This window comes from Bacteroides sp. AM44-19 (genome assembly GCF_003603395.1).
Classification (GTDB): Bacteria; Bacteroidota; Bacteroidia; order Bacteroidales; family Bacteroidaceae; genus Bacteroides; species Bacteroides uniformis.
This window is the reverse complement of sequence record NZ_QTNB01000001.1, coordinates 575,255-690,597: the sequence shown is the minus strand read 5'-3', so window position 1 is coordinate 690,597 and position 115,343 is coordinate 575,255. Positions and strand designations below refer to the sequence as shown.

The window sequence follows — 115,343 nt, the reverse complement described above, 5'->3', positions numbered from 1 at the left end:
CTGGCTGCTGCGTCCGAGGACGAAGTGATGAAATATTGGCAGGGCCTGGGGTACTATTCCCGTGCCCGCAACCTGCATGCCGCAGCCAAAAGCATGAAGGGTACATTTCCAAAAAACTATGCAGAGGTGCGTGCTTTGAAGGGGGTAGGGGATTATACGGCAGCGGCCATCTGTTCTTTTGCCTATGACATGCCTTATGCGGTGGTAGACGGGAATGTATATCGGGTGCTTTCCCGCTATTTCGGCATTGATATTCCCATTGATTCTACCGAAGGGAAAAAAACTTTTACTGCTTTGGCGAGAGAGATGCTCGATAAATCCCGACCGGCAGATTATAACCAAGCGATTATGGACTTCGGAGCCGTGCAGTGTATGCCGCAGTCGCCCAACTGTCTGTTCTGTCCTTTGTCTGGTAGCTGCAGAGCCTTGTTGGAAGGCAAAGTGCAGCAACTGCCCGTGAAGCAGCACAGAACAAAGACTACCAACCGCTATTTTAATTATATATATGTACGTATGGGTGCGCATACTTTGATACATAAGAGGACGGAGAACGATATCTGGAAAAATCTCTTTGAATTGCCTCTAATCGAAACGGAAAAAGATTTATCCGAAGAGGAGTTCCTGGCATGTCCGCAGTTTCATGCACTGTTTGCAGAGGGAGAGGTGCGGATGGTCCGTACACTACTTCGGGGAGTGAAGCATGTATTGTCCCACAGAGTGATTTATACCAATTTCTATGAGGTCACTCTACCCGATAATTCGGGTTCTTTTTCAGGTTACCAGCAGGTTGCGGTCGAAGATTTGGACCGTTATGCGGTGCCTCGGCTGATACATGCTTTCTTGGAGAAATATATATAAAAGTTGTCTGTATTCTTGCATGGTGTGGATATTCTCGTTAATTTTGGCAGCAAATTAATAAAATAGAAGCTTATGTCAGTAAACAAGGTGATATTGTTAGGAAATGTGGGCAGAGACCCGGAAGTGAGATACCTTGACAGTGGGGTGGCGGTAGCTACTTTTTCTTTGGCTACTACAGAAAGAGGATACACTTTGCAGAATGGAACCCAGGTTCCCGACCGCACTGAGTGGCATAATATTGTGCTTTGGCGTGGACTGGCAGAAACTGCCGAAAAATATGTGCATAAAGGAGATAAACTTTACATTGAAGGCAAAATTCGCACTCGCTCGTATGATGACCAGACAGGAGCTAAGCGCTATGTGACTGAAGTTTTTGCAGATACAATGGAAATGTTGACACCTAAAAGTGCATCGGTATCGGGCAATGCGCCGTTTGCGCCGCAAGCCGGAGCGACAGCCCAGCCGCAACAACCGGTACAACCGCAGGCTGCCCCTGCACAAGATAACCCGACGGACGATCTACCGTTCTGATTGTTTAACTAAAACCAAAATCTTTGGACCCAGACGCTTATTTATGCCAGTTGGCAGATGTTTTTAACGGTATATCCGTACAGACTCCTTCTATTTCGGCCATTGTAGCCATTGTGTTGGCAGGTTTGCTTTTGCTCGTTTCCGGCTTTGCATCAGCTTCCGAAATAGCCTTTTTTTCTCTTTCTCCGTCAGACTTAAATGTAATAGCGGAGAGAAAGCATCCTTCGGATGAGAAAATCAGTAATTTGCTGGATAACAGTGAACGTTTGTTGGCGACGATTCTGATTACAAACAACTTCGTGAATGTAACCATAATCATGCTCTGTAACTTCTTTTTTATGAATGTGTTCCAATTTCATTCTCCCATTGCAGAGTTTCTCATTCTGACAGTAGTCCTTACGTTTTTGCTGTTGCTTTTCGGTGAAATCATGCCTAAGATATATTCGGCTCAGAAAACGCTGGTTTTCTGCCGTTTTGCTGCTCCCGGCATCACGTTTTGCCGTTCCGTATTCTATCCGATGGCATCTATGCTGGTACGTTCCACTTCTTTCCTGAACAAGCATGTGGTCCGCAAGAACCATAATATATCGGTCGATGAACTTTCACATGCACTAGAATTGACCGATAAGGCGGAACTTTCGGAGGAGAACAATATTCTGGAAGGTATCATCCGCTTTGGTGGAGAGACAGCCAAGGAGGTTATGACTTCCCGCCTCGATGTGGTGGATCTGGATATTCGTACCCCTTTCAAGGATGTGGTGAAGTGCATTGTAGAGAATGTCTACTCCCGTATTCCCATCTATGCGGATAACCGTGACAATATCAAGGGGGTGCTTTATATCAAGGATTTGCTTCCCCATCTGAACAAAGGGGATAATTTCCGCTGGCAGTCGCTTATCCGGCCCGCCTATTTTGTGCCCGAAACCAAGATGATTGATGATTTGCTGCGCGATTTTCAGGCAAACAAGATTCATATAGCCATTGTGGTCGATGAGTTCGGCGGTACGTCGGGCATTGTCACCATGGAGGACATTATTGAGGAGATTGTGGGCGAAATTCATGACGAATACGATGATGAAGAACGTACATATGCCGTACTGAATGACCACACTTGGGTATTTGAAGCCAAGACCCAGCTGACCGATTTCTATAAAATAACGAAGATAGACGAGGAAACGTTCGATGAGGTGGCAGGGGATGCCGATACGCTTGCCGGACTTCTGCTGGAGCTGAAGGGGGAATTTCCTGCTCTCCATGAAAAGGTGACCTACGGCCGTTATGAGTTTGAGGTGCTGGAGATGGACAACCGCCGTATCCTGAAAGTGAAGTTTACAGTAAATGCCTCAACTCCTCTAATCCCTAATCCTTAATCCTTGCCTCATGCCCCTCTTCTTACAACATACCGCTCTTCCCTGCCGATGGGGAATTTGGAAAACGGAGGAATCTCCGGAGGAATTGCTGGCCATGCTTCCTCATCAGGAAGTATACCGGGAAGGTATGCGGCGTTTCACCGCAGCACACCGCCGTCTGGAGTGGCTGGCTGTCCGTGTATTGCTTTACACGCTGTCGGGAGAAGAGAAAGAGATTGCCTATCATCCCAGTGGGAAACCTTATTTGGCAGATGCTTCCGCCTCTCTCAGTATTTCGCATACGAAAGGTTATGTGGCTGTTGTTTTGGGATTGCCGGGTCGGGAAGTGGGCATTGACATTGAGCAGTATGGTGAACGGGTAAGGAAGGTGGCGCATAAATTCATGCGCGAAGATGAACAGCCATCCGTGTTTCGCGGAACCGACACTTGGTCACTGTTGCTGCACTGGTCGGCCAAGGAGACCATGTTTAAATGCCTGAATGCTTCCGAGGTTGATTTTCGTGGGCACATGCGCATTCTGCCTTTTGCTGTAAATGAAAGCGGCGTATTCTCCGCCGAAGAGTATCGTACGGTGGAGAAACGCCGGTTCACTATTCATTATTATTTGTTTCCGGATTTTGTCTTGACATTGAGTCTGTAAATTTCTTACAGCCTTTCCAGTTGTACCGTAAAATGTCTCATCAACGGAGCTTCCCAAGTGATGCGAACTCCGCGGGTAATACTTTCCCGCTTGTCATATACATTTTTTAAAGCGGCTGCTACCACATCCATGTGGTTGTCGGTGTACACGCGGCGAGGGATGGCAAGCCGGAGCAAATCCAAGCCGTTGAAGCGGTTTTCGCGGGTCACCGGGTCGCGGTCTGCCAGCAGATAGCCGATTTCACAACCGCGTATGCCTGCTTCTAGATAGAGTTCGGCGGTCAGTGTCTGTGCCGGAAACTCTTCTTTGGGCACGTGTGTCAGCACTTTGGGGGCATCCACAAATATGGCATGGCCGCCTGCGGGACGTTGGTAAGGTATCCCGTACTCATCCAGTTTCATGGCTAGATAGCCCACCTGGTGAATGCGGGTTTCCAGATTGTCAAATTCAGTATTTTCATCCAGGCCGATGGCAAGGGCGTTCATGTCACGTCCGTTCATGCCGCCGTAAGTGAGGTAGCCTTCGAATTGCACGCAGAAGCCTTTGGCACCTTCATACCAGTCTTTCCGGCGGGTGGCTATGAATCCGCCCATGTTGACAATACCGTCTTTTTTGGCACTCATCGTCATGCCGTCGGCAAGGTCAAACATCTCGCGGGTAATTTCCTTTATGCTCTTGTTGCGGTAACCTTCTTCTCTCATTTTGATGAAGTAGGCATTTTCCGCAAAGCGTGCCGAGTCAAAGAGAACGGGCTTGCCGTACTTGTCGGCAATGGCGCGGACTTCGCGCAGGTTCTGCATGGAAACCGGCTGGCCGCCTGCGGTGTTGTTGGTTATGGTGACGATGACGAACGGTATCCGTTCGCTATGTTCCTGTAATGCTTTTTCCAGTTTTTTAGGGTCTACATTGCCTTTGAAGGGAATTTCCAGCTGTGTCTGTTTGGCTTCGTCTATGGTGCAGTCCAGAGCCAGTGCCCGGCGTCCCTCGATATGTCCTTTGGTGGTGTCGAAATGGGAGTTTCCCGGCACAATGTCGCCCTCGTGCACCAGGTAGGAGAAGAGTACATTTTCGGCAGCGCGTCCCTGGTGGGTGGGGATAATGTATCCAAATCCGGTGAGGCGGGTGATGACTTCCTTCAGTCTGAAGAATGAGGTGGCTCCGGCATAGCTTTCGTCGCCCAGCATCATGCCTGCCCATTGGCGGTCGCTCATGGCGCCGGTGCCCGAGTCGGTGATGAGGTCGATATAAACTTGTTCCGATTTGAGTTGGAATACGTTGTAGTGGGCTTCTTTCAGCCATTGTTCGCGTTCCTGGCGGGTACTTTTACGGATAGGTTCCACCATTTTTATTTTCCATGCTTCGGCAAATGGTAATTCCATAGACTCTGTATCTTTAATAATTTGACAATAGGTTAACGGATAAACCGATTATTTCGGTTTAATGTGCCGAATTTAGGTAAAATCTATGTAATAATCAATTTAAATATGACTTTTTGTAATGTAAATGTCCGGACGAAATCACTTCGGCCGGACATCATCAAATAAACTTGGCAGAGTTTACTTTAAAATTTAATAATATATTGAAAATCAAATATATTATTTAAAAACTCTGTATTGGTTTAAACTTTTGGTTTAAAGTTTTTAGCGCCATTTTATTTTCTTGTTTTGATGTCCGATAGCGTTAAATATTGCAAAAGTAATATTTTGAAACAAGAATAACCCTCAAATCTGAAACTGAATAGAATGAATATAATCATTAAATTCAATGCTCTTTCCTCGAAAGCAATGATGCAAAAACTACATGGCAGGTCTTCTGACTTGTTTCGTTTATAAACTGCCTTCACGGGATTTCCCATTGGCGAAAGTGTTGTTTATAACTTTTTATATGAAACTTACAGCAGCGGGACTGTTCAGGATTTACACCTGATTCCCTTTTAATTACTCCTCTCGTACGAGAGTTGCAAACCAATGTGCCGCAAAGATATGAATAAATATTGCAATTCCATAAGTTATAACTTGGAAAAATGAAAATCTAATCAATACGCACTTTTTACGTAACTATATTTACGTATTTAAATTTGCGCACTAACAACAAAAAAGAGTATCTTTTTTAGATATTTTTTCTTTGATTTTTCCTATATTGGGAGCGATTATTAACCCTTAAAATAAAATATCATGGAAAAAGAAGTTTTAGAAGAATACATTTCATTATTTGAGAAGGTAGCCCATAAGTCTGCTAATTTGGAAGAACTTCAAAAGAAGTATGAACCCAATAGTGTTTTTGATGATTTGGAAATATGGGAACTTTATACAGCCCATATCATAGCTGAATATCTTCCTCAAAAGATTGATGTTTTGGGAGAAGAAGACGAAAGAATAATGAATATTGACGAATGGATGTTTTCATCTGCATTCCTCTTTGAGCCATATTGGATTATCAAGTACCAAGATATGTACTATGCTTTTGATTTTGAAGATGAATTAGAAGGGAAGGACGCAGAGTATTCAGAATTACGAGAATATTTATGGGAAAGAATGGTGCAGGAAATCGCAGAAGAATTGGGATGTATTATTGGTGAAGAATGTATTGTTGATAGTGATGAAGACGGTAATTCTATTATAAAATTATGTGATGAAGATGATTAACCTTTTTGTATAAATCAAAAGAAAAGCCACATCGAGATATAGGTATATCCTTCTATGTGGCTATTTCTGTGTATAATTGCAACACCTCACCTTTTTTACTGAATTTCTGCTCTGTATTTAATCAAATTATCATAAATTTCGGTCTTAATATGTTCTTGCGAATCGTGTAACATGTCAAAACTTACAAATGTTTTCAGTACAATAACATTGTCGGCTGTTATCTTTCCAAAGATTGCTCCTTCATTACAAGTACCATAAAATTCATCACTGTCTTCTACCAAATAAATCGTAGCTGTGGGATTTATTTTGAAGAAACGTTTTATCACATCTAAAGGTGGCATACTATCATCTTTAAGAAAACGGCTTCTATATCGGGAAAAGAAATGTGGAGAGTATATATGAATCGCCTTAGAAACAGTAGAAAACATCATTACGTTAGTCCCACCTTGCTTTTCATACAAACAAATAATTGTATATAATATACCTCTTTCCCAATCCTTTTTATTACGTGCTTCAAAGAAAATCAAATACCTATTGTTTTTGCGAGATACAAACTCAATTGGAGTAAAATACATCGGGAATTTATTTGATTTAATGATAGGTCGTCTATACTTGGGTATAAGTCTTTCCATATAACCATGAACTGCCCCCCGTTCACTCCATACCTCTTTAAATATTTCCATATCGGACATTTTATCTGTTATCATAGTTGTGATTTTTAATTTGATAGGTACTAAAATACAAAAAAAAGAGTAATCCCAACGGACTACTCTTAAAAAAATGATGAATAAAATGAAGTATCGTTATACTTCTTAATGTTTAAAGAATCATATATATAACTTTGAATAAGTAAATCTTACTCATATCATATACCAATAAATATCTCGTTCTTTTTTATATCACGTATGTACCGTTCAGAATAACACATTGGTGGGGGATTGAGATAATAACCCCTACATACGTGAGGCAAACCATTTTCCTTTAAGCAATCTTCAAAGAAAGCATCAATCAAAGAAATTACGGAAGTACATGAAGAATTTTCACAGATAGATACTTGTTGCCTATATTTAGGCGAAATTTCATCGGCAAACAATCTTAAAGCTGTAAAATCACATGGTTCTTTAGCCTTGTTTAAATTAGCGACAACAAAGGCAGACAAATAATATACGCTTCCATTACCATTCACGCAACATCCGAATATTGGGCAATAGCGAAAATCATTTTTTATAATATCCGCTTGAAGTTTTTTTATTAACTCCTTCTGCATACAATTACTTTCACGAATTCCTATCAGCACAAATCCATGTTGTAAACAGTTCCATAGATTCTTAACTGTCATTTCGTCAAGTAAAACCAACGGTTGTTTATTATTAGTGGAAATCCCACATATTTCTTCTATAAAGTTCATACTAATTTATAGTTATATCTTTTGATAACCCCCAAATGCTATCCTTACTTATTATGCTATAAGTAATCAACTCCTGATTATCTTCCAAACTAATGCGTTCTTTTACCGAATTTATATCATTTTCAGGGATAATGTATTCAGGGATTTCAGGTGTATTTTCATCTTCGCTACAAGCCGTAAAAAGCATTGCAAACAATGCAGTCAGTAAAAGTATCTTCTTCATAATAATATTCTATCTTTTAGTATTTACTTTATATGGTTTCAAATTAAACTCTTCCGCTTCCACTGAAATCTTATATTCCATCTTGGGATTCAGGTTCACAATGTTGTTTCCCGTATTCAGTTCTATGTCACTGACCTTTCTTCCGTCTTGGAAGCATGAAACAACTCCCGTTTCTGTTGCATCATCCTTTATATTGATGATTAACTTTCCCTTATCCAAACGAATGTCAATGGGATTGGGTGACACATAACCAAAGTATGTCAGGTTCTTGGATAACCCCCACTGTTTGTCATACTTATAATTCAAATAATATTTCTTGCTTGGTGCGACAATCTTTGCATCCTTAAACTTCATGCCAAATGAATTTTCCGCAATCTTTGGTTGCGTTGCAGAGGTTACAATGATGCTGTCAAGATTGGTATTTATCGCTCTGTCCTTGATAATGTCAGAATTGAAAGCATTCTCGCCAATGGATTCAAGATTTTCAGGAAGATAAATTCTTGTTGATATGGTATTGACAAACGCATTATTCTTAATCGTTTTAAGGTTCTTCAAGTTGGAGAGGTAGATATAACCATCGAATAAGTCGTTCCAAAAACGTTTTGCGTTTGGTTTATCAGGATTTCCACTACCATTGTGAGACGAATCATCCCATTGTTCTTCTGAATCCAAGTAAAGGTCAATGATGTTCGCAAGAGCATACTCACCAATTGAAGTTATATTCTTCGGTAAGATGATTGTCTTATATTGAGGTTTCTTGTTTAATTTCTTGTTGTTATAACTTTTATCAAAGGCATAAGGTGGCAGCTCACCATCAGGATATTCATGATAGCCGTTTAGAGTACCATTTTCGCCCTTATAACCACGAATTTCAATATCACCACACATTCTAACTTCATACAAGTTCGGAAGGCTGTCACGCATGAATTTGAAGTCCTCTGCTGTCAGGTATGTATGATGCCAAGTACCATCTTCGGGATTCTGCCAATCACCATAAATAAGCATATCAATTGTTTTCTTATAATCTTCATAATTTGGTTCAATGCCATATTCATCCCAATAACCTTCACTTGGGTCATACCAAGTTTGCACTTTATATTGAAGTGATTCATGAGGATATTTTTCACCCATCATAATCATTGTAGTTCCCCATCCAGGTCCATTACCAAGGTCAAATTCTTCATCCCCTTTTGTATTCGGGTTTAATCCTCTTGTGTTGACATTATCAATCTTGTACGTTTCAATCTTCATGGACGAAGTTTGTGCATTTGCCAATGGAAGTACAAGCATTCCAAAAAGCAATGTAAAAAGCAGTTTCTTAATCATATAATATTAATTTAAAAGTTATATATTATCTATACTGTTTATATTATCTATTGTTGTGGGTACATTTTGTACCACATCTTGTATTACATTTTGTCAATACACATATTCCAATGTAAGTGTTTTGTAGATGTAATTGTGTTCTTTACCTGCAATTAGATGAATATATCTAACTTTCTTGATTAGACTTCCATCTAATTCATATTCATAATGCGGACTTATAGTACTATTACCATATCCCGAACCACCTTTACTACCCTTCAACGCCTTTGTTGTATTTAGCCCAAACCATTCTGTAAACCCTATATTTTCATCCTTGTATGTTTTGCCCGTACCTCCTAAGTTGAAGAAATTTATATTCAAATTGGTATTATTTACAACTTCCGATTCCATATAATATTCCAAATCGTTACTCCAATTTCCACCCCCTTCCATTCTTTCAGACACTATATTTCTTTTTCTCCAAGTAAGCATCATTATTTCATTGTCACCAATACTGTTTGTCCCTCTATGAATTGCTTGTAGTTCTCCATCACGATATATATAATCAGTCGTTTCACAAAAGCCATCATCGCCATACGCTTCTTTTTTAACCACAAAAAATCTATTATAAGATTTACGCTCTAAACTATAATATGTTTTCTCTAACCAACACAAAGGCTTATTTTTATTAGTATCAAACACTTTTCCATTTTTATATCCAGTATAATATATATACTTCTCACTAGCATATTGACCACTACGAAATGTATAAACATGAACATATTTATCATTTCCATAATAACCACTTCGTGTTACTTTTACCAAATCATTTGAATCGTTATACTCAAAATCAAGTTTATAAGAAAAATCTCGTCCACCATAAGATTCAACGATGGCAGTTTTTACCATATATTCACCTCTACTATTAACCTTTTGGGCAAGCACAAAAGGAGAAATACCAAACAGCAGAAATACAATACAAATCTTCTGCATATCAAAAATTTAATTAATTATCAACCCAAATTCTATTTATCATTAAGCATAAAGAGGAATTTACAAAGCAATAAATCCCTCCCTCTATGTTTCTCTTTGAATATTAGATAATATCACAGTCACCCCATCCAAATAATCTATTACAACAACTAAAATATGCATTCAACATTCATCAATCACACACTTTATTTATTATATCAATTATGTGAAGACGCTCCACTTCCGCTTTTGCGTCATCAATAATTTTAACAAGTTTTTTCTTGTCTTCTATTGATAACTTTTCCGATTCTATATCTTCAATTTTTATATTAGTATTATTTATCCTATTCATCAGTTCTCTAATAGCATCCAATGTTTCCATGACTACAAATTTAAATGTTTACACAAAGGGGAGTTTTATACGCAAACTCCCCAAATAACTTTTTTCAACTGAAATCCATCAGTTGTGAATAAGCATTACGCAACTCTACTTGAGTACTGCCCACAAGATGAATAAGCAAAAGTAGCAGACACCTTGCTTATTTTCAATTCTACTTTTTTCATATCAGGAAGAATTTATGTTATAGTAATATTTCTTGGGGAATTACATCTACCCACCTACCTTCAAACTCTTATCATTGTAATTGGATGAATACTCTCTTTTCAAAAGTTCAACCCTAGGTATAGAAAGAGAATCTAAACAGTCTTGTAACGTCTTATTATCTAATGGGTCATATCCTTTAGCCATTTTACAAGCCAGTTCATATCTGTTCTTTGCTATATAACAGTTGGTCTCAGCTGCTTTTAATGGTGTTCCAAATTCCGAAAAATTATTTCCTGGACAAAGATTACAATAACCGCAATAGTCATGTTTTCCACAATCCCTATACTGGCTCAATGTTAGACTTCTCCACCATTTCAACTCTTCACTTTCTTGCAATATTTGCGTCAAAGTTTGAGCCTTCAAATTACCAAAAGGAGCATGAAAAGAGCAACATGGCAATAAGTTACCCTCTGGGCTTATGCAAAATGAATTATAAGCTGCTCCACAAGCATTTTTATTTAGTGGTTTCGTTTGCCCGCCATAATTGGGTACTTCTTTTCCGACATACAGCGGGATATTACTGTCACGCAGTACAATTTCTAACATATTTGGGGTTAATCTCAAATAACGGCTAACGCACTTATCTCCCTCCACCGAATCCGTTAATGCCACTTCAAACTGAAATACCGCACCATATTGTTTAGCTATGTCAGCCACCATATAATAGCTCTTCACATTTGTTTGCATCACACAGCATTTTAATTGCAACGGAACTGATAACTCTGAAAGCTGCTTAACAACTGTCATTGATTTAGCCCAAGAACCATTGATGCGAGTAATATAGTCATGGTCTCGTGCAATACCACTATATATAGACACACCAACTAAACGAGGATAATAGTCCGCTAAGCGAGATACATAGCCTACCAACTGTTGCCCATTGGTAAAGATGTCAAAAGCAATATCTTTTTGATACAAATAATCAATGACTTCCCAAATTATAGGCTTAGAGAATGGGTCCCCTCCTGATAAACAAACTTTAACTAGCCCTTTTTCATATAATTCATCGATAATTCGCCTATAATCTTCAAGCGTTAACTCTTTTCGATTCCCTCTTTGGCTAATTTCTTGGTCGTTTCTTGTTGCTCCTACATTATAACAGTGAATACACTTTTCGCTGCAATTATATGTCAACTCAAACATAACACTTATTATTCCACCAACTCTATCCGTATAAGTAGCTTCCGCAGTACTGATACCATAAGGTAATTTCTCCTGTACAGATTTTTCACCCTCTTGACTTGACCTGCATCTATATGCGCTTACCACTTCTCTGTATGCAACAATTTCATCTGTTGTAACTTGCTTTATGGTAAGCAAATGCAAACCCTTCAATTCTTCCAAGAAAGGGGTTAATGAATCTATTGCAATGTCTGTTTGCTTAGATAATTCTTCCACTGTTATGGAGGTATTTCTACCAATAGAAAGTATTGTTCCTATAACCAATGCTGAATAATCTTCAAAAAAATAACTAATCCCCTCTATTAAATTATAGTAAAGGGCCACATTGGCATGTTTATCATATCTTCCACAAGTCCATTGGGGACGATAATACGTCATATTTTTATCAAAATGACTGCATTAGCTCATGGATGCAAGGTTAAAAAAAGGAAGTGTGAGCCTATTTAGACTTATCCCATAGTTCATATTTCCATTGATAAGCTCTGGACTGCTCGTGTTGTAAATAAGAACAAGAATAAGAAAAACAGCTCACACCTTTGGTTATATATGTATGGGTACATATATGACAACCAAAGGAGAACGTCTTTTGTTATTCCAACAACACAAGTGAATTGTCCAGATTCATCAATGTGGAATAAAGCTAAAACGCTTCCTATAAATTACTATGTTTCACCATTGCAGCGCAACGGCAACGCAAAGATATACATAAAAAGCGAATTTGGCAACGTTCTGTGAGCTGTTTATAAGGCAAATATATATTAAAAGGTCAAGCAATCATAGGTTTGGAGTAATTCTTCTGTGCGTAAACCTAAATATCTTTTAGTAATAGCTACAGAACTATGGTTGAATAATTCCATCAACTTTATTAGAGCGAGTTCCGCACTATCGCTATTGACATTATAAACTTGTCTTCCAAAAGTCTTCCGAAGACTATGGCAACTGAAATTCCCAACTGACAAACCATATTTTATTTTAATCTCCTTCAAAATCACATTGATACGCTGTACTGTGAATATAGTCCCCTTTTGACTGACAAATATAGGAGCATCTACGCCAATGGGGTGAATTTGTTGGTAACAGTCCGAAATATGCCTTTTCAATTGTGGGTTAATCCGTATAGTTCTACTTTTTCCCGTCTTTCTTTCAATAATGCAAAATTCATCCACATGCAAAATCTGCTTCCAACGTAAAGCCAATATATCGGAAACTCTTAGTCCCCAAAAACAACCGATTGAAACGAACAAAGACATTTGAAATTTGCCATCCCGATATAGGGTGCGAATTAAATTCATTGCTTCTTTCCATTCTAAATAGTCACTTGTTGTTTGACTGTATTTTAAGCTCATAAATGTTCAATTTTGTTAGTTATCAAATTAAAGTGAATATTATATCAGTACCTCAAAACAACAGTAGTATTTAATTTATTGGTATTCAATACAATATTCACTTTGTACATTAGTGAATATTAAAACACAGCTATCAAATTTTCCCATCGAAAGGAACGCCATGCGCATTTTTCCAAATCAAAATATGCAGTAGTAGCATAACTTTCACGACTTTCCCCCCAACCACAAATTTTGTCTTTAATGAAATCGGAGTTAGTTGTACCAAACGCCACACGAACCTCACCATTATTTTTCAAATAAGCAAATTTTACGATTTTACCACTCTTCAACTTCTCTTTCAACTGTTCAATCAAAATAGCCTTGGAAATCCCATCAATTTTGCGCGCATTAGTACGGATAGTAATAACTTTAGCTCTAATCGCAGTATTTGAACTCAAAATAATTGCTTGCATATCTTTATAGTTTATTAGTTAATATTCTATTTAATCAATCACCGCAATAGAAATTGCAGCCTCTTCCATATCCCATTGCATAAGAAAGAGTTTCTGAATCAATTCCTTTATACCAATTCTCATTTGTCTTGGCTTCTTTTCTTTCGTTGTGAGCTTTCCAACTTGCGGCAATCATTGCATCAAGCCTTGCAGCCTTTTCTTCTCGTGTCTTAACAGCATTCCGCTCCCAACTCCAAGCTGCTCTTAGGCACTCTGCCCACGTGCGCCCTTTGCGTTGAAAATCGTTGCTGTAAATTCTGTGTGCGTCCTTCATCACTTGTCTTTTATCGTATCGTTTCATATTATTGTAGTGCTATTGATTTCTTATCACTCTGCAAATGTAGTGCTTTCGGCATACATATACAAATAAAATCGTATATTTTTAGAGCTACATTAACTTATTTTATGTATATCTATCAATATACATATCAATAATGAACGTATATTTGTATTTATAATAAAAATGAATACTTATGGCACTACGAATTAAAGAGGTTATAAAAGAAAAAGGTATGACCGTTCAAACATTAGCGGATAAAATGGGGATTAATCGTGTTGGATTAAGTAACCATATTAATGGCAATCCATCGGTTGCAGTATTGGAAAAAATTTCTACTGCATTAGAAGTACCGATACAAGAATTATTTGAAAAAGAAAAGAATGAAAACATTAATGGATATATTGAGATTGAAAATGAAGTTTTTAAAATCACCTCCTTTCAAGATATGGAAAATCTTCTTACTCGTTACAAACAGCCTGAAAAATGAAAAAAATCATATAGCCAACTGTTTCATGCCTATGTATAATGGTGCGAAATATGATTTATATAATTGATATTCAATGGCATAATGCGTATGATTGATTTTGTATGCTTATTACCATACTTGCTTAAAAGATGAATAAAAATGCAATAAATAACACGAAAATATGGGAAAGTTACCAATGAAGCAACTTATATATACTTTCAAGGATATAAATATTGATGCAATAATTGAGAAACATATAGAGTTGTTGAAAAATCAAAATCAACCTCAACGGATTATCACTAATTTCGATAAGGTGACTTGTGATAGCAGTTTTGTTGCCAAAATCGAAACTGTTGAAGGAGCAAACAAGTCATTGCCAAAAAAGCAAATATTATATAAAAAATATGCGTTCTTTATTCATCGGCTTATTCAACGATGCAAATCCAACAAAGAGGGAAACTTTACCCGTTTCAATTCGCAAACATTACAAACTGTATTTGGGCATGTTTATATTGATATGTTAAAGACATTGGAGACATTGGGCATTATAAAAGTATCAAGTAGTTATATACCATCTATTCAGGCTCGTTTAATTGAACTTAATTCTAATTTGCCCACTGTATCTGAAATGAAATATTCATCTTATATTGAAGAATATTCCGACAAGATGCAACAAGAATTGAAAAAATATGAGCAGATACAAATTCAGAAGATAAAATCTGAAATGGGGGATAGCTTGTATGATAATTTTACAAAATCGTTGAGAATGCTCAAATTAGTACATAGAGACGAAGCGGAAGATTATAAGGAGAGACATCATTTTATAAGTTTAAAATCAAAAGAATATTTTAATTATATTTTAAATGAATATGACAAAGGGAACTTTAATATATTATCTGTTGATAAGAACCTACGTATATATTCAATCTTAACCCAATCACCAAGAATATTTAAGAATTTTCTTAATATAAAATTTTCTATAGATATTCATAATAGTCACCCTTTGTTATTTAACAAACTAATAATAGAAAGATATAATATAAATGATAATATCTTACATATATTATATAATAATCTTTCTAATATAGATAATTCTTACTATTCTGTTAGTAAACAACTCTGTAAATTATTGGTAAACAATGGAATAGATAAAGAGAAAATTGCAAATATCCCTAATGATATTTGGGAGTACATTTATAAGACTTCAAAGGGGATATTTTGGGATGATTTTACGAGATTGGACGAGTTTAAACGACTATTACGTTCTGACATTAAAGTAACACTATTCCGTGAGGTCTTTTATTCCAAGACACTGACGGCAAAAGGAAAAGACTTTGCCAAATCATTTAAAAAGAAATATCCAAGTGTTTATAAATTGGTGAAGGAAAGTAAAAGAGAAGACCGTACTTTCTTGGCTAATCAAATGATGCGAATTGAAAGTGACATATTCAGGAGTACATTAACCAAACTGTACGTCAAACGATTTAAAGTGCTCACAATTCATGATGCAATTGTTGTATTGGATGTAAAAGCCAACAACCAATGTACTCCTGAACTTATACGGTTGATTATCGAAAAGGAATACCTGCGGATAGGTTTGTTTCCCAATGTATCAGTTGACTACTATTCAACGGAGCATGTAGCAAGAGAACTGCGACAAGAAGAACAAGATATGAAAGAAATAAATGAATTGATAGATAGTTTTGAAGTGATAGCCAAAGACGAATCCCATCCAAGGTGTCAAACTTGCAGAGACATACTAAAAGAATTGGAAGATGGGACATCAGAAATTTATATCAACCATGCAACAGATGAATTTGTGTGGCACAAAATTTCCAATTAGCAGACAAAGTGTTTAGAAACTTGTTTCCACTTTGAAAGGAAGTCATTTTTTTTAAGAAAAAATTACGAAAAAAGGGACTACTCGTTAGTAATTTAGCCCCCCCCTCTCTCCAAGGAGGGGTAACTAAGAGAGGGGTTACGGGGTATCTGTACTTATTGTTATGGTTGATTCTCCCAAGAACCTTCAATCGTTTCTTCTTGTCTCGGTTCATTCTCCCAAGAACTTTCAATCGCTTCTTCTTGTATTGGTTCATTTTCCCATATTCTTAAGTTTGATTCAACTTTTCTTTTTATATTAAAATCGCCTAAATATGATTTCTCTAATGTTTTTAAATCATGTCCTGCCATATTTGCAATTTCCTCTAATGTTGCTCCTTTATCATTCAATACATTTAGAGCGGTATGTCGTGCAGCATAGTATGTAATCCTTTTTTCAGTTAGCGAAGTTGGTGCATTATGGATGGTTGCAATGTAATCATTTAGCGCATCGGCTAAGGTGTTCCAATAGTTCGACATTCTGCTATATATTTGCTTCTTACTTAATTGAGAGTAAGTTTTTTTGTCGAATACGTTTAAAATGAAATCGTCTTCTTTTTTTTTGAAACCTACCTCATCATAATAATAGGGATATAATAGGGAATCAATAATATAACAAGGTAATTTAATATTAACTTCTCTTTTTGTCTTTTGTCTCAATAATTGTACTGAATAATATTCAATGATTTGGTTTTTGGTATTATATTCTTTCATATATTGAGAATCTTTAATTCTTGTGTAATCAAGCGGCATTTTTTTGTATTGCTTGCGTTTTAAGTCTTTCATTCGTAAATATGATAAGTCAATAGGGGCTAATCCGTCAAATGCAACCATGATTAAAAAGATATTTATCGCATTAAAATAACTATTATTATTAAAGGTGTACGGCTCATTTAGCCAATTATTTAAATGTTCATTTGTACCAATATTATACAAATGTTGAAGAAAGGTAAATCCTTCAAGGTCTAATGTCCTTTTTTCAATGATGCTTGTATAGGCTCTCTTATTATAAGATATTGGTTTATAATATAGAATATGCCCCTCTGTAAATCCCCAATTATATGTTGTAATAAATCGTTTGATTAATTCTTTAGCTTGTTTAACTCCTTTGCTTTTTAAGTTTTCTTCTAAAGTTGCAAACCATGTTTTGTTGATTGATTTAATTGCGATTTCATTCCCATAGATTTTAATCAAAGCATTTTTTAATTGTCTATATTTTCTTGCACTACCTTCCTCGTATGTTTGTATTTTGGCATCAAGTAAATCAAAGAAATTAGTGTATATTGGAATAGTATCGTTGTCGTCAATTTCATTATATATAGCTGTAATTTCTTCATGGGATGCAAGAAGGTCTAAGTCGTATGGACGGTTGATTGTATCGAACTCTGTTACTCTTTGTAAGATTCGTAGATATTCGTCATTGACAATTTTATTTTTCTCTTTATATTTTTTGTCTTGACACTTAACAGCAAGTTTTTCTTTATTCCAATATTCGGCTTTGGTAGAAACTCCCGTCATTACTAATTTGGCTTTTTTATGGTGGATTCTAATGGCGATAGGGTGTTCTCCATTCGCTAATGTTTTACTTTTGAATAACTCTTTTCTGACTTTCATAATCCTATTTTTCGGGGTTCAATTTTATTTTGGTTTAAAGTTGGTTTAAACTTTTATGGTTTAAATCGAGTGATTTTAACTATTGGCAAAAATAGGAATAAATTTTGTAATATACAATATAACAGTGTGTTATAAACGAAAAATGCCAACGTGATTCCCATCAAATTGGCATTCAAATAAACTTGGCAGAGTTTATTACCTTCTTTACTTTCTCTGAATTAGGTTTGATGAATGAAATGATGGACGGTTTGTCCGGCTCATTAGACTCAACGCTTTTTCCTCGAAAGCAATGATAAAGTATGCATGGCAGGTCTTCTGACTTGTTTCTGTTGCAGGCGCCTTCCCGGAAGAATATTCCAGTGGCATAGAGTAATTGTCTGCAACGTTGCACGAAACTTACAGCAGCGGGACTGTCCAGGATTTACACCTGATTCCCTTTTAATCGCTTTCCCAGAAGAGGGGGAGCGAACCAATGCATGACAAAGATACGGATTCTTTTTGAGAAAACAATTCTATGAGTGATAAATTTTCTTCCCCGCTCTCTTTCTTTTTGCCGACAAATTGGCAAGGTTTTGCCATCCTCTTGGCAAGACTTTGTCACCGCGTTGGCAAAACTTTGCCATAGGCATGGCAAAAGTTTGCCAAAAACATGGCAATAGGTTGGCAAAATTACTCTCTGATTGATAGTGACTTAAGGCGATTTAAGCAATCCGTCATGTCGGTAAGGTGAAAAGATACCAATACAAGCCACACTTGCCACAAGAACCTTCTCCAGAGGTATGCAAAGCATTTTGTTTGGTGTGGTAAAACGGGCTGTTATCTCTCTTTTGCCAGTGTGAATACAAACTCCAGTCCTCCACCTTGGTTGTTTTTGGCAGAGATGGTGCCTCCGTGAATAAGGACTGCATTCTTCACTATGGCGAGCCCCAAGCCGGTGCCGCCCAACTTGCGCGAGCGTCCTTTGTCTACACGGTAGAAGCGTTCGAACAAACGGTTCAGATGTTCGGGAGAAACGCCGATGCCGGTATCGGCAAAACTGAAATAGTAGTAATTCTCGTCTTCGCGGAAACAACTGATGTTGATGTGTATGTTGGTGCCGGCATAAGCGATGGCGTTGTCCATGAGATTGCGGAAGATGGAGTAGAGTAGAGAGTAGTTGCCCCGCAACTGTATCTTCGGTTTTAGGGAATTGACAACGGTGATTTGCTTCTGTTCCAGTTCCAGGGACACTTCGTTGACGATGTTTGAAACCAGCATGCTGATGTCCACCTTTTCCATATCAATCATGTTGGCGGCTTCGTCCATGCGGGTCAGTACGGATATGTCGCGCAGCAGGCGGCTCAGGCGGTTACTTTGCGCGTAGCAGCGTTCCAGGAAGACCTGCATCTTTTCGGGTGCAATGTTTTCGTTGTTCACGATGGTTTCCAGATAACCTTGTATGCTGCTTACGGGGGTTTTCAGCTCGTGGGCGATGTTCTGGGTCAACTGCCGTTTCAGCCGTACTTGCTCTTCTTCCTGGGTGATGTCGTTGATGGAAATTTCAAAGCTGAGGTCTTGGAAGATGATGCACTCCACGATGAAGGTGCGTCCGTTCTTGTTGATGTGTACGGACATCCTTCGTTCTTCGTTGTAGGAGGGGCGCTTCTGCGCCTTGTTGATGAAATCCGTTATCTTCTGGAATTCGCAGATGGAGAATATCTCTTCGGTAGCCTGCAGGTTGGAGTCTGAAATCAGATTGCCGTATTGGGTGAACAGATTGTTTACCAATATCTCCTTTTTGTCTCTGTTGAATACGCCCAGTCCTTCGCGGGAGGTTTGCAAATGGGTGATAAGCTTTTCGCGCTCAATGTAAAGCGCCTCTTTGGTTTCGCGCAGGCGCTTGTATATCTGTATGATATGCTGCGAAATCTCTCCAAGCTCATTGTGCGGAAAGGCGGCTTGTATGTCCATGTCTATAGGTTCGTTCTTGTCGGCTCTTTTGGCAAACTCGCGCAGGTGGTTGATGGCGCTGCCCAGTTTGGAGGTGAATTTGTAGAAGACGGATATCAGCAGCAGTGATACAATGACCGTGAACCAGATGTAGTGTGGGTCGGCAGCCAGATTGTTCATCAGGTTGACGTTGTAGGGGAGGGCTGAGCGGATGATGCAGCCTTCGTAGGCGGTGGCAGAATAGAAATAGGTCTTGCCGGTGGTTTCGGAGATGCGCCGTAGGTCGTAGCCCTTGCCGTCTTTCAGCGCTTTCTGCACTTCGGGGCGTTTGATGTGGTTGTCCAGTTCATGGCTGTCGTTCTGGGAGCTGTCGAACAATACGTTGCCATGAAGGTCTACCACAGTGACGCGCAATTCCTTGTTCACATGCTTGGAGATGTAGCTGTCCAGCATGGAAGTCCATAGGCTGTCGGGGAGATAACGAAGTTCCTGGTGTAGTCTGTCATTATAGTCTTGCAACTGCGTGTCCAGTAGCTCCACTTTATATTCCTTTTCCCGCTGATACTGGTAGGCGATGAAGCATGCGGCGAATATGAGGAACAGTGAAATGACCGAAAGGAAAAGCTTCCGGCTGAAGGACAGAAAGTGTCTGTCGTTATTCGGCTTCGAAACAATATCCATATCCCAAGCGTGTTACGATGCATTTGCCATAAACTCCGATTTTCTTGCGTAGGCGTGTGATGTTTACGTCGATGGTACGGTCCAGCACATATACTTCATCACTCCAGATGCGGTTCAGTATATCCTCGCGCGAGAATACGCGTCCTTTATTCTGCAAAAGCAGCAATAAGATTTCAAACTCTTTTTTGGTGAGCGGTGCCTCTTCACCGTCAATGCAGACTTTCTTCTTGATGACGTTCAGCACCAGTGTCTTGTAGACAATCTGTTCCGGTGCATGCTCTGTCTCTCCTTGTTGGGTGCGTCTCAGTACGGCTTTGACACGTGCCGCTACTTCGCGCAGCGAGAAGGGTTTGGATATATAGTCGTCCGCTCCCAGGTTGAAGCCAGTCACGGTGTCATTTTCCGTATCTTTGGCGGTAATGAAGATGATGGGTATCTGGGCCGTCTTCTTGTCCTTCTTCAGCATACTTGCCATTTTGAAGCCGGAAATTTCTCCCATCATCACGTCCAGCAGTAGTAGGTTGTAGCTGCCAATGTCCATTCTCAGAGCTTCTTCGGCAGAGTTCGCCGTGTCCACTTCGTAGCCTTCGTTTTCGAGGTTGAACTTCAGAATTTCACATAAGTCTTCTTCATCATCCACTACTAAAATCCGGTAATTGTTCATTGCTTTGTTGTTTATGTATGACAGGAATAAAACAATTTTCTTGTCACAAAGTTAAACTTTATTTCTTTTTATCGGCAAAAATAGTGCAAACCGAATGCAGAATTTTCATGTTTACATGAAAAGTTGTGCCGAGATGCAGGCCATTTCTGCTTTCTGGGTACAAAAGTGAGGCTAATTTGTTACGGAATGATGAAACAAGTGTTACATTTGGGTTACATTAAATTCCCGTTTATCTAAAAGCCCCGTCACATTAAAATATTATCTTTGCTTCGTAAATACTGAATTGTATGAAAGAACTTATGTATATCAGGAGTTTCTCTAAGAGACATTTGTCGGTTATTATGGGAACTCTACTTTTAGTGATAATCGGCTCTGTCTGGCTGAATACGGCTACTTTCCGCTCGGGATTTGAGATTACGGATGAACTGGGCGGTAATATATTCCCTTCCAGTATCCTTTCGGTGGCTACTACCGATGCTCAGGTCATAGTGCCGGTAGACTCCATGTATGTAGGTAATCCGAAGTCCTGCATCGCTGTCCGTGTCCGTTCGAGGAATGCTTATAGCCGGGTGCGGGTAGAGGTTGCAGAGACTCCGTTCTTTTCCCGTTCCGTGTCGGAGTTTGTGCTGGCAAAACCGCGTACGGAGTATATTATCTATCCTGATATCATATGGAATTACGAGGCTCTGAAGAATAACAACCAAGCGGAACCCATCAGTGTGGCCGTTATGGTAGAGATGAACGGCAAGGATTTGGGGCAGAGGGTGCGTACTTTTTCCGTTCGCAGCATTAATGAATGTCTGTTGGGGTATGTCACGAATGGTACAAAATTCCATGATACCGGCATCTTTTTTGCAGCATATGTAAATGAGGAGAATCCTATGATTGACAAGCTGTTGCGTGAAGCGCTGGATACGCGTATCGTCAACCGTTTTTTAGGCTATCAGGGAGGTGCCGAAGTGGTGGACAGGCAGGTTTATGCCTTGTGGAATGTACTGCAGAAGCGTAAGTTCCGTTATAGCTCGGTCTCCAATACGAGCCTTTCCAGCAATGTGGTCTTTTCACAGCGTGTGCGCACGTTCGATGACGCCTTGGAGTCCTCGCAAATCAACTGTGTGGATGGAAGTGTGCTTTTTGCTTCTCTGCTCCGTGCCATCAACATAGAACCTATATTGGTGCGCACCCCGGGGCATATGTTTGTAGGATACTACACGGATTCCAGTCATAAAGACATGAATTTCCTTGAAACGACCATGATTGGTGATGTGGATTTGGATGATTTCTTTCCGGACGAACAATTGGATTCGACGATGGTGGGAAAGTCGCAGAACCAGATGTCGCGCATCACCTTTGACAAGTCCAAGGAGTATGCCAATAAGAAGTATGCCCAGAATAAGGAAGGCATTCATTCCGGCAAACTGAACTATATGTTTCTGGAAATATCCAAAGAGGTGAGAAGGAGAATACAGCCGATAGGGAAATGAGGCGTAGAATGCAAACAGCCGATTTTCACGAACCGGCCGTTCCAATCATCATCTATGAATGAAGACCGTTGAGAGGCTTCAATGAATTAAATCTCACACTCATGCTACGTGCTGTCATGAAATAATCTGTACCATTATATATGTCACCACTACTGATATGGAAATTCCACAACATGGAAAGAGACCAGTTTTTATAAGTGAAACTTGTATATATTAGTATTATGCTGAAAAATAAAATGTTAATGTAGATTATATGTGGAATTTATTATTGTTAATAGTCTAACACTATTTTTTGATGAACTTATGAATCATTTTAACTAATTTGCTTTTTAGAATCCTTATCCATACCAATATCCCCACGTAATCAAGTTCTTTTTATATAAAAAGATTTATGAATATGCTTTAATGCGTAAATCAAATAGTTCAAAACATTGCTATATATAAATGATAAATGTGATGTGTTTTTCGTTTTTTCGCATCATTGAGATATATTATATACAAGTACGGCATTAATATGATTAAGAGTTAATGCTTTGAATAATTACTAAATAGATATTTAAAACTTTGCAAAAATATAAATGCAAATGTTTTAATATTTATTTAGTAATTTTTAATTCGATTGATGATAGAATTTCTAAATTAATTCATATGTTTGCAAACAAATCCAAATAATAGAGCTTATGAAAAGAAATTATTGCTTATCATTAGTGTTGCTTGCATTGTTTGGGGTGTCTGCACCTTTTGCTGCTAATGCAGCTGTTGAAAGTGTGCTAAGTTCCCAAAGTACTCAGCAAGCCAAGAAAATCACAGGTAAAGTTTTAGATGCGGCAGGCGAACCCATCATCGGCGCCAGCGTGTTAGTAAAAGGTTCTGGTACCGGCGCTGTGACGGATATTGATGGAAATTTTTCTGTAGAGGCGCCGGTGGGTAGCACATTGGAGGTATCTTTCATTGGCTACAAAACAGTGACATTGAAGGTGACGAACGCCACTACTTATACTGTGAGTTTACAAGATGACTCGCAAGCGCTGGACGAAGTGGTTGTGACGGCAATGGGTATCAAGAAAGAGCGCAAGGCTTTGGGATATTCAATGGAGGATGTGAAGTCGGATGAATTGATGAAGATGAAAACTGCCAATCCTATTTCATCCCTTTCGGGGAAAGTGGCCGGTGTGAATGTTACTCAGTCATCCGGTGCCGCTGGTGCGGGCGCTCAGATTATATTGCGTGGAGGAACGTCGGGTGCTGAAGGCAAAGACAATCAGCCGCTCTTTGTGGTGGATGGTGTTATTTTTGATAACTCTTCATCAGTGGTGGGCAATTCGGCTTTCGATGGTTCCATGCGTTCTGCCTCTACTACTTCCAATCGTTTGATGGATATAAATCCCGAAGATATAGAAAGTATGTCGGTGCTCAAAGGCCCTGCAGCTGCCGCTTTATACGGTTCACGTGCAGCCAACGGAGTTATTCTTATCACTACCAAGAAAGGTAAAGAGGGCGTGGTTGAAGTGAATATCAATTCTAAGTTTACTGCTTCATGGGTAAAGAGCCTGCCGCAAACGCAACGCCAATATGCCCGTGGATATATGGAAGACCAATATGATTCAAAGAAGAACTATACTGGTACTGTGTTTAATGACTTTGCTTATACTTCGTGGGGAGAGAAGTCGAACGCAGCTACTTATGATAACATAGGTGATTTCTTTCAAGGCGGAAACATTTTCGATGAAAGTGCCAGCGTAGCCGGGGGTACCAAGAATAGTAAATTCTATCTTTCAGGGTCTTACTATGATCAGGTAGGTGTTGTGCCCGAGACCGGATACAAGAAATATGCTTTCCGTTTCAATGGTGAGCAGAAGGTGGGGATTTTTACCTTTAACGCCAGTGCCGCATATAGCGATGCTCATACGGACCGTACTTTGACGGGTGCCGGGCTTTATAATTCGAGTGGTAATGGTGCTCTTTATGGTGTGTACAACTGGTCTCCTTTCGACCGAATGACCCACTATCAGAACGAGGATGGTACCCGTTATCGTTTGTTTGGCGATCGTCTTGATCCATGGGACGAACGCGACAACCCCTATTGGATTGTCAATCGTAACCACATGTATGACGACATCGACCGTTTCAATGGGATGCTCAGTATAAAAGCCGATATTGCCAAATGGTGGTTTGTTTCTTATAAAATAGGTATTGACCGTTATACCCAAACTGCTTCCAACCGTTTGGCTGCCAATGGCGTGCTTAAACAAGTGTGGCAAAAAGGTATGATGAGTGACAACACCCAGCAGTTCCGCTATATGAGCCATGACTTTATGTCGAACATGAGCCATAAGTTCGGTGATTTCGATTTGAATCTTTTGTTGGGTGCCACAATGGACGAAACCAAGACAGACCGTAGCTCGATGATGGCTTGGAACTTTTCCGTTCCTGATTTCTTCTCATACGCCAATGCCAGTAAAGACAATAAGCAATTCACACATGCAGCTACTAAGAAACGTTTGGTAGGAGCTTTTGGAGAATTCCGTGCATCATGGAAAAATATGCTCTATCTCACTGTGAGCGGTCGTAATGACTGGACTTCTACTCTTCCTCTTGAAAACCGTTCGTACTTCTATCCTTCGGTAAGCGGTTCATTCGTATTTACTGAAGCCTTGCAGCGACTCGGTTGGCTGGATGACAGTGTGCTCAACTTTGGTAAATTGCGTGCATCGTGGGCCAAGGTAGGTAAAGATACCGGTGTGTACGAATTGGAAACTGCCTTATGGCCTACGGGTACCTATCTTGACGGTACGGTAGGTGTGGGAAATACTTGGACACGCGGTAATGACAAACTGAAACCGGAAATGACCAAGTCTACCGAAATAGGCGTGGAATTGAGTTTCTTCAAAAACCGCCTGCACATAGACTATGCTTACTATACCAACGATTCATATAATCAGATTCTTGCTCCTCGCGGTCCGCAATCTACCGGTTACATCTTTTGGAGTATCAATGCGGGCAATGTGTATAACAAAGGTATGGAACTCTCTATTTCGGGAACTCCCATACAGACTAAGGACTGGACATGGGACATTGGCTTGAACATGGCAGGTAATCGTGGTACTTTGGACGGGCTTCCCGAAGGTATGGGCGTGATGTATGTTACCGATGTGCAATATGCCGGTATGCAGGCAGCCTCGTTCAGCGGTGGAGATTTTATGGGTATTGCCGGTACCAAATGGAAACGTAATGACGCCGGTGAGGTGATACTCGACAAAAACGGTATGCCTACTTATGACAAAACCCTTGTAGCAGTAGGTAATCGTGAGTCATCGTTTACCGGTGGATTGAACAACACCCTTACTTGGAAGAATTTTACTTTCAATATGCTATGGGAATTCCGTGTAGGTGGCGATGTGGTCAACGGTACTCAATATGCTATGGATAACAGCGGTGTGAGCCAGTTCTCTGCCGATGTACGCAATCGTTCTCTCACTGTAACGGGTGTCAATGCCAATGGTGACCCAGTGACCAATACTTGGGAGGCCGATAAAACCTATACTTTTAATGGAGTACAAATGAGTGGTTACAACATCATTAAGGATTACTATCAGAACTATTATTCTAAGGAGTCAGCCAACTATATTACCGATGTCAACTCTTTGCGTTTGCGTTCTGTTTCATTGAGCTATGAGTTTCCTAAAACGTGGCTTTCCAAGATTGGATTTGTAAAGCGTGCTTCGGTATCGGTAGCTGCTACCAATCTATTGCTCATCACCAATTACGACGGTGATCCTGAAGTGGCTGCCGCTGGTGCGGGTGTAGGTGGCTCATCATCAGTAGGATTTGACTACTGCGGTGTACCTGCCACTTCTACCATGTCGTTTGGCTTGAATCTTACTTTCTAACTCTTAAAAAACAGAAGCAATATGAAATTATTCAAATCTATGATATTATGTAGTGTGGGTGCCCTTATGACTTTGTTCTCGGGGTGTAGTGACTGGCTCGATGTAAATGTCGATCCCGAAAATCCCACAGCCGGAAATGCGACCTATGATTCACGATTGGCACATATTGAATTTTATACCAACAGTGCCACTCAGTTTGCTGCTTGGCGTTCCAGTATGTCTATGGGCGATTGGACACGCTATTATGACGGCGGCACTTATTGGAATATGTCTTATTGGAGTCCTCAGACCGGTGCCGTTACCACTCCCTACCAATGGTGGTTCTGTGGAGCTGCTGTAAATATTCCATTTTTGATTGACAAGGCTACGGCAGCCGAGGCTTGGCATTATGTGGGTGCAGCTCGCGTAATTCGTGCCTATGGTTTTATGCTTATGACAGACCTTTATGGAGAAATGCCTTACAAGTCGAGTGAGGCTGAAGCCGGTGTTACTCCTACCTATAATGACGGAAAAACAATCTATTTGGGCTGTTTGGCCGATCTTGACACCGCTATCGAGATGTTCCAAAAAGAGCAAGGGTCTGCGACAGCTTCGTTGGCTGTAGGCGATATTTGGAATGGTGGTAGTGTAGACAAGTGGCTTAAATTGGCATATTTACTTAAAGCACGTTACATTAACAAGCTTATTAAAAAGGGTGAAGGCAGTTATCTTGAAGGGAAATACGATGCCGCAGAAATCTTGGCTTGTCTTGACAAGGCTCAGCAAAGCAATGCCGACAATACCGTATTCAATCATATTGATGCCAATAATTCGCATGATGTATTGGGATGGGACGAACCGGTTGATTATTCACCGCTCTTTTCTGTATGTGGCATGAATGCCGGCTATATGCCTACCAAGATGCTTTACGATAATCTGACAAATTTTGCCGGAAGTGGAATAGAAGATCCGCGTGCCGATAAGATTTTACCTTGGGCATATTCGAAGCAATCAAGTAATTCACCCGCAGAGGTGAAGTTCAAAAACGGTTGGCGTCGTTCTATGGGTGTAGATATGATTGGCAATGATAGTCCCAGCCTTACCGGCGGACCGTTGCGCTCGAACTTCTCGGCAGCCAAAGGTTGGTGGATTGACAGTGAATCTTCTACCCGTAAGGGGGACACTATTTATGTAGAGTGTACCAGTCAGTGCAAAGCTTATCAAGGACGTCCTGATTTACTTTATCGTCGCGATGGCACTGATGCCTCTCGCGAATCGGGAACTTTCTATACTCGCGTGTCTTCTCCCACCTATATTGGAACCTATGCCGAAGCTTGTTTCATACGTGCTGAAGTACTCTTTAACCAAGGTAATAAAGGAGCGGCTTTTAATGCTTATAAGAAAGGTATTGCAGCCAGTATCGACGGTATGAACGATAAGTTGAAAGTGTGGTGCCGTGAAGATGCCAATTTGGAAGCATGCCCCTCGTTCTCTCCTATGACGCAAACCGACATTGACAACTATTTGAACAATGGTATCGGCACTGAAGAGAATATTACTTTGGGCAAGATTCTTACTCAAAAGCGTTTGGCATTGCATTTTTCCATGGAAATTTGGAACGATATGCGTCGCTACGATTTTAATCCGGAGCTTTTCTTAGGCTGGGGTATTCCTGCACGCTATGGCGTTGATGCTACTGCCCAAAAGAATATTCCGCAAGGTAAACAGTTCCGTCGTTGGCAGCAATGCAGTCATGAACTCAACTACAATACGGCCAATCTGCAAGCTATCGGTGCCACTGTTCCGGGAGCTGATACTTCAATTGCACTTTGGAATGCTGCCGAGGACGTATGGACTTTACCCGTATGGTGGGACAGTGCCCAAAACTAATTTTTCATTGCATTTTATTTTGTGATACAAATTCATTATCTTTACGCCCAAAATGTGGATTTTAAGATATAGTTAAGATATTGAAGGCTCTAATGGTCTTCATTCATAGATGATGATTGGAACAGCCGGTTCGTGAGAATCGGCTGTTTTTTTGTTTCGTTTGTTTGCATATCAACGGCGGTAATATGTTACTTTTGCCCTAAAACCGAAGATAGGCTGCACCTCAGCATAAAAAATGGACAAGTTCATTTTATTTTGCATTCGGTTTGTACTATCTTTGCGAGAAATAGCTGAGATGGTAGGAACTGTCTTTGCAAAGATTAGTCTATATATGGAACAAAGCAAGAAATTTATCTCTCCGGGGGCATGGTTCTCCATGACTTATCCGGCAGACTGGAATGAATTCGAGGACGGGGAAGGCTCTTTCCTTTTTTATAACCCCAATGAGTGGACCGGTAATTTTCGCATTTCGGCTTTCAAAGGGAATGCTACATATGGCAAGGACTCCGTGAAGCAAGAGTTACGGGAAAACTCCTCTGCCATTCCGGTTAGGATAGGCCGGATGGAATGTGCATATAGTAAGGAAATGTTCGAGGAAGAAGGTGCGTACTATACTTCCCATTTATGGATAACGGGCGCGGATGAAGTTGCCTTTGAATGTTCGTTTACGGTGAAGAAAGGAGAGCCAGTTGCAGAAGCGGAGAAGATTATCGCTTCGCTGGAAACGCGGAAGGATGGAGTGAAGTATCCAGCGGAGATAATTCCGGTGCGCCTTTCGGAAATCTACCAGATTAATGAAGCATACGAGTGGGTGGATACTACTATAAAGGAATTGTTGAAGAAGGATTTCCAGGGAGCCGAGGAAGACATTGCCAAGATGCAGCAGATGATGGAAGAAAGCAACATCAGCCCTAAAAAGAAAGATGCGTGGCTGGCTTTTGGCATTGTGCTTTGTGTTATTTTCGCCAATGAAGTGGACGGTATGGAATGGCGTACCTTGGTGGACGGAAACCGGGAAGCGCCCATATTGCTGAACACGTCTACCGGTGAATGGATAGACCCCATGAAGCTGGTTTGGAGCAAAGTAAAGGCAGGAGGTAAAGTGAATCTGCTGGAGATATACAGCTCCTTGTTCTAAGGTCCGGTCATCTCGGTACTGTGATTTTCAACTTTCAATTTTCAATTTTCATTTTTCAACTATTAAAGCATTGGCAGCAGTAAATTCAATTCTTCAGGTGGAAAACTTGACCAAGTCGTTCGGTGACTTGGTACTATTCGAAAATATTTCTTTGGGCTTGTCCGAGGGACAGCGTGTCGGGTTGATAGCCAAGAACGGCAGTGGCAAGACGACATTGCTCAATATCCTTTCCGGCAAGGAAGGGTATGACAATGGCACCATTTCCTTCCGTCGTGATTTGCGTGTGGGTTATCTGGAACAAGACCCGCAATATCCCGAAGAGCTGACCGTGCTCGAAGCGTGCTTCCATCATGGCAACAGTACTGTCGAGTTAATCAAGGAATATGAACGTTGCATGGAAACGGAGGGGCATCCCGGCTTGGACGAAATTCTGGTGCGTATGGACCATGAAAAAGCTTGGGAGTACGAGCAGAAGGCGAAACAGATTCTGTCTCAACTTAAAATACGTGATTTCAGTCAGCACGTAAAACATCTGTCCGGCGGGCAGTTGAAGCGTGTGGCACTTGCCAATACCCTTATCACTGAACCCGATTTGCTGATACTGGACGAGCCTACCAACCACCTCGACCTCGATATGACGGAGTGGCTGGAGGAATATCTCCGCCGGAACAACCTCAGCTTGCTGATGGTGACGCACGACCGTTATTTCCTCGACCGGGTATGCTCCGAAATCGTAGAGATAGACAACCGGCAGATTTATCAGTATAAAGGCAATTACAGTTATTATCTGGAGAAGCGCCAAGAGCGTATCGAGGCCAAGACTGTGGAGATAGAACGTGCCAATAACCTCTACCGCACAGAGCTGGAATGGATGCGCCGCATGCCGCAAGCCCGCGGGCACAAGGCACGCTATCGGGAGGATGCCTTTTACGAGTTGGAGAAGGTGGCTAAGCAGCGTTTCAACAACGACAATGTAAAGCTGGACGTTAAGGCTTCTTATATAGGCAGTAAGATATTCGAGGCAGACCATCTGTACAAATCCTTTGGTGACTTGAAGATTCTGGATGATTTCTCCTACATCTTCTCCCGTTACGAAAAGATGGGTATCGTAGGGAATAACGGTACGGGCAAGTCGACCTTCATCAAGATACTGATGGGGTTGGAGCAGGCAGACAGCGGTACGCTGGACATTGGCGAGACGGTCCGCTTCGGTTACTACTCGCAGGACGGCTTGCAGTTTGACGAGCAGATGAAAGTGATTGATGTAGTGCAGGACATTGCCGAAGTTATAGAACTGGGCAACGGCAAGAAGCTGACGGCATCGCAATTCCTGCAACATTTCCTGTTTACTCCCGAGACACAGCACAGCTATGTCTACAAGCTGAGTGGGGGAGAACGCCGCCGCCTCTACCTGTGTACGGTCCTGATGCGCAATCCCAACTTCCTGGTGTTGGATGAGCCGACCAATGATCTCGATATTGTGACGCTGAATGTGCTGGAAGAGTATTTGCAGAATTTCAAAGGATGCGTGATTGTGGTGAGCCACGACCGTTATTTCATGGACAAGGTGGTAGACCATCTATTAGTGTTCAACGGACAAGGGGACATCCGCGACTTTCCCGGCAACTATACACAATATCGCGACTGGAAAGATGCGAAAGTCCATCAGGAAAAGGAGAAAGAGAAAGAAGCCGCCAAGACTCAGGAGGACAAGACGGCGAAGGTGCGTCTGAATGAGAAGCGGCGCATGTCTTTTAAGGAAAAACGCGAGTTTGAACAATTGGAGCAGGAGATAGCCGACCTGGAAACCGAAAAGAACGCAATTGAAGAGGCTTTGTGCAGCGGTACTTTGTCTGTGGACGAACTGACGGAGAAGTCGAAACGTTTGCCGGAATTGTCGGACTTGATTGACGAAAAAACATTGCGCTGGCTGGAGCTGAGTGAGATAGAATCGAACTGAAGTTCGAAATTGAAAATTAAGAATTAAAAATTAGAACTGAGAAAGTGGGAAATCTGACGAATTATCATAGCCATAGCCTTTATTGTGACGGGCGTGCCGGCATGGAGGACTTTGTGCGTTTTGCATTGAGTGAAGGTTTTACATCTTATGGCTTTTCATCGCATGCTCCATTGCCTTTTTCTACGGCATGGACTATGGAGTGGGATATCATGGACGACTATCTGTCTGAATTCCATCGTCTGAAGGAGAAGTATGCCGGACGTATCGAACTGTATATCGGTCTGGAGATTGATTATCTGAATGAAGCGAGTAATCCGTCCATCGCCCGTTTCAGGGAGTTGCCGTTGGACTATCGTATCGGTTCTGTACATCTTCTCTACAATGACAAAGGGGAAGTGGTGGATGTAGATGTATCTGCGGATACCTTTAAGACCATTGTAGACGGACATTTCTGCAGTGATTTGGAGCATGTGGTCCGTCTCTATTATGGTAGGTTGACGAGGATGCTCGAGCTGGGTGGTTTCGATATTGTGGGCCATGCCGATAAGATGCACTACAATGCGGCATGCTATCGCCCGGGATTGCTGGACGAGCCTTGGTATGATGAGCTGGTTAGGGCGTATTTCGCAGATATTGCCCGTCGTGGCTATCAGGTAGAGGTCAATACCAAAGCCTATCATGACTTGGGCACTTTCTATCCCAATGAGCGGTATTTCTCCTACCTGCATGATTTGGGTGTACGTGTGCAGGTGAACAGTGATTCACACTATCCGGAACGGATAAACAACGGACGTCCCGAAGCTTTGCGTGCCTTGAGGAAAGCTGGATATGAATCGGTGATGGAACTACACGGAGGAGAATGGAAAGAGATGCCTATCGTGTTTTGAGTGAATAGGATACAAAAACTCCTGACTTGCCTTTTTGTAAAGGTAGTCAGGAGTTTTTCTTTCTATTATGAACTATTCTGTTTTCAGTAAAAAGTCATCAATCGCCTTTTTGTAGGTAGCCTTATCGGCTGCTCCGCGGAAGAGCTGAGGCTCTCCATTCATAGGGATGAATACAAAAAGAGGGATGCTTGTTGCATTGAACAACGCTGCCAGTTCCTTTTCCTTATCCACATTGACTTTGTAGACAACGATTTTATCGGCATACTCTTTGGCCAGTTCCTTCATAATGGGAGCCACCATGCGGCAAGGTCCGCACCAGTCGGCATATAAGTCTATGATGGCAGGCTTGTTTCCCTTGTATTTCCAGTCCTGGGATTTCTCATAGTCGAACACATCCTTGATGAACATGGCTTTGTTCATGACGATAACTTCTCCGTTTGTTTGAGCATAGGCCAGCATGCAAGAAAACACGAGGGCAACCATTGCTATAATCTTCTTCATTTCTTCTTGTTAAGAGTTTTGTTCTATAACGGCTTTCAAATCCTTACCGCTGATGACACCCGAGTGGCGCCATACGGCTTCGCCTTTCTTAAATACGATAAATGTCGGTACTGCTTGTATACGGTAGCGGGCAGCAAGTTCTTCGTGCTGGTCTACATCTATTTTGGCGATACGGGCAGCATCTCCTATTTCGTTTTTGAGTTCTTCCAGTACCGGATGCATCGCCTTGCACGGGCCACACCAGGTTGCAAAGAAATCAACTAAAACGGGCTTTTCTGATTGTATCAATTCTTCAAACTTTTCCATAATTTTTTCCTTTCTGTTTTTATTTATTTGTAATGATAACAAAATAGGAGGAGGATTTGTTCGCTAAATCATTATTTAATCGTCATCTCTTCAATGAGATGCGAAGCTCCCGCGTATTTGTCGATGATGAACAAGGTGTAGCGGATGTCTACACATGCTGCTCGTTGGGAGGACGGACGGAAGGCAATGTCGCCAGTCAAACCTTCGTAATTGCGGTCAAAGCCGGTACCTATCAGTTCTCCTTTGGCATTGAACACTGGGCTGCCGGAGTTTCCACCGGTATTGTCTGTGTTGACAATGAAGCAGATGGGCATTTCGCCGTTCGGCATGGCATAACGTCCGAAATCCTTTGCCTGATACAGCTGTTTCAGTTTGGCGGGGACTACAAACTCCCAATTGTCGGGATCTTCCTTTTCCATAGCTCCTTTCAGAGTGGTGTAGTAATCATATTTCACACCGTCTGCCGGAGCGTAGGGGAGCACTTGACCGTAGGTCAGGCGCAAGGTGGAGTTGGCATCCGGATAGATGGGCTGACCATTGGCAAGTTTCATGTCCATCATGCCCTTTACCCATACCTTGTGGGCGGCATTGTAGTTTTTATTGGCATCCATCATGGCAATGGAGGTCTGAAGCAGGCCGTCCGTGATGGAATATTTCAGCAAGACCATCCAGTCTGTATTAATCTTGTAGAGGCTGGGCTTGCGGATGAACTTGGCAAAGTTCTCCTTGTTGCCGAAGATGGAATGTTCAAAGCAGGCGTCGATGAAAGCGTCGCTGTTGCCCTTGAAACGCTTGTCTATGATTTGGAAAATACCGATGCGTTGTTCGGCAGGGATATACTTCATGTAGATTTTCAGCATTTCCTTGCCAACAATACGTTCCACTTCGGGGAAGGGGACAGAGGCGAAGTAGCGGTCGGCTGCCTTCTGAAGACTGTCTTTAGCTGTTGCAATCTGTTCCTTGTCCTTGTTCTTCAAGGCAGATACCAGTCCTGCGGTGCTGGGGATACGCATGAAATCGAGTCCCGTCACCAGTGCTTCCTGAATGGCTTGCTGGTGGTAGAGGGCTGGACGGCGTTGCTTTACGATGGCGCGTATCTGGTCGAATGCCTGCTGATAGCTATTGTCGTTCAGCGAGCGTCCGCGTGCCAGGAGTGCCTCTTGTTGTGCACGTTTGGTGTCCAATACTTTCAGACGGACGAGACCCTCGTTCATACCGATGGCATTTTTCCAGTAGTTGGCAGAAGATGCATACTTGCTGGCATAGTGGATGCGTACGGCATCGTCTTGCAGCATCTGCTTCATCAGAGCTTTCTGGCGTACGTCACGCACGTGGTGGCGCATGAAGTTGGTGGTTTGCATGCGTTCCTCTACTTCGTCGGAAATCATGTAGCGCCAGTTGCGTCCGGGGAAGCCCATGACGAAGGTAAAGTCGCCCTCGCGATAGCCGTCGAGGCTGATGGTGAGGTGTTTCTTCACTTTCAGGGGGACGTTGTCTTTGCTGTAAGCGGCGGGTTTCCCGTCTTTGTCGGCATAGATGCGGAAGATGGAGAAATCTCCCGTGTGGCGGGGCCACATCCAGTTGTCGGTGTCTGCACCGAACTTGCCGATGGAGGAGGGGGGAGCACCTACCATGCGGATGTCGCTATAGGTGGTTTTTACGAATAGATAGTATCTGTTTCCACCGTAGAAAGCTTTCAGTTCCAGTTTGCGGCCGGGTGTCAGGGCGATGCCTTCGGACTTGGCGAAGCGGTCGGCTACTGTTTTTAGGTATTTGGGAGACAGATAATTGGTGCCGTTCGGGTCGTCGTCGGTTTTCAGTTGTTCGTTTACGTAGTCTGTCACGTCCAGTATCCGGTCGATGTAGGTGACGGTGAGTCCCTTGCAGGGAAGCTCCTCTTCGCGGGACATAGCCCAGAAACCGTCGGTCAGGTAGTCGTGTTCCACCGAGCTGTGTTGTTGTATGGCGCCATAGCCGCAGTGGTGGTTGGTCAGTACCAGGCCTTCGGCAGAGATGACTTCGCCGGTACAGCCACCGCCGAAATGCACCACGGCATCCTTTAGGGCAATGCCGTCGGGATTGTAGATTTGGTTGGCGGGGATGAGCAGTCCGAGTTCCGTCATGGCTACTTCGTTCTGCTTTTGCAGGTCGGTGAGCATCCACATACCTTCGTCGGCGTGTGCGGCAAGGACAGAAGATGTAATGAATAATGATAATAGGATCCTTTTCATGGTGATGTGCGTTAGAAGAGCATCTGAGAGGGGGGCTATTCAGTATACGACTGAATAGGGTTAAGTATACGACTGAATGCCATTCAGTATGGGAGGTAATCTCTCAGAGGCTTTAATTTATTCTATAATGTTCATTTCTTTTATCAGATGACTGCAATTGCCCAGTTTGTCGAGGATGAAGAGCACGTAGCGTATATCCAGTGCAATGCAACGCTGCAGGTCATTGTTGAAGTTGATGTCACCGCTCAGAGATTCCCAGTTGCCGTCGAAAGCAGTACCGATGAGCTGTCCTTCGCCATTGATGACGGGGCTGCCCGAGTTGCCGCCGGTGATGTCGTTCGTCGTGAGGAAGCAAACCGGCATGGTGCCGTCTGCCATGGCGTAGCGTCCGAAGTCTTTCTTTTGAATCAGTTCTTTCAGCTTGGCGGGTACCACGAATTCACGGTCTTCGGGATTCTCTTTTTCAAGGATACCGTCGGTAGTGGTATAGTAGTCGTAGTGTACGGCATCGCGTGGGCTGTATGATTTTACATTACCATAGGTCAGACGCATGGTGAAGTTGGCATCCGGATAGGAGGGGACGGGCTGTTTCATTTCACCCAAGCCACGGATGTAGGCCTTGTGGAGCAGTTCCATTCCGCTTTCCAGTTCCATGTATTGCTTTCCGAGTTCCTGCAGCTTTTCGTTCTTGGAGCGCGAGTAAGCCGTAGCAGGGTCTTTCTCGATGGCTTTCACGGTGGGCTTTGCCAGGAATTTATCCAGGTTCTTGCGGTTGGAGAGGATGGAGTTGTCGTAAATGTTGTCTACGTATGCGTTGTAGTCGCCCTTGAACTCTCCGTTGATGGTTTGGTAGAAGGAGGGCAGCTCGTCGGCGTTCAGTGCCTTGGCAAGGGCGGGCAGGATGGCTTTGGCTACGGCGCGGTCCACTTCGTGGTCGTAGTCTTTATTGTGGATACCATCGTATGCATTTTCCAACTGCTTCTTCGAAGCTTGCAGCAATGAGTCGTTCTTCTCTTCGAGCGCTTTCTTTATGTTATCCATAATAAGGTAGGTACTGCCGAATTCGATAGCACCGCGCAATGCTTCGTTGGTATAGTAGAGCTGGCGCAGCGTGGGGGTGCTTTTCTCGATGATGGCATCAATTTTCTCTACCACACCCTCGTATTCGGGTTTTCCTTGGGCAAAGGCGGCATACTTTTTCTCGATTTCGGCTTTGGCGCCCAACACGTCATTGTCGATGATTGCCTTGTTCATACCAATGGAGTTCTTCCAGTAGTTACTGCTTCCGGCAAACTTGCTGGCATACTGGATGCGGGTCTTGTCACTGGCATCCATATACTTGCGCAGCACTTCGAGGCGTACGCCGCGCATATCAATCATTGCCTGATTCACGGCGTTCATGCGTTGCTTCACTTCGCTCTGGGTGAGGTAACGTTCTGTGCTGCCGGGGAAGCCCATAATCATGGCGTAGTCACCTTCGTTCAGACCTTTGATGGAGATGGGCAGGAACTTCGGCGTTTTCAGGGGTACATTGCTTTCACTGTATTCAGCCGGCTCTCCGTTGGCATCGGCATAGATACGGAACATGGAGAAGTCGCCCGTGTGGCGCGGCCACATCCAGTTGTCGGTCTCACCGCCAAACTTACCTACCGAGGAGGGAGGAGCGGCAACCATACGCACGTCGCTGTATACCTTATAATAGAACATATAGAATTTGTTTCCTGCATAGAAGGGGAGTGCGCGCACTTCAATGCCCGGTTTACCCTTCAAATCGCTCTTCTCCAGTTCCTCTTTTGCCAGTTTGTTGAGGAACGGGGAAGTCAGTGCATCGATTTCCGTCACTTCGCCTGCCTTTATTTTAGCGTTGACAAGGTCGGTGATGTCTACAATGCGGTGCACGAAACGGAATTTCAATCCCGGGGTGGGCAGTTCTTCACTGCGGTTCATGGCCCAGAAACCATCTGTCAGATAATCGTGTTCCACGCTGCTGTGCTGCTGTATGGCACCGTATCCGCAATGGTGATTGGTCAGAATCAGTCCTTCCGGAGAGATGATTTCGCCGGTACAGCCACCGCCAAAGATACCTACAGCATCTTTCAGTGACACGCCGTTGGGATTGTAAAGGTCGTCAGCCTCCAGCTTCAGTCCTTGTTTCTTCATCATATCGATGGAGTTCTGCTGTTTCATCAGTTGCAGTAACCACATTCCTTCGTCTGCACGCGCAGAGCAGACTGTCAGTGCGGCAATGGCCGCAAGCAAACCTTTCTTAAATGTAATCTTCATATAATCAATTATTAAGTAATGTCTTTGAATTTCATTGTCATCGCTTGTGGGCTTATGGCTTGATGGCATTGTTTCTTATTGCTTCCATAATGTTTGCAGGCGGACGCTGGTTCATCAGTTCGTTCTTCATAAAGTCCATGTATGGGGCTACGTGACTGAAGAACTTATGATATCCTGCACAAAGGTAATTCAGTCCCGGCTCCCCGTCGGCTGTACATGCAAAACGGTTCTTTGGGCATTCGCCGTTGCAGGCAAACAGCCATTCACACTCCCTGCATTGGGTGGGGAGCGATTGTTGCTTCATCAGTCCGAAGGCTTGTTGCCGTTCGCCGTACATCATCTCCACCAGTGTATTCTGATGGATGTTGCCCAGTTTATATTCGGGGAAAACAAAATGGTCGCAGGTATATACGTCTCCGTTGAACTCCATGACACCTGCATGGCCGCACGTCTTTGCCATGGAACATACACCCGGCTGTTCGCCTATCCAGTTGGCAAGGGTAGAGTCGAATAACTGTATGTAGTAAGTACCCACGTCCTGCTTTACCCATTCGTCGAACAAGGCGCATAGGAAGTCTCCCCATTGTTCCGGTGTGACGGAAAAGTCTGCCAGTTGCGTGCTCTTTTCCTTGTCTGCCAGGGAGGCAAGATGGCGTCCGTCCCCATGAGGGGCAATGCGCTCCACGATGGGGGCAAACTGGATGTAATGGCATCCTATCTCCTTGAAGAAATTATAGAAGTCCAGCGGATAGTCGGCGTTGTAGTCATTGACCACTGCCATTCCGTTCCATTCCACACCGTGCTTTTTCAGCAGGTTGATGCCTTGCATCACCTTGACAAAAGAGGGCTTGCCCTGCTTGTTCTTCCGGTATTCGTCATGGAACTCCTGGGGCCCGTCTATGGAGACACCCACCAGCCAGTTGTTCTCCTTGAAGAACCGGCACCATTCATCGGTCAGCAACGTGCCGTTGGTCTGTATGCAGTTGTCTATGGTGCGTCCGTTGGCATATTTCCTTTGCAGCTCCATGGCACGTTTGTAGAAAGAGAGCGGACGCATCAGCGTCTCTCCGCCATGCCAGGTGAACAGAACCTGGGGCATGGTCTGCGAGTTGATGTACTCCTCGATGAACTTTTCCAGCAGTTCCTCGCTCATCACATGCTTGGGGTTGTCTCTATATAGTTTAGATTTCTCCAGATAATAGCAATAATCGCATGCCAGATTGCATACCGCACCTACCGGTTTCAGCATTACATAGAGCGGTTTGGCAAAAGGTGCATAGGTTGACATGTATATTTTCTCTATTTTTATGATTTATAATTGTGCAAAAATACGTAAACCGAATGAAAAATCCTTTCTTTCTATTCGGTTTATAAGGAATATTAATACCTTTGCTGGGTGTAATTCAAAAATCGTTTCTTGCATGATTAGAATGAGTGTGAACCGCATTTTACCCTTTTTGCTCCTGCTTGTGCTCTTTACTTCTTGCAACCGCAAGTATAAGATAGAGGGCAGTTCCTCGGTAACCAGCCTTGACGGAAAGATGTTGTTCCTCAAGACGCTTCGGGACGGGCAATGGGTGAACGTCGACTCGGCAGAGGTTATCCATGGGCATTTCAAGATGAAAGGCCGGGCCGATTCCGTGATGATGGTGACTCTTTATATGGACCACGAGGGCATTATGCCTTTGGTGCTGGAAGACGGCAAAATCGTGGTTTCCATCTCCAATACTCAGTTGATTGCCAAAGGGACTCCTTTGAATGACAAACTGTACGAGTTCATAGACAAGCGCAATTCCCTGGAAGTGAAGATAGAGGAGCTGGAACGGAAAGAGGCGCGTATGGTGCTGGACGGTGCCAATCTGGATGACGTGCATGGGCAGTTGGCAAAGGAAGGCGAAGTACTTGTGAAGGAGATGAACGACTACGTCCGGCAGTTCATTGTAGATAACTTTGAGAATGTGCTGGGCCCCAGTGTATTCATGATGATGTGCAGCACACTGCCCTATCCGGTGATGACTCCGCAGATTGAGGACATCATGAGGACTGCTCCCTTGTCTTTTAAAGAGAATACTTTGGTGAAGGATTTCCTTACAAAGGCGAAGGAGAACATGCAGCTGATTGAAGAGCAGAAACGCATGAAGCAAAATGCTTCTGTAGGAGGACAGAAATAAACAGGAATGAGTTGATAATGACAAACGGGAATGCCTGAATATCCTATCAAGATATTCAGGCATTCCCGTTTGTCATTATGTCTTTATCTGTCCTGGTCTTCGTTCTTCACCATCCCTTTATACTTTTCCGGCAATGCACTCTCCACCGCCGCATAAGCCTCGTTCATGCTTGCCTTGATGTTTTCTGCCCCTTTCCCTTTGGGAGGAATAGGTTCATGGATGGTCAGTATCATCCGGTGACGGTGTATCCACTTTCCGGTGCGTGGAAGAATCTCGAACGAGCCGTCTATAGTGACGGGCACCACTTCCAGTTGCAGTTCATCTGCCAACTGGAAAGCACCTCTCTTGAAGTACCCCATGTGTCCCGTGAAGGTACGTGCCCCTTCGGGAAATACTACCAGTGACACGCCGTCTTTCAAAGATGATTCTGCCTGCCGCATGGTGGCAAGCACCTTCTTGGGGCTGGAACGGTCGACGAAGATATGTCCTGCGCTCTCGCATGCCTTGCCGACAAACGGGATTTTGCGCAGGCTCTTCTTCATCATCCATTTGAAGTTCCGTCCCAGGAATCCGTATATCAGGAATATGTCGAAGGCACCTTGGTGATTGGGCACAAACACGTAGGAAGTACGTTTGTGTATTTTCTCCCTTCCATGTACCTCCACCGGAATAAGCAGTATATAGCAGATGAGCTGTGACCAGATTTTACCGGGATAGTAACCCCAGATATGCGCTCCTCCTATCAGCGAACCGATGATGGTGACCAATGCTGTAAGGATAGTCAGTACCAATAAAATGGGCAACGCAAAGCAAACCTGATAAATAATATAAAGTATCTTCATAGGTGTCGGATTTTTTATTGCTACAAAGATATACCTTTTTCTTATTTCGTCACTCTTTCTCTCTTACTAATTTTAGTACTGTAATTTCCGGCCATGCCCCGAACCGGAACGGTAGTCCTACATAGCCGATGCCAATATTTACGTACAAAGCCCTCTTGCCTTCGTAGTACATTCCTCTCCATTCCGGATAGATAAGTTCGGCAAGGGAATGTCCGAACAGGATGCCTTGCATGGCGTGGGTGTGTCCTGCAAGCATCAGTGAAATATCCGATCGGGGCAGTACCTCGCGCCTCCAGTGGGTAGGGTTATGGCTGAGCAATATTTGGAACATCCCTTCCGTACCCTGCATGGCTTGCGGCAAGTCTGCAAATTGGGAGAAAGGAGGCTCCCCGTCGTTTTCCACACCGATGAGGGCTATGCTGTCACCTTTGTGATGAAGGATGTCATGCTCATTGTTCAGCAGTTTCCATCCCATTGCTTTCTGCTGCCGGATTAAATAGTCCAGATTGGCGATTTCTGCTTTCGGGCTTTGCCAGTGATAGTATGAGCCATAGTCATGATTGCCGAGGATGGAGTATACTCCGTCCGGTGCATATAGTTGGGAGAGTATTTCTTGGAAACCATCCAGTTCGTGGCTCTGCTGGTTCACGAGGTCACCGGTGAAGACAATCAGGTCCGGCTTCTGTCCGTTGACTAAATCGACCAACTGTTTGATGGGTTCCGGATTGCCTTGCCAACTGCCGATGTGTATGTCCGATATTTGCACGATGCGGTAGCCGTCGAAACCTTCCGGAATATTGGCAGAACGGTATTCCACTTCTTTTGTATCGAAACGGGTGATGCCTGCCAGGGTACCGTAAAGGATATTGAAGAAGCTGACGACAGCCAAAACCAGTCCTATAGCGGTGAACGGGCTGCGGGGACAACGACGGATGATGAAGTGTGCCAGTACTCCCACCAGCGAGCAAAGCATGAATATGGTTTTTGGAAAGACAAACAGCATGATGGTAATTGCCAGTCTGCCTATGGCCTGCGTATGGTTTGACATCGCATTGTCGCCCGTAAGGAATATGAAGTAAACATAGCCTGCCGCTAATAGCAAGGTGGGAAGCCAATAAAGGCAGTGAAGGACTGCCTTTCTGGTTTTTCTTACTACATAAACCAAGTAAATGTAAAGGTCGGGGATGAGAAGGAAAAGGATGAAAACAAGAGTTACTCGGTGCATATATCTTTCAATTCTTCAATGTTCTTTTTAATATTGTCCAGATGTTTGTAAATCACTTTTTTGTAGAGAATATAGATAATTAGCGCGTCAAATACTACGAAAAGGGTAATCAGTAGGGCTTGTACGCTGGCTGGTGCCAGATGATATTCCATCACCCAATAGTTGAGGATATTGAAAAGGATAATCCAAATGGAGATGCCCATCACTTCATATCTGGTCCATTGGCGGAAGGTGGTCATACGGCGACTGACTTCGGCAACCCCCATTTCATCAATACGCGTGTCCTTGTTCCAGCGGTATGTTTTCCAGTCCCACCACATGCCTATGAGGATGCTTATAGCGATGAATCCCAGTAAAGCGACAATCTTGCCTTGCAGCTGCTCATTGAAGCCGAAGGTGGGCAGCAACAGCCATATAAGCAGAAGGGCTGCCAGACCTACCGCTCCCATTCCGATAGAGAAACGCTGTATGACTACGAGTCGTCCCAGACTTTTGCGGGTATTGGCCTTGTAGCCGGCAATCAGTTCGGTAATCTGCTGTTCGTCAGCAATCGGTTCTTTCTGCAACTGTTCATTCAGTGCGTTCCATGATTTCTTCAGTTCATCCAGTTCCATATATTTATTCCTCCTTATTCATTTTTTTCAATTTGTCCTTGATGCGGCTGAGTTTGGTGGCAACGTTTGTCAAGGTCAGCCCGGTGATTTCGGCAATTTCTTCGTAGCTTTTCTCTTCCAGATAGAGCAGTATGATGGACTTTTCCAATTGTCCCAGTCGGTTTATCATCCGGTAGAGCTGCCGTAGCATGGCTTGTGTCTCGTCGGTTTCTTCAGTCCGGTCGGCTTCCTGGGTGAGGGTGACGATTTCGGGGATGTTCTTTTCTTTGCGGATAAAGCTGATGCACGTGTTCAGTGCGATGCGGTAAATCCATGTGGAAATCTTACACTCCCGCCGGAACTTGGGAAATGCTTTCCATAAGTTGAGCACCACTTCCTGATACAGGTCGTTGAGGGTAGCATTGGGCGTGGTGTACAGATAGCACACCTTATATATCACGCGCTCATACTCCCGTACCACGGATACAAACTCTTGTTCTGCATTTTCCATCTTTTAGCTTCTTTCGAATTGCTTTTGCACTGTTAGTCGCATTGTGTGGCGATAAATCACAGTTCAAAAAGGATTATTTTAATGTGTTAATGTGCCTATATGCTAATGTGCCTATATGCTAATGTGCCAATGACCTGCGGCATGGTAGCACAATATACATATAGCGCAGCCAATTGGCACATTAGCATATAGGCACATTAGCACATTATTCATATTGTAGTGGCTAAAAACTTCCGCATATCCCCTATTGGCATTCCCCGGCGGCGGGCGTAGTCGTCCAGCTGGTCTTCTCCAATCTTGCCCACTGAAAAGTATCGGGATGCGGGATGTGCCAGCATCATGCCGCAGACGGAGGAGTGAGGGTGCATGGCTCCATGTTCAGTCAGCGTGATGCCTATCTGCTTCATGCCGAGCAGTTCGTCCAGCAGGAAATTCACGGATTGGTCGGGTAGGGAGGGGTATCCCACAGCGGGGCGGATGCCTTGGTATTTCTCGACCAGCAGATCCGGAATGGACAAGGATTCGTCGGGGGCATACCCCCAAGCCTCCTTGCGGACATATTCGTGCATCTTTTCTGTGGCGGCTTCGGCAAGGCGGTCGTTCAGAGTCTGTACAAGGAGATGTTTGTAAGGGTCGCTTTTATAAGTCTCTTCGGCCTCTTCACTGATGGTGGAGGCGAAAAGTCCTACGATGTCGGGCGTGCCTGAAGAGAGGGGACGTACAAAATCGCTCAGACAGAGAAATGGACCGCCATCGGGTTGGGGTGTCTGCTGGCGGAGCAGTGGGAAGGTTGTTCCTTCTATCAAGAGGTTATCTCCGTCTGCATTTGCCTGGCAAAGCCTGAAGATGCAATGGATGGAGATTGTTTCGTCCAGTCGGTCGAGCATTCTATTGGCCTCCTTGAAGAGCTGCATGGCTTCGGAAGCCTTGGTGCGTTCCTCTTCGGGAAAGGTCGTCAGCCAAAGTGCACGGCAAGAATCGCAGCCATGGATGTTTGCGATAGCTGCAAAGCGAGGCTGGAAGCCCCAGGCATGGAAGAAATAAATCCAGTTGATGTAAGGGGTTACTTCATGAATCCGATACGAAAGCAATTCATGCCCCAGTGCCAATATTGTCCTTTTCATCCCATTTCATCCCTAATCCTTAATCCCTAGCCTTCACTCTCCAAATCTCAGTTCCTCGCCACGATAAGCATCGTCCACCATGCCGTCGCTATAAACGGGATGTCCGTTGGCAAAAGTCCTTTCCACTTTCCAGTTGAAGGTATGTCCTTCCAATGGGCTCCAGCCGCATTTGCTCAAAACTTTGTCGGCTGTCACTTCCCACGGGGTATCGGGGCGTACCAGCACAAGGTCTGCCCGGTAACCTTCACGGATATAGCCGCGCTCGTTGATGCGGTAAATTTGTGCGGGAGCATGGCACATTTTTTCAACGATGGTCTCGAGTGTGAATATTCCCTCATCTACCAGTTGCAGCATGCTGACAAGCGAAAACTGTATCATCGGCATGCCGGACATGGCCTTCAAGGCACCTCCTTCTTTTTCGGAGAGCAGATGGGGCGCATGGTCGGTGGCTATAACGTCTATCAGGCCGGAGTTGACGGCTGCACGCAGGGCATCGCGGTCGGCTTGCTTCTTAATGGCAGGATTGCACTTGATACGTGTGCCCAACGTGCGATAGTCACTGAGCGTGAAGAGGAGATGGGCAACGCATGCTTCGGCGGTGATATGCTTCTCGGAAAGTGAATAGTCATTGAACAGTTGCAGTTCCTTGGCTGTGGACACATGCAGAATATGCAGCCGTGCACCGGCAATCCTTGCCAGCCGTACTGCCAGCTCAGAAGATGCACAGCATGCTGCCGAGGAGCGGATGTAGGGATGCTTGCCTATGGGAATATCATTCTCTCCGGCAAACATTTCCTTATACTTGGCAATATTGTTCTTGATGGTTTCCTGGTCTTCGCAGTGGGCGGCAATCAGCATGTCTGTACCGTTGAAGATGTTCAGCAGGCTGTTCATCTTGTCTACCAGCATGTTTCCGGTACTGGAGCCCATGAATAGCTTGATACCGCAGACGCGGTGCTTGTCCAGCTTGCCGAATTCGCTGTAATTGTCGTTTGTTGCGCCGAAGTAGCAGGAATGGTTTACGATACACTTCTCGTTCAGCAAATCAAGTTTGGCGTTCAAGGCATCCAGCGTAGTGGTCACCGGATTTGTATTGGGCATATCCATGATGGAGGTCACACCACCTGCGGCAGCCGCACGGCTTTCGGTGAGGATGTCCGCTTTGTGGGTCAGCCCGGGATCGCGAAAATGTACATGGTCGTCGATGATGCCAGGCAACAGATAGCATCCGGTGGCATCTATGGTCTCGTCACAAGGGGCGGAGAGCGGTTTCCAGTTGGTCAGTACCTCTGCAATGCGCCCGTCTTCTATCACTACGGAACCTTTCACGGATTGTCCTTCGTTGACAATCGTAGCGTTATGTATCAATGTTCTTTTCATATCTTCCTAATATTTGTAGTAAACCCCTATCACTCTATCACCCATCACTTCATCTCCTTATCTACGGTAGGATATTTATGGAACCAACTGTTCCATTTCAACCGAATCACTCCGAATACGGCTTCACCAAAAATACTACTGTTCATTTTGGAGGTGCCCAGTTCGCGATTGATGAAGATGACAGGCACTTCCTTTACCTTGAAGCCACATTTGTAGGCGGTGAATTTCATTTCTATCTGGAAGGCGTATCCTTTGAAGCGGATACCGTCCAGATTGATGGTCTCCAATACCCGGCGGCGGTAACATACAAATCCGGCTGTAGTGTCGTGGATGGGCAGCCCGGTGATGAAGCGCACATACTTGGAGGCAAAATAAGACATCAGTACACGTCCCATGGGCCAGTTCACTACGTTCACACCACTCACATAACGTGAACCGATGGCTACATCGGCACCCTCTTCGGAGCAGGCGCGGTAGAGTCGCGGCAGGTCTTGGGGATTGTGGCTGAAGTCGGCATCCATTTCGAAGATATACTCATAACCTCGTTGCAATGCCCACTTAAAGCCGGCTATATAGGCTGTTCCCAATCCCAGCTTTCCTTTGCGCTCCACCATGAAGAGGCGTTCAGGAAACTCCTGCTGCAAGGTCTTTACAATGGCAGCCGTTCCGTCGGGCGAACCGTCTTCAATGACAAGGATGTGAAAACCATGTTTCAGAGCAAAAACGGCACGGATGATATTTTCTATATTCTCCCGTTCATTGTAGGTGGGGATGATGACAATGCTGTCTGATGTTTGCATACTTATAGGTAATGGGGGTTATAACTGGGAACAAATGTAATACATTTCTTTTTTATCTGGCAGCATTTTCACACAAATCTTGATTTTGCAAAGTTCTGGCGCCACGACTCTTTCATTTATGTAGCTCCTTCTAACTCCTGACTATGAGGAATGCAGGTTAAATCAAAGAACCGTATGCTTGACTTTGAACTTTAGCCTCAATCTTTAGCTATTCCCGTTTCAATCATTAACAGAAAACATTCAAACTATTAAAGAAAAACTTTCGAAGTATAAAGGATAAAGTGGGTAGATATAGGGAGAAAAAGTGCTCTTCAGTCTTGGTCTGTCTATCCCAAGCTTTGGGATAGACAGACCAACCCCTGGGATACATGTCCGCAGGCTGGGGATAAACTTTGTGTAACATAACTCCTGAATAGGGATTGTGTAGGCTGTGTTATTCATAATTGGAGGAAAAGAAGTTTCATTGCCTTCCCCGATAAATAGGGCGATACAGAAAAAAGGTGAAGGATGTGCAGGCTGACAGCAGAAAGATTATTTCAGAGAACATAGTTGCCGACAGGTCAAAGCTAAAGATTATTTGTGTATTTTTGCACCGAATTTATTTCGGTAGGATACCTTATGAGAGGCAATACCGGGGGAAAAAGCGCAAAGCAATGAATATAACTGAACTGCAACAATCTTATGCTTCCCATCCCAATGTAGAGGGGGTGTGCAGGCTTCTGAAAGATAACTCTGTCCGTCACCTGTATTGCGGAGGTTTATATGCCTCTGCCGCTTCTTTGTTTTCGTCTGTATTGGTTCAGCGGGCTACTTGTCCGCTCGTTTTCATTCTGGGCGATATGGAGGAAGCCGGTTATTTCTATCATGATTTGACGCAGATATTGGGGACAGAGCAGGTATTGTTTTTTCCTTCTTCATTTCGCCGCGCCATCAAGTACGGGCAGAAGGATGCGGCAAACGAAATACTCCGTACAGAAGTGCTGAGTCGCCTGCAAAAAGGAGAAGAGGGGCTTTGCGTGGTGACCTATCCGGATGCGCTGGCCGAAAAGGTTGTCTCTCGTAAGGAACTGGGAGAGAATACACTGAAACTGCATGCAGGCGAGAGGGTGGATATGAACTTCGTGACGGACGTATTGCGCAGCTACGGTTTTGAATATGTGGACTACGTCTACGAGCCGGGGCAGTATGCCGTTCGTGGCAGTATTATCGACGTCTTTTCCTTCTCTTCCGAATATCCCTTCCGTATAGACTTTTTCGGCGATGAGGTGGAAAGCGTCCGTACCTTCGAGGTGGAAACACAGCTCTCGAAAGAGAAGAAAGAAAGCATCGTGATAGTTCCCGACTTGAGCCATAGCCTGGAAAAAAAAGGAAGCGGCGGCATGGTGTCGTTCCTCGATTTCCTTCCGTCGGACAGCTTGCTTGCCATGCGCGACTTTCTCTGGTTGCGCGAACGCATCCAGACCGTGCACGACGAATCGCTCACCCCACAGGCCATCGCCGCCCGTGAGTCGGAGGAGAATGGAGCCATCACGCTGGAAGGCAAGCTGATTGATGGTGGCGAGTTCACCCTGCGCGCCCTCGATTTCCGCCGGATGGAGTTCGGCAACAAGCCCACCGGAACGCCGGATGCTACCGTCTCGTTCCATACTACGGTACAGCCTATCTTCCATAAAAACTTCGACATGGTGGCGGAGAGTTTCCGCGAATACCTCTCCCGTCACTACACCATCTACATATGCAGCGACAGCCTGAAACAGACCGACCGCATCCGTGCCATCTTTGAGGACCGTGGAGACAACATATCCTTTACCGCCGTGGAACGGACACTGCACGAAGGCTTTGCCGACGACACTTTACGTATCTGTATCTTTACCGACCATCAGCTGTTCGACCGCTTTCACAAGTATAACTTGAAGAGCGACAAGGCACGCAGCGGCAAGGTGGCCTTGAGCCTGAAGGAGCTGAACCAATTCACCCCCGGCGACTATGTGGTGCATACCGACCACGGTGTGGGGCGTTTTGCCGGACTGGTACGTATCCCCAACGGTGACACCACGCAGGAGGTGATGAAGATTGTCTATCAGAACGAAGATGTGGTGTTTGTCTCCATCCACTCTCTGCACAAGGTTTCCAAGTACAAGGGAAAGGAGGGTGAAGCGCCCCGCCTCAACAAGCTCGGCACCGGAGCTTGGGAGAAGCTGAAAGACCGCACCAAGACGAAGATAAAGGATATTGCCCGCGACTTGATAAAACTCTACTCGCAACGCCGCGAGGAGAAGGGGTTCCAATACAGTCCCGACAGCTTCCTGCAACGGGAGTTGGAAGCCTCCTTCATCTATGAGGATACCCCCGACCAAAGCAAGGCTACTTCCGACGTGAAGGCCGACATGGAGAGTGCCCGTCCGATGGACCGCCTGGTGTGCGGTGACGTGGGCTTCGGCAAGACGGAGGTGGCTGTTCGTGCCGCTTTCAAGGCTGTGGCGGACAATAAGCAGGTGGCTGTACTGGTGCCCACTACCGTACTTGCCTATCAGCATTTCCAGACCTTCAAGGAGCGCTTGAAAGGTTTGCCTTGCCGGGTGGAGTATCTGAGTCGTGCCCGCACCGCTGCTCAGGCAAAGGCTGTAGTGAAAGGGCTTGCCGAAGGGGAAGTGAATATTCTTATCGGTACCCACCGTATCCTGGGAAAAGACGTTAAGTTCAAAGACCTTGGTTTGTTGATTATTGATGAGGAGCAGAAGTTCGGCGTCTCCGTCAAGGAGAAACTCCGCCAATTGAAGGTGAATGTGGATACGCTGACCATGACGGCTACACCCATTCCCCGTACCTTGCAGTTTTCGCTGATGGGTGCGCGCGACTTGAGCGTCATCCAGACACCGCCGCCTAACCGCTATCCCATCCAGACGGAAGTGCACACCTTCAACGAGGAAATCATTGCCGACGCCGTCAATTTCGAGATGAGCCGTAACGGGCAGGTATTCTTCGTGAATAACCGTATTTCCAATCTGGTTGAGTTGAAGGCCATGATAGAGCGGCACATTCCCGACTGCCGTGTCTGTATCGGACACGGACAGATGGAGCCTGCCGAACTGGAGAAGATAATCTTTGATTTCGTCAATTACGATTACGATGTGCTGCTTGCCACTACCATCATCGAAAGTGGCATCGACATACCCAATGCCAATACCATTATCATCAACCAGGCGCAGAACTTCGGCCTCAGTGACTTGCACCAGATGCGCGGACGTGTGGGGCGGAGCAATAAAAAAGCTTTCTGTTACCTGCTGGCACCGCCTTTGTCCTCCCTTACTCCCGAAGCAAAACGACGCCTGCAAGCCATCGAGAACTTCTCCGACCTGGGCAGTGGCATCCACATTGCCATGCAGGACCTTGACATCCGTGGCGCAGGCAATATGCTCGGTGCCGAACAGAGTGGTTTCATTGCCGACCTAGGCTACGAGACGTATCAAAAGATTCTCTCCGAAGCTGTGCACGAACTGAAGACCGACGAGTTTGCCGACCTTTATGCCGAAGAACTGAAAGCAGACGGAGGCGTCATCAGTGGAGAACAGTTTGTCGACGAATGCCAGGTGGAAAGCGACCTTGAACTTCTGTTGCCTGCCGATTACGTGACTGGCAGCAGCGAGCGTATGTTGCTCTATCGCGAGTTGGACGGATTGACACTCGACAAGGATGTGGATGCTTTCCGTTCCCGCCTCGAAGACCGCTTCGGCCCGATTCCTCCCGAAACGGAAGAACTGCTGCGCATCGTTCCCTTGCGACGCCTGGCTGCCCGCCTCGGCGTGGAGAAAGTCTTTCTGAAAGGTGGGCGCATGTCCCTGTTCTTCGTCTCCAATCCGGACAGCCCGTACTATCAGAGCCAGGCTTTCGGTAAGGTCATTGCCTACATGATGAAGTACACCCGGCGTTGTGACCTGCGCGAACAGAACAACAAACGGAGTATGTTGGTGAAGGATGTCAAGACGGTAGAAGAAGCTGTCTGTGTGTTGCAGGAGGTAGTGGCAATGCAGGTGGAAGAGTAAACTGTTGCCACTCCTGCCACTAACGTCCGAACTGCAAGGCGAATCCCAAATTGAAGAAAGTGATGTTGTTTTTGAACCAGCTATGGTCTACTCCGTCATCATACCCGTCTGTGTTATAAAGTCGTGCATCGGGGTTGGCAAACCAGTCTGCTGTCAGGAAATCACAGCGAATCATGCCCGAGAGTTTACGGCTGATGCGGAACTCATAGCCTGCTGCGAAAGTTATTCCACAATATCCTTTATGGAAAAGGTGTCCGTTCCGTTCACCGCGTTTATATGTCCGTTCCTGATAGTTCATATACCCGATGCCGAACGAGAGGAACAGTCCTTGATTCCCGTTGCTCCACAAGGGCCGGTATGTGATGTTGGGGCGTATGCAGTGCAGATGTGCCTTATCCGGCAGGCGTGCCATGCGTAGATAGTCATATTGAAGTCCTGCGGCAAATAGGGGCGTGATGTAGTAGCGGCCTTCTGTCATCAGGTCATATCCCACCCGGTTGCCATTCTTGCTGAAGAAGTCGTTACGGTTTCCCTCTACATGAGGTAAGGATACACCGCCACCGAAGATGATACTGTAATTTTGCGGCAGGCATTCGCTTTGTGCCAGCAGACCTGTCGCTCCGATGGGGAGTAGGGATAGGCAGAGGAGGAGGAATCGTTTCATGCAGTTGCTGTGAGTTTCTTGGAAATATCGTATTTTTATCGTTTCCCGTATAGCTTGTCTATCAAATCCGTCCGTCCTATCCGGCGCAGTTCGTTTATGATGTTCCTGCGCTCTTCGGGTTTGTACCAGAAGAAGAATTGGCGTTGAGCCAGTTTCTCGCGCTGCGTTTTGGCACTGAATACCGGTTCCAGCGTATAAGGATGGAAGCCCGTGTACCATGCTTCGGTGGCAACGGTCATGGGAGTAGGGGTAAAGTCTTGCACTTGCTCCAGATGGAAGTCCAGTCGCTTGGTGATGACGGCAAGTTCTGCCATATCTTCCTCCTTGCATCCGGGATGGCTGCTGATGAAATAAGGAATAAGCTGCTGGCGTAGTCCTTCTTCATGGTTAATCCTGTCGAATATCTTCTTGAACTCACCGAACTGGCTGAACGGAGGCTTGCGCATGATGTTGAGCACGCGGTCTGACGTATGCTCCGGTGCTACCTTCAGGCGACCGCTGACATGGCGGGCAATGAGCTCGCGGGTATATTCCTGCGTACTTTTGTTAGTGTTCGGGTCCTTGCTCTGGTGCAGCAGCAGGTCATAGCGTACACCGCTGCCAATGAAGGACTTCTTGATGCCGGGCAGGGCATCTACGGCATGATAGATGTCGAGCAGCGGACGGTGGTCCGTATTCAGGTTGGGGCATACCTTGGGGTAGATGCACGACGGGCGTTTGCATTTCCTGCAGACGGCCTCATCCCGTCCCTTCATGCGGTACATATTGGCCGACGGGCCTCCCAAATCGCTCAAATAACCCTTGAAGTCTGGCAGCTCCGTGATGGCTTTCACCTCTTTCAGAATGCTCTCCTTGCTGCGGCTTACGATGAATTTGCCCTGGTGTGCGGAGATGGTGCAGAAGGCACATCCTCCGAAACATCCGCGATGCAGGTTGACGGAGAACTTTATCATGTCGTATGCCGGAATACGTTTTCCCTTGTATTTGGGATGGGGCAGGCGCGTGTATGGCAAGTCGAAAGAACGGTCGAGTTCAGCTTCCGTCAAAGGGGGATAGGGAGGATTGACTACTACCGTCAGCTTGCCGCTCTTTTGCAAGATGCGGGATGCTGTATATTTGTTGCTTTCCTCCTCGATATGACGGAAGTTGGCAGCTTCTTTCTTTTTATCTTTCAGACATTCTTCATGGGAAAAGAGGGTGATATCCCCTTCTTGTACCACTACTTCCTTGTCAAGGTAAACCATTTGGGGAATATCGGCGATGAGCTTTTTGAAGCTTGGGGCGTCCATCTGTGTCTGTTGGCGTTTCAGCCTTTCCGCAAGTTCCACCACCGGTTTCTCTCCCATACCGTAGATGAGTGAGTCGGCTCCGCTGTCGAGGAGGATGCTGGGGCGTACACGGTCCTGCCAATAGTCATAGTGCGTCAGGCGGCGCATGCTTGCCTCGATGCCGCCCAGTACGACGGGGACATCGGGGAATAGCTTCTTTAATATCTGGGTATATACAATGGAAGGGTACTCCGGACGCATATCCGGACGTGCATCCGGGGTATAGGCGTCATCACTGCGCAAGCGTTTGTTGGCAGTATATTTGTTGACCATCGAATCCATACAGCCGGGACTGATGCCGAAGAACAGACGGGGACGTCCCAGTTTTTTGAAGTCGCGCAAGTCGTCGCGCCAGTTGGGTTGGGGGATGATGGCTACGCGCAATCCTTCTGCTTCGAGGATGCGGCCTATGACGGCGGCTCCAAAAGAAGGGTGATCCACGTAGGCGTCACCGCTGAAAAGTATTACATCCAATTCGTCCCAACCACGCAGTTCCACTTCTTTCTTGGTAGTAGGAAGCCAGTCTGTAAGGCGATATTCTTTCATTTGCACATTAAAAACTGTAATGTCATCCGTTCTCCGTCGTAAATCTCACGGAAGCCTATCTGCTGCTCGGAAAGATACTCTTTCATGTCATTGAAGGCAGCAGCGTCGTCCATGATGATTTCCAGCTTCTCGCCTTTTCCGGCCTCGCACATGGCTTTGATGGCAGGGATTAAAGGGCTGTAATGCTGTTGTCCGCAGGTGTCGATGGTTTTCATTTATTCTTCTTCTATGGTGTCTTGTTGGGAAAGCCATTGCAGATAGAGCTTGATGAGCTGTTGTAGTCCGAAGGCCTTCATGTTGTTGTGATAGATAACGTCGATACAGAGGTCGAGCAGGTCTTTGCTGTCTTCCTCTTGCGCGGCGATGAGGGAGCGGATGTTCAGTTTCAACTTGTCGAGCACGGTTTCGTCCACAATACCGTTGCTGTCGATGAGATGGCGGAAGAGGCCGTATTTCTCGATGGTGGCAAGATTCTCTTCAGAAACTTCTAAACTACGGGTTCCGCTGGGGTTGGCTTGTATAGTGTACATGATGTTTAATGTTTAGTGGTTGATGTTTAATGATTAATGGAAGCAAAGATAGTTTTTTCACTACAGATTACACAGATTTTCACAGATTATTTATAGGGATTGCTATTTTGTCTGTGTTAATCTGTGTAATCTGTGGTGAGAAAGCGGAGTATGGATGCCATAATTACATTTCTGGATGTTTCTTCCCGGATGCTTTCAAAAGGGAATCCCATGACAAAAGTGCGATAATCACTGCCTTGATAGGCTACGGCGGCGGGTGTGTTGCCGATGGCATAGGTCATGACTGGAAAAGCGGGAGACATGGGCAGGATGCAATCAGGGGAAGTGACCGGATAGCTTTGCTCATTCGGCAGGCGGGGAAGGGTGAAGGTATGCCCCAGTCCCCGGACAGCGATTTTGTCCCCGTCTGTTTTCAGAGAGTTGCCATGCCGGTACTTCAAGATATTCTGAATAAATTCTTTATTGCCCTGCGAGCTGTCCATATCGCTGCCTACATAGGCACCGCTGACCAGGAGATGACCTCCCGACTGGCAATAGGAAGTCAGTATGCGCTGCATGGGCGAGGAGAATGTTTTGTAGTAGGTATTGCGTGCCGGATTGCTGGAATTGTCTTCTTTCTCAAGTCCGAGGATATAGTCCACTATCGGATAATCCTCTAATGAGAGGATGCCCTTTTCCACAGCCTCGTCGCTGCATGAGACGAAGCTGTAATTTCCGGCTGCCTGGATGGCTTTGCCATGTACGAAGGGGTAATCGAAAGTGTTTCCGATGATTTTCATGCCTTCGTATTCGTCACTGCTCTCTCCCAGACGTCGTCCTGCTTCCTTCCGGCTAAAATTCTGCTGGGCGCCGCAGAGGGAGATGTCATAGAGATAGGGTACGCCGGGATCTTGTGACAAGTCGAAGCCTGCCGCATCGGGGGTGTCTATAACGGCAGGCCCGCTGATGCGGTCGAATCCGTTGACGATAAGTATCTGTCCTTTTTCACGCTTTGCCTTGTAGGCGGCAAGAATTTCCGAAGGGAAGCTTTCGCCACCCCGGTTTACGGCGGTTACTTTAAAGGAATAGACGATGCCCGGTTCTATTTTTACGGTGTGGGATGGGGAGCTGACGCGTACGCCATTGTCAAATCCTCTACGACCGATACGTGTATATACAATGTATTCACGTGGTTTGGCAGTCGGCTCCAACGGGTCTTCCTCTCCTTGCCAGGAAAGCTCTAAAGTATTCTTCTTTTGACCGAAGCGGATGGCAAAGTGGCTGACGGGAAGGGGTTGGACAACGTAGTCTCTGCCGTGCTGGCTGCATATGTATTGCAGAATAGCTTTATAGAGCGCACGCCCGACGGTGAACTTGAAGTTAGGGTCATGTCCCAAGCGCATATCTGCGAAGTTCTGGTGCGACAACAGTTCTACGATGGTGGAAGGGACGGCGGGCAGGCGTGTTTCACTGTAGTTGCGGTTCCATAGGCTGCGGCGTGTCCAGTCTACGTTGAAGGTAGAGCGGATATCACGCTGCAACTGCGTTAGCAGAATGTCCGAAAGGTCACGGGAGGCATGGCGGTCTGTACCGGCATGCAGCCGACCGTTGTTGAAGTTGGTGGTATAAATGCCGAGAGTGCCTATAATCTCATCTTCCTTACTGAAACCGGCATCGCTATGCAGGGCCATACTCATTTCAAAGGGGATGCCCAAACCTTCTTCCGTTGGGTTGAATAGTGATTTTCCTGCAAGGTAATTCACTGTACGGGAACGTACGTTGATATCGTCGTTCATATCATTCTTTCCCTCATAGCCTCCATAGACGGGATAGGGCATGCCTGCCCATTGGGCAAAGTAGCGTGCGCCTTCCAGGTATCTGGGCAAGCCGCTGGTTTGTCCCCCGCGGGCAATGTTGCCCATGCCCCCTCCAAAGCGGACGGCATCGGCACAGACCACGCCTTTCTCTTTGCTTTCGTTGCTCAATACCACCATGCCGTAGTCGTTCCGGCCTTTGTCAAAAGTGAATGTGCCGAGGTACACCCATGTGCCGCTTCCTATTTGCTGGTTCACCTTGAACTCCGTGACGCCTCCATTGTGAAATACAAGATATTTGGCATCGCTTACGCTGCCCGGCAGTGTTTGGTAAGATACGTATACAGCATATTCTCCCGTTTCCGGAATATCGGGTACCCATTCGGCAAAAGCCTTGTCTTTCTTCTTTTCAGTTTTGGCAAAGCGTGCCGTGCCGGAGAGGAAAGGGTTTTCATTGTCTTGATAGACTCGTTTCCGTTGGGCAAATCCGGGTCGGGAGGTCTGTTCCCAACGTGCTTTCCGGCTTTTCACGTCCAGATAAAGGGAACCTTGTCCTCCATGTCCGCTCAGGCTACCGTCATTGTCTACGATGACTTCCTGCTTCTGCGTGTCCCTTTCGCGGGGAGTGAATACATTGGCTCCTGCATTCTCTAGCATGGGCAGGAGGTAGGGCAGGATGAAGGATTGGGTGAACTGGTCTTCTGTAGTGCAGAACAGCCTCGGGCGTTGCCATCCCCATTTGTCCTTGTCATTGATATAATATTTCCCGTGGCTTTGCCAAAGGGCGATGTGGCGTCCTTCCAGTCCGCGGGTGATGTCGTAGGGGCGCGAGGTACGGGTTACCCAGGGGGTACCTTTGTATTCCAGGTGGCTGAACAGACGTGCCTTGTCTTTCTTCCCTTTCCGGTAGAGGTTGGGGATAAGCTCTTCGATGCTCTTCCCGTCAGCAAAGACGGTGAGGTCGAAATAGTTCACCGGTCCTGGCAGGATTTGTCCCAGATGGCGGTAAATGGCATCAACGGTTTCAGGCCGTAGAGGCTGGTAGGCAAAGCGCTCGTTTGTATAGACAAGCAATTTCTTCTTCCGGAAGTCAATGCGGAAACTATCCAGCTTGCAGGTACCGATGTTGGCCGTATGGGTGGTGTATTCCCTAAAGAATGTCTGGAGGCGTTCTTCCACATTCTGCTCTAGTTCTTGTGCCGGAAGGAGGAATCCACACAAGAGCCATATGCCGGTTAGGATAAGTTTTTTCATACTGATGAAATATTGAAGTTGCCAATATCTGCTTTTACCAGACGGTGGTGCGTGCAAAAGTACATAAAAGAAAGCTTCACTGATGAGCGGGTTACTTTCTTTTTATTATTTTGCAGACATATAAGTAAGTCTTAAGAATTAAAAAGCATTAATCGGCAATCTTTTTCAGTTCTGTCAGTTCCGTAACTTTGTCCGGATAGAGGATGGCGTTGTGCGCAGCCATTTGAGCTGCTTTCTTATGGATTGGGTCCATTCCTTCGGGAGAATATGGGTTTTCTGTTACATTCTGATGGGTCAATGCCTCAAACCATGTGCAGGCAGCTGTATATCTGCCTATGGTTAAGTCAAGGTGGTATCCGTCCCTATTCATATGGTCGCCGATAAAGGAGGTACGTGCATTTTGTATGGCGGTTCCCGAAGGGATAATTTTCTTGATACCCACCAGGTTGGCGGCTTTCTTTACTGCATCCACAATGCTGGTGTACATTTTCATTTGGTTCTGGTCATAGTTTTTGAATCCGGTGTGGTTGGCATTGGTAGCATAAGCCCATGTCTGGTGCACCATTAATACGGTTTCCTTTCCAATTCGTTCCCTGATATAGTTAACCAATTCAGGTAGGGAAGCTTTGTAGCTGTCATAGATACCAGACAAAGGGCTGGCCTGCTGAACACTGATATAGTCCCATTTCTCATCGGCCAGTGCTTTCTCAATAGTCATTGACCGGGTTTCTGTTTTTTCCCCGTCTTTCTCTACTTTGCGATAGGCATAGGCCGGAGCGTTGTTGCGTATGTTTTGCACGTGCCGTTCCAGTGAACATCCTCCGATAAACATATTGCCGATAATCATGGTGATACCTTCAGCTTCTCCCAGTTCGTGCAAATATTGCTCTACTGCATCTTGTGAAAAGCTGTTGCCTATTGCCAATACTTTGATGGTGTCGTTATTGGCATGGCATCCATTTGCAAACAATGTAAATGGCGTGAGTAGGAATAAAATGACAAGGATGTTGATAGCATACTTTTTCATAATGGTGTTTGTTTTTAAGTTTTGTCGTTTCGATAAATAAGTAACAAAATTATTTGATTGTTTTTATATCTGCAAATATTCCTTGGGAATATAAGAAGGCTGAGACATGAAAAAATGAGATGCATTGCCGGAGCAATACATCTCATCCTATTGTTAATATTTTATCCGTTTATAGCGGAATGTATTCCACAAAGGCTTCCATCGCCTCATAGGAAGCAAGTCCGAGGCTGTCATACAAGGCAGCTGTTCCGCGGTTACGGTCCTCGCTGCGTTGCCAGAACAGACGTTCGTCATTGCCCAGGAACGGTGCACTTTCCATCTGCGATTGATGCTTCAGGATAGAGTTACGCTTGGCACGCAGTTCTTCCGGGCTGATGGGCACAGCCATCTCGATGTTTTCGATTTCCCATTCGGCCCATGCACCGCGGTACATCCAGATGCGGCATTCCTTCAACCATTTGGCACCTTCTTCTTTTTCCAAGTCAATGGCGGCAAATACGGCGTCCGTACAAACACGGTGTGTGCCGTGCGGGTCGGCCAGGTCGCCGGCAACGAAAATCTGATGGGGTTTCACTTCACGCAATAGGTTGCGTACAATTTCCACGTCTGCTTCGCTGATAGGATTCTTCTGTATCTTGCCCGTTTCGTAGAATGGCAGGTCAAGGAAATGACAGTGATCCAGAGGGATATTATTGTATGTACATGCAGTGCGTGCCTCGCCACGGCGAATCAGTCCCTTGATGGTCAAGATGTCGCGTGTATCCATGTCACCGTCTTTCTTCTCCTTCAAGTATTTACGGATTTCAGTATATTTGTCATTGATGACCTGGTCTTCGCTGTTGTTGAAGATTTGGTTGAACCCGTTGATGAAGTGCAGGAAGCGGATAACTTCTTCATCGCCTACGGCAATGTTACCGGAAGTTTCGTAAGCTACATGCACGTCATGTTTCTGCTCTACCAGACGACGGATGGTGCCTCCCATGGAGATAACGTCATCATCGGGATGCGGAGAAAATACGACCACACGTTTTGGATAGGGCTTTGCACGCTCAGGACGATAGGTGTCGTCAGCATTCGGCTTGCCGCCCGGCCATCCGGTGATGGTATGTTGCAGGTCATTGAATATCTTGATGTTCACGTTATAGGCTGAGCCGAACAATGCCAGCAGTTCGCTCAGACCGTTTTCGTTGTAGTCCTTGTTGGTCAGTTTCAGAATGGGTTTTCCGGTGAGTTGGCACAACCAGACGATGGCACTGCGGATGAGCTTGTCGTTCCATTCGCAGGAGGTTACCAGCCAGGGGCGTTGGATACGCGTCAAATTGGCGGCGGCAGACAAGTCGATAGCTACATGTGCATTGTTGTGAGTCTGCAGATAAGATGCAGGGATAGTATCTGTTACCGGACCTTCAACGCATTCTTTCACCTTTTGCGCTTTCTCCTCACCCCATGCCAGCAGATATATTTTCTTTGCCGAGAGGATGGTGGCTACTCCCATGGTGATGGAGCTGATGGGGGTATTTTCAATGCTACCGAACATCTTGGAAGCTTCATTGCGGGAGTCGTTGTCCAGCAATATCAGACGAGTGGTAGAGTTCAGGCGTGAACCCGGTTCATTGAAACCTATATTACCTACACGGCCAATGCCCAGCAAAGCGATGTCTAAGCCACCGAAACTTTCAATGCGCTGCTCGTAAAGACGGCAATATTCAAAGATGGCGTCTTTGGCGATGGTGCTGTCGGGGGTGAAAACATTCTGTTTGTCAATGTCCACATGGTCTATCAGCATTTCCTTCAATGCGTTGAAGTTGCTGTTGATGGCATTGGGAGCTAATGGATAATATTCGTAGAGGTTGAATATGACTACGTTGCGGAAACTTAATCCCTCTTCCTGGTGCATACGTACCAAGTCTGCATATACATTGCGCGGAGAGTTACCGCCTGCCAGTGCCAAGACACAGAAACGTCCCGCCTTTTGCTTGTCACGGATTAACTGTGCAATGTCAAGGGCAATCTGGTTGGCGCCTTCTTCTGCAGACTCATAAATATCAGTCGGGATTTTTTCCAGTCGGGTCAATACCGACCGTTCAAATGCATTCTCAGGTCTATAGTACCTGGGGGAGACTCTGTTGAGAGTGATTTGAGAGCTTAGATTGGTTTTCATAAAATTTATTATTAATAAATGATTAAGTATTGAACTGTTCTTTCAATCAACAAATATACGAAAAACAATGTTCATCCGCATATTGCTGAAGATTAATTAAGAAATACTGGTCGTCCCATATCTCATATGGGTTTTGACGGTTGTACGGAAAGTGTCTTCGGTCATTCCATAAAGTCACGGCCAACCGCCACCGTGAGTATGGATTTTACGTTGGGTCAACATAGGATTTAGGGGTTAGAATTATTAAATTAATCATGTTGTCGCTTTGACATTGTTTCGAAGGACAAAAATAGGTACTTTTTGGAGAAGATGTACTCCTTCTTTTGGGTATTTTCATTAAATACTCTAAAAAAGAGGATTTGGTGCATTTTGTATAATGTCTCGTTCGTTTGGGGTATAAGTGAGGATAATCATATAAAAATAGACCATTCATCGCACTTTTTGTCGTTTGGGTTTGTTATATTTGTGTGTGTTTATAAACTCTAAAATATCAATGTATGAAAAGCTGGAAAGTAGAAGCAGCCATCATAGCCGTGGGGCTGCTTTTGTTGGGAATCATGGTAAAAGGCGGTATCAACAATTTTGTGAATAAGGACCGTGTGGTCAGTGTGAAAGGGCTGGCCGAAATGGAAGTGCCTGCCGACAAGGTAGTCTGGCCTCTTGTCTACAAAGACATAGGTAATGACCCTGCACTGCTTTATGCCAATATGGAGAAGAAAAACGCTGCCGTCGTGAGTTTCCTTGAAAACAACGGTATTGAGAAGGAGGAAATCAGTATTGCACCGCCCGAAGTGATTGATATGCAGGCCGAACGTTACGTTGACCGCAACGTGGCCTATCGTTATAATGCCACGTCTGTCATCACTGTCACTTCCAAGAATGTGGATAGGGTGCGTAAGCTCATGTCGGGGCAGGCTGAACTCTTGAAGCAGGGTATTGCCATCACGGGAGGGGATTATAAATATAATGTGTCTTATGAATTCACCGGTCTCAACGAAGTGAAGCCCAGAATGATAGAGGAGGCCACGAAGAACGCTCGTGCTGCAGCCGAGAAGTTTGCCAAGGATTCGGACAGTGAACTGGGGAAAATCCGCAATGCCTCGCAAGGGCAGTTCTCCATAAGTGACCGCGATGCCTATACTCCTTATATAAAAAGCGTACGTGTAGTGACTACTGTGAACTATTATTTGAAGAAATAACGAACTCGTCCGCATCTTTCCAAGCGGGAAACTTTAGCCTGAACTCCTGCAGGGAGGAAAGGTTGAGGGAGGCGGTGGCAATCGCCTCTTCGTTGTCGGGCACAGTGGCAAGCACTTCCCCCTTCGGAGAGTAGACCACACTGCCTCCGCTGTGTGGAATGTCTCTGCCGTCCTTGCCGATACGGTTGACACCGCAGACATAACTGATGTTTTCCAGCGCGCGCGCTTGCAGCAGGATGTCCCAGACTTTCCGGCGGGGAATGGGCCAGTTGGCGACGTAAATCAGGAGGTCGTATTCATTGCTCGTATTGCGGCTCCAGACCGGGAAACGAAGGTCATAGCATACAAGCAGCAGTATATTCCAGCCGCGATATCGGATGATGGGACGCCGGTTGCCGGGGGTGAAATGTTCTGTCTCGTGCCCCATCCGGAAGAGGTGGCGTTTGTCGTAATAGTAAGCATTGCCTTCGGGCGTAAGGAAGAATGCGCGGTTGTAGTAGGATGGCTTTCCGCCTTCCGAGGCTGTTTCGCAGGCAATATAGCTGCCGGCAAGAGCAAGCCGGTACTCTTCGGACCATTGGCGCAGTGTTGCTATGGTTTCTCCCGTTGTGGGTTCGGCCAAGCTGGCGGTGTCCATACTAAAGCCGGTGGAGAATGTTTCCGGTAAAACAACAATCTCCGTTGTTCCACGAAGAGTTTCTAACTTCTCGCGGAGACGACGGAGATTTTCTTGTTTATTTTCCCAGACGATGTCTGTTTGCAAGATGCTTATTCGCATGGCATTAATGCTTAATACCTGATTAGATATTTCCTAAATCAAAATTTTCGGGATTTTTTCCTTTAAAGTTCTTGAAGTACAGTTTTATCTCGCGCATATCCTTTTCGATGTCTCCGGTAGGCATGACAGCCTTGGTAGAGGAGATGGTCTTGGAAGGATAATCAATCCCGATAAGCATGATGGGCACTTGTGCTTTAAGTGCTATGTAATAAAAACCTTTCTTCCAGTTGGGATTGGCTTTACGGGTTCCTTCCGGTGTAATAGCCAGGTGGAAATGCTTGCTGTTTGCAAACTTTTCGGTCATTTGGTCCACTAAGGAAGATTTACGTCCCCGGTTCACCGGAATGCCGCCAACGGCTTTGAATATCAGTCCCAGAGGAAAAAAGAACCATTCCTTTTTCATCATGAAACTGGTCTTGCGGCCGATGGCACCATAAAACAATTTACCGATAAATAAGTCCCAATTGGAAGTATGGGGTGCCGCACAAATTACACATTTGTCGTAGTCGGGCACCGTCACGTTTGTCTTCCAGCCCAGCAGGCGATAATAAATGAAGCTATAAAAGGCTTTCTTCATCTTATTTCAGTTTGCCCATTGCGTCAATAATTTCGTCTACTTTTGCATTGAAGTCAGCACGAAGTTTTTTGTAGAAACCTTTTACATTTCCTGGCTCGGTGTGGCTGATGCGGCTTATGAATTCATCTTGCATTTTCAGAATTTCAGCCATCAGTTCATCGGCTTTTTGTTTGTCTGTTCCAGGCACATATAAGCTGTTTACAAGACACTCTGTGAACAATTCACCTGCAATATAGTTTATATTCTTCTTTAGTTCTTTTCTACTTGCCATAATCTTTACGTTTAAAATGAATAATCTGAATTATTTTCGGTAAAGATAATGTTTTTCTTTGTTAGTGTAGAGCAAAAAAGGTTTTTTATGTGTTTTTAATTTAGTGGTTTTGTGGAATTATTCCACAAACTGTGGACACATTCCACAGGGAAAAATGGAGGATGCCACCATGAATAAAGAACTGCCGTCTGCTTTTCTGCTTGATATATAGTTTGTTAGACGTAATGGATGAGATGGTGATAGATTGGCATCGGATTTGCTTTAATAGAAAGAAACAGGGTTAAATTTAATATACAAACAAGCATGAGACAGTTTTTTACGAAAAAAGAATTGAAACTAAAGAAGAAGAGGTTGCTGATGATGGTTGCCTGCATGGCGGTATTGTTGGCAGGTTACGTTATTCTGACTTGGCCTAAGAAGGTGGAATCGGAAGCTCCTACCGTGATTGTGGAATCTGCGGAAAAAGGAGATGTGGAGATATATGGCGAGTACGTGGGACGTATTCGCGCTCAGCAGTTTGTAGAGGTACGTGCGCGTGTGGAAGGGTATTTGGAGAATATGCTTTTCGCAGAAGGAACATATGTCACCAAGAACCAGGTACTTTTTGTGATAAACCAGGACCAGTATAGGGCAAAGGCTGACAAAGCTCGTGCACAGTTAAAGAAGGATGAAGCGCAGGCATTGAAGGCAAAGCGCGATTTGGAGCGTATCCGCCCCCTCTATGCGCAGAACGCTGCCAGCCAGCTGGATTTGGACAATGCCCAGGCTGCTTACGAGACTGCAGAAGCCTCAGTAGCGATGAGCCAGGCCGATTTGGACCAGGCTGAATTGGAATTGGGATATACGTTGGTCCGTTCTCCGCTATCGGGACATATCAGTGAAAGAAATGTGGATTTGGGAACATTGGTCGGACCGGGAGGCAAGTCCTTGCTGGCTACGGTTGTGAAAAGTGATACGGTTCTGGTAGATTTCAGCATGACGGCATTGGATTACCTGAAAAGCAAGGAACGGAATATCGATATAGGGCGTCAGGACTCTACACGTTCCTGGCAGCCGAACATTACGATTACTTTGGCGGATAATACCGTCTATCCTTATAAGGGCTATGTGGATTTTGCCGAACCTCAGGTGGACCCTCAGACCGGAACATTCTCCGTGCGTGCCGAAATGCCGAACCCTAACAAAGTGTTGTTACCGGGGCAGTTTACAAAGGTTAAGCTATTGCTGGATGTACGTGAGGGTGCTGTCGCCGTTCCTCAAAAGGCGGTTACCATTGAGAAAGGTGGTGCATATATTTTTGTGATGCGCCGGGACTCTACGGTTGAAAAGCGTTTCATTGAACTGGGACCTGAATTTGGCAACAATTGGGTGGTTGAGCGTGGTCTGGTTGCCGGAGAACAAATTGTGACTGAAGGTTTCCACAAGCTGACTCCGGGTATGAAAGTACGTGCCCAGGCTGCCGTTCCTAAAAAGGAGGAAGAGCAGACGAGTGATTCTCTGAACAAGCAGGTTGTTTCCGAAACGAAGCAGACTACTCCGGCTGAGAATAAATCAAAGGACAACAACCCTTCAAAGTAATGATGTTATGAAAGTAAGTTTCTTTATAGACCGCCCGGTATTCTCGGCGGTGATATCGATTGTGATTGTAATTGTCGGTATCATTGGCCTGACCATGCTGCCGGTAGACCAATATCCGCAGATAACGCCTCCCGTAGTGAAAATCAGTGCTTCCTATCCGGGAGCCAGTGCATTGACTGTTTCGCAGGCGGTGGCAACCCCTATCGAGCAAGAGATAAACGGTACTCCCGGTATGCTGTACATGGAGTCCAACAGTTCTAATTCCGGAGGATTTTCAGCTACGGTCACTTTCGACGTGTCTGCCGACCCGGATTTGGCTGCCGTAGAAATACAGAACCGTGTGAAACTGGCGGAGAGCCGTTTGCCAGCCGAAGTGATTCAGAACGGTATTTCTGTGGAAAAGCAGGCTCCCAGCCAATTGATGACTATCTGTCTGACTTCCAGTGACCCGAAGTTCGACGAAATTTATTTGAGTAACTTTGCTACTATCAATGTACTCGACTTGTTGCGCCGTATCCCCGGTGTGGGACGTGTTTCCAACATCGGTAGCCGCTACTATGCCATGCAGATATGGGCGTTGCCCGACAAACTTGCCAACTTCGGACTGACGGTGCAGGATTTGCAGAATGCCCTGAAGGACCAGAACCGTGAGTCTGCTGCGGGTGTTTTGGGACAACAGCCGGTGAAGGGACTCGACATTACTATCCCTATCACTACCCAGGGACGTTTAAGTTCGGCAAAGCAGTTTGAGGACATTGTGGTCCGTGCCAATGCCAACGGTTCCATTATCCGTCTGCGCGATGTGGCGCGTGTTTCATTGGAAGCATCTTCATATAGCACGGAGAGTGGCATCAACGGTGAGAATGCTGCCGTTCTCGGTATCTATATGCTTCCCGGGGCCAATGCAATGGAAGTTGCAAAGAGCGTAAAGGCTGCTATGGAGGAAATCAGTGCAAATTTCCCTGAGGGGATGAGTTATGAGATTCCCTTCGACATGACGACTTATATTTCCGAATCCATTCACGAAGTGTACAAGACGTTGTTCGAAGCGCTGATTCTGGTGGTGCTGGTTGTATTTCTATCCTTGCAAAGTTGGCGTGCGACGGTGATACCGATTGTTGCGGTACCTATTTCCCTGATTGGTACCTTCGGTTTCATGCTTATTTTCGGTTTCTCTCTGAACATACTGACTTTGCTTGGATTGATTCTCGCCATCGGTATTGTGGTGGATGATGCCATTGTGGTGGTGGAGAATGTAGAACATCTTATGGAGACGGAGAAATTGAGCCCGTATGAAGCTACCAAAAAGGCGATGAACGGATTGGCAAGTGCCTTGATTGCCACATCATTGGTGCTCTGTGCCGTGTTTGTGCCGGTAAGTTTCTTGAGCGGAATCACCGGACAGTTATACCGTCAGTTTACCATTACTATCGCCGTTTCCGTATTGCTTTCTACGGTAGTGGCCCTGACGCTTAGTCCCGTCATGTGTTCGCTCATATTGAAGCCCGACAGTGGAAAGAAAAAGAACATAGTTTTCCGCAAAATCAATGAATGGCTGAACTTGGGCAATCACAAATACGTGGCTGTCATTAACCGGGTCATCAGGAATCCCCGCCGCTTGATGAGTGCGTTCGGCCTGGTACTGGTTGCCATTTTCATTATCCACCGGTTGGTGCCTACCAGCTTCCTGCCGGTAGAAGACCAGGGCTATTTTAAGATAGAGTTGGAGTTGCCGGAAGGTGCTACTTTGGAGCGAACCCGTGTGGTGACCGACCGTGCCGTGCAATACTTGGAGAAGAATCCCTATGTGGCCTATGTGCAGAACGTGACGGGTAGCAGCCCCCGTGTGGGTAGCAACCAGGCACGCAGTGAGCTGACGGTTATTCTGAAACCGTGGGAAGAGCGTAAGGGGATTTCCATCGATAAGATAATGGAGAATGTGGAGCAGGATTTGAAGGAATATCCCGAATGCAAGGTCTATCTTTCCACGCCTCCGGTCATTCCGGGATTGGGTACCTCGGGAGGTTTCGAAATGCAGCTTGAGGCGCGTGGAGAGGCGACGTTTGACAACTTGGTGCAGGCGGCAGATACGCTGATGTATTATGCCCAGAAGCATAAGGAGCTGACGGGGCTTTCATCATCCTTGCAGTCTGAAATACCGCAACTTTATTTTGATGTGGACCGTGATAAGGTGAAAATGCTGGGTGTGCCCCTGGCGGATGTATTCTCTACCATGAAGGCCTATACCGGTTCAGTATATGTGAATGACTTCAATATGTTCAACCGTATATATAAGGTGTATATCCAGGCCGAGGCTCCTTATCGTGAGCATAAGGATAATATCAACTTGTTCTTTGTAAAGGCAAAAGACGGAGTGATGGTGCCGCTTACTTCCTTGGGAAATGCCTCTTATACCACCGGTCCGGGCAGTATCAAGCGTTTCAATATGTTTACCACTGCCGTCATCCGCGGTTCTGCGGCACAAGGCTACAGTTCCGGCCAGGCAATGGAGATTATGGAGCAGATTGCACGTAACCACTTGCCGGACAATATCGGTCTGGAGTGGAGTGGCCTTTCCTATCAGGAAAAGAAGGCGGGAGGACAGACGGGTCTTGTGCTTACGCTGGTATTCCTTTTCGTATTCCTCTTTTTGGCTGCGCAATATGAAAGTTGGACGGTGCCTATCGCTGTATTGCTTTCACTGCCGGTTGCCGCTTTGGGTGCCTATCTGGGCGTTGTGATATGCGGATTGGAGAATGATATTTATTTCCAGATCGGCTTGGTGATGCTGGTGGGGCTTGCGGCAAAGAATGCCATTTTGATTGTGGAGTTTGCCAAGGTGCAGGTTGACAAGGGAGGAGACTTGATACAGTCTGCCATCCATGCTGCCCAACTCCGTTTCCGGCCTATCCTGATGACTTCCCTCGCCTTTGTATTGGGAATGCTTCCTATGGTGTTGGCAAGCGGACCGGGCTCGGCGAGCCGTCAGGCCATCGGTACGGGTGTTTTCTTCGGAATGATATTTGCCATTGTATTCGGTATTGTGCTTGTACCGTTCTTCTTTGTCCTGGTATACAAGACAAAAGCCAAAGTGCAGCATAAGATTAAGAAAGACTGATTTTAAAGACAACGTTTATGAAAAGAAAGAACATATATATTATTTTGTTGCTGAGTATGTTTGCCCTTACCTCATGCAAGGTGGGCAAGAGCTATGTGCGTCCGGAGATGGCATTGCCGGATAGCCTGGCACAGCAGCAGGATAGCATGAGCATAGCCGATGAACAGTGGCAGGCAGTTTATACGGACAGCACGCTGCGTGCTTTGATAGACCGTGCTCTGGAATATAACAAAGACATGCTGATTGCAGCTTCCCGTGTCAAGGAGATGGCTGCCCAAAAACGTATCAGTGTTGCCAACCTTCTGCCGCAGCTCACCGGAAAGGTGGAGGCTGAGCGCGAGGTGGAGAATTACGGTGGTCATAGCCGTGATGTAGGCAATACTTACGAAGCCAAGGCGTTGCTCTCTTGGGAACTGGACCTTTGGGGAAACTTGAGATGGAAAAAAGTGGCTGCTGTGGCCGAATATTTGCAAAGTGTGGAGGCGCAGCGTGCGTTGCGCATGACCATCGTTGCCGAAGTGGCGCAGGCTTATTATGAGCTGGTAGCCCTTGATACGGAACTGGAGATTGTGCGCCAGACACAAAAGGCGCGTGAAGAGGGAGTGCGCTTGGCGCGTATCCGTTTTGAAGGAGGGCTGACCTCGGAGACCTCTTATCAACAGGCTCAAGTGGAGTTGGCTCGTACGGCTACTCTTGTTCCGGATTTGGAACGCCGTATCTCTCTGAAAGAAAATGATATATCCTTCCTTGTGGGGGAATTCCCTACCCGTATCAAGCGTGTCAATTTTCTGCAGGAACTGGATGTGCCGGAGTCCTTACCGGTAGGTCTGCCTTCCGATTTGTTGGAACGTCGCCCCGATGTCCGTGTGGCGGAGCAGCAGTTGAGGGCTGAACATGCCAGAGTGAAAGTTGCTTATACCAATATGTTCCCCCGTTTGGCCCTGACCGGACAATTTGGATTGGAAAGTGATGTGTTATCCAATTTCCTGGAATCTCCCTATTCCTTATTGAATGGGGCAGTCTTGGCACCACTTTTCGGTTGGGGAAAGAACCGTGCTGCATTGAATGCACAGAAGGCTTCTTTTGAAGCCGAAGTGCATAGCTATGAAAAGACAGTGCTGAATGCTTTTAAGGAAGCGAAGAATGCCATTGTAGATTTCAATAAGATAAAGGAGGTCTACCAACTGCGTGCCAAACTTGAACGTTCTGCCAAGGGATATGTGGATTTGGCACAGTTGCAATACATCAACGGCGTCATCAATTATATGGATGTGCTCGATGCCCAGCGTGGTTATTTCGATGCCCAAATAGGGGTGAGCAATGCCATCCGCGACGAACTTATTGCCATGGTAAATGTCTATAAGGCATTGGGGGGTGGCTGGCAAACCGAATGACGTGTGATTAAAGAAGACAGCAAGGGCGTGTATGTACCGAAATATTTGATGGTATATACACGCCCTTGTTCTATAATTGGCTTATTTCATCTAGGATTCTGTATTTAGAGTCTCCTTGTTTTCTTTCTTTTCCTTTGCCTTTTCTACTTCAAGAGCTACGTTTACAGCATTCATGCCTTTAAGGCCACGTTCGAGGTCGAACGTCACAATATTGTTTTCTGCTATATCTGTCAGCACATTGTTAATGTGGAAAAAGTATTTTTCGACCCCGGATAAGTCCTTGATGAAGCCGAAGCCTTTCGATTCATTGAAAAACTCGATACGTCCTCTGCGGATGACCGGTTCTTCCTTGTCTTTTTTGGGAGTTGATATGACGATTTCTTCCAGCTTTATTTCTTCTTTGGGAGTGTTTTCTGCCGGAGGAGTAGAGGTTATCATGCCGTTTTCGTCAACATAGGCAATCATATCTTCAAAGCTATTGGCTTTGTTGGATAGTTTTTTTTCTTCTTTCTTTTTTTGTTTTTCAGCTCGTCGGGCGAGTCTTTTCTTTTCATTTTCACGCTTGTCTGCGGAGATGGATTTGGCCATGTATTTTTATTTATTGAGTTATAAAAAAAGCAGGGGGCATTGCTACAACACCTCCTGCTTTTGTCAGTAGTTAAGAATATTAATATCTTCTAGAGTTGTAACCGCCTCTTCTGTCGCGATTGCCGCCATTGGAAGGTCTTTCTTCGCGGGGGCGTGCCACGTTTACCGAGATTTGTTTGTGGTCAAATTCAGCACCGTTCAATTCGTCAATGGCTTTTTGGCCTGCTGCATCGTCCGGCATTTCTACGAAACCGAAACCTCTGGATCTTCTTGTTTCTCTGTCTGTAATGATTCTTGCAGAAGAAACTTCTCCGTACTCTGAAAATAAATCGCTCAAATCAGCGTCTGTTGTGCTGAAGTTTAAACCTGAAATGTAAATGTTCATTTGAAATTTTAATTAATTGTAATTATTAAATTGGAGTATGGAGAATAATTATGGAAGAGACCGCCTAATAATAGTTGTATATTAAAAGAAGAACAATGCGATAACGACTCGTAACTCAAACTTTGCGGCAAAGATAACACAATAAATCAGTTAATTGCTTTCTTCTCCTTTTTATTTTAGGATAAAAAACGATAAATGTCATTTTATACATTATTTCGGCCTCTCGTTTGCATATCTTACGAAAAAAAGCGAAATTTGCGACGCTTTTAAACGGAACTTTACTAACACCTTTAAATAATTAAGAGAAATGACTAAAAGTGCATTGCAAATTGCAAGGGCTGCCTATCAGCCCAAACTTCCGAAAGCGCTGAAAGGAACTGTTAAGGCTGCAGAAGGCGCAGCTACTCAGTCTGTTGCTGACCAGGAAGAAATCAAGAAATTGTTCCCCAACACGTACGGAATGCCTTTGATTAAGTTTGAAACTACCGATGAGGTGGTTAACTTCCCCGCAATGAACGTGGGTGTTATCCTTTCCGGTGGACAGGCTCCTGGCGGTCACAATGTGATTTCCGGTATTTTCGACGGTATCAAGAAGCTGAACAAAGACAGCAAATTGTATGGCTTTATTCTGGGCCCTGGCGGCTTGGTTGACCATAATTATATGGAACTGACTGCTGACATCATTGATGAATACCGCAATACGGGCGGCTTTGACATCATCGGTTCGGGCCGTACCAAGCTGGAAAAGGAAGAACAGTTTGAGAAAGGTTATGAAATCCTGAAGGAACTCGGCATCAAGGCACTGGTAATCATCGGTGGCGATGACTCCAACACCAATGCTTGCGTACTGGCTGAATACTATGCTGCCAAGAATTATGGCGTGCAGGTAATAGGTTGCCCCAAGACCATCGACGGTGACTTGAAGAATGATATGATTGAAACTTCTTTCGGTTTCGATACGGCTTGCAAGACTTACTCTGAAGTAATCGGCAACATCCAACGTGACTGTAACTCTGCCCGTAAATACTGGCACTTCATCAAGCTGATGGGACGTTCTGCTTCTCATATCGCTTTGGAATGTGCATTGCAGGTACAGCCCAATATGTGTATCATCTCTGAAGAGGTTGAAGCTAAGGATATGTCTTTGGACGACATCGTGACCAGCATTGCCAAGGTTGTTGCTGAACGTGCAGCCCAGGGCAACAACTTCGGTACGGTTCTTATCCCCGAAGGATTGGTTGAATTCATCCCGGCCATGAAGCGTCTAATTGCTGAGTTGAACGACTTCCTTGCTGCCAATGCAGAAGAGTTTGCTCAAATTAAGAAATCTCACCAACGCGATTATATCATCCGTAAACTCTCTCCGGAGAATGCTGCCATTTACGCAAGCTTGCCCGAAGGCGTGGCTCGCCAATTGTCTCTGGACCGCGACCCGCACGGAAACGTACAGGTATCTCTGATTGAAACTGAAAAGTTGCTGTCCGAAATGGTGGGTACCAAGCTGGCTCAGTGGAAAGAAGAGGGCAAGTTCGTAGGCAAGTTTGCTGCACAACACCACTTCTTCGGTTACGAAGGACGTTGCGCTGCTCCGTCAAACTTCGACGCTGACTACTGCTACTCTTTGGGTTATGCAGCATCTGCATTGATTGCTAACGGAAAGACCGGTTACATGTCTTCTGTACGCAACACTACTGCTCCTGCCGAAGAATGGATTGCAGGCGGTGTGCCCATCACTATGATGATGAACATGGAACGTCGCCACGGTGAAATGAAGCCGGTTATCCAGAAGGCTCTGGTGAAGCTGGACGGTGCTCCGTTCAAGGCATTCGCCGCTCAGCGTGATCGTTGGGCTATGGAAACAGACTATGTTTATCCGGGTCCTATCCAGTACTTCGGTCCGACAGAAGTTTGTGACCAGGCTACGAAGACTTTGCAGTTGGAGCAGGCTAAATAAGTTGACGCATCAACTAGTTGACAATAAAACGGAGGGGCGGTTCATTCCGCCCTTTCTTTTCATTTACTCATGGCAACCAAGACCTCCACAAATTCCCGGCGCAGAACTGCTGCCGTTCGTCGTTCTTCCTCTCCGCGGAGCAAGAAGAAAATGCAGCCGCGTACCATGCCCGTATGGTTGCGCAATCTTTTGGCGGTCTGTATCATTCTTGTTTTTTCTACCGGCTTTTACTGGTTTTTCATTCGTCCTTATGCTTATCGCTGGAAGCCTTGTTATGGTCAGAAAGGTTACGGTGTATGTATGCCTTGCAACTATGAGGTGCATGGCATAGACATATCCCACTATCAGGGAAAGATAGATTGGGAACTCCTGACACATAATAGAGAAGCCCAATTTCCCATTCACTTTATTTTTCTGAAAGCTACCGAAGGCGGCGATCATGGTGACGATACGTTTACGCAGAACTTCGGCCAGGCGCGTAAATACGGTTTTATCCGTGGTGCCTATCATTATTTTATCCCTAAGACCGATGCCCGCAAGCAAGCCGATTTCTTTATCCGTACCGTGCAGCTGGCAAAGGGAGACCTGCCTCCCGTACTTGATGTGGAGACTACCGGCAAGCAGTCACCGCAGGAACTTAAAACGGCAGTCAAGACTTGGCTGGATAGAGTAGAGGCGCATTACGGCGTAAAGCCTATTCTTTATACTTCCTATAAATTCAAGAAACGCTATCTCAGCGATTCCATTTTCAATGCTTATCCTTATTGGATAGCCCATTATTATGTAGATTCCGTGCGCTATGAGGGCAAGTGGCACTTTTGGCAGCACACCGATGTAGGCACTGTGCCCGGTATCGAAAAAGAGGTGGATTTGAACGTCTTTAACGGGACACTGGAAGAGTTGCAGGCGCTTACATTGCAGAAGTAATCCGTCGTTACTGTTTTTCATCTGTCCGATAGTGGACATGTGTTCATTTTCGGACACAGGCTTAGTTTCGTTTTTCTTTGATAATCTGATTGTTGGCAGTTTGGTCTGTCTTTTGCTTTTTATCATACATTAATATGTATCTGTATGATAGGAAAATACTTGCAACAATCTTTTATGATGCTGAAGCAGCAACCCTTGTTCAGTTGCTTCTATATTGTCGCTACCGGACTGGCTATCTCTATGGTCATGGTACTGGCTGTCTTGTATTATATAAAGATAGGGGATATCTATCCTGAGACCCATCGTAGCCGTATGCTTGTTGCATCTTCAGCTCATATGCAATATACAAAAGATACGGACTGGAATACTACCTGGAAATTTTCCATCCCTTTTGTAAAGGATTGCTTTTACTCTTTGGAGGGAGTGGAAGCTGTGACTGCCGTGAGCGATGCCGATAGCTGGTTTGTGAAAGTAGGGAATGTGAAGCGTCCTCTTTCAGCACTTGTGAAGCTGACCGATACCGGCTTCTGGAAAGTATTCGATTTTTCCTTCATTTACGGACAACCTTTTACTGATGCCGATTTTCAGAGTGGCATGCGTACAGCGGTTATTTCGGAAGATATGGCTCGCCGTGTTTTTGGAAAAGGGGATGCCGTGGGGGAGTATATCAAACTGAATTATACGGATTACCGTGTATGTGGGGTCGTGAAGTCGCCAAGCTATGCCATGAAGCTGAGTTACGCGCAAGTCTGGTTGCCTTATACCTGCCAGCCTGCCTATGTGAGAGACAATAACCAGTGGGGAGTAATCGGACCGTTTCAGGTGGCAGTTCTTCTGCCCTCGGCAGCAGATGCCGACCGGGTGAAATTGCAGGTAGATGAATATGTACGCAAATTCAATACTCTGCCGCATGATGATTATCATCTGGTGATGCACGGTCAGCCTTATCTTTATTGGAAGACGCTGTTTTATGTCAATGACATGGACGACTTGGATTTCTTTGTGATAGTCCGGCAAATGGGATTGTGGCTGCTGATGCTGTTGTTAGTACCTGCACTCAATTTGTCAGGAATGATTTCCTCGCGCATGGAGCGCAGGCTTCCTGAGATGGGAATACGGAAAGCATTCGGTGCTACCGGGGAACGTCTTTTCTCACAGATTGTATGGGAGAATCTTTTGCTGACGTGCTTGGGAGGCATTATGGGGCTGATACTCTCTTTCAGCATGGTGTACTTTGCTAAGAGTTGGTTGCTGACCATGCTTGACGGAGGAACGCAACCGTTACCGGACAGTGTTCAGATGAGCATAACGACGGATATGCTGTTCAATCCTACCTTGTTTGCAGTTACGTTTGTGGTTTGTGTGGTACTGAATTTACTTTCGGCATTGATACCCACCTGCGTGGCTTTGAAGAAAGATATTGTTTATTCGCTCAGCCGACAAAAATAATAAGTTATGTTACAACAAATCATGAATATGCTGTGGAACAGCCGTCGGCACAATCTGTGGATTATGCTGGAACTGGTGGTGATAACGATAGTCAGTTGGGCTGTTCTGGACCCGTTGTTTGTCTTGACATACAACCAGTCCATCCCGAACGGTTACGATGCTGAAGGACTCTACCGTCTGGAGGTGACGCGTAATAAGGCGGATACACTTTCCGTTCCTGCCCGGGACTTTGAACGGATTATGCAGGGATTGCGCCATCACAAGGACATTGAGTCAGCTACATGTGTGCTGTCCGGAGCCTATCCCAGTTCTCCGGGTAATAATATGAATAGAGTTTTTAAAGATTCAGTAGAGGTACGCATGACGTATATTCCCTTTTTTACGAACTCCGGCTTTTTCCGGACTTGGCGTTTCCGTTCGGCTAAGGATGGTGCTTGGGAGACACTTGAGAAGCTGGAAGTTCCCAAAGGCAGCGTGATAATGTCGGAAGATGCCGTCATGTTGCTTTCCGAAGGCAAGGATTTGATCGGGCAAAGCGTGTACAGTACTTATGATTCCACGGAAATTCGTGTTGCAGGAATCATGAAGCCTATTAAAATGCGGAACAGTATGCAACCTTATCTGGTACGCTTGGTTTCCTATGGAAATGAAGAACAGATGCCCTCATGGGCCTTTGATAGCGGGCTGCGTATATTTTTCCGGACAAAGGCGGATGTTTCCGAAGGGCGTTTTATAGAAGAATTCATGTCGTGGGTGGATGATAACCTTTCGTCCGGTTCGTTGGTGTTCACGAAACTGACTCCTTTCCATGAAGTGCAGCGTGAAAGTGATTTGCAGGAAGGAGCTACGAACGAGATACGGATGAAGTATGCTTTGGCCTATTTCTTCATGATAAATTTGCTGTTGGCTGTAAGCGGTACCTTCTGGCTGCATACACGGACTCGCCGCGAGGAAATAGGTATCCGCCTATCCTATGGAGCCTCTCCCGGAGGTATCTGCCGAATGTTGATAGGAGAGGCTTTTATCATGACAACCATAGCTGTCTTTGTCGGTTGTTTCTTGTATTTCCAGTGGGCCTATTATGAAGGATTCTATACGCTGGATGACGGCGTGCCGGGATATGGCGACCTTTACCTGACCAATCATTTCTTTGCACATTTCTGCATCGTATCACTGCTGGTATATGTGGTGATGATGGCGGTGACATGGCTTGGTGTATACATTCCAGCGCACAGTATCAGCCGTATATCGCCGGTAGAAGCGTTACGGGATGAATAAATGCTCATTTTCTGAACTTCACCGCTGCCCATCGGTTCTTCTCACGATGGTGGACAAAGTGCAGTCCGTTACGTTCGGCTTCTTCGCGGATGACGGGAATGTCATCTATGTAGAAACCGCTCATCAACAACTCCGCTCCGGGATTCATGCGAGCTATGTAGTGCTTCATGTCCGCCAGGAGGATATTGCGGTTGATGTTGGCGATAACCATATCAAACGGACCTTTGCTTTTCAGAGAGGAGGCATCGCCTTGGGATACGGCAATGTTGTCCACTCCATTCAATGCTATATTTTCGAGGGAGTTGCGCACGCACCATTCATCTATGTCGATAGCCGTACAAGGAGAGGCTCCACGCATGCGTGCCAGTATGGCAAGGATGGAAGTTCCACAACCCATATCGAGCAGTGATTTGCCTTGCAGGTCACTGTCCAGCAGTTCGCCGATGATGAGGCTGGTGGTCTCGTGGTGCCCCGTGCCGAATGCCATCTGCGGATTGATGACGATGTCATATTCAGCCTGGGGAACATCATTGTGGAAAGTGCTGTGGATGACACAGCGGTCTCCGATGACGATGGGCTGGAAGAAGTTCTTTTCCCATTCTTCGTTCCAGTCTTTATCTTCGGCTTCCACATAGCTGTATGCTATTTGCGTGTCGGGCAGGGGGAAGTCGGCAAGTGCCTCTTTGAGGACGGTTTCGCTATAAAGGTCTTTCTGTATGTAAGCGGTGATGCCGTCGGTCTGCTCGACAAAACTTTCAAAGCCGGCTTCGCCCAAGACGCCGGAAAGTACATCGTTGACTATTTCTGTGCACGGAACGGTGCGGAATGTAAATTCTAAATATTTCATCGGAATATGATTGTTTGTTAAATACAGAACATGATTTTTAGAAGCAAACCAGTTTCTGCGTATATTTGTTTATCTTTCTGCAAAGGTAATGCAAACCGAGGGTAGAATAAAACGAACGTGCTCTTTTTTATCCGGCAGGGACTTTGATTTATTGAATGATAGGGTATTTAGGGAATTCCCTATAAATCTTTGGGGAAAATCTGCTGCATGGGATAAAATCCGGCGTTATCTTTGTGACGTGAAGAAATAGATAAACGTAAAATCCATAGACCAAACTAATATGAAAAAGATTGTTTTTTTATCGCTTTTTGCCTTGTGCCTCCCATGGACACTGGTGGCACAAAGTATAGATGACGACCTTTACTACACTCCTTCCAAGAATAAGGAAGAGAAAAAAGAAGAGGTGAAGCAGGAGAAGAAAGTCGCTGCTCCCGTAGAAGAGATTGTAGTAAAGTCGAATGTACCGACCACTGTCTATTCATCGCCGGGAAGCACTACTGTTGTAGTAAAAGACCGTAAGGGAAACACCCGCGATGTGGACGAATATAACCGCCGTTATGACTCCCGCGACAATGATTTCGTGATGGAGAACGATACCCTTTACATCAATGAAAAAGAAGATGACGGCCTGGACGGCGAATGGGTGAACGGTGAATTTGAAGGTTCGCAGGATGATTACGAGTATGCTACCCGTATCATCCGTTTCCGTAATCCCCGTTATGCCATCAGCATCAGCAGCCCGCTATATTGGGATGTGGTCTATGGCTTGAATTCCTGGGATTGGAACGTGTATACCGACGGATTATATGCATATGCTTTCCCTACATTCACCAACCGCTTGTGGTGGGATTGGCGCTATAACTCTTATGGTTGGGGCGGTTATCCTTACTATGGCTGGGGATGGAACAGCTGGTACGGTCCGAGCTGGAGCTTTGGCTGGGGCGGCTGGTACGGCGGTGGCTGGTGGGGACATCATCATCACCATCACTATCATCCCGGATATTATCCCGGTGGCGGTGGTCATTGGGGAGGCGGCCATTGGGGAAATGCATATACCAATAGACGTTCTTATGGTTCGAGCCGTTCTTCATATGCCGGAAACAGAGTATCGTCTTCCACTTCCCGCCGTTCTTCTGTTGTAAATGGAGGGCAGACTGTACGTCGTAGCAGTACTACTTCCGGTCAAGTGAGACGTAGCAGTACCGGTACGTCAGCCCGTCGGGTGGTGGGTACAAGAAGTTCGTCTACAGTTCGTTCGGGTTCTTCTGCAACTCGCTCAAGTGTAAATCGTTCGAGTGCAGCTTCTACCCGCCGTTCCACTTACACCCGTCCAAGCAGTACGCGTAGTAGTTCATATAATAGCAGTGTAGAAGGAGTTCGCAGCAGTCGTTCTTCCGGTGTACGTTCTTCTGTTGGAACTTCAACACGCAGCAGAACTTCATCGACTTATAACAGAGGTTCAAGCACTGCGCCGACACGCAGCTATTCTAATGATAACAATCGTAGCAGCAGTCGTTCATATTCTGCTCCTGTACGTTCATCCGGTAGCACCCGTTCTTCTTCCAGCTTCTCTTCAGGCAGTAGCTCACGTTCCAGTTACTCCAGTGGTGGTGGCGGTGGTGCCAGTCGTTCCAGTGGCGGCGGTGGTTCCAGAAGACGGTAAGTATAAGTATGTTTTAATCTAACAAGACTAAGAATTATGAAGAAGATAACCATGATAGCCCTTGCTATGTTTACAGCTGTAGGCGCAGGGGCACAGACAATATATGATGCAACGAATATTGCACAGAAGGAATTGAATGGAACCGCCCGTTTTGTCGGAATGGGCGGAGCTATGGGAGCATTGGGTGGTGATATTTCTACCATAGGAACCAATCCTGCCGGTATCGGTATTTATCGTAGCAATGATGCTATGCTTACCTTTGGCTATTCAATGACGGGTACAGAAAGCAATTATGTAGGTAATAAATTTGAAACGAACAAGAACCGCTGGAGTTTTGATAATGCCGGTTTTGTGATAGCTTCGAAGATAGGCAATCATACTCCTTTGCGGTATGTGAATTTTGGTTTTAATTACCACAAATCAAAGTCATTCTATAAGAATATGACGATGCAGGGGTTGATGGGAAGCATAGATAATCAATATGTATCTCAAGTGCGGAGTATGGCGCAGCAGGCTACGGATGCAGCTTATGCGTTCTATCATCGTCCTCAATATGATTACCCGGATCAAGGAGCTTATTTGGACTATGGGCGCAAGGATATTTATCAACATAATTATGCTGGATGGCTGGGGACTATGGGGTATCAAGGTGCACTTGTTCTTGAGGATATAGAAAGTGAGGACTATAATACTTATCCTCCTTATATTCCTTCCGAAGCGGATGCTTACTTCTTGTCGCGTGAGCGTGGCGGTGTTGACCAATATGATTTCAATATCTCCTTCAATATAAATGACCGTTTTTACTTTGGTGTTACTCTGGGTGCTTATGATGTGGATTACAACAAGTATTCCCTTTATGATGAAAAGTATGCCTATACATTGGAAGGAGATACACATGTTTATGATGACGAAGGTTATTCCTTGGAGAGCTTTAATCGTATACATGGTTCGGGTTTCGACTTTAAATTCGGCGCCATTTTCCGGCCGATTGAAGATTCTCCGCTTCGTATAGGTTTAGCTGTGCATACTCCTATCTATTACAAACTGACTTATACTACGGGGGCATTACTGACTTCGGATTTGTATTTGCCTGATGATGCGGGGAATGAACGTCTTACTCGTACAACTGTAGATACTTATTCTGCATTGGGCGGTAGAGACATGGACCGTGACTTTAAACTGCAAACCCCGTGGGTGTTTAACGCCAGTTTAGGCTATACGGTAGGTAATAATCTGGCTTTGGGAGCTGAATATGAATATGAGGATTACTCAAGCATGAAGTTCAAATATCCTGAAGGTGATGAGATGGCATGGGAAACGGGTGAGGCTGACCTCTGTATGAAGGGGGTAAGTACGCTTCGTTTAGGAGCAGAATACAAGCCGATACCTGCTTTCTCTCTGCGTGCCGGTTACAATTACAGTACTGCAGCCTATAAAAAGGATGCTATTAAGGCATTGCCTTCCAATTCTATAAATACAGATACGGATTTTGCCAATAGCAAATCGATGAATACTTTCACTTTAGGTATCGGTTATCGCTTTTCTTCGTTTTATGCGGATTTGGCTTATAAATTCGATACTTATAAATCTGATTTCTATCCGTTTTATAATGATATAAATGGCTTGGTAACACCGCCAACAACGGAAGTTACCAACACTCGCAGTAAAGTGCTATTTACATTGGGCATGCGTTTTTAGAAGAACAATTTTTATTGCAGATAACCTTTCATTGTCAATACCTTAGGGTATAAAAGAACTCCCCGGAATGTACAAATACATTTCGGGGAGTCTTGTGTTATAGGGGAGGGATTACAGATACCATGCCACGCCAAATGAATAGGGAGATACTTCCGGTCCCTTGTCTTTCTGGAATAATCCGTATGTGGAGTAGCGCAGGTAAATGCCGATATTACCATAACCGGCTTGTGCCAGCAGGTTTATGCCGACGGGCTGCACATACATACCTTTGCCTACGGTTTTCTTCTTGCCTCCGTTGATGTGTGAGAATGACTTCACGCTGTGACGTATCTCAAATTCGGGACCGGCATTGAAGAACACTTTGTTTCTTCCCACTCTTTGCTGCCATTCCATCAATACGGGTATACGGAAGAAGAAATGGCGCAGACGGCTTTTATTGTAACTGGTGTCTTCGTTGCCTGCGGTGAAGATGCTGGTTCCGTTTTCCTTCAGCAAGGCATAGTTACCGTCGATATTGAAAGAACGGTATCCCCAGCTGACTCCCAGGTTGATTCCCCAATGCGGGTTCTTCTTGAAGTTGTGATATACGGAGAGGATGTTGAAGCCGAATTCCCATGACTTGGATAAGTCGAGTCCCATCTTGTCGCTTGCTCCGAAGGAAAGGAAGTCGTTAGCCAGCCGGCTGTAGCCAATATACAGACCGGAACAGTGCGGTTCGTAAGCATTGTATCTTCTCTTTTTGGGGATGAATGGCAGTGCGTCGAGGAAAGTGCGCTTGTCTGCATCCACTTTCTCGAGATAGACTCCTTCATAAATTTGTACTTCTTTCTTTTCTCCGTCTTCCAACTGCTCTTCGTACACCTTGATGCGCATGTCTCCTTTTCCTTTCCGGATGATGATGGAGTCGCCTTGTGTCTGTACTGTAGCTTTCTGTTCAGGGTCAGTCTGTTGTTGTGCTGCCATGCGGCCGGCCGGCACAGCAAGCAGGCAGGCCAAAATCATAATTCTGGTTTTCATATCGTATATTGTTTTTAGTGTTATTCCGATTTGTAAAGCATATCCATCATTTCCTTTTCACTGAGCAGACCCTCTATGTAAATCAAAGTGCCCATGGAGTCTTTTCCTATCTTGAAAATGATGTAGCGGTTCAGCTTCTTTCCATTGCGTTCCACCTCTTTCAGTTGGTAATAAGCGCTACGCAGCACACCGCTTTCCATTACCTCCTGCGCCTTCTTTGCGTTATCTTGCTTGTCGTGTACAATGGCCTGCTGAATTTCCCGGCGATAGGGGGATACATTCTTGAACACAAGGCTCTTGTAGGTAGTCATGCGGTAAGATTTCAGGATACTGCCGTTCAGTTCTACCCTGGTCACGTCCTTTTGCTCGCCATACTTGCTGAATAGGTCGGCTATTTGCAGTCTCTCTTGTGCATGTACAAAGGCTGGCAGGCAAATCAGCAGGGAAAAGAGGCACAGACTACGTATGCAAATCAGTATAGATGTTTTCATAACCTTGTTATATTAGTGTTGAAACAGTAAGTTGCTTAAATCTTCATCCGTGAAGCTGGCGTTCTGCAGGGCTTCCAGTGCTTTGGCTTCCACCAGTTTCTCGTCTGTATACCGCTGGCCGTCGATGACGACATAATTTTCGGGAACATCGGAAAGCGGAAATATAATCTTAGCTACCCCGAGAAGCAGGAGCAATCCGGCGGCAATGCCGCTGACAGCATAGAATGTGCGATAGAGACGGAAAGGCTTCCGCTGTGCGGGTACTTCCTTTGCCGATTCTGTTGTTACGGATTTTTCCTCTGTCGGTTCTGCCATTGAAGTTGCTTCCCGGTTCAGATAAGCGAATAGGGGGCGGTACGTTTGCAGGTGCTCCGGCACTTCCTCTTCGGTAAAGAAACGGCGCAGTTCACGCTCTTCTTCGCAGGAAGTTTCCCCTTCGAAATATTTATCCAGCAGTTCATCTATCTTCATGGCTCATTTCTCCTTTCTTTTCTTTCTTGTATGGTTCGCAGGTAAACGTCTCTCACTTTCTTCCGGGCTCTTGACAGATTGCTGCGGATGGCTTCCGGTCCGCATCCCGTGATTTCGGCGATTTCGTCCGTTTCGTATCCTTCGATGTCCTTCATCTGCATGATGGTGCGTTGAAGATTGGGCAGCGAGTGGATGATTTCGTGCATCAGGTGGATTTCATCTTTGATTTCCAACAGCCGTTCCGGTGTTCCGGTGGGGGATGCCGCCTGCACTATGTCGAGAGATAGGGTGTCGTTGCGTTTGCAGCGCCACATATCTATACAGATGTTGTGCGTCAACGTCATGGCAAATGCTTCGATGCTCCGGTATTGCTCCAGTTCAAGCCTTTTGTTCCATAGCTTGAGCAGTACCTCCTGGACGGCATCTTCTGCATCCTCCGGTTCGTCGGTCAACTTCCGTGCATAGTTCAACAGCTTGGCACGGAGTGGAAGAACGGTTATTTTGAATTCTTTGAGTTCCATTTACACAGATAAGACGAATGGGAAATACAAACGTGACATTGTAAAGTGAAAAAAGTTGGAATAAAAAAAGGGACTTACTAACATTAGCAGTCCCTTTTCTTCACATTACTATAAAAGTATAGGATTATTTCTTGAAATAGCGGTTGTACAGACCTTCGAAACCTTTACCGTGACGGGCTTCGTCCTTAGCCATTTCGTGAACGGTGTCATGGATAGCGTCGAGGTTCAATGCTTTGGCACGGGTAGCGATACGCTTCTTGTCTTCGCATGCACCTGATTCTGCGTTCATTCTCTTTTCGAGGTTTGTCTTGGTGTCCCATACGCAGTCGCCCAGCAGTTCGGCAAACTTGGAAGCGTGTTCTGCTTCTTCCCAAGCGTAACGCTTGAAAGCTTCTGCAACTTCAGGATAGCCTTCACGGTCTGCCTGGCGGCTCATTGCCAAGTACATACCAACTTCTGTACATTCGCCCATGAAGTGGTTGTTCAGGTCTTTAATCATTTCGTCGTCGCAACCTTTGGCTACGCCGATTACGTGTTCGTCGGCAAATACCAGCGGGCCGTCAGCTGTTGCTTCTTCAACTTCTACGAACTTGCTTGCGGGAGCTTTACACAATGGGCACTTTTCGGGAGCTGCATCTCCTTCGTATACGTAACCGCATACAGTACATCTAAATTTTTTCATTTTCTCTCAGATTTTAATTAGTTGAATTAGTTATTCTTTGTTGTTCTTAAACGTTCTTCTTCTATGCAATGTTTACAGATTCCTTTATAATAGTAGTGGATTTCCTGCACATCGTGCCCGTCCATATCCATGTCGACCACTTTCTTGATGTTGTTATTGCACATCAAGTCATAAATCTTTCCGCAACGCTTGCACAAGAAATGACCGTGCGGGCTGGTATCGGCATCATAACATGTGTTACGCTCGTCGATAGTCAGGGTTTGTGCGGCACCTTGCTCGCTCAGTAGTTTCAAGGTATTGTATACCGTTGTTTTAGACAGTGTCGGTATGGAGGGAGACAGTGCCGTATAGATTTCATCCACCGTGGGATGCGTACGATGCTCTATCAAGTAATTCATGATGGCTATGCGCTGTACTGAAGGCTTGATATTATGATTCTGCAATCGTTTTACTACATCCATATAATCTAAAGTTTCAAACTTGTAATTATTACATTTTTAATTCACTTGCAAAGATAGGAAGTTCCTATAATTCTCCAAAAGATTTTTGGAAAATTTTTAGTTGCGGTCATTAAAATTGTTTATATATGTTCCTCTTCTTGTAGGTAGGTTGCCGTATTTTTGTCATAAAAGCGAAGGCAGGATGCACCCGGTTTTAGTCAGTTTCTCGTGCCGATATAGATAAAACGTTTTTCCCTTATCTCTCTTAATCAGAATTTTGCCGTATCTTTGCACCGAATAAATAATATAGCATCCTTATGAATTACGGATATGTAAAAGTAGCGGCGGCTGTGCCCCGTGTCAAGGTGGCTGACTGTAAGTTCAATGCCTCAGAGATTGAAAAAGAGATTATTATAGCCGATGGGAAAGGTGTGCAAATCATTGCTTTTCCGGAGTTGTGCATTACCGGATATACTTGTGGCGACCTCTTTGCCCAGCAACTTCTGCTCGAAGAGGCGGAAATGGGGCTGATACAGATTCTGAACAATACGCGCCAGATGGATATCATTTCGATATTGGGCATGCCCGTTGCACTGAACGGTGTGTTGCTGAATGCGGCGGTTGTCATTCAGAAGGGGAGAGTGCTGGGCGTTGTCCCGAAGACTTATCTTCCCAATTATAAGGAGTTTTATGAGAAGCGCTGGTTTACTTCCGCATGTGATGTGGCAGAAAACAGTGTGCGCCTTTGCGGGCAGATTATTCCGATGGGGAGAGACCTGCTGTTCGAAACGGCAGATACCACTTTCGGAGTGGAGATATGCGAAGATTTGTGGGCACCCATACCGCCCAGTTCCACGCTGGCACTGCAAGGTGCGGAAATCTTGTTCAATCTTTCGGCCGACAATGAAGGTATCGGCAAGCACAATTATCTGCGCTCGCTTATCAGCCAGCAGTCGGCACGGTGCATTGCCGGTTATGTATTCAGCTCATGCGGTTTCGGAGAATCCACTACGGATGTGGTGTTTGCCGGCAACGGACTGATTTATGAGAACGGGACTCTGCTGGCGGCAAACGAACGCTTCTCTTTCGAAGGGCAGGTGGTCATCAGTGAAATTGATGTGGAACACTTGCGTACGGAGCGCCGGGTGAATACGACCTTCGCGGCTTGCCATGCAAATTGTGTTTCGGCCCTTCCGGTACGAATCTCTACGGAGTATGTCAACAGCAGGGATTTGAACCTAACACGTACTTTTGAACCGCATCCATTTGTTCCGCAGGGGATAGCGTTGGACGAACGCTGTGAGGAGGTATTCTCCATCCAGGTGTCCGGACTGGCGCAACGTCTGGTGCATACTAAAGCGAAGAGTGCCGTTATCGGCATTTCGGGCGGACTGGATTCTACGCTGGCGCTGCTGGTTTGCGTAAAGACTTTCGATAAGTTGGGATGGTCCCGCCAGGGTATTGTCGGTGTCACCATGCCGGGATTCGGAACGACCGACCGTACTTACACGAATGCCATCGACCTGATGAACTCCCTCGGTGTGACTGTCCGCGAGGTCAGTATCAAGGAGGCCTGCATACAGCATTTCAAAGACATAGACCATGATGTCCATGTGCACGACGTGGTTTACGAGAATGCGCAGGCACGGGAGCGTACCCAAATCTTGATGGATATTGCCAACCAGACCTGGGGAATGGTTATCGGTACGGGCGACCTTTCGGAACTTGCTTTAGGATGGGCCACTTACAACGGCGATCACATGTCGATGTACGGTGTGAATGCCAGCGTCCCCAAGACTCTGGTGAAGCACTTGGTGAAATGGGTGGCAGAGCATGATATGGACGATGCTTCACGTGCTACCTTGCTCGATATTGTGGATACTCCCATCAGCCCGGAACTGATTCCGGCAGATGAGAACGGTAATATCCAGCAGATTACCGAGGATTTGGTGGGGCCGTATGAGCTTCACGACTTCTTCCTTTATTACTTCCTGCGCTGCGGTTTCCGTCCTTCCAAGATATTTTTCCTGGCAGCACACACATTCAAGGGGATGTATGATGAAGAAACCATCAAAAAATGGTTGCAGACTTTCTGCCGTCGTTTCTTCAACCAGCAGTTCAAGCGTTCCTGTTTGCCGGATGGTCCGAAGGTGGGCAGTATCTCTCTGAGTCCGCGCGGTGATTGGAGAATGCCGAGCGATGCTTCGTCGGAGATGTGGCTAAGGGAGGTGGAAGGACTCTAATTCTTTACTTCGGGTATGCCGTAATATCGATATGGGTATTTGATGACTGCATCTTGTTTGCATTCTTGCTGCATGTATTTTGCAGTGCGACTGCAAACGTGTTGCAGTATCACTGCATAACTGTTGCAGTCGTACTGCATATCGGTGTGCAGTGCCACTGCAACGGCTTTGCAGTGGCACTGCAAAATGTATGCAGGATTTTGCAGTAATAAGCTGCTGATTGATAACTAGTTGTAAAAGTAGGGATATGCTGCGTGTATGGAAAAGTGCAGCTTAGTTTCGTTTCCCGTAGTATCGTTTGTAGATTTTCTTGTATTCTTTTCCCTTTTTGAAACTATCCAGCCATGTGTTGAGGCTGTCCAGCAGGATAGGGGACTGTTTGCTTACCCCCCAGGAATAGAATTGCGTGAAGCTGATGGCGGTATTGATGTCTATTTGAGGAATGCTGTCGGCTGCGGTACGGGCAATGCTTTCGTCGCATACGGCATAGTCGATGTCTCCATGGGCTACCAAGGCAATCAGTTGTTCGGAACCGTACTTCTCTATTTCCTCAACGTAGATGGTGTCGCCTATCTCATTTCCCAGGTTGCGGATGCGTAGTATGGAAGGGGAGCCTTTCACTACGTGCAGTGTCTTTCCAGCCAGGTCCAGTTGGCTTTTGATGAATAATGACGAGTCGGAAATATTCTCAAGCTTGCGTTGCACCAGCACTTGCTTGTTCAGCACAATAGGGGTGGTAAGCAGCAAGGAGTCTTTCAGCTCACTGGTGGCGAGGATGCCGTAGGCAATCACGTCATATTGCCCGTCGGCCAGGCCTTCCAGCCGCTTGTTGAAGCTCATTTCCGGTGATATGGCCGCTTGCAGCCCGTGGTCGCGTGCAAAAGCTTCTATCAGCTCGTAGTGGAAACCGGACAAGGTGTCATCATCCACATAGAAACTGATGGAGTTGTATTCCGTCGAAGCATGTATGATGCCTTCGGCAGCTATCTCGGCATAATCGCGCGGATGACCTTTCGGTTTCTCTTCTTTCTTGATGAGATAGTGGGCAATGAGAGCCGCTGCAATTCCCAGAAGTGCGTATTTGAGCAGTCTGCTTTTCGTCATACAGTCATCTGTTAGTCATAGAAATTCCATGAGACGCCAATTTTGAACAAGCGCGGATTGATGGGGTAGTGCGGCACCAGGAAGGAATTGGCGCTTCCCATACCCGCGTTGACGTGATACATCATGGCAAAGATACGCGTCCGCTTCAAGTGCAGGTTGGCATATACGTTTACGATGGGGTAACCGCCTATTTCCACCAAATCGTCCGTAGGTTGCAGATGGAATTGCTGGACGCCGGGTGCATAGGCGGGTGCGTTGTACTTGGTGAAGTAACGGACATCGGCACCCAACTGAACGGTCAGCACCTTCTTGGCGAGTTTAGCCAATATGTAGAAGTTATGGTAGAGCGAGAGTTGGGGCAGTGGAAGTACTGTTTCATTGCTCGTCTTCTGCCAGGTCACCTCATTGTCCAGGTGGAAGACACCGAGGCGGAAGTCTTGTTTCAGTGTGGCGGACAGCACTTGTATGTTGCCTCCGTTCTGTTCGGGCAGGGCGCTTTGGTTGAAGTAGGTGTAGTTCTTGATATTCTCTACGCCGGCACGGAGATTGGTTCCCCAACGGGAAATGTTCAGCTCGCCTTCCACACGCGTACGGAATTCCTTGTCCATGTTGTCGTTGTCCCAGTTGTAGTGGTTGGAGTGATAATGACGCATATAGAAGGAAGGAAGCGTGTTGCTCACATAACCGCGGGCGTAGAAGTTCACCGTATCTTTCCATAGACGGAAGTTCAGGTCCAGATTGGCGTTGACGCGGAACTGCCCGATGGCTTTGTCTACCAACCCCACTTCACCGTTTACGTTGTAGTGCAACAGTTTGCCTTCGCGCTTGGCGAGCTCGCCGCCCACGAAGATTTCCTGTTCGGTGTAGCGGATGCGGCGCATGTCGGTAAGCGTGTCCGTGTTCATCAGGTCGTACCGGCTGAACTTGTGGGAGATATAAGCCGTAAGTCCGGCTTTGGCATATTTGTTGAAACCTTCCAGCAAGGCTATTCCGAACACGTTCTTTACACTGAATGCCGTGGTGGAGTCGTTGCTGTAATTCTTGTAAAGCTTGTAGTCTTCCGGGAAGAATCCTTCGGGCTCGCTTCCCGAACGGAATTGGTGCCGCGACCGCTCTACTTTCAAGGTATGGATAAAGCTGGTGACGGGGACGAACTCTTCTTCGAAAAGTGAGTCGTTGTCTGCGGTAGAAACAGACGGCAGGCTGTCATTGGCAGCTGCAAGTGTGCTGACCGATTTTGATGCTATGCTGTCGTTTGGCAATGCTATGTCGTTGTTCGAAGCGGATATTTCGGATTCAGAGGACGGGGAGGATGAGGCTTTGGGTGCGGATACCATCGGTTTGCCTTCTTGTGTGTTCCGTACTCTCCGCGTAAAACCAAGACGATAGCGCTGTGTCAGATAGATATAAAAATCCTTGTTACGGTTGGAACTCTGTTCCAATTTGACCGGAATAGTGGTGGACTCGTACTCTTTCTTTCCTCCGGACATGTTTTCGGGACGGGTGATGTATTGGTCGTCTGCAATACCGCCGTTCTCGTTCATCTTCAGGAAAAAGTTGTTGTAGACTGCTTGTACCTGGTATTTCTCGCCGATATAGCTACCGAACAGACCTGCATTGAAGTGCGAGGTGGACTGGTTCTGGTAATAACCGCGCCCGTACAGATAGTCGATGTTGAAGCCAAATGCCAACTGCTTGTTGACGTTGACGGAGAAATAGGACTTGAAGCGTTCTTCACCGTTCACTTTGTTGCCGGCCTTGTAGTAGGTAAGATTGGTGTAAGGCACGTTGCTGTTGGTGAAAAGCACCTGGTCGGGACGTGTGAAAAAACTGGAGAAGGGAGCCATGAAGATGGTAGGTTCGCTTTCCTCCCGTTCGAAGAACAGACGTGAGAGACGTGGAGAACCTAGATTTCCCAAGTAGTTGTAATGGCCGAACATTCCTTCCACCAGATTGGTGCTCTGGAAGTTGAGGCTGGCTGTGTCGGCAGGTATGATGGTACGGTTGCCCAGTGTCTCACTTAGTTTCCACATGTAAAGCTTGGGTGGAAGACTTTGAATCTCAGTATTGGTACTGTCTTCCAGATTGTCCGGCTGGGTATTCGGGTCAATCTGGTTACCGAACCGGTCGCGATTGTTCATCGGGTTTAAGGTGTTTTGCGCCATAGCCCCCCATATCCCTATAACGGACAGAAATATATATGTCAGTACAATTCGTCTCATAATTAGGCGCAAAGATACAATAAAAAATTATTTGCTTACTGAATTCAGCCTTTTTTGCTTCTTTTAAACTGTCTTGTTTTCTGTTTTGTTCTATACTGCTTCCGGTTCTCTGCCCTTGAATCCATGCTTTTTCCGGCTTGAAATGAAATAAGCCCTTGCAATAAAATATCACAAGGGCTTATCCGTTTTCCTTTATCTCTTATTCTGGCGTAAAGTTCCTCCTCTTATGGGGAGTGGCTTTACACAGCCTTTCATTTCATTTCCTGAATAAGTTCCATCCCTTTCTTGATAGCTTCTTCGTTCATCGGTATCAAGTGGTGGTGGCGTTCGGGCAGTGTCTTCTTCAATCCTCTGAGTACACTGTCCAGTGTAACCATCGGCTTGATTTTCAATAATCCACCCAATACAATCATGTTGAATGCCTTGGCGTTGTTCATTTCATTGGCGGCATCCATGGCGTTGATGCGGTAAACGTGGATGTCCTTACGCGTCGGCGGGTTGATGATGCCGTAACCGTCGTAGATAAGTACGCCTCCGGGTTTTACCTTGCTTTCGAATTTCTCCAGTGACGGCTGGTTCAGGATGATGGCGGCATCGTACTTGCTTAAGATAGGTGAGGATATTTTCTCGTCACTTACGATGACTGTTACGTTGGCTGTACCACCACGTTGTTCCGGTCCGTAAGCCGGCATCCAAGTCACCTCTTTGCCTTCCATCAGTCCGGAATATGCCAAAATCTTTCCCATGGACAATACACCTTGTCCACCGAAGCCTGCTATAATGATTTCTTCTTTCATTGTTCTTCTGTCTTTAGCATGATTATTTATCTTTCAGGTCGCCCAGCGGATAGAAGGGGAACATGTTCTCTACCATCCATTCATTGGATTTCGCAGGAGACATCTTCCAGCCGGAGTTACAGGTGGAAACGATTTCCACAAGGTTGGAACCTTTGCCTGCCATAGAGTTCTCGAATGCTTTGCGGATAGCCTTTTTCGCTTTGCGGATGGCGGGAACGGACTGTACGCTTTGGCGTGTCACGTAAGCGGTTCCTTCCAATTGTGCAGCAATATCGGCCATCTTCAGCGGATAGCCGTGCAGATGCACGTCACGTCCGTAAGGGCTGGTCGATGTCTTCATGCCTACAAGGGTAGTGGGAGCCATTTGTCCCCCGGTCATACCATAGATGGCATTGTTGATGAAGATGATGGTGATGTTTTCGCCGCGGTTCAAGGCGTGGATGGTTTCGGCAGTACCGATACAAGCCAGGTCGCCGTCTCCTTGGTAAGTGAACACCAGGCGGTCTGGCCAAAGGCGCTTGATGGCAGTGGCAAGTGCGGGCGCACGTCCATGGGCGGCTTCCTGCCAGTCGATGTCTATATAATTATAGATGAACACGGCACATCCCACGGGGGAGATGCCTATTGCTTTGTCTTCCAGTCCCATTTCTTCGATAACTTCGGCTACGAGTTTATGAACTACGCCGTGACTGCATCCCGGGCAGTAGTGCATGGGATTGTCGTTCATCAGAGTCGGTTTCTTGGCAACCAGATTCTCGGGCTTTATAATATCTTCTTTTGTCATAATCACTTCTCCTATCTGTTGGTGAACCGTATGAAAAACTCCATCAACTTGACGAATATCGCCGCGCCGCAGACGTAGATGAACAGCTTGAAGTCATCTTTTGCAGCAAAATATATAATGATAGCTGCCAGGGCAAGTACCATGAAGAGAATGTTCAGTACGTTTCTTATTTTATCAGGATTCATTTCTTAATCAGTTTTTCTTTCAATGCATCTACTATCTCATCCGGATCGGGAACAATGCCGCCGAGGCGTCCGAAATGTTCCACTTTCACTTTACCGTTCACGGCAAGGCGGACATCTTCCACCATCTGTCCGGCATTCAATTCTGTAACGAGCATACCTTTCACCTTGTCGGCATACGCGGCAATGGCTTTGGTCGGGAACGGCCACAACGTGATGGGGCGGAGCATACCTACCTTTATTCCTTCTTCGCGTGCCAGCTCCATTGCTTTCTGTCCGATGCGTGCCATAGAGCCGAAGGCTACAATCAGGTAGTCGGCATCATCGCAATGAATTTCCTCGAAGCGAACCTCATTCTCTTCTATCTGCTTGTATTTGGCCTGGAAACGGATGTTGTTCTTTTCCATTTCTTCCGGTTTCAGTTCCAATGAGGTGATGACGTTGGGTTTGCGGCCATTGGTTCTGCCGGTAGTGGCCCATGGGCATTGTTCGATGACTTCCGCATCGGTGCGGCGTGGCTTTTGTACCGGGAGCACCACTTTTTCCATCATCTGGCCGATGACACCGTCGGCAAGGATGATTGCCGGATTACGGTATTTGAAGGCAAGTTCGAATGCCAGTCCTACGAAATCTGCCATTTCTTGTACGGAAGCCGGAGCAAGGGCAATCAGACGATAGTCACCGTGGCCGCCTCCTTTTACTGTCTGGAAATAGTCGGCCTGGCTCGGTTGGATGGTTCCCAGACCGGGACCGCCGCGCATAACGTTTACAATCAAGCAAGGCAGCTCGGCACCTGCCAGATAAGAGATACCTTCCTGCTTTAGGCTGACACCGGGGCTGGAGGAGGAGGTCATGACCATTTTACCACTTCCGGCACCGCCGTACACCATATTGATAGCTGCCACTTCACTTTCTGCCTGAAGAACCACCATGCCGGTCGTCTCCCAGGGTTTCAGTTCGGCAAGAGTTTCCAATACCTCCGATTGCGGAGTAATGGGATATCCGAAGTAACCGTCTGCACCGCAACGGATGGCTGCGTGGGCGATGGCTTCGTTTCCTTTCATTAATACAACTTCTTCTGCCATATTCTACTGATTTACAGATTTATTCTACTTTTATTTTATATACTGAGATACATCCGTCCGGACATACTGTGGCGCACGAGGCGCAGCCGTTACAAGTATCTTCCAATATCTGGTGGGCATAGTTATACCCTTTCACATTCACCTCCTTGGTGAGGGCTATTACGTTGAGCGGACACGCTACCACACACAAGTTGCAGCCTTTGCAACGTTCGGTGTCTACTACGATTGCTCCTTTGATTTTTGCCATAATTTACGTTCTTTATTTATTGATTGTACATATCCTTGTTGTAGAAGTTCAGGATGTCCATAGCCATTTGATAGGCATGTTGTGCCGGGCTTTCGGGGTTCAGGTCGATGGCATACTGATAGTTGTTCAGTGCTTGTTGCCAGTTGCCTTGTTTCCGATAGGCATTTCCCCGCAGGTAGTAAGCTTCGTCTTTGCCGGGAAAGTCTGTTTGCAGTATTTCGTCAAGCTGCTGGATGGCTTGCTCTACATTTCCCTGGTTGATAAGCTCTTTTATGGTATTCAGTCGTTCCATATCTAAAAAATATCCGGGTTATCGAACCACAAAGATAGTTTTTATTTGAAGACAATGAGCATCTTCACTGTGAAAAATAAGAAAAAGGGGCAAATAAAAAGCCCGAAGTTTCTCACGATTCTATCAGAATGTCAGAGCTTCGGGCGGATATCATAAAGAATGTGATTCTACTGCTTTACAAGTGTACCGGTATCTTGTCCACTCTTCGTTGGTGGCGTCCGCCTTCGAATGGTGTACTGAAGAATTCCCTCATAATCATGTCGGCTTCTTCGGTACTGATGAATCGCCCTGGCATGACAAGCACATTGGCATCATTGTGCTGGCGTGCCAAATGGGCTATTTCTGCCGTCCAGCAGAGGGCTGCGCGGATACCCTGATGCTTGTTCAGCGTTATGCTGATACCTTCACCGCTTCCGCAGATGGCAATTCCCGGATAGCACTCTCCGGCTTCAACGGCCAGTGCCAAAGGATGTGCAAAGTCGGGATAGTCGCAACTCTCGGTTGAGTAGGTCCCGAAGTCCTTGTAAGCCCAGCCTTTGGCTTCCAACCAGCCGCGAACATATTCCTTCAATTCGAAGCCTGCATGGTCGGAACAGATTCCTATTGTTTTCATGATGGTCAGTTAATATACCAATGTGCCAATGTGCTGATGCCTGCAGCTTGTAGGGCGCGGGCAATCAGCACATCAGCACATTGGATAATGATTATAACATTGCTTTTACTTGTTTGTAAACGTTCTCTGCGGTGAAACCGAGCTTTTCGTCCAGCACTTTATAAGGTGCCGAGAATCCGAATGATTCCAATCCCCATACTTTACCGCGGGGACCTACCAGCCCTTGCAGTGTGACGGGCAGACCGGCTGTCAGGCCGAATACCTTGGCACCACACGGGATAATGCCTTCTTGATATCCCGGAGCTTGGCTACGGAACAGACCTTCGGAAGGAACGGACACGATACGCACCTTGATGCCATCCTTGCGCAGCAATTCAGTACCGGCTACCAATGTGGCAACTTCCGAGCCTGAAGCAACGAGGATTATATTTGGATTTTCATCGGAGCCGGCTACAATATAAGCGCCTTTGGCAGCTTGTTCGTAATCGTTGCCTTCGGGCAGGTTGGCGATGTTCTGGCGGGAGAAAATCAAACCGGTTGGGGTTGTGGTATTTTCCATTGCCAGTTTCCATGCCACAGTTGTTTCTTCTGCATCTGCCGGGCGGAGTACCAACATGGAATTATGTCCCTTGTGGTTTTTCAGTTTTTCCATCAGGCGGATTTGGGCTTCCTGCTCTACCGGTTCATGGGTAGGACCGTCTTCACCTACACGGAAGGCATCGTGTGTCCAGATGAACTTCACGGGAACTTCCATCAGGGCTGCCATACGTACGGCAGGTTTCATGTAGTCGGAGAATACGAAGAAAGTTCCGCAAGCGGGGATTACACCGCCATGCAGTGCCATACCGATACAGCAACATGCCATAGTCAGCTCGGCAACACCGGCCTGGAAGAATGCACCGCTGAAGTCACCTTTCTTGAAGGCATGTGTTTTCTTGAGGAATCCGTCTGTCTTGTCGGAATTGGAAAGGTCGGCAGAAGCAACAATCATATTTTCTACTTGAGTGGCGAGAGCACTGAGCACAGTGGCAGATGCTGCGCGGGTGGCAACGCCTGCTTTCTGTTCGATGGCGGCCCAATTCACTTCGGGAGCCTTGCCGGAGAAGAACATTTCCAGTTTGGCAGCCTTTTCTGGATTGGCTTTTGCCCATGCGGCTTTGGCTGCATACTTTTCAGCCATGATTTTCTTCAGCTCAGTTGCACGCTTGGCATATAGTTCGGCCACTTCGGGGAAGATGACAAACGGATTTGTCGGGTCACCACCCAAATTCTTGATAGTGTTTATATAAGCGTCGCCGCCCAGAGGAGCACCGTGCGTGGCACAATCAGCCTCGTAGCTGCTGCCGTCTGCCTTGCGGGCACCTTTACCCATTACGGTATGGCCGATAATCAGCGTCGGACACTCTTTCTCAGCTTTGGCTTCGTTCAGTGCACCGCGGATGGCATCGGGATCGTTGCCATTGATTTTAATGACTTTCCAGCCCCAAGCTTCGTATTTCTTGCCGGTGTCTTCGATGGTTACATCCTTTGTTTCGGTAGAAAGCTGGATGTCGTTGGCATCATAGAACATGATGAGATTATCCAACCCTAATGCTCCGGCAATACGGCCTGAGCCTTGGGAGATTTCTTCCTGGATGCCACCGTCGGAAATATAAGCGTAGATGGTCTGTGGCATTACTTCTTCGAAACGTGCCTTCATGAACTTGGCTGCGATGGCCGCACCGACTGCAAATGTGTGTCCCTGGCCGAGCGGTCCGGAAGTGTTTTCGATGCCGCGCATGATGTCACGTTCGGGATGTCCCGGAGTAGGGCTTCCCCATTGACGGAACTCTTTCAGTTCGTCCAGCGTGAACTTGCCGGTCAGGGCCAATGTGGAGTAAAGCATCGGTGACATGTGTCCCGGGTCGAGGAAAAAGCGGTCGCGACCTTCCCAAGCCGGATTTTCAGGATCATATACCAGGAACTCTGAGAAGAGTACATTTACAAAGTCGGCACCACCCATGGCACCGCCCGGGTGTCCGGAGTTGGCTTTCTCAACCATGGATGCAGCAAGGATACGGATATTATCCGCTGCACGGTTCATAAGTTTGTTGTCGTTCATATTGAATCTAATTAATTTTGAATATTATCAATAGGTTATTTGGTCCTTGTAGGTTTTCCAAGGGCAAAGATAACTCTTTATGCGTAATTCACAACACTCGAAGAGTGTCTTTTTTATCAGTATTACTGCCTTTTTGCTGCTAAAATGATACTAAACGTATTTAGCTGATTTTGTGCGGTGCACGGTAGTTTTACTGTAACTCAATAGTAACGATTGATTTGGCCGGAAGTTTAATCTTGAGAATATCTTTATTGACTTTTACCTCTTTGAACGGAACGGGTTTCACATTGTCGGGATTTTCAAATGAATTGTAGTCCGTCAGATTGGTGGAAGTCAATATTTCGCCAACTGCTTTCTTGGCTTTCGTTCCAGACAGATTGATGGTCACTTCTTGTGCATTGTCTGCATCTACGTTGGACATGGAAATGTGTATCTTGCCATTTTGGTCTTTGGAGGCGGTAGCGCTGACCATTGGTATTTTGCGGTTGTCGCGTACATCCATCATGTCGCAGTTCAGCTCAAGAGGAATGTAGGTGGCATCCTGGTGTACATTGTACATTTTGAATACATAATAAGTGGGGGTGAGTACCATGTTTTTTCCGCTGGTCAGAATCATGGATTGCAATACATTGACGATTTGGGCAATGTTCGCCATTTTCAGACGGTCGGTATATTTATGGAAGATGTCGAAGCTGAGGGAGGCGACAAAAGCATCACGCAATGTATTCTGCTGGTACAGATGTCCGGGATTGGTACCCGGCTCAGTGTCCCACCAGGTTCCCCATTCGTCAAGCATCAGCGCCACGTTCTTTTGAGGGTCGTATTTATCCATAATGGTGCAATGCTTCTTGATGACATCTTCTATTTCGCGGCATTTGCCCAGTGTCCAGTAATAATCGTCTTTACTGAATCGGGTGGCGGCGCCTTTACTGCCGTTCCATCCGCTGACGGTATAGTAGTGCAAGGAAAGACCGTGCATACGGCCGCCTACGCGGTCCATCAGCACTTTGGTCCAGTTATAGTCGTAGTCGCTGGCACCGCTGGCTATCTTGAAGAGGCTATTGCCGTCATAGTTGCGGCAGTAGGTGGAATAGCGGCGGTAGAGGTCGGCATAATATTCGGGACGCATGCTCCCACCGCAACCCCAGCTTTCGTTACCCACACCGAGGTATTTCACTTTCCAGGCTTTGTCGCGACCGTTCTGGCGGCGCAGGCGTGCCATGGGGGAGTCTCCTTCGGAGGTCATGTATTCCACCCATTTGGCAAGTTCTTCTACGGTACCACTGCCTACGTTTCCGCTGATATAGGGTTCACAACCCAGCATTTCGCAGAGATTGAGGAACTCATGGGTTCCGAAACTGTTGTCTTCGATAGTGCCTCCCCAGTTGTTGTTCACCATTTTGGGGCGGTTTTCTTTAGGGCCGATACCGTCCATCCAGTGGTATTCATCGGCAAAACAGCCGCCCGGCCAGCGGAGGACGGGTACACGGAGCTCCTTCAGTGCATTGAATACGTCGGTGCGATAACCGTTGATGTTGGGAATATCGGAGTTTTCACCTACCCAAAGTCCGCCATAGATACAAGTTCCCAAATGCTCTGCAAATTGGCCGTAGATTTCTTTGGGAATGATTTGCCCGCTCTGGTCTGTGTGTAAAGTGATAGTGGCACTTTTCTGTGCGAAGAGTGACAACGAGGTGGAGAGAAATATGCTACTGATAAATAACTTTGTGTTCATAGTTTTTTAGTGTTATTAAATACTTAGTTCTTGAATCTTACTGCTGCTTCTTCGATGGGCAAACCTGCTTTATAGCTTTCAATGTAGGTGTTGAATCCGCTTACATCTTCGGCTGTCGGTGAGATTTCAATACCGGCATCTCCGGTGAATACATGCTTGTCCAGGAAGTCGGCAAGGGATTGGCTGTTTCCGTTATTTGCGAGGTAGGAAGCGAGGAGGGCAATACCCCAGGCACCACCTTCGCCGGCTGTTTCCATAACGGAAATGGGTGAATTGATGGCAGCTGCCAGTATTCTCTGGCCTACTCCTTTGGTTTTGAAGAGTCCTCCGTGACCGGTGATTCTGTCTACTCTGATTTTCTCTTCATTGAAAAGGATGTCGTTGCCGATTTTGAGAACTCCCACTGAAGCATACAGATGGGTGCGCATGAAGTTGGCAAGGTTGAACTTGTCGTTTGCCGAACGTACAAACAGTGGACGTCCGTCTGCCAGTCCCGTTATAGGTTCGCCTGATATGTAGTTGTATGAGATGAGGCCTCCGCAGTCTGCATTGCCTGTCAGGGCGTGGTTATAGAGCTTTCCGTAGATTTCGTCCATATCTACGGGGATACCCATCAGTTCCTGGTATTCTTTGAAAATATTGATCCAGGCATTGAGGTCGGAAGTGCAATTGTTGCAATGCACCATAGCTACGAGGCTTCCGTCGGGGGTGGTTACCATGTCAATCATTTCGTAGGGCTTGGACAATTCTTTCTCCAATACAATCATTGAGAAAGAGGAGGTGCCTGCCGATACGTTTCCAGTGCGCTGCTTTACGGCGTTGGTGGCAACCATGCCGGTTCCTGCGTCACCCTCGGGCGGACAGACGGGAATTCCTGCTTTCAGATGTCCCGATACGTCGAGGCGACTGGCTCCTTCGGGAGTAAGGAAGCCTGCGTTTTCACCGGCCGACAATACCTTCGGCAGAATATCTCGAAGCCTCCAGTCGTATCCTTTCGGAGCAATAAGTCTGTCGAACTTATCCACCATTTCAGAAGAATAGTTTTTGGTGATGGGATCGATGGGGAGCATACCGGAGGCATCTCCTATGCCCAGTACCTTTTGACCGGTTATTTGCCAGTGGACAAAACCTGCAAGGGTGGTCAGGTAATTGATGGATGGAACGTGTTCTTCATTATCGAGGATGGCTTGGTAGAGGTGGGAAATGCTCCAACGCAGAGGGATGTTGTAGACAAATAGTTCGGATAGGGCTGCGGCAGCCTGGCCGGTATTGGTATTTCTCCAGGTACGGAAGGGCACAAGGATTTCTTCTTTTTCGTTGAATGCCATATAGCCGTGCATCATGGCACTGACACCGATGGCTGCCAGGGTTTCTATCTCTGTATCGTAAAGGCTCTTTACATTAGCACGAAGGTCTGCGTAGCAATCCTGCAACCCATACCAGACAGCTTCGACGCTATATGTCCACAGTCCGTCGACTAACTGATTCTCCCAAGTATGGCTTCCCTGGGCGATGGGTTTGTTTTCCTGGTCAATCAAAACCGCCTTGATTCGTGTGGAACCGAGTTCTATGCCAAGGATGGCCTTACCTGCCTCAATGGTTGATTTTGCATCTAATTTCATGGTATTAATGATAATTTACGGATTTATAGTACGATTATAAACAACGGATTACTAATTGCAAACTACTAGTTACGTTTGTGGTACGTGTAATTAGTAGTCCGCAATCGGTAATCCGTAATGATTATCAGCAAAGTGCCTTGTTCAGCATATAGTAGACTTCATTCATGCGCAGTTCTTTTTTGAACTCGCTGATGGTGGTATTTTCATCGATGACTACCATTTCGATGCCGGCCATTTCGGCAAAGTCTTCCCAATATTCCACCGTCAGGTCGTAGGAGAAGCTGGTATGATGTGTACCTCCGGCCAGAATCCAGGCTGCAGCGCCCACCTCGAGGTTGGGCATTGGAATCCACAGTGCGCTGGCAACGGGCAACTTGGGCAGAGGCTTGCTCTTGATGCATTCTACTTTGTTCACAATGAGGCGGAAGCGATTGCCCAGGTCTACGATGGTAGCGGCTACACCTTCACCTTGCTTGCTGGTAAATACCAGGCGGGCTGTTTCGCTGTCGATACCGATGCTCAGACGGTGCACTTCCAGTTTCGGCTTCTGTTCGGCAATCAGTGGACAGACTTCCAACATGTGTGCCTGCAGGATGGCGCTCTTTTCTCCGTCGAAGTTCAGCGTATAGTCTTCGAGGAAGGAGCACCCCTTCGGCATGCCTTGACTCATCACCCAAGTGGTACGGTATAGTGCCGCAGTTTTCCAGTCGCCTTCGGCACCGAAGCCGTAACCTTCTGCCATCAGTCGCTGTGAGGCCAGTCCGGGGATTTGGTCAAAGTCGCCCAAATCGTTGAAGTTGGTGGTGAAGCCTTTGGCACCCGTGTCTTTCAGCACGCGGCGAATGGCGATTTCGGCCTTGGCGGAGTTCCATACTTTGGTGTAGGCTTCCGTACGTGCGTCTTCCAGTTCGGGAGCGTGGTCGTAGAGCTTGAAGTATTCTGCTACGAGTGCCTTCACGTCCTCGTCGCTGACAGCATTGTAGTATGTCATCACATCATTGATGGGATAGTAGTCCACATGATAGCCCAATACTTGTTCGGCACTGACCTTGTCACCGTCTGTCACAGCCACGTTGTTCATCTGGTCGCCGAAGCGGATGATGAGCATATCCTGCGCATCAGCCCATGCGGCAGCTACGCGCATCCATGCGGCAATCTGGTTTTGGGCTTTTTCGTCCTGCCAGTGGCCTACTACCACTTTGCGGTTCTTTCGCATACGTGTCACGATGTGTCCAAATTCGCGGTCGCCGTGAGCCGATTGGTTTAGGTTCATAAAATCCATGTCCATCGTCTCCCAGGGAATTTCCTTGTTGAACTGTGTATGGAAGTGTAGTAATGGCTTCTTCAGTTCCTGCAAACCGTGAATCCACATTTTGGCAGGAGAGAAGGTGTGCATCCAGGTGATGACTCCGATACACTTATCGTCGTTGTTGGCGGCTTTGAAGGTAGCGGTTACTTCTTTGGATGAATTGACCGTACCTTTATATACTACCTTTACGGGCAGTTTCCCGGAATCATTCAGACCTTTCACCATTTCATTACTATGTGCGTCTACTGCGATAACTGCGTCACCTCCGTACAAGAGCTGTGCTCCGGTTACGAACCATACTTCATATTGTTCAAATGTGTTCATACAATTTATTTTTATAGTTTATATTTAAAGAATGATAGTTATTTCTGTCCATAATAAGCGTTAGGACCGTGCTTGCGGCTGAAATGTTTTTCTATCAGCAGCGGATTCATGGTCAGATTGGGGTTCACGGCATAGGCTATACTTGCCATTTTTGCCACCTGCTCCATCACTACGGCATTATGTACCGCTTCGTGTGCGTCTTTTCCCCACGAGAAAGGACCGTGGTTCTTTACCAATACTCCGGGAGTATGTACCGGGTTCAGCCCCTCAAAGCGTTTTACGATGACATTTCCCGTTTCCAGTTCATACGCTCCTTCCACTTCCTCCTTCGTCATGTCTGCTGTGCAGGGTATGGCGTCGTGGAAGTAATCGGCATGTGTTGTCCCGATATTCGGTATGTCACATCCGGCTTGTGCCCAGGCTGTGGCGTAAGTAGAGTGCGTGTGCACCACACCGCCGATTTCGGGGAATGCTTTATAGAGAACCAGGTGGGTCGGCGTGTCTGAAGAGGGCTTTAACCGTCCTTCCACGACCTTACCGTCAAGATTCACCACTACCATATCTGTAGCTTTCATGTCATCGTAGCTTACACCACTGGGCTTGATGACTACCAATCCCGTCTCACGGTCGATGGCCGAAACATTGCCCCAGGTGAAGATAACCAGTCCATGCTTCACCAACTCAAGATTGGCATGGAATACTTTTTCTTTCAGTGCTTCTAACATAACTCTATTTTACAGTTTAAATTTCGGTGCCTTACGATATAGATTCTCGTTGAACTGATATAGTGCAGCTCCCCGTTTGGAGCCGGTTTTGTCTATTTTGTCCGTCTTTTCGATACAGTCCAGTTCGGCTATCCGCTTACGGAAGTTGCGTTTGTCCATGGCTTCTCCATAGATGGCTTCGTATAGACTTTGTAGCTGCGATAAGGTGAACAGCTTGGGTAGCAGGTTGAAGCCTATCGGCTCGGTAGAGGCCTTCTGCTGCATCAGCTTCCGTGCCTGCGCTACCATTTGCGGATGGTCGAAAATCAGTTCCGGCAGTTCGTTGATATTTACCCAAAATGCATTGTGTTTCTGCACCAGTTCTTTATCATACTCATTGATGTTGATTAGTGAGTAGTAGGCAATAGAGACAACACGTTCGCCCGGGTCACGGCCGATGGCTCCGAATGAGCCGACCTGCTCCATGTATACATTGTCCAGTCCGGTCAGTTCATGCAGTACGCGTTTGGCAGCATCGTCCACGCTTTCATCCTCTTGTACAAATCCTCCCATCAGAGACCATTCGCCCATTGCCGGCTGAAAGTTACGCTTCAGCAGCAGCAGGTTCAGTTCCCCTTCGTTGAAACCGAAAATGATGCAGTCCACGGAGACGTAGAATTTGGGGTTCTTACTATAATAAGTTGTCATAAGTATGTATATTTATCGTTTGACAGTTGAGTGTTACCAGAAATAAATATAGAATAGAGCACAGAGAATCACAACTCCCAGTGAAGCAATGACATCCCATTTATTCCAACTTTCTCTGATTAGTTTTTTGTAACTGCCGGTGAAGGTTATGGCTTCTATCTGCTCGGCAGTGGGTTTGGGAGTGAAACAAGAAACTACTGCCATCAGTACGAGCAGGAATACAAGCAGCCAAATTTCGAAGATGAGCCAGTTGGTCTGCCAGAACCAGCTGGTGTATTCCCAGTACCAGCCGTTCATGACGTCTTTACCGGTATTGGTAAAGATATTCGTCAGTAGGCGTACCATACCGATGATGAATCCTACAATCATGCCTACTTCACCCGCTTTCGGTGTAATCCGTTTTGAGAAGATACCCAATGCAAATACGGCTACCATGGCAGGAGCCAGGAGTGACTGGATGCCTTGGAGGTAATCGTATAGACTTCCTAGACTCATCATGATGGGAATCCATGCCATACCAAGGATAACAACTACTACTGTGGCAATACGTCCTACCAATACGTAGGTAGCTTCACTTTTACCTTTGCACATGGGTTTATAGAAATCTTCAGTGAAGAGAGTGGCACATGAATTGAAGAATGCAGCCAGCGAAGCAACCAGGGCACAGATGAAACCGATAGTTACAATGCCTTTTACACCGGCGGGCAACACGTCTTTTACCATAACGGCAAAAGCGGCATCTGTGTTTGACATGTCGAACTCGCCTTTGGCGGCCAGGGCTGCTGCCACCATGCCCGGAATGAGGAACATGAATACCGGCAGAATCTTGAAGTAACCGGCTGCAATGCTACCGCGACGGGCGCGCTTCATTACGACATCATTCGCTTCTCCTTTACTTTGTCCAAGCACACGTTGAACAATGTGCTGGTCTGTACACCAATACCAGAAACCGATGATGGAAGCTCCGATGAATACCCAAAAACCGGGATATTCCTGATACATCGGGTCTGCTTCACTCCAATGGAACATGTGGTTGGCACCGTATGCATGGCCGTCTGCTCCTACATTCATGGCATTGCGGGCATGTTCCATCATTTCTGTCCAGCCGGTAGCGATACTTCCACCACCTAGAGCTGACAGCCCCAGGAACAGAACGAGAAAGGAACCGATAATTAGAATAGGGGTCTGGATAGCTGAAAGGGTCATTACCCCCTTCATACCACTCAATACCGTGAAAAGACCGGTCAGTACAATCAGGCCGATAGCTCCGTACCAGAATGGTAGTCCAAGAAGAAATTCGAGGAAGATACCTCCGGTATAGGCTGTTACGCTCACTTTAGTCAGAATGTAGGCAATCAGTGTTATGATGGAGAGCCATGAACCCGTGCGTTGTGTGTAACGGTATTTCAGAAAATCGGGCATAGTGATGATTTTTCCCATCTTATTATTCAGCAACTGATAGAACGGAACAAACAACCATCCTAAAAGAAGAATCATCCAGCCTTGCATTTCCCAGTGAGCCATGCCTACTCCCGATTTTGCTCCGGTTCCGGCAAGACCTACCAGGTGTTCCGAGCCAATGTTGGCAGCAAAGATTGCTGCACCGATAATGTACCAGGGTTCTCCTTTACCAAATAGATAATCAGCACTGCTTGCTCCTTGTTGCATACGTTTGTCTTTCTGGACAGCACGCCATACAGCCCATATTACAGCTGCCATGCCGACTATGAGGATTACCCAGTCGAGCCATATAAATTCATGTGAATTCCAATTCATTGTACGATGTGTATTTAAAAGGTTATTTTTCTATAGTGAATTTAAAGATACATTCACTGTTGTATGTTTGTCCGGGTTCCAGTACGACAGAAGGCCATTGGGCTTTGTTGGGGCTATCCGGATAATGTTGTGTCTCAAGGCATACGGAAGCGCGCTGGTTGTAAGTAATGCCTTTTTTACCTTTTACGGTGCCGTCCAGGAAATTCCCGGTATATACTTGTATGCCTGGCTCATTGGTATAAACTTCCAGGGTGATGCCGCTTATAGGCGATGTCAGTTTGGCTGCCACTTGGGATAGGTCACCTTTAGTATTCAGTACCCAATTATGGTCATATCCGTTTCCGTTCTTTATTTGTTCAAAGTCAATCCGGTTGATGTCTTGTGCCACACTCTTGGGAGTGGTAAAGTCCATTGGTGTTTCTTTGACGGAGATGATGTCACCCGTTGGCATGAAAGTACTGTCTACCGGAGTATAGTTGTCTGCATTGATGTATAAGATGTGGTCTGTTGCTGCCTTTGAAGGATCACCTGATAAATTGAAATAAGAATGGTTAGTCATATTGATAACCGTCTTTTGGTCTGTTGTTGCACTGTATTTTATATCAATGGCATTGTCATCCGTTAACTTGAAAAGTACTTTTGCCGTAACATTACCCGGGAAATTCTCGTCTCCATCCGGTGAAATGCGGGTGAGCTCCAGAGTTGTGCTGTCAATGGGATTGGCACTGTATACTTGGTATTGCCATCCTTTGGGGCCACCGTGCAGGCAATGTCCGAAATTGTTCTGTGGTAACTGTATGGTATCTCCGTCAAGAACGATTTTCCCTTGGTTAATCCGGTTGGCGTAGCGTCCGATAGAAGCACCAAAGTCACTTGGTATGTTGATGTAATCGGCAATGCTGTCAAAGCCCAATACTACATCCTGCATAACTCCATTTTTGTCGGGTACCATAATGGATACAATACGTCCTCCAAAGTTTGTGATGCATACTTCCATGCCCGCTTTATTCTTCAGCGTATAAAGCTGTGTCTGGGCGTCATTGACTGTTGTTTGGAATTTTACTGGATCAAGACCGGACAGCGTAAGCGTTGTTTCTGTCTTTTGATTGCACGCAGTTAGCATCATTGCGGCAATTCCTGCAAGTAGAACATGTCTTTTCATGGTTTTGTATTTAATGTAAATGAGATGATTATCTTTCTTTGGGTGTAAAAGTAACACTTTTCTTTAGTGTAGGCTGTACACTTTTATATGTTATGCAACATAAGTGTCAAGAAACATATCTGTGCCAACTGGCTGTACAGATAGATGTGTTCGGAATAAACTTCTCGGATGATTTTGTTTTTAGAGTGGAAAACGGTGGAATAGGGGAGAAGAAAAAGGCGCTTCTCATTACTGGGAAACGCCTTTTATTTGAATGCTGATGTCTATTATTCTAATCTGCGGGCACCGTCGCTGATGACTACATCATATACTTTTGGGCTTCTGCCGAACTTCTTCTTGAATTCATCTTTTGCTTTTTCGATGAATGTACTGTACAATTCATCCTTTACCAGATTGATTGTACATCCACCGAATCCACCGCCCATGACACGTGAACCGGTAACTCCACAATCGAATGCAAGGTCATTCAGAAAATCGAGTTCTTCGCAGCTTACTTCATACAACTTACTCATGCCATGATGTGTTTCATACATCTTTTGGCCTACAGTTTCATAATCGCCTTTCTCCAGGGCGTCGCAAACGTCGAGTACGCGTTGAATCTCTTCGATGACATATTCTGCACGCATATAGTCTTCTGCGCTGATGTCGGCTTTGGCTTCTTCCAGCATGCCCATGGTAACGTCACGCAGGAATTCTACGTGTGGATGCTTCTTCTGAACAGCGGCAACAGCAGCTTCGCAGCTTTGACGACGTTTGTTGTATGCTGAAGATGCAAGTTCGTGTTTCACTACAGAATCTACAAGAACCAGACGATAGCCTTGCGGGTCGAATGGGAAATACTGATATTCCAGTGAACGGCAATCCAGGCGGATGAGGCTTCCTTTCTTTCCGAATACAGAAGCAAATTGGTCCATGATACCACAGTTTACGCCACAATAGTTGTGTTCTGTAGATTGTCCCACTTTTGCCAATTCAAATTTGTCTATCTTGTTGTCACCGAACAAGTCGTTCAAAGCATAGGCATAGGTACTTTCCAAAGCTGCTGACGAGGACATTCCTGCACCCAGAGGCACATCGCCTGCAAAAGCGGTATTGAAACCTTTTACATCTACACCGCGTTTCATCATTTCCCGGCACACGCCAAAGATATATCTTGCCCAGCTTGCGCGGGGTGCATCTTCTTCATTCAAGCCAAATTCCACGTAATCTTTCAGGTCGATGGAATAAGCTTTTACTGTGTTTGTGCCGTTGGGCTTTATTTCTGCAATCATTCCCTTATCGATTGCTCCGGGGAATACAAAACCACCGTTATAGTCTGTATGCTCACCGATAAGGTTGATGCGACCCGGAGAAGCATAAACAGCTCCCGTTGTTCCGTCAAAGTGCTTGATGAAACGGCTTCTTACGTATTCTATATCCATGATATTTATATTTTATAAGGTGAATAAATAAATTACCTATATTTTCTTGTTAATCGACCTTGATGTCCTTATTGACATTTTTGCAGCCTACCAAACCGTAGAACAACAGATAGCCAAGGGCTGCGATGATAACCCAGTAACTCGGCATGAAACCTGCAATGTCGGCCACCAAACCTTGGATAACGGGCAAGATGCCGCCGCCGCATACCAATACCATGAACAGACCGGAAGCCGCTGCCAGATATTTACCCAATCCTTCTACGGCCAAATTAAAGATACCACCCCACATGATGGAAGTACACAGACCTACCAGTACCAGATACATTGCATTGATGGGTACTTCTGCAAATCCGAAAGAGAGACCTCCCGTAGCACTTTGTTGGAGTACCGGCAGATTGACAAGCGAACCGGTAGATGAGAAGATGGCAAGGAATACCAAAAGTAAGCCTAATGCGGAAGTAAAGGTAAGCATTGCCTTACTGGAGATTTTTGCACCCAATGAAGCGCCGGCCAGACGTCCAATCAGCATGAGGAACCAATATGTACCTACAACAAAACCGGAAATGGTGGAAGAAATGCCTGCTCCTCCCTTTTCAATCGGATCGGTCAAGAACAAGTTCAGAGTACCCGGTACACCAACTTCGACACCTACATATACAAAGATCGCTATAGCTCCCAAAATGAAGTGGCGGAATTTTAAAGCGCCTGACATCAACTTACCGATAGGTTCTGTTGAAGTTGCAGCATTGGGTTCCGGTATGGGCACAATCAAAAGAACGAAGAACGCGATGGCAAATACAGCCATTGCTGTGTACATTACAGGGAATATCTGAGAGATAGTAGCTTTTTCAATGGAACCGGCAATCAGGATACCTACGAACATCGGAGTAATGGTGGCCATTACGGAGTTGAAAGAACCACCCACTTGGATAAGCTGGTTTCCTTTGTTACCTTCGCCGCCGAGCTTGTTCAGCATCGGGTTGACTACCGTATTAAGCAAACACATGGAGAAACCGGCGATGAAAGCGCCAATCAAATATACGGCAAAAGCCATATCAGGGCTTGAATGACCTGATAAATATTGGATACCTACACCGATAAAGCCTACAGCTACTGCTATCAATGCCGTTTTTTTATACCCTACCCGTTGTAGTAAGATGCCGCTTGGTATTCCCATCACTGCATATGCAATAAAGTTACCAAAGTTACCCAACATCCCTAAAGCGTTGGATACTGAAAACTGATTTTTCAGTACGATTCCCATAGGGGCAGCAAGGTTGGTAACAAATGAAATCATACCAAAAAGGAAGATCATCGTGATAATTGCGATGAGTTTACCATTCTGTTTTTGTTGTGTCATGGTTTTGTAAAATTAATAAGTTTATAAATTGGATTAGTTATTTCATTCTTGTACACCAAACTTGTAGATTGTCACTTGCTGGTACTCATCACCCGATAGCAATACTGCCGACGGAAAATGGGACTTGTTGGGCGTATCGGGAAAACACTGGGCCTCAAAGCAGACTGCACTTCTTGCAGGGAAAGTGGCTCCATGGGCACCTTCAAAGCCTCCGAGCCAGTTTCCAGTGTAAAGCTGGACGCCATTTTCAGTGGTATATACTTCCATAGTTCGTCCGCTGTTGGGCTCTATGCAGGTGGCTGCAAGGCTCAGCTCTCCACTTTCAGTCTTGTTCAGTACATAGCAATGGTCATATCCTGCGCCATTCACAATTTGTGTATGTTTCTCATCAATTCGTTCACCAAGAGTATGGGGAGTACGGAAATCCATAGGAGTACCTTCTACCTTCAATATCTCTCCGGTAGGAATGGATACTTCATCGATGGGTACATAAAAATCTGCGTTGATGGTAACGATATTGTTTAAGACTGTAGGGGAGGGATTGGCTATACCGGCAAGATTGAAGAAACCGTGATTGGTCAGATTGACGATGGTGGCTTTATCGGTAGTAGCCCGGTATTCGATGACCAGAGCATTGGTCTCATCCTCCAGGCGATAAGTCATTTCTACTTCGAGATTTCCGGGGAAGCCCTCTTCGCCGTCAGCGGATGTGTAGTTGAAGATGACTGTTGATGGCTCTGGCTGGACAGCATCCCATACACGGGTATGAAAACCAGTCGGACCACCATGCAGTGAGTTGGGACCATTGTTGATTGCCAATTGGTGCTCTTCGCCGTATAAAGTAAACTTTCCTTTAGCTATCCGGTTACCGTAGCGTCCGATGGTAGTGTTTAGAAAAGGTTCCGGGCTGTTGATTACATGTTCAATACTGTCGTGTCCTAATACAACATTGGCATATTTGCCATTTTTGTCGGGTACCATGATGGAAAGTATTGCACAGCCGTAATTAGTAACTGCAACTTCCATTCCCTGGGCATTCTTCAGGATAAACAAATCTGTCTTTTTGTTATTTATATCCTTTTGAAAGTCTTTTTGGTTCAAACCGGACAAATTACTTTCTGTTGGAGTAGTGTTTATCATATTCATGGTATTAATTAAATTTCTTGCAAATAAAAAGAAATTCTTTTGTTCCCCCAAGTAATTGGAAGGAAATGTGGAGAACATTTTAGGAAAGTTTAGCGTTTAACAAATGGAATACAAATTGATATTTTTTGTATGTTTGCCCCCGGAATCTAAAAAAATCACATCATTAACAGAAAGTTCTAATAAAAACAACGAATGTATCCTCTAAAATTTGAGCCTATTCTGAAGCAGACGCTTTGGGGAGGCGACAAGATTATTCCATTCAAACATTTGAATGATACCCTTGCCAATGTAGGCGAGAGTTGGGAAGTGTCGGCAGTAGAAGGCAGTGAGTCTATAGTGGCCAATGGTGCAGACAAAGGATTGACGCTGCCGGATATGGTCAGAAAATATAAGGAAGACCTGGTAGGAGAAGCCAACTATGCACGTTTCGGAAATAAGTTTCCTTTATTGATAAAGTTTATTGATGCCAAGTTGGACTTGTCGATTCAGGTACACCCGGGTGACGAGTTGGCTAAGAAACGTCATAACAGTTTTGGTAAAAATGAAATGTGGTATGTTATTGCTGCTGACCAGGGTGCCAAGCTGATTTCCGGTTTTGCAGAGCAGATTACTCCGAAAGAATATAAGGAACGAGTGTATAATGGTACGTTTGCGGATGTTCTGCAGACTTGCGCCATTAAACCGGGCGATGTGTTTTATGTGCCTGCAGGTCGGGTACATGGAATCGGTGCGGGAGCTTTTGTAGCAGAAATACAGCAAACGTCGGATATCACTTACCGTATTTTTGATTACAATCGTAAGGATAAGGATGGTAAATCAAGAGAACTGCATACAAGCCAGGCCATTGATGCCATTAATTTTGCAGATGTGCAGGACGATTTTCGTACGGAGTACGAGCAGGTGCAGAATGAACCGGTAGAAATGGTGGCAAGCCCGTATTTCACGACTTCCATCTATGACATGACGGAAGAAATCACTTGTGACTATTCTGAACTGGATTCTTTTGTTATTTTTATTTGTGTGGAGGGTTCTTGCCGTATTATTGATAATGAGAAGAATGAAGTTTCCGTACAAGCGGGCGAAACAATCCTGCTGCCAGCTGCAACCCAAGAAGTGACGATTGTGCCTGAAGGAGCAGTGAAGTTGCTTGAGACGTACGTATAAAAGTGCTCAGACTATATCGGATAAAAAAAGAGGGGATGACTGTTATGGCCATCCCCTCTTTTTTTATCCGATATTCTATCTCTTTCTTCCAAATATTTTTCTGAATTTCTTCATTACCTTTACCCCCAATACTATACCGTCAAAAACAGCCATACCCGTGTTGAATGCTCTCATCATGGCATTTGCCTTGTTGGTAGCTGGTTCCAGCGGAGCAAAAATTTCTTGTGTAAGCCCAGTCATGATTTCTTTCTGGAGTCGTATTTCTTGTAGCAGCATGGCTTTTTTCTGGGCGATACTTTCTAAAGTGACGGGAGTCGTATTGGTCGTATTATCCATGAATATTTCGAATTAATTGTCTAAGAATAATTCTGCGATAAGTTTTACTGTCGGATCAATAATGAGCTTTTTGCGGAATAGGACAAGCAGAACGATGAGTAGGATATGGAAGCACGTGATAAGTGCAAAACTCATCATTAGCCCGCCTACCAGCGGAGCTAAGATATAGACCAGCGTAAACGACAGATGAAACAGAACCACTACGCCGAGTATGACGACCAATAGCACCAATAAAAGTGTAGAAAGCAGTTTGGATAGTTTTTCGGTGACTTCCAGTTTGGTATATTCTTTTTGCAGCTCCAGGTATTTCTTGAATTCAATGAAGAGCTGCTGCATATTTTCTATACTTTTGTCGTCTGCAAACATAGTGGTTCTGTTTTTTACCTTATTCCGTTACCTCACCTTTGATTTCCGCAGCAATTTCATCTACCAAGTCTTCCATTTCGCTTCGGTTCAGACGAATCCCTTTCTTACGGAGAATTTCTGCGATTTTGTTACGGGTGTCTTCTCCTTTTTCAGGAGCAAATAAGATACCGAGGGCTGCACCTACTGCGGCGCCACCCAGGAAAGCTGCTAAAACATTTAATCCTTTCATAATGATATTCCTTTCTTTTTTGAGGTTCGTACGACAAAACTAACAAATTTTTTTGAAACTTTGTTCGGAATATCAGTTTTTTTATGATTGTCTTTATCTTCCAACTCCTTTTGGGGTGTTGTTTTGCGAGGTTTGCTTTTTTCTTCTCCAAAAGTCTCCATTCGTACGGCTCCCGCGATAGATTTTGTTTTCCTTGGTTTTGGCCTTAATTTCTTCAGTCTTGATTTTCTGGGCTTTTAAACCATCGGCGGTGACAAAAGGGTGTTCTTTTATTACTGGGATACTTTTCCCTATCAATTTTTGGATATCTTTCAGGTAAGGCAGTTCTTCCGATTCGCAAAAGGAGAGGGCAATACCGTCGTGGCCGGCACGTCCGGTTCGTCCGATACGGTGCACGTATGTTTCCGGAATGTTGGGCAACTCATAGTTGATGACGTGTGATAGTTGGTCCACGTCGATACCTCGTGCTGCAATATCGGTTGCTATCAGTACACGCAGTTCATGGTTCTTAAAGCCGGTCAGTGCTCGCTGTCGGGCATTCTGCGACTTGTTTCCATGTATGGCTTCGGCTCTTATTCCGGACTTACTAAGGGTACGTGCAAGTTTGTCTGCTCCATATTTAGTTCTGGTGAAGATAAGTACGGACTTGATAGCCGGATTCTTCAGCAGATGAATCAGTAAGTCTTTTTTCTCTTTTTTCTCAACGAAATAGACTGATTGGGAGATTGTGTCAACCGTAGACGATGCAGGGGTGACTTCCACTTTCTCGGGGTGCGTCAGCATGGAGTTTGCCAAGGTCTCTATTTCCGGAGGCATTGTGGCCGAAAAGAAGAGGGTCTGTCGTTTTGCGGGCAATAACTTTAATATGCGCCGGATATCATGTATGAATCCCATGTCCAGCATCCGGTCCGCTTCGTCCAATACGAAGAACTCGAGCGCTTTTAGGTTAATGAAACCTTGGTTGACCAGGTCTTGCAGTCGTCCGGGAGTTGCAACCAGTATTTGTACTCCACGTTTCAGTTCATCTGTCTGTGGCTTTTGTCCTACACCGCCGAAGATGACGGCATGTCTCAATCCGGTATACTTACCATATGCACTGAAGCATTCTCCTATCTGTATGGCCAACTCGCGGGTCGGCGTCAGAATGAGTGCTTTGATACTTTTGCGGTTATCCGTTTTATACAACTTTTGCAAGATAGGGATGGAAAATGCGGCGGTTTTGCCTGTTCCGGTTTGAGCACATCCTAATAAGTCTTTTCCTTGAAGTAATATAGGGATCGATTTTTCCTGGATTGGGGTAGGGGTGGAATACCCCTCTTCTTGAAGAGCCTTCAATATAGGTTCTATCAAATTCAAATTTTCAAATGTCATGTAATCAATTAAGTGAGCCTCATGCTCTGTTTATATTTGGCAAATATACGTCAAGTCTTCCGGGAAATCTCTTTTTATGGAGGGGTTTAATTATATTTAACTAAGGATGCTGAGGTATAATCGCATGTTATGGTGTACTTTTGCTCCATATTTAGATAGTGGCATGGAAAAATGATGAAATTGCATTTAAAATATCTTTGGATTGTATTGATGGCTTGTACTTTGACTGCTTGCATGAATGGTGGGGGTGACTTGGCCGGTAAGTGGCAGTTGCGTCAGTACCAATATGCCGACGGTACATCAGAGAAGGTGGACAGTGTATTTTATAATTTTCAAAAAGGAAGTTTTTCTGCCATATGTTTGTTGAAAGATGGAGGGTTGACTACGTTTTTTGGAAATTATTCTTTGAAAGGTGCTGAAATTTCCATTATTTTGTTGCCTGAAAGCGTTAACGATAAAAATTATGATACTTATTTCGGGTGGCCGGAAGGAAAATGTACCTTTAAAGTAGAAGATTTGTCCTACTCTTCATTGCGTTTGGAATATGAGGGCACGAAATCTATTTTTCGAAAATTTTGAGATAAAGAATAAGAATAGACGATTTTACTAATAAAAACAATAGAAAAGATGAAAAAATTAGCCGTATTGGGAATGGGAGTATGCATAGCTCTGGCATTCTCTTCTTGTAAATCAAGTGAAAGTGCTTATAAGAAAGCATATGAAAAGGCAAAACAGCAGGAATTGGCTGAGCCGCAAACAACTGCCCCTGCAGAAGAGGTGGCTCCAGTGGTTACCGCTCCAGTAGAAGTAAAGGTGGTGGAAAGTGCACCTGCCGGCATGCGTCAGGAAAAGGTGACTGTGGTATCAGGTGGTACCAGCTTGAAAACCTTTAGTGTAGTTTGCGGAGCTTATAGCGTGAAAGCTAATGCGGAAGGTGTGAAGCAGGCATTGGTGAATGAAGGCTATACTGCAATGGTGGTTTACAATGCAGAAAGAAACCTGTATCGTGTAGTTATCGGTACATTCGATGACAGAGCATCCGCCGAGAATCTGCGCGACTCTTTCAAAGCTAAACATCCTTCGAATGATGACTTTCAGAAGGCATGGTTGCTGTATAGCATCAATTAATAGAATTCTTTTTGGTAATTCATAACAGAGAGGAATACATATGTTTCCTTTCAAGATGAGGCAGTAACTGCGAAGTTACTGCCTTTTTCATGAAAAGCCCCTGATAAACTCATGTTGTCACAGTCTCTTTATTTCCTCTTCCTTCGTGAATATTTCACTCTATTTCTCTGCCCCGGATTGATTTTCCTGATTGTGAAAAGTGCTTATAATATTCTCTCTTTCGTTTAAAAGAAGTTATAAAACAAGAGGTGGAAACTTTTAGACCTGAAAAAGTTTTTAATTTTGTGCCTTATCTTTGAGAAGAATATAGTATGGAACGACGATATATACTGAATGCGATTGATGCCGCTTTGCAGGCTGGCGAGAAAATTCTTTCCATTTACGATGATCCGGCATCGGATTTTCAGGTAGAAAAAAAAGCGGATAATTCTCCTCTTACTATTGCCGATCGTAAGGCTCATGAAACTATCTGCCGTTTTTTGGCTGATACACCTTTCCCTCTGCTAAGCGAGGAAGGCAAACATTTGCCTTTCTCGGAACGACGGAGTTGGGAAACTTTATGGATTGTAGACCCTTTGGACGGTACGAAGGAGTTCATCAAGAGGAACGGTGAGTTCACAGTGAATATAGCTTTGGTGCATCACTCAGTACCGGTAATGGGAGTCATTTATGTGCCGGTAAAAAAGGAGCTCTATTTTGGAGTGCATGATTCGGGTGCTTATAAGCTATCCGGTATTACTGCACGTGATGGAATGTCGTGGGATGAACTGCTTGCGAAAGCTGTCCGGCTGCCGGAAACAAGCGTGCACGAACGGTTTGTAATTGTGGCTTCCCGTTCGCATCTGACGCCCGAGACAGAAGATTATATCGAGAAAATGAAATGCAGCCATGCGGAAGTTGAGCTTATATCAAGTGGAAGTTCCATCAAGATTTGTCTGGTAGCTGAAGGCAAGGCTGATGTATATCCTCGTTTTGCCCCTACGATGGAATGGGATACGGCGGCTGGGCATGCTATTGCACATGCTGCCGGAATGGAAATTTATCAGGCGGGGAAGGAAGAACCTTTGCAATATAATAAGGAGGATTTGCTGAATCCGTGGTTTATCGTAGAACCCAAGCATACCGAAATAAAATAACGACTTTATGACATTTGAGATATTGTTTGTGCTGCTGGCATTGTTGGGCATGGTGATTGCCTTGGTTCTGGATAAAATGCGTCCGGGCATGGTGCTCTTTTCTGTCGTAGTATTGTTCTTGTGTGCAGGTATCCTCACTCCTAAGGAGATGCTGGAAGGGTTCAGTAATAAGGGGATGATGACTGTTGCCATGCTGTTTTTGGTCAGTGAAGGCATCAGGCAGTCGGGTGCTTTGGGGCAAGTAATCAAGAAGCTGCTTCCCCAAGGTAAGACTACGGTCTTTAAAGCGCAGTTCCGTATGTTGCCCACCATTGCTTTTATTTCAGCTTTTCTAAACAATACTCCGGTGGTTGTTATCTTTGCTCCCATTATCAAGCGTTGGGCCGAATCTGTAAAATTGCCTGCTACCAAGTTCCTTATACCCCTTTCTTATGTGACGATACTTGGCGGAATCTGCACCCTGATAGGGACGTCGACCAATCTGGTGGTGCATGGTATGATATTGGAAGCCGGATATGAAGGCTTTACTATGTTCGAGTTGGGTAAAGTGGGCATTTTCGTCGCGATTGCAGGCATCCTTTATCTGTTCGCTTTTTCCTCAAGGCTTTTGCCGGATGTTCGTACGGATGCGGTAAAGCTGGATGAGGAACCGGAGGAGCATGGAGATTTACATCGGGTGGAAGCTGTACTCGGCGCCCGTTTTCCCGGTATCAACAAGAAACTTGGTGATTTTAACTTCAAGCGGCATTATGGGGCCGAAGTGAAGGAGATTAAGCGTAGCGGTCAGAGCATTGTCGGAAATCTGGAAAATGAATATCTCCGCGAAGGGGATACGCTGGTGGTGATGGCTGATGACTCTTTTGTAAAGACCTGGGGGGAATCTTCGGTGTTCGTGTTGCTGGCCAATGGCAAGGATACGGAACCGGTGCCCGGAAAGGGAAAGCGCTGGTTTGCCTTGGTTTTGCTGATATTGATGATAGTGGGTGCAACGGTTGGTGAACTTCCGGTTGTCAAGGAAGCTTTTCCGGAAATCAAGTTGGATATGTTTTTCTTCGTTTCCATTACTACTATCATTATGGCCTGGACAAAGATATTTCCGGCCCGCAAGTATACCAAATATATATCTTGGGATATTCTGATAACGATTGCTTGTGCTTTTGCTATCAGCAAGGCGATGGTGAATTCCGGAGTGGCAGATGCTGTGGCGCGTTTCATTATAGGCATGAGCCATCATTATGGCCCCCACGTGTTGCTGGCTGCTGTGTTTATCATAACGAACTTGTTTACAGAACTGATTACGAACAATGCGGCCGCGGCACTCGCTTTCCCGTTGGCACTTTCCATCTCTTCACAGATGGGAGTCAGTCCGATGCCTTTCTTCGTTGTAATTTGTATGGCGGCTTCTGCCAGCTTCTCCACTCCTATAGGGTATCAGACTAATTTGATTGTACAAGGTATCGGTAACTATAAGTTCACGGATTTTGTACGCATCGGGTTACCTTTGAATATCATTACTTTCCTGATATCCATTTTCTTGATTCCTTTAATTTGGCCATTTTAAAAAAAGAAGAAATAATAACATATGGAAGAAAACAACCACATATATCCGATATTTGACAAAATGCTGATGCGGAAAGACAAAGAAGACTTGTTGAAGCAGCACAGCGTGATGGTTTGGTTTACCGGTTTGAGCGGCTCCGGCAAAAGTACGATAGCCATTGC

Annotated in this window: 101 protein-coding genes and 2 riboswitches (2 of these 103 running past the window's edge); of the genes, 32 read left to right on the top strand and 69 right to left on the bottom strand. The window is 45.6% G+C overall.

Annotation, left to right across the window (positions count from 1 at the left end):
- The 4 genes from mutY to DW947_RS03145 all read left to right on the top strand — a co-directional run.
- Positions 1–858: the 3' portion of an A/G-specific adenine glycosylase gene (mutY, locus tag DW947_RS03160; RefSeq protein WP_117867022.1), read on the top strand. It extends 183 nt beyond the left edge of the window; only the last 858 of its 1,041 coding nucleotides appear in the window; its start codon lies beyond the left edge, outside the window; its stop codon occupies positions 856–858.
- 72 nt (positions 859–930) lie between these two features.
- Positions 931–1,389 (top strand): single-stranded DNA-binding protein, encoded by a 459-nt coding sequence (locus DW947_RS03155; RefSeq protein WP_117867008.1) that lies wholly within the window; start codon positions 931–933, stop codon positions 1,387–1,389.
- Positions 1,390–1,412: 23 nt separating this feature from the next.
- Positions 1,413–2,759 carry a gliding motility-associated protein GldE gene (gene gldE, locus DW947_RS03150; RefSeq protein WP_117962591.1) on the top strand — a complete coding sequence of 449 codons (1,347 nt, stop codon included), beginning with the start codon at positions 1,413–1,415 and terminating at the stop codon, positions 2,757–2,759.
- Positions 2,760–2,769: 10 nt separating this feature from the next.
- Complete coding sequence (locus DW947_RS03145) at positions 2,770–3,399, top strand: 4'-phosphopantetheinyl transferase family protein (protein ID WP_117962593.1); 630 nt, start codon at positions 2,770–2,772, stop codon at positions 3,397–3,399.
- 5 nt (positions 3,400–3,404) lie between these two features.
- On the opposite strand, the gene DW947_RS03140 is transcribed toward DW947_RS03145, so the two are convergent.
- On the bottom strand, positions 3,405–4,778 hold the full coding sequence (locus DW947_RS03140; protein ID WP_117962595.1) for a tryptophanase: 1,374 nt from the start codon (positions 4,776–4,778) through the stop codon (positions 3,405–3,407).
- Positions 4,779–5,183: 405 nt separating this feature from the next.
- Positions 5,184–5,383, bottom strand: a riboswitch (cobalamin riboswitch).
- Positions 5,384–5,573: 190 nt separating this feature from the next.
- Between DW947_RS03140 and DW947_RS03135 the strand changes: the two genes are divergently transcribed.
- Positions 5,574–6,044, top strand: a complete 471-nt coding sequence (locus tag DW947_RS03135; protein ID WP_016275717.1) for a hypothetical protein — start codon at positions 5,574–5,576, stop codon at positions 6,042–6,044.
- 95 nt (positions 6,045–6,139) lie between these two features.
- On the opposite strand, the gene DW947_RS03130 is transcribed toward DW947_RS03135, so the two are convergent.
- From DW947_RS03130 to DW947_RS03085, 10 genes are all read right to left on the bottom strand, one after another.
- Positions 6,140–6,751 carry a Brix domain-containing protein gene (locus tag DW947_RS03130; protein ID WP_117749558.1) on the bottom strand — a complete coding sequence of 204 codons (612 nt, stop codon included), beginning with the start codon at positions 6,749–6,751 and terminating at the stop codon, positions 6,140–6,142.
- Positions 6,752–6,909: 158 nt separating this feature from the next.
- Positions 6,910–7,452, bottom strand: a complete 543-nt coding sequence (locus DW947_RS03125; protein ID WP_119958447.1) for a hypothetical protein — start codon at positions 7,450–7,452, stop codon at positions 6,910–6,912.
- Between the two features lies 1 nt (position 7,453).
- Positions 7,454–7,675 (bottom strand): hypothetical protein, encoded by a 222-nt coding sequence (locus DW947_RS03120; RefSeq protein WP_119958446.1) that lies wholly within the window; start codon positions 7,673–7,675, stop codon positions 7,454–7,456.
- A 9-nt stretch (positions 7,676–7,684) separates the two neighbouring features.
- On the bottom strand, positions 7,685–9,001 hold the full coding sequence (locus tag DW947_RS03115) for a leucine-rich repeat protein (RefSeq protein ID WP_119958445.1): 1,317 nt from the start codon (positions 8,999–9,001) through the stop codon (positions 7,685–7,687).
- Positions 9,002–9,094: 93 nt separating this feature from the next.
- Positions 9,095–9,973, bottom strand: coding sequence for a hypothetical protein (locus DW947_RS03110; RefSeq protein WP_065739423.1), 879 nt, complete (start codon positions 9,971–9,973; stop codon positions 9,095–9,097).
- Positions 9,974–10,145: 172 nt separating this feature from the next.
- Positions 10,146–10,334: a hypothetical protein gene (locus tag DW947_RS03105; RefSeq protein WP_119958444.1), complete on the bottom strand. Its 189-nt coding sequence runs from the start codon at positions 10,332–10,334 to the stop codon at positions 10,146–10,148.
- A gap of 228 nt (positions 10,335–10,562) precedes the next feature.
- Positions 10,563–12,116, bottom strand: a complete 1,554-nt coding sequence (locus DW947_RS03100) for a radical SAM protein (protein ID WP_119958443.1) — start codon at positions 12,114–12,116, stop codon at positions 10,563–10,565.
- Between the two features lie 380 nt (positions 12,117–12,496).
- Complete coding sequence (locus DW947_RS03095; protein WP_119958442.1) at positions 12,497–13,084, bottom strand: tyrosine-type recombinase/integrase; 588 nt, start codon at positions 13,082–13,084, stop codon at positions 12,497–12,499.
- Positions 13,085–13,203: 119 nt separating this feature from the next.
- On the bottom strand, positions 13,204–13,536 hold the full coding sequence (locus tag DW947_RS03090) for an SH3 beta-barrel fold-containing protein (protein ID WP_119958441.1): 333 nt from the start codon (positions 13,534–13,536) through the stop codon (positions 13,204–13,206).
- Positions 13,537–13,570: 34 nt separating this feature from the next.
- The gene (locus tag DW947_RS03085; protein WP_119958440.1) at positions 13,571–13,876 is read right to left on the bottom strand and encodes a hypothetical protein; all 306 of its coding nucleotides are present in this window, start codon (positions 13,874–13,876) and stop codon (positions 13,571–13,573) included.
- 172 nt (positions 13,877–14,048) lie between these two features.
- Between DW947_RS03085 and DW947_RS03080 the strand changes: the two genes are divergently transcribed.
- Together DW947_RS03080 and DW947_RS03075 are read left to right on the top strand one after the other, a co-directional pair.
- Positions 14,049–14,342, top strand: coding sequence for a helix-turn-helix domain-containing protein (locus tag DW947_RS03080; protein ID WP_119958439.1), 294 nt, complete (start codon positions 14,049–14,051; stop codon positions 14,340–14,342).
- Between the two features lie 160 nt (positions 14,343–14,502).
- Positions 14,503–16,164 carry a hypothetical protein gene (locus DW947_RS03075; RefSeq protein WP_119958438.1) on the top strand — a complete coding sequence of 554 codons (1,662 nt, stop codon included), beginning with the start codon at positions 14,503–14,505 and terminating at the stop codon, positions 16,162–16,164.
- A 158-nt stretch (positions 16,165–16,322) separates the two neighbouring features.
- On the opposite strand, the gene DW947_RS03070 is transcribed toward DW947_RS03075, so the two are convergent.
- The 3 genes from DW947_RS03070 to DW947_RS03060 form a co-directional block, all read right to left on the bottom strand.
- Entirely contained in the window at positions 16,323–17,813 is a 1,491-nt protein-coding gene (locus DW947_RS03070; RefSeq protein WP_119958437.1) for an Arm DNA-binding domain-containing protein, read from the bottom strand.
- Positions 17,814–18,100: 287 nt separating this feature from the next.
- Positions 18,101–18,302, bottom strand: a riboswitch (cobalamin riboswitch).
- Between the two features lie 327 nt (positions 18,303–18,629).
- On the bottom strand, positions 18,630–20,423 hold the full coding sequence (locus DW947_RS03065; RefSeq protein WP_005826731.1) for an ATP-binding protein: 1,794 nt from the start codon (positions 20,421–20,423) through the stop codon (positions 18,630–18,632).
- Complete coding sequence (locus DW947_RS03060; RefSeq protein ID WP_005826729.1) at positions 20,398–21,087, bottom strand: response regulator transcription factor; 690 nt, start codon at positions 21,085–21,087, stop codon at positions 20,398–20,400. The genes DW947_RS03065 and DW947_RS03060 overlap by 26 nt, the downstream gene beginning before the upstream one ends.
- Positions 21,088–21,374: 287 nt before the next feature.
- Between DW947_RS03060 and DW947_RS03055 the strand changes: the two genes are divergently transcribed.
- From DW947_RS03055 to DW947_RS03030, 6 genes are all read left to right on the top strand, one after another.
- A complete protein-coding gene (locus DW947_RS03055) occupies positions 21,375–22,571 on the top strand; it encodes a hypothetical protein (protein WP_005826727.1) in 1,197 nt (398 codons plus the stop codon).
- Positions 22,572–23,251: 680 nt separating this feature from the next.
- A complete protein-coding gene (locus DW947_RS03050; protein ID WP_005826721.1) occupies positions 23,252–26,461 on the top strand; it encodes a SusC/RagA family TonB-linked outer membrane protein in 3,210 nt (1,069 codons plus the stop codon).
- A gap of 21 nt (positions 26,462–26,482) precedes the next feature.
- Positions 26,483–28,330, top strand: coding sequence for a SusD/RagB family nutrient-binding outer membrane lipoprotein (locus DW947_RS03045; RefSeq protein WP_055288657.1), 1,848 nt, complete (start codon positions 26,483–26,485; stop codon positions 28,328–28,330).
- A gap of 331 nt (positions 28,331–28,661) precedes the next feature.
- Positions 28,662–29,468 (top strand): DUF3805 domain-containing protein, encoded by an 807-nt coding sequence (locus tag DW947_RS03040; RefSeq protein ID WP_034528663.1) that lies wholly within the window; start codon positions 28,662–28,664, stop codon positions 29,466–29,468.
- Between the two features lie 70 nt (positions 29,469–29,538).
- Positions 29,539–31,428, top strand: coding sequence for an ABC-F family ATP-binding cassette domain-containing protein (locus DW947_RS03035; RefSeq protein ID WP_117962596.1), 1,890 nt, complete (start codon positions 29,539–29,541; stop codon positions 31,426–31,428).
- Between the two features lie 44 nt (positions 31,429–31,472).
- Positions 31,473–32,315 carry a histidinol-phosphatase gene (locus DW947_RS03030; protein ID WP_057097692.1) on the top strand — a complete coding sequence of 281 codons (843 nt, stop codon included), beginning with the start codon at positions 31,473–31,475 and terminating at the stop codon, positions 32,313–32,315.
- Between the two features lie 72 nt (positions 32,316–32,387).
- Here the strand turns inward: DW947_RS03030 and DW947_RS03025 are convergent, their stop codons facing one another.
- From DW947_RS03025 to DW947_RS03005, 5 genes are all read right to left on the bottom strand, one after another.
- Entirely contained in the window at positions 32,388–32,816 is a 429-nt protein-coding gene (locus DW947_RS03025) for a thioredoxin family protein (RefSeq protein ID WP_005826712.1), read from the bottom strand.
- Between the two features lie 9 nt (positions 32,817–32,825).
- Positions 32,826–33,122: a thioredoxin gene (gene trxA, locus DW947_RS03020; RefSeq protein ID WP_005826711.1), complete on the bottom strand. Its 297-nt coding sequence runs from the start codon at positions 33,120–33,122 to the stop codon at positions 32,826–32,828.
- Between the two features lie 71 nt (positions 33,123–33,193).
- Positions 33,194–35,353 (bottom strand): S46 family peptidase, encoded by a 2,160-nt coding sequence (locus DW947_RS03015; RefSeq protein ID WP_117962598.1) that lies wholly within the window; start codon positions 35,351–35,353, stop codon positions 33,194–33,196.
- A 117-nt stretch (positions 35,354–35,470) separates the two neighbouring features.
- Positions 35,471–37,636 (bottom strand): S46 family peptidase, encoded by a 2,166-nt coding sequence (locus DW947_RS03010; protein WP_044467893.1) that lies wholly within the window; start codon positions 37,634–37,636, stop codon positions 35,471–35,473.
- A gap of 52 nt (positions 37,637–37,688) precedes the next feature.
- Positions 37,689–38,924 carry an anaerobic sulfatase-maturation protein gene (locus tag DW947_RS03005; RefSeq protein ID WP_117962600.1) on the bottom strand — a complete coding sequence of 412 codons (1,236 nt, stop codon included), beginning with the start codon at positions 38,922–38,924 and terminating at the stop codon, positions 37,689–37,691.
- 133 nt (positions 38,925–39,057) lie between these two features.
- Here DW947_RS03005 and DW947_RS03000 point away from each other — a divergent pair, with 133 nt between their 5' ends.
- Positions 39,058–39,807, top strand: coding sequence for a DUF4369 domain-containing protein (locus DW947_RS03000; protein ID WP_044467452.1), 750 nt, complete (start codon positions 39,058–39,060; stop codon positions 39,805–39,807).
- A gap of 83 nt (positions 39,808–39,890) precedes the next feature.
- On the opposite strand, the gene DW947_RS02995 is transcribed toward DW947_RS03000, so the two are convergent.
- The 7 genes from DW947_RS02995 to DW947_RS02965 all read right to left on the bottom strand — a co-directional run bounded on the left by DW947_RS02995 (position 39,891) and on the right by DW947_RS02965 (position 46,282).
- Positions 39,891–40,649 carry a lysophospholipid acyltransferase family protein gene (locus DW947_RS02995; protein WP_005826706.1) on the bottom strand — a complete coding sequence of 253 codons (759 nt, stop codon included), beginning with the start codon at positions 40,647–40,649 and terminating at the stop codon, positions 39,891–39,893.
- Between the two features lie 49 nt (positions 40,650–40,698).
- Positions 40,699–41,874: a metallophosphoesterase gene (locus DW947_RS02990; RefSeq protein ID WP_044467453.1), complete on the bottom strand. Its 1,176-nt coding sequence runs from the start codon at positions 41,872–41,874 to the stop codon at positions 40,699–40,701.
- Positions 41,862–42,488, bottom strand: a complete 627-nt coding sequence (locus tag DW947_RS02985) for a hypothetical protein (RefSeq protein WP_005826703.1) — start codon at positions 42,486–42,488, stop codon at positions 41,862–41,864. The genes DW947_RS02990 and DW947_RS02985 overlap by 13 nt, the downstream gene beginning before the upstream one ends.
- 4 nt (positions 42,489–42,492) lie before the next feature.
- On the bottom strand, positions 42,493–42,978 hold the full coding sequence (locus tag DW947_RS02980) for an RNA polymerase sigma factor (RefSeq protein WP_005826701.1): 486 nt from the start codon (positions 42,976–42,978) through the stop codon (positions 42,493–42,495).
- A 209-nt stretch (positions 42,979–43,187) separates the two neighbouring features.
- Positions 43,188–44,102, bottom strand: coding sequence for a vitamin B12 dependent-methionine synthase activation domain-containing protein (locus DW947_RS02975; RefSeq protein WP_005826699.1), 915 nt, complete (start codon positions 44,100–44,102; stop codon positions 43,188–43,190).
- Between the two features lie 33 nt (positions 44,103–44,135).
- Positions 44,136–45,482 carry a dihydroorotase gene (locus DW947_RS02970; RefSeq protein WP_005826696.1) on the bottom strand — a complete coding sequence of 449 codons (1,347 nt, stop codon included), beginning with the start codon at positions 45,480–45,482 and terminating at the stop codon, positions 44,136–44,138.
- 44 nt (positions 45,483–45,526) lie between these two features.
- Positions 45,527–46,282, bottom strand: a complete 756-nt coding sequence (locus DW947_RS02965; protein ID WP_005826694.1) for a polyprenol monophosphomannose synthase — start codon at positions 46,280–46,282, stop codon at positions 45,527–45,529.
- Between the two features lie 653 nt (positions 46,283–46,935).
- On the opposite strand from DW947_RS02965, the gene mfd reads away from it, so the two are divergent.
- A complete protein-coding gene (gene mfd, locus DW947_RS02960) occupies positions 46,936–50,325 on the top strand; it encodes a transcription-repair coupling factor (RefSeq protein WP_117962602.1) in 3,390 nt (1,129 codons plus the stop codon).
- A 19-nt stretch (positions 50,326–50,344) separates the two neighbouring features.
- Here the strand turns inward: mfd and DW947_RS02955 are convergent, their stop codons facing one another.
- The 7 genes from DW947_RS02955 to DW947_RS02925 form a co-directional block, all read right to left on the bottom strand.
- Positions 50,345–50,989 carry a hypothetical protein gene (locus DW947_RS02955; RefSeq protein WP_005826687.1) on the bottom strand — a complete coding sequence of 215 codons (645 nt, stop codon included), beginning with the start codon at positions 50,987–50,989 and terminating at the stop codon, positions 50,345–50,347.
- 35 nt (positions 50,990–51,024) lie between these two features.
- A complete protein-coding gene (locus tag DW947_RS02950) occupies positions 51,025–52,863 on the bottom strand; it encodes a YgiQ family radical SAM protein (protein WP_005826685.1) in 1,839 nt (612 codons plus the stop codon).
- Positions 52,860–53,078, bottom strand: coding sequence for a sulfurtransferase TusA family protein (locus DW947_RS02945; RefSeq protein WP_005826683.1), 219 nt, complete (start codon positions 53,076–53,078; stop codon positions 52,860–52,862). The genes DW947_RS02950 and DW947_RS02945 overlap by 4 nt, the downstream gene beginning before the upstream one ends.
- A complete protein-coding gene (locus DW947_RS02940; protein ID WP_005826681.1) occupies positions 53,079–53,393 on the bottom strand; it encodes a hypothetical protein in 315 nt (104 codons plus the stop codon). It abuts the gene before it with no gap.
- Positions 53,394–53,509: 116 nt separating this feature from the next.
- Positions 53,510–56,440, bottom strand: coding sequence for a xanthan lyase (locus tag DW947_RS02935; RefSeq protein WP_117962604.1), 2,931 nt, complete (start codon positions 56,438–56,440; stop codon positions 53,510–53,512).
- A 148-nt stretch (positions 56,441–56,588) separates the two neighbouring features.
- On the bottom strand, positions 56,589–57,467 hold the full coding sequence (locus tag DW947_RS02930; protein ID WP_005836017.1) for a DUF4886 domain-containing protein: 879 nt from the start codon (positions 57,465–57,467) through the stop codon (positions 56,589–56,591).
- A gap of 169 nt (positions 57,468–57,636) precedes the next feature.
- Positions 57,637–59,628, bottom strand: coding sequence for a glucosamine-6-phosphate deaminase (locus DW947_RS02925; protein WP_005826674.1), 1,992 nt, complete (start codon positions 59,626–59,628; stop codon positions 57,637–57,639).
- A 497-nt stretch (positions 59,629–60,125) separates the two neighbouring features.
- Between DW947_RS02925 and DW947_RS02920 the strand changes: the two genes are divergently transcribed.
- A complete protein-coding gene (locus DW947_RS02920) occupies positions 60,126–60,827 on the top strand; it encodes an SIMPL domain-containing protein (RefSeq protein WP_005826670.1) in 702 nt (233 codons plus the stop codon).
- Here the strand turns inward: DW947_RS02920 and DW947_RS02915 are convergent.
- From DW947_RS02915 to DW947_RS02905, 3 genes are read right to left on the bottom strand one after another with little or no spacing between them, the layout of a single operon-like run.
- Positions 60,799–61,605, bottom strand: coding sequence for an amidohydrolase (locus DW947_RS02915; protein ID WP_009036814.1), 807 nt, complete (start codon positions 61,603–61,605; stop codon positions 60,799–60,801). The genes DW947_RS02920 and DW947_RS02915 overlap by 29 nt on opposite strands.
- A 22-nt stretch (positions 61,606–61,627) precedes the next feature.
- Positions 61,628–62,182, bottom strand: a complete 555-nt coding sequence (locus DW947_RS02910) for a 1-acyl-sn-glycerol-3-phosphate acyltransferase (protein ID WP_005826663.1) — start codon at positions 62,180–62,182, stop codon at positions 61,628–61,630.
- A gap of 1 nt (position 62,183) precedes the next feature.
- Positions 62,184–62,453 (bottom strand): hypothetical protein, encoded by a 270-nt coding sequence (locus tag DW947_RS02905; protein WP_005826660.1) that lies wholly within the window; start codon positions 62,451–62,453, stop codon positions 62,184–62,186.
- Between the two features lie 303 nt (positions 62,454–62,756).
- Here DW947_RS02905 and DW947_RS02900 point away from each other — a divergent pair, with 303 nt between their 5' ends.
- From DW947_RS02900 to DW947_RS02890, 3 genes are read left to right on the top strand one after another with little or no spacing between them, the layout of a single operon-like run.
- A complete protein-coding gene (locus tag DW947_RS02900) occupies positions 62,757–64,031 on the top strand; it encodes an efflux RND transporter periplasmic adaptor subunit (RefSeq protein WP_005826657.1) in 1,275 nt (424 codons plus the stop codon).
- 7 nt (positions 64,032–64,038) lie between these two features.
- Positions 64,039–67,149, top strand: coding sequence for an efflux RND transporter permease subunit (locus tag DW947_RS02895; protein ID WP_117962606.1), 3,111 nt, complete (start codon positions 64,039–64,041; stop codon positions 67,147–67,149).
- Between the two features lie 17 nt (positions 67,150–67,166).
- A complete protein-coding gene (locus tag DW947_RS02890) occupies positions 67,167–68,543 on the top strand; it encodes an efflux transporter outer membrane subunit (protein WP_005826651.1) in 1,377 nt (458 codons plus the stop codon).
- Between the two features lie 90 nt (positions 68,544–68,633).
- On the opposite strand, the gene DW947_RS02885 is transcribed toward DW947_RS02890, so the two are convergent.
- Positions 68,634–69,131: a cold-shock protein gene (locus tag DW947_RS02885; protein ID WP_005826650.1), complete on the bottom strand. Its 498-nt coding sequence runs from the start codon at positions 69,129–69,131 to the stop codon at positions 68,634–68,636.
- 79 nt (positions 69,132–69,210) lie between these two features.
- Positions 69,211–69,516 carry an RNA recognition motif domain-containing protein gene (locus DW947_RS02880; protein ID WP_057088124.1) on the bottom strand — a complete coding sequence of 102 codons (306 nt, stop codon included), beginning with the start codon at positions 69,514–69,516 and terminating at the stop codon, positions 69,211–69,213.
- A gap of 307 nt (positions 69,517–69,823) precedes the next feature.
- Between DW947_RS02880 and DW947_RS02875 the strand changes: the two genes are divergently transcribed.
- The 4 genes from DW947_RS02875 to DW947_RS02860 all read left to right on the top strand — a co-directional run bounded on the left by DW947_RS02875 (position 69,824) and on the right by DW947_RS02860 (position 75,124).
- Complete coding sequence (locus DW947_RS02875; RefSeq protein ID WP_005826644.1) at positions 69,824–71,470, top strand: diphosphate--fructose-6-phosphate 1-phosphotransferase; 1,647 nt, start codon at positions 69,824–69,826, stop codon at positions 71,468–71,470.
- Between the two features lie 69 nt (positions 71,471–71,539).
- Entirely contained in the window at positions 71,540–72,397 is an 858-nt protein-coding gene (locus DW947_RS02870) for a glycoside hydrolase family 25 protein (protein ID WP_165859458.1), read from the top strand.
- Positions 72,398–72,541: 144 nt separating this feature from the next.
- Positions 72,542–73,846, top strand: coding sequence for an ABC transporter permease (locus DW947_RS02865; RefSeq protein ID WP_016273402.1), 1,305 nt, complete (start codon positions 72,542–72,544; stop codon positions 73,844–73,846).
- A 6-nt stretch (positions 73,847–73,852) separates the two neighbouring features.
- Positions 73,853–75,124 (top strand): ABC transporter permease, encoded by a 1,272-nt coding sequence (locus DW947_RS02860; RefSeq protein ID WP_016273403.1) that lies wholly within the window; start codon positions 73,853–73,855, stop codon positions 75,122–75,124.
- A 4-nt stretch (positions 75,125–75,128) separates the two neighbouring features.
- On the opposite strand, the gene prmA is transcribed toward DW947_RS02860, so the two are convergent.
- A complete protein-coding gene (gene prmA, locus DW947_RS02855; protein WP_057256391.1) occupies positions 75,129–75,971 on the bottom strand; it encodes a 50S ribosomal protein L11 methyltransferase in 843 nt (280 codons plus the stop codon).
- 280 nt (positions 75,972–76,251) lie between these two features.
- Here prmA and DW947_RS02845 point away from each other — a divergent pair, with 280 nt between their 5' ends.
- Together DW947_RS02845 and DW947_RS02840 are read left to right on the top strand one after the other, a co-directional pair.
- Positions 76,252–77,634: a hypothetical protein gene (locus tag DW947_RS02845; protein ID WP_117749533.1), complete on the top strand. Its 1,383-nt coding sequence runs from the start codon at positions 76,252–76,254 to the stop codon at positions 77,632–77,634.
- 36 nt (positions 77,635–77,670) lie between these two features.
- Positions 77,671–79,332, top strand: coding sequence for an OmpP1/FadL family transporter (locus tag DW947_RS02840; RefSeq protein WP_044468198.1), 1,662 nt, complete (start codon positions 77,671–77,673; stop codon positions 79,330–79,332).
- Between the two features lie 111 nt (positions 79,333–79,443).
- On the opposite strand, the gene DW947_RS02835 is transcribed toward DW947_RS02840, so the two are convergent.
- From DW947_RS02835 to DW947_RS02810, 6 genes are all read right to left on the bottom strand, one after another.
- Positions 79,444–80,349: an outer membrane beta-barrel protein gene (locus DW947_RS02835; protein WP_117749532.1), complete on the bottom strand. Its 906-nt coding sequence runs from the start codon at positions 80,347–80,349 to the stop codon at positions 79,444–79,446.
- A 20-nt stretch (positions 80,350–80,369) separates the two neighbouring features.
- Entirely contained in the window at positions 80,370–80,840 is a 471-nt protein-coding gene (locus DW947_RS02830; protein WP_005826627.1) for a DUF4252 domain-containing protein, read from the bottom strand.
- Between the two features lie 12 nt (positions 80,841–80,852).
- Entirely contained in the window at positions 80,853–81,311 is a 459-nt protein-coding gene (locus tag DW947_RS02825; RefSeq protein ID WP_044468197.1) for a hypothetical protein, read from the bottom strand.
- Positions 81,308–81,832, bottom strand: coding sequence for an RNA polymerase sigma factor (locus DW947_RS02820; RefSeq protein ID WP_117962612.1), 525 nt, complete (start codon positions 81,830–81,832; stop codon positions 81,308–81,310). The genes DW947_RS02825 and DW947_RS02820 overlap by 4 nt, the downstream gene beginning before the upstream one ends.
- 124 nt (positions 81,833–81,956) lie before the next feature.
- Entirely contained in the window at positions 81,957–82,514 is a 558-nt protein-coding gene (locus tag DW947_RS02815) for an NADH peroxidase (RefSeq protein WP_005826622.1), read from the bottom strand.
- A 26-nt stretch (positions 82,515–82,540) separates the two neighbouring features.
- Positions 82,541–82,975, bottom strand: coding sequence for a Fur family transcriptional regulator (locus DW947_RS02810; RefSeq protein ID WP_005826619.1), 435 nt, complete (start codon positions 82,973–82,975; stop codon positions 82,541–82,543).
- A gap of 296 nt (positions 82,976–83,271) precedes the next feature.
- On the opposite strand from DW947_RS02810, the gene DW947_RS02805 reads away from it, so the two are divergent.
- Complete coding sequence (locus DW947_RS02805; RefSeq protein WP_022402096.1) at positions 83,272–85,197, top strand: NAD(+) synthase; 1,926 nt, start codon at positions 83,272–83,274, stop codon at positions 85,195–85,197.
- A gap of 273 nt (positions 85,198–85,470) precedes the next feature.
- Here DW947_RS02805 and DW947_RS02795 read toward each other — a convergent pair whose 3' ends face one another.
- The 20 genes from DW947_RS02795 to DW947_RS02695 form a co-directional block, all read right to left on the bottom strand.
- Entirely contained in the window at positions 85,471–86,301 is an 831-nt protein-coding gene (locus tag DW947_RS02795; protein ID WP_044467289.1) for a transporter substrate-binding domain-containing protein, read from the bottom strand.
- Positions 86,302–86,312: 11 nt separating this feature from the next.
- Entirely contained in the window at positions 86,313–88,523 is a 2,211-nt protein-coding gene (locus DW947_RS02790; protein ID WP_117962614.1) for a putative porin, read from the bottom strand.
- 251 nt (positions 88,524–88,774) lie between these two features.
- Positions 88,775–89,320 (bottom strand): 2-oxoacid:acceptor oxidoreductase family protein, encoded by a 546-nt coding sequence (locus DW947_RS02785; protein WP_005826606.1) that lies wholly within the window; start codon positions 89,318–89,320, stop codon positions 88,775–88,777.
- Between the two features lie 22 nt (positions 89,321–89,342).
- Entirely contained in the window at positions 89,343–90,104 is a 762-nt protein-coding gene (locus DW947_RS02780; RefSeq protein WP_005826605.1) for a thiamine pyrophosphate-dependent enzyme, read from the bottom strand.
- A gap of 11 nt (positions 90,105–90,115) precedes the next feature.
- Positions 90,116–90,289 carry a hypothetical protein gene (locus DW947_RS02775; RefSeq protein WP_005826603.1) on the bottom strand — a complete coding sequence of 58 codons (174 nt, stop codon included), beginning with the start codon at positions 90,287–90,289 and terminating at the stop codon, positions 90,116–90,118.
- Positions 90,286–91,371, bottom strand: coding sequence for a 3-methyl-2-oxobutanoate dehydrogenase subunit VorB (locus DW947_RS02770; RefSeq protein WP_016273409.1), 1,086 nt, complete (start codon positions 91,369–91,371; stop codon positions 90,286–90,288). The genes DW947_RS02775 and DW947_RS02770 overlap by 4 nt, the downstream gene beginning before the upstream one ends.
- Before the next feature lie 19 nt (positions 91,372–91,390).
- Positions 91,391–91,618, bottom strand: coding sequence for a ferredoxin family protein (locus DW947_RS02765; protein WP_005826600.1), 228 nt, complete (start codon positions 91,616–91,618; stop codon positions 91,391–91,393).
- Between the two features lie 16 nt (positions 91,619–91,634).
- Positions 91,635–91,910: a tetratricopeptide repeat protein gene (locus DW947_RS02760; protein WP_005826598.1), complete on the bottom strand. Its 276-nt coding sequence runs from the start codon at positions 91,908–91,910 to the stop codon at positions 91,635–91,637.
- A 175-nt stretch (positions 91,911–92,085) separates the two neighbouring features.
- The gene (gene rpiB, locus DW947_RS02755; protein WP_005826596.1) at positions 92,086–92,523 is read right to left on the bottom strand and encodes a ribose 5-phosphate isomerase B; all 438 of its coding nucleotides are present in this window, start codon (positions 92,521–92,523) and stop codon (positions 92,086–92,088) included.
- 91 nt (positions 92,524–92,614) lie between these two features.
- Positions 92,615–94,624, bottom strand: coding sequence for a transketolase family protein (locus tag DW947_RS02750; protein WP_009036826.1), 2,010 nt, complete (start codon positions 94,622–94,624; stop codon positions 92,615–92,617).
- 190 nt (positions 94,625–94,814) lie between these two features.
- The gene (locus DW947_RS02745) at positions 94,815–96,359 is read right to left on the bottom strand and encodes an alpha-N-arabinofuranosidase (protein ID WP_117962616.1); all 1,545 of its coding nucleotides are present in this window, start codon (positions 96,357–96,359) and stop codon (positions 94,815–94,817) included.
- A 23-nt stretch (positions 96,360–96,382) separates the two neighbouring features.
- Positions 96,383–97,981, bottom strand: a complete 1,599-nt coding sequence (locus DW947_RS02740) for a xylulokinase (RefSeq protein ID WP_016273410.1) — start codon at positions 97,979–97,981, stop codon at positions 96,383–96,385.
- Positions 97,982–98,105: 124 nt separating this feature from the next.
- On the bottom strand, positions 98,106–99,614 hold the full coding sequence (gene araA, locus DW947_RS02735) for an L-arabinose isomerase (protein WP_117962618.1): 1,509 nt from the start codon (positions 99,612–99,614) through the stop codon (positions 98,106–98,108).
- 38 nt (positions 99,615–99,652) lie between these two features.
- Positions 99,653–100,339 (bottom strand): L-ribulose-5-phosphate 4-epimerase, encoded by a 687-nt coding sequence (locus tag DW947_RS02730; protein ID WP_044468144.1) that lies wholly within the window; start codon positions 100,337–100,339, stop codon positions 99,653–99,655.
- Between the two features lie 9 nt (positions 100,340–100,348).
- Positions 100,349–101,026 (bottom strand): NUDIX hydrolase, encoded by a 678-nt coding sequence (locus DW947_RS02725; RefSeq protein ID WP_044468143.1) that lies wholly within the window; start codon positions 101,024–101,026, stop codon positions 100,349–100,351.
- A 33-nt stretch (positions 101,027–101,059) separates the two neighbouring features.
- Positions 101,060–102,802, bottom strand: coding sequence for a sodium:solute symporter (locus DW947_RS02720; protein ID WP_044468142.1), 1,743 nt, complete (start codon positions 102,800–102,802; stop codon positions 101,060–101,062).
- A 22-nt stretch (positions 102,803–102,824) separates the two neighbouring features.
- Positions 102,825–103,964 (bottom strand): aldose epimerase family protein, encoded by a 1,140-nt coding sequence (locus tag DW947_RS02715; protein WP_117962620.1) that lies wholly within the window; start codon positions 103,962–103,964, stop codon positions 102,825–102,827.
- A gap of 266 nt (positions 103,965–104,230) precedes the next feature.
- Complete coding sequence (gene galK, locus DW947_RS02705) at positions 104,231–105,385, bottom strand: galactokinase (protein WP_005826576.1); 1,155 nt, start codon at positions 105,383–105,385, stop codon at positions 104,231–104,233.
- Between the two features lie 49 nt (positions 105,386–105,434).
- Positions 105,435–106,745, bottom strand: coding sequence for a sugar MFS transporter (locus DW947_RS02700; protein ID WP_005826573.1), 1,311 nt, complete (start codon positions 106,743–106,745; stop codon positions 105,435–105,437).
- Positions 106,746–106,787: 42 nt separating this feature from the next.
- Positions 106,788–107,885 carry an aldose epimerase family protein gene (locus DW947_RS02695; protein ID WP_117962633.1) on the bottom strand — a complete coding sequence of 366 codons (1,098 nt, stop codon included), beginning with the start codon at positions 107,883–107,885 and terminating at the stop codon, positions 106,788–106,790.
- Between the two features lie 198 nt (positions 107,886–108,083).
- Between DW947_RS02695 and DW947_RS02690 the strand changes: the two genes are divergently transcribed.
- Positions 108,084–109,055, top strand: coding sequence for a type I phosphomannose isomerase catalytic subunit (locus DW947_RS02690; RefSeq protein ID WP_005836045.1), 972 nt, complete (start codon positions 108,084–108,086; stop codon positions 109,053–109,055).
- 75 nt (positions 109,056–109,130) lie between these two features.
- On the opposite strand, the gene DW947_RS02685 is transcribed toward DW947_RS02690, so the two are convergent.
- The 4 genes from DW947_RS02685 to DW947_RS02670 all read right to left on the bottom strand — a co-directional run bounded on the left by DW947_RS02685 (position 109,131) and on the right by DW947_RS02670 (position 111,357).
- On the bottom strand, positions 109,131–109,391 hold the full coding sequence (locus tag DW947_RS02685) for a hypothetical protein (RefSeq protein WP_005826570.1): 261 nt from the start codon (positions 109,389–109,391) through the stop codon (positions 109,131–109,133).
- Positions 109,392–109,403: 12 nt separating this feature from the next.
- The gene (locus DW947_RS02680) at positions 109,404–109,757 is read right to left on the bottom strand and encodes a phage holin family protein (RefSeq protein ID WP_005826569.1); all 354 of its coding nucleotides are present in this window, start codon (positions 109,755–109,757) and stop codon (positions 109,404–109,406) included.
- 19 nt (positions 109,758–109,776) lie between these two features.
- Positions 109,777–109,986 carry a YtxH domain-containing protein gene (locus DW947_RS02675; protein ID WP_005826568.1) on the bottom strand — a complete coding sequence of 70 codons (210 nt, stop codon included), beginning with the start codon at positions 109,984–109,986 and terminating at the stop codon, positions 109,777–109,779.
- A 93-nt stretch (positions 109,987–110,079) separates the two neighbouring features.
- Positions 110,080–111,357 carry a DEAD/DEAH box helicase gene (locus tag DW947_RS02670; protein WP_057252639.1) on the bottom strand — a complete coding sequence of 426 codons (1,278 nt, stop codon included), beginning with the start codon at positions 111,355–111,357 and terminating at the stop codon, positions 110,080–110,082.
- A gap of 174 nt (positions 111,358–111,531) precedes the next feature.
- Here DW947_RS02670 and DW947_RS02665 point away from each other — a divergent pair, with 174 nt between their 5' ends.
- From DW947_RS02665 to cysC, 5 genes are all read left to right on the top strand, one after another.
- The gene (locus DW947_RS02665) at positions 111,532–111,936 is read left to right on the top strand and encodes a lipocalin-like domain-containing protein (protein ID WP_172679931.1); all 405 of its coding nucleotides are present in this window, start codon (positions 111,532–111,534) and stop codon (positions 111,934–111,936) included.
- Between the two features lie 48 nt (positions 111,937–111,984).
- Positions 111,985–112,485 carry an SPOR domain-containing protein gene (locus DW947_RS02660; protein WP_035448030.1) on the top strand — a complete coding sequence of 167 codons (501 nt, stop codon included), beginning with the start codon at positions 111,985–111,987 and terminating at the stop codon, positions 112,483–112,485.
- Positions 112,486–112,796: 311 nt separating this feature from the next.
- On the top strand, positions 112,797–113,621 hold the full coding sequence (gene cysQ / locus DW947_RS02655) for a 3'(2'),5'-bisphosphate nucleotidase CysQ (protein ID WP_117713963.1): 825 nt from the start codon (positions 112,797–112,799) through the stop codon (positions 113,619–113,621).
- Positions 113,622–113,628: 7 nt separating this feature from the next.
- Complete coding sequence (locus DW947_RS02650; RefSeq protein WP_005826561.1) at positions 113,629–115,182, top strand: SLC13 family permease; 1,554 nt, start codon at positions 113,629–113,631, stop codon at positions 115,180–115,182.
- A 21-nt stretch (positions 115,183–115,203) separates the two neighbouring features.
- Positions 115,204–115,343, top strand: partial view of an adenylyl-sulfate kinase gene (cysC, locus tag DW947_RS02645; RefSeq protein ID WP_005836053.1) — the 5' end (the start) only. 466 nt of this gene lie beyond the right edge of the window; the window shows 140 of its 606 coding nt (coding positions 1–140); its start codon is at positions 115,204–115,206; the stop codon falls past the right edge of the window.

Excerpts from the sequence above, each read along its gene's own strand:
- rpiB (WP_005826596.1), bottom strand. The coding sequence starts at position 92,523 with ATGAAAACAATAGGAATCTGTTCCGACCATGCAGGCTTCGAATTGAAG.
- DW947_RS03060 (WP_005826729.1), bottom strand. The coding sequence starts at position 21,087 with ATGAACAATTACCGGATTTTAGTAGTGGATGATGAAGAAGACTTATGT.
- DW947_RS02925 (WP_005826674.1), bottom strand. The coding sequence starts at position 59,628 with ATGAAAACCAATCTAAGCTCTCAAATCACTCTCAACAGAGTCTCCCCC.
- DW947_RS03075 (WP_119958438.1), top strand. The coding sequence starts at position 14,503 with ATGGGAAAGTTACCAATGAAGCAACTTATATATACTTTCAAGGATATA.
- DW947_RS02680 (WP_005826569.1), bottom strand. The coding sequence starts at position 109,757 with ATGTTTGCAGACGACAAAAGTATAGAAAATATGCAGCAGCTCTTCATT.
- DW947_RS02805 (WP_022402096.1), top strand. The coding sequence starts at position 83,272 with ATGAATTACGGATATGTAAAAGTAGCGGCGGCTGTGCCCCGTGTCAAG.
- DW947_RS02865 (WP_016273402.1), top strand. The coding sequence starts at position 72,542 with ATGATAGGAAAATACTTGCAACAATCTTTTATGATGCTGAAGCAGCAA.
- trxA (WP_005826711.1), bottom strand. The coding sequence starts at position 33,122 with ATGGAAAAGTTTGAAGAATTGATACAATCAGAAAAGCCCGTTTTAGTT.
- DW947_RS02795 (WP_044467289.1), bottom strand. The coding sequence starts at position 86,301 with ATGACGAAAAGCAGACTGCTCAAATACGCACTTCTGGGAATTGCAGCG.
- DW947_RS02785 (WP_005826606.1), bottom strand. The coding sequence starts at position 89,320 with ATGAAAGAAGAAATCATTATAGCAGGCTTCGGTGGACAAGGTGTATTG.
- DW947_RS02685 (WP_005826570.1), bottom strand. The coding sequence starts at position 109,391 with ATGGATAATACGACCAATACGACTCCCGTCACTTTAGAAAGTATCGCC.
- DW947_RS03040 (WP_034528663.1), top strand. The coding sequence starts at position 28,662 with ATGGAACAAAGCAAGAAATTTATCTCTCCGGGGGCATGGTTCTCCATG.
- DW947_RS03140 (WP_117962595.1), bottom strand. The coding sequence starts at position 4,778 with ATGGAATTACCATTTGCCGAAGCATGGAAAATAAAAATGGTGGAACCT.
- DW947_RS03015 (WP_117962598.1), bottom strand. The coding sequence starts at position 35,353 with ATGAAAAGGATCCTATTATCATTATTCATTACATCTTCTGTCCTTGCC.
- DW947_RS02920 (WP_005826670.1), top strand. The coding sequence starts at position 60,126 with ATGAAAAGCTGGAAAGTAGAAGCAGCCATCATAGCCGTGGGGCTGCTT.
- DW947_RS03070 (WP_119958437.1), bottom strand. The coding sequence starts at position 17,813 with ATGAAAGTCAGAAAAGAGTTATTCAAAAGTAAAACATTAGCGAATGGA.
- DW947_RS02750 (WP_009036826.1), bottom strand. The coding sequence starts at position 94,624 with ATGAACGACAACAAACTTATGAACCGTGCAGCGGATAATATCCGTATC.
- DW947_RS03090 (WP_119958441.1), bottom strand. The coding sequence starts at position 13,536 with ATGCAAGCAATTATTTTGAGTTCAAATACTGCGATTAGAGCTAAAGTT.
- DW947_RS02660 (WP_035448030.1), top strand. The coding sequence starts at position 111,985 with ATGAAAAAATTAGCCGTATTGGGAATGGGAGTATGCATAGCTCTGGCA.
- DW947_RS03110 (WP_065739423.1), bottom strand. The coding sequence starts at position 9,973 with ATGCAGAAGATTTGTATTGTATTTCTGCTGTTTGGTATTTCTCCTTTT.
- DW947_RS02895 (WP_117962606.1), top strand. The coding sequence starts at position 64,039 with ATGAAAGTAAGTTTCTTTATAGACCGCCCGGTATTCTCGGCGGTGATA.
- DW947_RS02940 (WP_005826681.1), bottom strand. The coding sequence starts at position 53,393 with ATGTACACTATACAAGCCAACCCCAGCGGAACCCGTAGTTTAGAAGTT.
- DW947_RS02695 (WP_117962633.1), bottom strand. The coding sequence starts at position 107,885 with ATGATAAACACTACTCCAACAGAAAGTAATTTGTCCGGTTTGAACCAA.
- DW947_RS03155 (WP_117867008.1), top strand. The coding sequence starts at position 931 with ATGTCAGTAAACAAGGTGATATTGTTAGGAAATGTGGGCAGAGACCCG.
- DW947_RS02935 (WP_117962604.1), bottom strand. The coding sequence starts at position 56,440 with ATGAAAAAACTTATCCTAACCGGCATATGGCTCTTGTGTGGATTCCTC.
- DW947_RS02715 (WP_117962620.1), bottom strand. The coding sequence starts at position 103,964 with ATGAAAAGACATGTTCTACTTGCAGGAATTGCCGCAATGATGCTAACT.
- DW947_RS02840 (WP_044468198.1), top strand. The coding sequence starts at position 77,671 with ATGAAGAAGATAACCATGATAGCCCTTGCTATGTTTACAGCTGTAGGC.
- DW947_RS03130 (WP_117749558.1), bottom strand. The coding sequence starts at position 6,751 with ATGATAACAGATAAAATGTCCGATATGGAAATATTTAAAGAGGTATGG.
- DW947_RS02845 (WP_117749533.1), top strand. The coding sequence starts at position 76,252 with ATGAAAAAGATTGTTTTTTTATCGCTTTTTGCCTTGTGCCTCCCATGG.
- DW947_RS02965 (WP_005826694.1), bottom strand. The coding sequence starts at position 46,282 with ATGCAAACATCAGACAGCATTGTCATCATCCCCACCTACAATGAACGG.
- DW947_RS02945 (WP_005826683.1), bottom strand. The coding sequence starts at position 53,078 with ATGAAAACCATCGACACCTGCGGACAACAGCATTACAGCCCTTTAATC.
- DW947_RS03120 (WP_119958446.1), bottom strand. The coding sequence starts at position 7,675 with ATGAAGAAGATACTTTTACTGACTGCATTGTTTGCAATGCTTTTTACG.
- DW947_RS02815 (WP_005826622.1), bottom strand. The coding sequence starts at position 82,514 with ATGAAAAAATTTAGATGTACTGTATGCGGTTACGTATACGAAGGAGAT.
- DW947_RS02830 (WP_005826627.1), bottom strand. The coding sequence starts at position 80,840 with ATGAAAACATCTATACTGATTTGCATACGTAGTCTGTGCCTCTTTTCC.
- cysQ (WP_117713963.1), top strand. The coding sequence starts at position 112,797 with ATGGAACGACGATATATACTGAATGCGATTGATGCCGCTTTGCAGGCT.
- DW947_RS02700 (WP_005826573.1), bottom strand. The coding sequence starts at position 106,745 with ATGACACAACAAAAACAGAATGGTAAACTCATCGCAATTATCACGATG.
- DW947_RS02675 (WP_005826568.1), bottom strand. The coding sequence starts at position 109,986 with ATGAAAGGATTAAATGTTTTAGCAGCTTTCCTGGGTGGCGCCGCAGTA.
- DW947_RS02975 (WP_005826699.1), bottom strand. The coding sequence starts at position 44,102 with ATGAAAAGGACAATATTGGCACTGGGGCATGAATTGCTTTCGTATCGG.
- DW947_RS03000 (WP_044467452.1), top strand. The coding sequence starts at position 39,058 with ATGATTAGAATGAGTGTGAACCGCATTTTACCCTTTTTGCTCCTGCTT.
- DW947_RS02775 (WP_005826603.1), bottom strand. The coding sequence starts at position 90,289 with ATGAATCCTGATAAAATAAGAAACGTACTGAACATTCTCTTCATGGTA.
- DW947_RS03010 (WP_044467893.1), bottom strand. The coding sequence starts at position 37,636 with ATGAAGATTACATTTAAGAAAGGTTTGCTTGCGGCCATTGCCGCACTG.
- DW947_RS02770 (WP_016273409.1), bottom strand. The coding sequence starts at position 91,371 with ATGGCAGAAGAAGTTGTATTAATGAAAGGAAACGAAGCCATCGCCCAC.
- DW947_RS03105 (WP_119958444.1), bottom strand. The coding sequence starts at position 10,334 with ATGGAAACATTGGATGCTATTAGAGAACTGATGAATAGGATAAATAAT.
- prmA (WP_057256391.1), bottom strand. The coding sequence starts at position 75,971 with ATGAAATATTTAGAATTTACATTCCGCACCGTTCCGTGCACAGAAATA.
- DW947_RS03095 (WP_119958442.1), bottom strand. The coding sequence starts at position 13,084 with ATGAGCTTAAAATACAGTCAAACAACAAGTGACTATTTAGAATGGAAA.
- DW947_RS02745 (WP_117962616.1), bottom strand. The coding sequence starts at position 96,359 with ATGAACACAAAGTTATTTATCAGTAGCATATTTCTCTCCACCTCGTTG.
- DW947_RS02980 (WP_005826701.1), bottom strand. The coding sequence starts at position 42,978 with ATGGAAAATGCAGAACAAGAGTTTGTATCCGTGGTACGGGAGTATGAG.
- DW947_RS02970 (WP_005826696.1), bottom strand. The coding sequence starts at position 45,482 with ATGAAAAGAACATTGATACATAACGCTACGATTGTCAACGAAGGACAA.
- DW947_RS02900 (WP_005826657.1), top strand. The coding sequence starts at position 62,757 with ATGAGACAGTTTTTTACGAAAAAAGAATTGAAACTAAAGAAGAAGAGG.
- DW947_RS02985 (WP_005826703.1), bottom strand. The coding sequence starts at position 42,488 with ATGGAACTGGATGAACTGAAGAAATCATGGAACGCACTGAATGAACAG.
- DW947_RS03055 (WP_005826727.1), top strand. The coding sequence starts at position 21,375 with ATGAAAGAACTTATGTATATCAGGAGTTTCTCTAAGAGACATTTGTCG.
- DW947_RS03125 (WP_119958447.1), bottom strand. The coding sequence starts at position 7,452 with ATGAACTTTATAGAAGAAATATGTGGGATTTCCACTAATAATAAACAA.
- DW947_RS02950 (WP_005826685.1), bottom strand. The coding sequence starts at position 52,863 with ATGAAAGAATATCGCCTTACAGACTGGCTTCCTACTACCAAGAAAGAA.
- DW947_RS02720 (WP_044468142.1), bottom strand. The coding sequence starts at position 102,802 with ATGAATTGGAATTCACATGAATTTATATGGCTCGACTGGGTAATCCTC.
- DW947_RS03145 (WP_117962593.1), top strand. The coding sequence starts at position 2,770 with ATGCCCCTCTTCTTACAACATACCGCTCTTCCCTGCCGATGGGGAATT.
- DW947_RS03005 (WP_117962600.1), bottom strand. The coding sequence starts at position 38,924 with ATGTCAACCTATGCACCTTTTGCCAAACCGCTCTATGTAATGCTGAAA.
- DW947_RS02650 (WP_005826561.1), top strand. The coding sequence starts at position 113,629 with ATGACATTTGAGATATTGTTTGTGCTGCTGGCATTGTTGGGCATGGTG.
- DW947_RS02740 (WP_016273410.1), bottom strand. The coding sequence starts at position 97,981 with ATGAAATTAGATGCAAAATCAACCATTGAGGCAGGTAAGGCCATCCTT.
- DW947_RS02915 (WP_009036814.1), bottom strand. The coding sequence starts at position 61,605 with ATGCGAATAAGCATCTTGCAAACAGACATCGTCTGGGAAAATAAACAA.
- DW947_RS02670 (WP_057252639.1), bottom strand. The coding sequence starts at position 111,357 with ATGACATTTGAAAATTTGAATTTGATAGAACCTATATTGAAGGCTCTT.
- DW947_RS02870 (WP_165859458.1), top strand. The coding sequence starts at position 71,540 with ATGGCAACCAAGACCTCCACAAATTCCCGGCGCAGAACTGCTGCCGTT.
- DW947_RS03025 (WP_005826712.1), bottom strand. The coding sequence starts at position 32,816 with ATGAAGAAGATTATAGCAATGGTTGCCCTCGTGTTTTCTTGCATGCTG.
- DW947_RS02955 (WP_005826687.1), bottom strand. The coding sequence starts at position 50,989 with ATGAAACGATTCCTCCTCCTCTGCCTATCCCTACTCCCCATCGGAGCG.
- DW947_RS02930 (WP_005836017.1), bottom strand. The coding sequence starts at position 57,467 with ATGAAAAAGTATGCTATCAACATCCTTGTCATTTTATTCCTACTCACG.
- mfd (WP_117962602.1), top strand. The coding sequence starts at position 46,936 with ATGAATATAACTGAACTGCAACAATCTTATGCTTCCCATCCCAATGTA.
- DW947_RS03045 (WP_055288657.1), top strand. The coding sequence starts at position 26,483 with ATGAAATTATTCAAATCTATGATATTATGTAGTGTGGGTGCCCTTATG.
- DW947_RS02880 (WP_057088124.1), bottom strand. The coding sequence starts at position 69,516 with ATGAACATTTACATTTCAGGTTTAAACTTCAGCACAACAGACGCTGAT.
- DW947_RS03065 (WP_005826731.1), bottom strand. The coding sequence starts at position 20,423 with ATGGATATTGTTTCGAAGCCGAATAACGACAGACACTTTCTGTCCTTC.
- DW947_RS02905 (WP_005826660.1), bottom strand. The coding sequence starts at position 62,453 with ATGGCAAGTAGAAAAGAACTAAAGAAGAATATAAACTATATTGCAGGT.
- DW947_RS02990 (WP_044467453.1), bottom strand. The coding sequence starts at position 41,874 with ATGCACCGAGTAACTCTTGTTTTCATCCTTTTCCTTCTCATCCCCGAC.
- galK (WP_005826576.1), bottom strand. The coding sequence starts at position 105,385 with ATGGATATAGAATACGTAAGAAGCCGTTTCATCAAGCACTTTGACGGA.
- DW947_RS02890 (WP_005826651.1), top strand. The coding sequence starts at position 67,167 with ATGAAAAGAAAGAACATATATATTATTTTGTTGCTGAGTATGTTTGCC.
- DW947_RS02885 (WP_005826650.1), bottom strand. The coding sequence starts at position 69,131 with ATGGCCAAATCCATCTCCGCAGACAAGCGTGAAAATGAAAAGAAAAGA.
- DW947_RS03135 (WP_016275717.1), top strand. The coding sequence starts at position 5,574 with ATGGAAAAAGAAGTTTTAGAAGAATACATTTCATTATTTGAGAAGGTA.
- DW947_RS02860 (WP_016273403.1), top strand. The coding sequence starts at position 73,853 with ATGTTACAACAAATCATGAATATGCTGTGGAACAGCCGTCGGCACAAT.
- DW947_RS03050 (WP_005826721.1), top strand. The coding sequence starts at position 23,252 with ATGAAAAGAAATTATTGCTTATCATTAGTGTTGCTTGCATTGTTTGGG.
- DW947_RS02820 (WP_117962612.1), bottom strand. The coding sequence starts at position 81,832 with ATGGAACTCAAAGAATTCAAAATAACCGTTCTTCCACTCCGTGCCAAG.
- DW947_RS02665 (WP_172679931.1), top strand. The coding sequence starts at position 111,532 with ATGAAATTGCATTTAAAATATCTTTGGATTGTATTGATGGCTTGTACT.
- DW947_RS02835 (WP_117749532.1), bottom strand. The coding sequence starts at position 80,349 with ATGAAAACCAGAATTATGATTTTGGCCTGCCTGCTTGCTGTGCCGGCC.
- DW947_RS02765 (WP_005826600.1), bottom strand. The coding sequence starts at position 91,618 with ATGGCAAAAATCAAAGGAGCAATCGTAGTAGACACCGAACGTTGCAAA.
- DW947_RS02875 (WP_005826644.1), top strand. The coding sequence starts at position 69,824 with ATGACTAAAAGTGCATTGCAAATTGCAAGGGCTGCCTATCAGCCCAAA.
- DW947_RS02760 (WP_005826598.1), bottom strand. The coding sequence starts at position 91,910 with ATGGAACGACTGAATACCATAAAAGAGCTTATCAACCAGGGAAATGTA.
- DW947_RS02995 (WP_005826706.1), bottom strand. The coding sequence starts at position 40,649 with ATGAAGATACTTTATATTATTTATCAGGTTTGCTTTGCGTTGCCCATT.
- DW947_RS02910 (WP_005826663.1), bottom strand. The coding sequence starts at position 62,182 with ATGAAGAAAGCCTTTTATAGCTTCATTTATTATCGCCTGCTGGGCTGG.
- DW947_RS03115 (WP_119958445.1), bottom strand. The coding sequence starts at position 9,001 with ATGATTAAGAAACTGCTTTTTACATTGCTTTTTGGAATGCTTGTACTT.
- DW947_RS02725 (WP_044468143.1), bottom strand. The coding sequence starts at position 101,026 with ATGACAACTTATTATAGTAAGAACCCCAAATTCTACGTCTCCGTGGAC.
- DW947_RS03100 (WP_119958443.1), bottom strand. The coding sequence starts at position 12,116 with ATGACGTATTATCGTCCCCAATGGACTTGTGGAAGATATGATAAACAT.
- DW947_RS02780 (WP_005826605.1), bottom strand. The coding sequence starts at position 90,104 with ATGACAAAAGAAGATATTATAAAGCCCGAGAATCTGGTTGCCAAGAAA.
- DW947_RS02690 (WP_005836045.1), top strand. The coding sequence starts at position 108,084 with ATGTATCCTCTAAAATTTGAGCCTATTCTGAAGCAGACGCTTTGGGGA.
- DW947_RS02825 (WP_044468197.1), bottom strand. The coding sequence starts at position 81,311 with ATGAAGATAGATGAACTGCTGGATAAATATTTCGAAGGGGAAACTTCC.
- DW947_RS02730 (WP_044468144.1), bottom strand. The coding sequence starts at position 100,339 with ATGTTAGAAGCACTGAAAGAAAAAGTATTCCATGCCAATCTTGAGTTG.
- DW947_RS03085 (WP_119958440.1), bottom strand. The coding sequence starts at position 13,876 with ATGAAACGATACGATAAAAGACAAGTGATGAAGGACGCACACAGAATT.
- DW947_RS02810 (WP_005826619.1), bottom strand. The coding sequence starts at position 82,975 with ATGGATGTAGTAAAACGATTGCAGAATCATAATATCAAGCCTTCAGTA.
- DW947_RS02790 (WP_117962614.1), bottom strand. The coding sequence starts at position 88,523 with ATGAGACGAATTGTACTGACATATATATTTCTGTCCGTTATAGGGATA.
- araA (WP_117962618.1), bottom strand. The coding sequence starts at position 99,614 with ATGAACACATTTGAACAATATGAAGTATGGTTCGTAACCGGAGCACAG.
- DW947_RS03080 (WP_119958439.1), top strand. The coding sequence starts at position 14,049 with ATGGCACTACGAATTAAAGAGGTTATAAAAGAAAAAGGTATGACCGTT.